Below are 115,343 nucleotides of genomic sequence, written 5' to 3' on the forward strand. Positions count from 1 at the left end.
AAGTAACCTTGCCTTGTCCTGACCAAGCGTTGATCGATAACTTCGTACAAATATTATCGCGAGCGGTGTACTACAATCAGGCGCAACGTCAAGCTGAGCAATTGTTACTTATGGAAGAACGGGCCACTATCGCTAGAGAACTGCATGACTCTTTAGCGCAAGCGTTATCTTATTTGAAAATCCAAGTATCATTACTCAAGCGCGGGATGGCGAAGCTGCCAGAGAGCGATCAACTTGGGAAAACAACCCCAATTCTTGCGGAGCTTGATACTGGGCTATCATCTGCATACACACAGTTACGCGAATTGCTAACGACATTTAGATTGTCAATCAAAGAGGGCACATTTGGTAATGCGCTCACTGAGTTGACAGAGCAATTAGCAGACCGTACAGAATCACAAATTACTCTTAACAATGAATTGTCTTCTATTGAACTCGATGCTAATCAGCAAGTGCATTTACTGCAACTGATCCGTGAAGCGATGATCAACGCAATTAAACACGCAAATGCTGAACATATTTGTATCCAATGTCATGAAACCGACACAAAGGTAGTAGTATCGGTTAAGGATGATGGTGTAGGCTTTGATAGTACTGTAGAAAAGCTAAACCATTATGGAATGAGCATTATGCAAGAGCGTGCATCACGATTAAGTGGAACGCTCGTTGTTACGAGTCAGGCAAATCAAGGTTGTGAAGTATTGTTAGAATATCCAAAGATTAAGGAATCAAACATTGACCGAATGTAGAGTATTACTCGTGGATGATCATCCACTGATGAGACGCGGTATTCACCAGTTACTTAGCTTTGAAGATGAGTTTGAGGTGGTCGCAGAAGCAAGTAATGGTGCTGAAGCTGTTGCATTGAATCATGAACATAAGCCCGACCTAATTTTGCTTGATTTGAATATGAAAGGCATGTCTGGTTTAGATACGCTGAACGCTTTAAGAGCGGACGATTGTGACGCATCTATCGTAATCTTAACGGTATCAGACAGCCCTGCTGATATTGAAGCCATCGTCAAAGCTGGCGCGGATGGTTATCTATTAAAAGATACTGAACCTGATGAATTGGTAGAATTGCTTAAAACTACGTTACAAGGTAACAAAGCGTATAGTCAGGAGATATCTAAGTATCTGCTTGATAGAGAGAATAGCTCAAATATCTTCGATGAGTTGACTGATCGAGAAATGCAGATCCTAAAAGAAGTCGCTAAGGGTGATCGCAATAAACAAATTGCCGACACCTTGTTTATTTCCGAGTCGACAGTGAAAGTGCATATGAAAAGCTTATTGAAGAAGCTTAAAGTGCCATCACGAACAGCGGCAACGGTGCTTTATTTAGAGCGTTATGGCGAAAGCAAATAATGAATGCGATTTACTGTTAAATATTCAGTAAAGAGAAAGAGCTAAAAAACGGGCGCATTGAGCGCCCGTTTTTATTTAGTCGGTAAGTTAAGCGGTCATTGGAACCAAAACAAGTGTACCGAAAATCACAGTTACCAAGCCACATAGCACTGGTACTGATGTACGTTTCACAACTTCAAACGGACTGATTTTACCCATACCAGAAGTCGCAACAACAACGCCAGATACTGGTGAAATCGTACGACCTAGGTTTGAAGCTTGGAGCATTGGAATGATTAAGAAGGCTGGGTTCAACCCCATTTTAGCTGCCAGTGATGGAGCGAGCTCAACGAACGCGTAGAAAGGAGCATTACCTGAACCTGTCGCGATTGCGGCTGCAACCGTCAAACCAGTTAGGATAAGCATCAAGGCAATACCACCAGCGCCTGCAGTTTCAGCAAGGTGCAACAAGTTGTCGATTGCGCCGATAGACATCAAGCCTTGTGCAAAAACGCCTGCAGCGACTAAAAGCATGACCACGCCTTTGAACGCGTCAGCCATTCCTTGGTAGCAAGATTCCAAGTCTTCCAGTGTCTCTTTACCTTTAAAGCGTTTAGTGACGAAGTCAATTATTGCGCCAAGGAAAATAGAAAGTACAACGATGGTGTAGATATCCAGTTTCAAGCCAGGAATGGTACGGCCGTTAAACAAGAATACGCCAACAATTGGTAGGAAAGGCAGTATCGCGTAATAAGCTGGGGCTTTCACTTCGATTTCAGAAATGTCTACGCGTTCCATTGGCGTATTTTCTTTCTTATCTAAGTACTTGTTCCAAAAGAATGCTGCGGCCGCCATAACAACGATTGCACATAGTGAAACTGGCAGAACAGTTTGTACTGCAAAGAGATCCAAATCCATCCCCGATTTTTCTGCAGCGATAACAACATCACCAGAGGTAGGAGACAGAATGATAGCCGCAGGAGAAGCACATACCGCAACTGCTGCTGGGCGAGAGATACCCATTGCAGTCATCATCGGGAATAACGTTGCCATTAGCAAAACACCTAGACCTGTCGCTGAGCTTACGGCTAAAGACATAAGACATGCAACGATATACGCTGCTACAAGAAGAGCGTATGGTGAAGTGATCACTGAGAGAGGTTTAGAAAACTGTTTAACAACAACATTATTCGCACCGATATGAGTCATATAAGAGGCGAAACCACACAGCAACATGATTTGCATACCTAAGCCGCCGCCACGGTATTGAAGCATGTATTTAACGTACTCTAATGAGTCGGTAAACATATTACCGGTAGATGCGACCTTTGCAGGTAGCACAGTGTGACCAAGAAGACCTGTAAGAATTAAAAGGACAAGACCGGCAGTTAAAAGAACACCTGCGGCTTTGTAGCCTTTAACAATAAAATAACCGACGGCAATAGTTACTGCCAAACCGAGTAAGAGCTCCAGCATAGAATTCACCCTATCATTATTGGATTTGTATAAAACTGTTTCAAACTATGAATAGGAATGTACAAAAAACTGGCTAGTAGCACGAGATCAACTTAATGTTCTGATGATCTAGAGCAATAAATTGATAATGTTATTAATTTTAGTGTTTAGTATTGTTTGTATGGCGTACTGTAGATGTTAATGAAATGAGTTTGCGGAACGTGAAAATTTTAACTCGATCAACCGCTTTTGGTGGAAAAGTTCACTAGAGAGTGCTTATGCAGTGGCGGATAGTCGATCGACAGAAAGAGCTGATTAGCCTACTTTAGTTGCTGAAAGGGAGGGTAAAGGCTCTGGCATTGCCAAATGAAAACCTTGATACATATCTATGTTTAGTTCTCTCATAAGAGATAGTTGCTCTTCTGTTTCTATACCCTCAACCACAGTCATCGCATCAACACTTTTGGCAACTTTAATGGAATCGAGCAAAGGTGTTTTATCGCCGTCGCAATAGCTAAGCAAGAGTGAACGATCAAGTTTTATTATGTGTGGGTTGATAGCTTGAACTCGTGCTTCATTGGAAGCGCAAACGCCATAATCATCAATGGCAACGTTAAAACCGTTTTCTTTTAACCGGGCCATAGCAATCTTTAAGTAATCTTCGTTGAGGCAATCGAGTTCAATTAGTTCCATGACGAGTTGGGAGCTCGTAAGGTTTAGATTACGTAGTCGACGAACCAATAAACCATTTTTTAGATCTTCGACGGCTAACATTTCACCAGCGATTGGTAAAACATTCAAAAATAACTTCTTAGAGCGATAATCTGACTGTGAGAAATTGCGAATATGTATAACTCGGCTAAGACGTTCGACGTTGATTTTGTTTGAGGTAGAAAAGGTGTCCGAACCGAAGAAAATATCAGGTCGTATGAGATTAGCGTCTGCGTCACGAATTCGAACAAGAGCTTCTACGCCCACAATTTTGTCATGGAGGTCAAAGATAGGTTGAAAAACACTCGACAGAACTAGGTCATTATATTTAGCAATGTAATGTTGCTTATCATTTATATCTAAACAGCGCTGGAATTGACTCTTAGTTGTGAGAATCATTTTTAAAAGGAGACCTCGGAGAATTAACGTTTCCGTATGAAATAGTGCAAACAGATGACATAATATTGACATGTCGATAAACCTGTCAATTACTTATTTTCATAAGTGAGGGCTAATATTAACTTCGTCAACGAATTAAAAGATTCCAAGTTCATCGCTCGTCAAAAAAGTCTTTGTTGCGAATGTATTTTGACATTAAGTGATACGAAAATGGACGCATTAGCCAAGATGCAACAGAGCGACTTAATCGAATCAGAGTTGGTGTGTTTTCATAAATCTTGCCGTTATACAGCCATAACAGCTTACCTACATGAAGATAGAGCCCTGGCAGCGGAGGTAGAAAAGTAACAATATCCAGATCACAGCAAATTCGATAAGTTTTGTGATTGAGTCGATAGTGTTTTGTCATTTTGAAACCACCAAAAGCTGGTTGGCCAAATGTCACAACACGCTTAATTGATTTCGGGTATTGTTTTTCTATTGTATCTGCCAATACGCAGGCAAGCGCGCCACCGGAGGAGTGCCCGGTAAACGTAATGCGTTTCCCTTCTTTTATATGTGGCTCAAGAACCGATAGGAGCTGTTCGTAAATTGAAGCACCTAACTTATCCTCTTTATGGTTAGGTCGACTTTCTTGGCAAATGAGTGATAAGTACCCTGCGTGTATTGGGTAGTCGAGCAGTAGAGAGTGGCAGGAGCGTTTCCATAACTTAAGATTGAAAAGCCAGTCAATGACATTGTGCGAACCTTTTATCACCACTACAACCTCGTCATGGTCATTGCGCCACAAAACTCGGATCATAGGTTTACCAAACCGATTATTGATGACTCGCTGCCCTTTAGGAGCAAATCCATATCGAGTCTGTTTTAAAACTGGTGAGTAGGCAAGATTGCAGAGAACAGCATAACGTTCATATTGATAGCGCTTGAGTTTTTTCATGGCACCATTAACTAAATCCATCATACTTAAAGTATTGCTGGTTTTAATTAATGTGTGATGACAATTTGAGGATTAGCTGAGTTGAATCACTGAATACAACTGAATGTATTTCCTCACGAGTTGTTTATCGGTCGACCGCTTTAATGGGTGGGTGAACTTAACGTAGTAGGGAGTTAAGTTAAAATGCTGTTCTAACGAGCGAGATAACTGAGATTCACTTTCATATAGGCTAATACCTTGAGTTCGGTATTCATCGATTTCATCTGGAAGTTGACCAGTCCACCAATGGAGAAGCTCTCTACTTTGCTTACTGCGCGTGATCCAGTGATCCGTAAGTAGTAAAAGCAGATCATTGGGCTGGACGGCAAAGCCATATTCTTCCTGCCACTGAGCGATGGTTTTAAATTGTTTGTTGCGGCAAGAACTGCCTGCGCTAACCAAATGCGAAGTTAAAATCCATACGGTGCCAATATCAGAACTCACGCGATAATGATGTGGGTTGTCGGAAGCTGGATTGCAGTCGAGTGCTTGGTAATCATAACTATGACCAAACTCATTGAGAGTACGCGAAATTCTGCGGGAAAAAGCCAATCCTAAATGATGTTCGCTCATGCCACGGTTGTGGATAGTCGGGTAGTGCTTCTCACACAGTTTCATGCAGTCTGCTTGAAACTCATTTACGCTTTGAATTAACACATCCAGCAACAAGATCGATCACTCCCTGACTTAGCAACAGTTGCACTACATTACCACGCACATGTTATGCTCAGTTACATTTATTATCGAAAAACTTAAAGGACGTGAATGGTTTATGTCTAAGATTGAATTTACATCACAACAAAAACAGGCGATGGCTGAATCTCTACAAACCTATTTGGAAGAAGAGCTAGACGTTGAAATTGGTCAATTTGATGCTGAATTTATGTTTGACTTTATCGTCGAGAAGCTCGGGCCAACCTTTTACAACAAGGGGTTAGAAGATGCTAAAGCGATTATGGAAAGAAAAATGATGGATATTGGTGATGAAATATACGAAATCGAACAAATTAGTGAGTTTTAATCTTTAATTTCAAGTTTGAAAAAGTTCCTTCAAAAATTTCGAACGACTTCATCAAGTTCAAATCGTTACCTTAATGTAAAGAATGGTAAATAATCTGTTTTACAAAAGAGGTATCGAATACTCTTAACGATAAAGATATTCATTTACAGCGGAAAACAAACGATGAAGTCGGAAGTAAAAAATTACAACCCAGTTGCTCGGATAATTCATTGGGTATCAGCGGTTGTTGTAATCGGCATGTTTGCTGTTGGGCTTTGGATGGTTGATCTCTCTTATTATAGTGAGTGGTACCGGACAGCACCTCACTGGCACAAATCAATAGGAATGCTGTTGGCATTACTAACGCTATTTCGGATTGTTTGGAAACATGTGACGCCGTCACCAAAAGTTGAAGGTAGTGCTATTGAAGTAACAGGTGCAAAAGTCGTTCATTTGGCTATGTACGTTGCATTGATCGCTCTATTTGTTTCTGGCTATTTGATCTCAACAGAAGATGGACGTGGAATTGATGTTTTCAACCTATTTACTGTACCAGGCGCTGGTGCATTGTTTGAAAACCAAGCCGACACGGCGGGTGTCATCCATTTCTATGCTGGTTGGGCATTAATTTTAATGGCAGCTGCGCATGCGCTTGCCGCATTGAAACATCACTTTATTAATAAAGACAACACGCTACGCAAAATGATAGGAGCTTCAAAATGAAAAAAAGGTTATTTGCTACCGGACTAGCTATGGCGATGGCATTGCCATTTGGTGCGAGCGCAGCGGACTATGTGATTGATACTAAAGGAGCACACGCTTCAATCAACTTTAAAGTCAGTCACTTAGGTTATAGTTTTACAAAAGGTCGCTTCAACACATTTGATGGTGAGTTTTCTTATGATCCAGCCAATGTTTCAGCATCAAAAGTAACAGTTAATGTTGATACGACAAGTCTTGACTCTAACCACGCTGAACGTGACAAGCATATTCGTAGTAGTGACTTCTTAGATGTGTCTAAGTATTCAACTGCAACATTCACAAGTACCAGTGTTGTCGACAAAGGTAACGGTAAGCTGGATGTTGTCGGTAACTTAAGTCTGCACGGTGTGACTAAACCAATTACGATTGATGCTGAATTTATTGGCGCAGGTCAAGACCCTTGGGGTGGTGAGCGTGCTGGTTTCAGCGGTACAACTCGCTTAGAGTTGGCGGATTTTGGTATCGCAGTTATGGGCGCATCAAGTTATGTTGATATGGAGCTATTCGTAGAAGGCATCCAGAAGTAACCCAATCATTATTTAAAATAAAAAGCCCTCTACCGAAGTAGAGGGCTTTTTTGGTCAAGCGACTTATTTCCCGACCAAATTCCTAGCGAACATCACGTTGTTATTTTTGTTTGTTACGCGCTTTCTAGTTCAAGTTCTTTCTCTACTAAGCTCACTCGCTCACCATAGACACGGCGTAGGGAAGCCAATACGTTTTGACGAGCCACCACACCAACAAACTTGCCGTTTTCAATCACTGGTAACACGTGCGGTTTGTTCACTTTGATACTCTTTGCGCGCTCTTCTAAAGATAAGGTGGTAAAGGTTGTTGCAATGCCCATGCTTGTTGTTGGGTAAAGCTGCTCTTTGTCGATACAAAGGAACTCGGCGACATCAACCAATTTATCGGTCGCGTCGATAGCAATCACATCGCGAGCCATTAAATCGACAACTTTTTGGCCTTGAGTTGGTAGGTAGTCTTGGCACCATAGGTCAACCATGACGTCATGTGCTGAAAAGAAACCAACCAGTCTGCCTTCAACATCCACGACAGGCGCGCTTACCATGTTGTTGTCCAGAAGAGTGTCGATTGCAGCAGGCGTGGTCATCTCTGCACTTAGAATGACTGGAGTTGGGTTCATGATATCTTTAACTAGGATGTTTGCGTTCATAGTGGTTTCCTTAACTGACGTAATGTTTGTGGTTGTAGTGATAGATGCAACTGATGCTGCTTTTAGTTGTGGTCTGCGGTAGATGCACCAGTTAGCTAGGCCAACTAAAACTGCACCGCCGACGATGTTACCTAGCGTGACCGGAATAAGGTTCGCTGTTACAAATTGGAAAATGTTTAAGTCTGCGTAGTGCGCGGACGTTGTGCCGACTTGTGACCAGAATGCGTCTGGTGCAAAGTTTTGGATAACAATGCCAAGTGGAACCATAAACATGTTTGCGACACAGTGTTCAAAGCCACTAGAGACGAACATTGCCACTGGCATAATGGTCATCGCTGCTTTAGTTAATGCATTGGCACTACTGAACGTTAACCAAATTGCTAAACAAACAAGCAGGTTACATAACACGCCTAGAGCAAACGCCTGAACAGGTGTGTGGTGCAGTTTATGCTGTGCGATGTTTAACGCATTTAATCCCCATTGACCGTGGTCCATTTGGTATAAACCCGCCGCAGAAACGATAAGTAGTAAGATCATTGCGCCGATGAAGTTGCCAACGTAGACCTTGCCCCAAATCGAAAGCATCTTGCCAAAGCTAATCTGCTTGTTTGCCCAAGAGATGCTCGACAACACTGAACTAGTAAATAGTTCGCCACCGCATATCACGATGAGAATTAAACCCATACTGAATGCTAAGCCACCAGCTAGTCTGCTTAACCCCCAACCGGTATCGGTGCTGCCTGTTGTGACTGTGATATAGAAAAGAAAGGCAAGTCCGATAAATGCACCAGCCATAATGGCTAAGCTTAATGTCATACCGCTGCTTTTCTTTGCTTTACTCAGGGCAAACTTTTCTGCCTCTGCCATCATTTCTACCGGTGAGAAATATTGGTTGTTGGTTTGTGCTTGTGTCATTGCCACTCCCCAGTGAAATACATAGTTACCTCCTAATGTTTGCAAGCAGTATTGCTGCGTTGCCAATTCAGATTAGGGATGTTGGGAGTAGAGGTAAAATTGATAATATTTAAAATCTTTATCAAATTTATTGATATAGCGTTGGGGCAAGGTAAAATGAAACGGCTTGCGTATTTATAAATAGTTTTACGTATAAACCTAATCAGGTTAAAGCCAAATAAATCAAGGATAGGAGCGTAATGCGTTACTCATTAAAACAATTGGCAGTATTTGACGCAGTGGCGAACACGGGTAGTGTCAGCCTCGCAGCCGACAAGCTCTCTTTAACGCAATCAGCGACCAGTATGTCGCTATCTCAACTCGAAAAAATGTTGGGTAGACCCTTATTTGAGCGCCAAGGGAAGCAAATGGCTCTTACTCATTGGGGGATGTGGCTCAGACCTAAAGCAAAGCGCTTACTTCAAGATGCACAACAGATTGAAATGGGCTTTTATGAGCAGCATTTGCTCAGTGGACATATCAAGCTCGGGGCGAGTCAAACACCTGCGGAGCACTTAGTTCCAGACCTTATCAGTATTATTGATAATTCATTTCCTGAGATGCGAATTTCCCTAAAAGTTAAGAGTACTGACAGCGTTATTCAAGGTGTATTGGACTACAAATATGATCTCGGGATCATAGAAGGGCGCTGCGATGACAACCGAATTCATCAAGAAGTGTGGTGTCGAGATCACTTAACGGTTGTCGCGGCTGCTCACCATCCATTTTCACAACAAGAAAAGGTCAGCCTAGCCCAACTTGAACAAGCTCGCTGGGTGTTAAGGGAGCACGGAAGTGGTACTCGCATGATTTTTGATAGCTCTATTCATCATTTAATTGAAGATCTGGATGTGTGGCGTGAATATGAACACGTTCCAGTTTTGCGCAGCATGGTAGAACACGGACAGTATCTAACTTGCCTTCCTTACCTCGACGTAGAGCGACATATTGAAAGTGGCCAATTGGTTGCGCTGAATGTGCCTGATCTCAACATGGAGCGAACTCTATCCTTTATTTGGCGCGCAGATATGATTGAAAACCCTCTCGTAGAGTGTATCAAACGCGAAGGTCTTAGAATGATGAAAGGCAAGCCGACGATTTTATAATCGTTTTTGTCTGATGAGCGCCTAATCTGGTATTACCTAATTCTGTTGAAATATCGATTGCATCACGTATTTATTGTTGTTTCTTTATTTTGTTACCTGAATAGTGTGATCTGCATATTAACTATCAGTATCAAATCTTCTTAATATGCCTACTTGTACTTTTGATGTGTCAAAAAACACACAACGAGGCCGTTATGAGCACACTAGTCGCAATTGCATTAACAACAGGAATTCTTTCTGGCTTATGGGGATGGATAGCCATTACATTGGGTCTACTCTCTTGGGCTGGATTTTTAGGGTGTACTAGTTACTTTGCGTCACCAAACAGCGGGCTGAAAGGTCTAAGCGAAAGTTTGATGACTAATATGACAGGTGTGTTTTGGGCGATGGTGATTATCCACGCTTCACAATTCGCGTCTCTTGAAATCTTGGGTTATATGATTACTGCGGTTGTTGCATTTTTCATGTGCGTACAAGCGAAACAACGTTTGCTTGCTTACATCCCAGGGACATTCATTGGTTGTTGTGCCACGTTTGCTGCTGATGGCAACTGGAAATTGGTTATCCCTTCGCTCATTTTGGGAGGCATTTTCGGTTACCTAATGAAGGCAAGCGGACTTTGGTTGCATCAGAAGTTCAACCAAACGCAGTCAAACTCGGAGCTTCAAACGAGAGCTTGATTGTGCTGCCACTATCAGCCTGATGATAATGGCAACCCCCGATTGATTTGTATCTAGTGATACGCGGCATTGATTGTAATAATCAATGCCGCTTTTTTATGTATTGCCATTCGCCATTGTGATGACACGTTTTAGCGTCCATCTAAGGAGGATCGGGATGCATTCAATACCGCGTTCTTCACAGTGAGACACGATGGCTAAGGCTAAATCAGGCTTAGCGAACTTCTTCAACACTTTCGCTACTACTTTTTTGGCCGGGATTGGGTGATCAAGCGGGATACGTACTTTCTCTTTGAAAAAGCTTTCAAAACCGTTGTTGTAAAGATAATGCTCTATGTCTCGGTCGGGCAGTTCCGTTAAGCGGTGGCGCTCCTGATCGTTACCGAGTTGAGCTTTTACCGCAGCGGCATATTTTTTACCCGCAGGATCGCCATCTGTTACAACATGCCAGTCAATACCAAATGCTTTTGCGACCTTGAGTAGAGACTTCAAGCCTGATTGAGCAAACTCGATAATTTGAACGCCTTCTGCTGCAAGGTTATAGCCACATTGGTTAGCAAGTTCGTTGAATAGCCATACTTCTGTTTCACCTTCTACCAAAAGCCAGCATCTCGCAAAGAGTGCGCCTGAACGATGAAAGCGAATATGAAAACCAATACGGCGCAGCTCGTCTCGGCTCAGGCCTTGGGCGGGTAGGTAAGTGGTAATGGTTTTGTCTGACTGTCGGACTAAACGGCGGATCGAGTGTAAAGGGACTTGGCCCAATAACTCGCCACTGTTGGTGGTCAGAATTTTTTGCATTGGCAATAATTGCAGTAAGCTCCATGCGCGTGCGAGGTGAGTTGGGTGTAAGCGGCCTTCAGGATCTTCAATGATCAATAGTGGGCGAGCACAGCGTCTAAGTTGATTGGGGCCTTTTGCTTGCAAATACGCATTTAATAAGCCCATAAACAGCAATCGAGTTTGTTTGTCATTCTCTTCAACGACTTGAGATAAGCTCTTATTGCTAGGAGAAGAGTTAAAGAATATCCCATCACGCTGCTTGCGTGGGTTTTTACGCGTATTGGATTTGAAGGAAAAATAGTGGTCAACTAGAACCCCCATCGAATTTAAACTACTGCGCATTTCCCCTTTGTTAACATGTCCTGGAACCGCCATGAGACGGCGACAAGTATTGTTGATTCTTTTTTCTATGCGGTTATTGCTGTCGCCGTTGAGAGTGATAGGGCGCTCAAACCTACGTGAATCTTTTAATCGAATCACAGGGTGCAGTGTCATCAATTCTTGGGCGAGTTTTTCAGAGTGATGAAGGGGCTTTGGGTTTCCCTGCTCGTCTAAGAAGGCGTACCGAGTATTGATATCATAACCGTCGCGGCTGGCACTCAAGCGATAAATGATTCGATTGGTTCCTTCCTCATCTTGAATCCATACTGGTTTGATTTTCCGATAACGGCCGGACTGCATTTCATTCTTATCAGTAGATACTAAGCTGAGAACAATCTGTAAATGTTGGCTTTGTGGGTGAGCAATAGAATAGTCGACGTGAAAATCAGTCATCTCAAATTGATAAGGGACACCTTCAGCTGGTAGGGCAACAGAAAGCGCATCGAGTAACGATGATTTGCCCCAAGTGTTTTCGCCTATCAAGGTTGTCAGCTCGTCGAAGGCGATCGATAAACGTTTAATACCTCGAAAACCTGATATTTCAATCCTTTCTAGCAGCATATAGTAACTCCAGATTCGCTACTTCAACTTTAAGCATAATAGAAAAGTTTCGAATAAGCAGAAGGTTACCTCACAAACTTAACTTTCAGCTGAATGACAGGAACAAACTTCAACATGACAAACATCAACTAAATAGATGTATAACAGATAGCTATTACAAGAAATTTGTGAATTTTAATGAATTTGTCACCTTGGATGCGTTAGGATGTAGCTGAAAAGAGAGAATGAAATTATGAAATATAAAAACAATAAGCCAGCAAGAATTAAGTTGGCGCACATTAATGACACGCACTCCTATTTTGAACCTACGTCACTGCAGTTTACGCTCAACATCGAAGGGCAAACACTCACGCCTTATGTCAGTGCTGGTGGCTTTGCTCGCATTGCTACCCGTAAAAAGCAACTGCTGCAACTCGCGCAAGAGAATGATCAAGCCTTCTTGCTTCTACACGCAGGCGATTGTTTCCAAGGCACTCTATACTTCTCGCTGTTCAAGGGAGAAGCAAACGCGACCATGCTTAATGCGTTATCGATTGATGCTATGGCGCTAGGCAACCATGAGTTGGATATGGGCAACTTACCCGTTGCACAGTTTGCAAAACAGATCGAGTTTCCATTGCTTGCGGGGAATTGGGATTTATCGAACGAAGATATCAATAAAACTTGTCGATTAAGTGATAACGACTTAGTAAAAGCCTTTAATTCCGATGCAAAAACAGCTAGCTGGATCATCAAATATGCCCAAAATGAGCCGATTGCTATTTTTTCGCTCGCATTAGACAAAATGGCTGATATTTCCAACCCGGATATAGATACTCCATTTGTTAATGCAATCGACACCGCAAGAGCAACAGTTTCCGCTATTCGCGCTCAAGGTATCAACAAAATCATTCTGTTGAGCCACATGGGCTACGATGCTGATCTTGATATGGCTGAAAGAGTCGACGGCATTGGGCTTATCGTCGGCGGTCATAGTCATCGACTCCAAGGGGACTTTTCTAATCTGGGGTTGAAAGCCGATGATCCATATGGGATTAAGATCAACGGAACTCACGTTGTTCAATCCGGCTATCACTCTTTAAGTATGGGCCACTGTGACATTGAATTTGATGCGTCAGGCGAAGTGGTTGAGTTTCACGGTAAAAACGAGTTATTACTTGGCCGTCGCGTCTTTATTGATGCAAGTATGAGCGAAACCGGAGAAAGCGATAATTATAAGCTTGCCCGTAGTTATATTGACCAGCACGAAAATGTTTGGGTATGCAAGAAAGATCAACAAGTGCAACAGCTACTTATGGACAAGTACACCTGTCAGGTAAGAGCATTACAACGTCACGTTATTGCAACTGCGAATCACTCTCTGCGCCATATCCGCGTACCTGATGAAATCGGGCCGAGCCAACTCGCGCCGCTGGTCGCTGAATCATTCGCTTATATGATGACTCAGCAAGGTTTTGAAGTGGAGTTTGCGATTCACAACGCTGGTGGAGTACGCACATCTCTTAACGCCGGGAATATCTCTGTGGCAGATATTGCCGGAAAACTGCTACCGTTTGCCGTTCCGATCGGTGTTTATGAGCTGAAAGGCAAAGACATTGCCGCTACCCTCGAGGGGGCGATAGATAATGCGTTGAACAATGGTGTTGAAGGTACAGGTGATGGCTCTTATCCATACGCGTATAACTTAAGCTTTGATTACGATTTCGAATCCGCTAAAGGTAGCCGCATTAAAAACTTAAGTATCTTCCGCCCTAGTAATGGTTGGCAACCTATTGATCCCGAACGATTTTATAAAGGCACATCTTCAGCGTATACCATGAAAGGTAAAGAAGGGTATGAGGCCATTTGCCGTATGAAAGGCGAGGGAGTTGTGACAACCGAATCAATGGCTGATTGCTTTATTGCATTGCTCAAACAGCACCCTGAAACCATTAACCGTGGCCTGAATACCACCAGCCAAGTTGGTTGGCACAAAGGTTGCTGATTTTTCCACGATAATCCTATTAGCGATGACTTGGGGGAGTTATGTGGAAAGATTGGATTGATGTTGCCGTCGTTGTCAGTTGGATTGGTGTTTGGAGTGCACTGGTTTATTTTGTCCCAATGACGGGTGTTTGATGACCATAATCATCAACAAGTAAAAAGGAGCAATTATTTGCTCCTTTTTAGATTTTTTCAGTAGACGTTACGCCAAGACAGGAATACAATCCGCGCTGTTTGGGGAGTAGTCGCCTCTGGTTTACTTATCGTCATCTCGTTAGACGTCGTTCTATCCGGTAAGTATAAGTGGTGCTTCTGATTATCAGAGCCATCATTTCGACGAGACCAACGTAATCAAAGATTCCATATAGCCTTTTTGCTGTGTGGGTTGTTTTGTTTGCGGTGGGATCGTCTATCAATTCTCTTCGATCCCTCCGCCTTTGGAGGAAACATGACCCCTTCTACCTATCTTGGCTTCGGTGTTCTAACGCTTGCAATGGTTGCGTTAGATATTTGGCAAACTCGTGGCGGTAATGTCACCATTAAAAAAGCGGCAGTGTGGAGCGTATTTTGGTTCCTATTGGCGTTTCTGTTTGCTGGCAGTATCTATCTGTTTTGGGATTTTTACGCGCCGGGAAGTTCATATAGCGCCGAGAAAGCAACAGTATCATTCCTAACGGGTTATCTGCTTGAAAAATCTCTTAGCGTAGACAACCTATTTGTATTTGCGATCATCTTCCATCAGTACATGGTTCCAGAGCATCTGCGTCCACGAGCTCTACTGTGGGGTGTTATTGGTGCGTTGATATTACGCGGGATTATGATTGCGGTTGGCGCGCAGTTGCTGGCTGAGTACCATTGGTTACTCTATGTGTTTGCATTGTTCTTAATTTGGACTGGTATCCAACTCGCTCGCGATAAAGGCGAAGACGAAATCAATCCATTACCAGAAAAACTGATTAGAAAGTTTGCCAATGTGACAGATGATTTTCGCGGAAATGCTTTAACGGTTGTAGAGAAGGGTAAAAGACTTCTTACGCCAATGGCAATCGTGATTGGCGTGATTGCGTTCATGGATGTGATGTTTGCGCTTGATTCAATTCCGGCAATTTTTGCGGTTACAAGAGAGCCATTCTTAGTATTAGCAGCGAACGTGTTCGCGTTGCTTGGCCTACGATCTTTGTACTTCGTTTTGCAGGGAATGATGGATAAGTTTATCTACCTTAAACCAGCACTTTCATTCATTATGATATTCATCGGTATTAAGATGATGCTGGTGGGTTCGGCATGGGAGATTCCAACACCAGTTTCACTCATGGTGTTGTTAGTCACTATGACTGTTGCTGTTATTGCATCAATTCTGAAAAAGAGAAAAGATGTTGAGCATGTGCCTTTAACCACTGGTAAATAAACTAATTAGCTTTGTAATAGTTATCCGCTTTGAATAGGAAATATGTGTAAAATATTTGTGATCTCAAAGCGGGTTTTACGAAAGTGATTTTTGATATATGCAAAATTCATGGATAACCATGCGTTAAACTTCCGGTTGATTGAATAAAGTGAAAAATGAATTGTTATTGATTTGTTTTATTAGAAAAACTAATTTGAATTTAGAAAAATAGTCATTTTTTGCGCATTAAATTATTGCCTATTATTGCCTCAACGAAACGAATTAAACGATTTATAGAGAGGCAATCATGGCACAAGCAATGCAGATCAGCACTATCAACGCTCCTATCTCTATGGACAAAAAAACCTACACGGTTTCTTTCAAAGGATTGATTGCACACTTATTAGATATTCTTTTCACAGATAACGCTCCGCGTTCTTACTACGCGAACGATTTGTCTGGTCACATGCAAAAGGATATCGGTCTTTACCGCTAAGGAAATAGACCTAATCGTATAAAGCGCTAGCAGAAATGCTGGCGCTTTTTTTATGCCTGTGAAATAGAATTGCCACCGATACGGTCACTCTGTTTAGTTAAGTATTGGAGCTGGGTATGAACTCATTATTAGCTATTTCGGTGGCATCACTACTCTCGAGTGGCCAAATCTGGACACATGAAGGTCCGCCTGCACAGGTCATTGAACTGTTTACATCTGAAGGGTGTTCAAGCTGTCCACCTGCTGATAGGTTTCTATCAAAATTTGAGCACAAAGATTCGCTATGGAAAGAGATCATTCCGATTGCTTATCACGTTGATTATTGGGATCACTTAGGCTGGAGCGATAAGTTTGCCAAGCCCGAGTATACGCAGCTACAAAGACTGTACTACGCGTACGATCTGGTCGGCAGTATTTATACGCCTGGTTTTGTCGTGGATGGTAAAGAGTGGCGAGGTTTCTTCAACTGGATGAATCGTGATTTGCCCACAAGAGAACTCAAAAGTGCAGAGAAACTACAATTGGTTCGCAAAGGTAATCATTTTCAATTGAAATTCGATAAACAAGGTAATTTCGATGCAACGTTAATCTTTCTCTCCAACAATCGATTCTCGAAAATCCGAAACGGCGAAAATAGAGGAAGATCGTTAGAACACGACTTTATCGCAATGGAAAGATTACAAGCGCGATCGGGAAATGGAAATTGGCAGTTTGATCTACAAACGGACCTGGAAGATATCGATGCCGTTGTCGCTTGGGTAACCAAACCGGGAAGTTTTGAAAGAATTCAGACCGTCGCAGGTATGATTGAATAACATCCAAACTAAAAAGAGCCTGTTGAAAGGCTCTTTTTAGTTATTCGAATACGAATTATCGTTTCATTGCACAGGCATATGCTGTTGTGAATGCTTGCTCTTGGTACTGTTTCAATCCAGTGTCTTTGAATTGAATCGCTAATGGATTTCTCTTTAGGCTTTCTTTGATATCGTTTGGAGAGACAACTGTTACGTCTAATCGGTCAATCAATTGAATCGCAGCTTCAAGTTTAAAACCAACACCGCCACCAGTAAATTTACCTTTAGTTTGGCGCTGACGAATAACTACTTTGTCGACTTTGTAGTCTTCCATTAACTTATCAAAAGAGAACTGGAATTTTTTCACTTCTTCGGTTGAATTCGCATCCGCAATGCTTACTTTTCCAACACGGCAATCTGGAAGATGGATAACACCTTCAGAGTTAGAAAGAAGACAAATAACCGCGTCGTTACCTTTAAGTTCTACACCACAAATTTTCATATTATTACCTGACTTTGTTTGAACTCGCATTATAGCAGTAGCATCCACGGGTTGTTTAGGTATTTATCGGTTCTTCTTTGTCTGTTGAACACTTGCTTAAATCCTGAGCTGATGTTTTATTAATAAGTATCACAATAACGACAGGGAGAAAGTCAAATGTGCCGATGGTTAGCGTACCAAGGTGAGCCTATATACATTGATGAGCTTGTTTATGAGCCTGAACATTCTTTGGTTCACCAAAGTATTGAAGCGAGAAAGGCCGTGACCAGAGTAAACGCAGACGGATTTGGTTTAGGTTGGTACACAGAGCGTGACACTCCCGGACAATTTCATGAAGTACTCCCAGCATGGGGGGATGAAAATCTTCGATCACTCGCTCATCATATTCGTTCACACCGTTTTATGGCGCATGTTCGTTCATCGACAGGCACGCAGGTTTCCCGCTCAAATTGTCATCCATTCGTTATAGAAAACTGGATGTTTCTTCATAATGGACAGATCGGTGAATTTGAAAAAGTGAGGTTCGAATTGGAGCGTCAGTTACCGGAGTCCTTGTACCTGCAACGGAGAGGAACAACAGACAGTGAACTGATCTTTCTTCTCGCAATGGCCAATGGTTTGAAAGACGACCCTGTCACTGCTTTGAATAAAACGATCTGTTTGATTGTTTCGAGTCTTAAGGCGAAAGAAATTGAGGATCCTTTCAAAGCATCGATCTGCGTGTCAGACGGTAAGGCTTTTTGGGTTGTTAGATATAGCTCGGATAGTGAACCACCGACCATATTTATCAAACAAGACAAACAGCGCACGGTTCTGGCATCAGAGCCTCTAGAAAGTTGTCCTGAGTGGAAGAAAGTACCGCCACAAAGCATTACTGAGATAAAAGGTAATCAACAACAAGTATTTGTTATTGAAGATAGCTAAAACAAGAATCGCCAGTTTTGTAATTTAAAAACTGGCGATGAATGAGTTATTGATTGGTTTCCCAGCGTTCAACGAGGAGTTCGGCAAGATCTTTAGAACGTAGCATTAAGTTTTCTCGCGAGAGAGTCAGCGTCGAGAGCACTTCAACTACCATAGCGTCATCTGCCTTTGTCATAACGGCGAACTGAATGAAGTCTTCATTTCTTAAGGATGGCGTATCACGAAGTTCTTCTGGAATAGGGATATAAACCGAGGTGAATGCGCGATCCTTCTCCACATAAGGACGAAGTTGCCAATCAGTGGTAAAGGGCTCTATGTCTGGTGCGTCTATTTCCACCTGAATATTTTCAAGAAACTTCAGAGCAACCATGGTGGGTTTAGCTGAGCCATTCGCATCAGAGTTAATATCTCGTACCCAATACCAAGTTTTACTGCTAAACCAATTGTTTTCCGGAGTGATCATTCGGTTTTGTGGATTGCGAAGCCAAATACCTGGGTTGTTATTCTCGCCTAACCCGATTAGAAATTGATTGCTTCGTCTGAAATTAAGATCGTAAGTCTCTTTATGAGAGAGTCTTAAATCGTTGAAAAGTAGATTGTAGTTATAACCACATGCCCAAGAATTGTCTGCATTGGCTTCACACAATTCGCTATCATCAATAAATTGATAGGCAGCAAAAAGATCGCTTGCGTCCATTGAGTTTGTCATAGGGAAGTAGTGATACTCGCTCCCCTTAATAATGTCACTGAGTGCGTAATGACCGTGGATAAATTGGTCATTCCTAACGCGCCAGTAGTCTACTATTCGATGGGCTAGATCTTGATCACTAAATGCAATCACAGGATTTCTAGTTGAAAGGTTATAAGCAAGCCAGTGTTGCGCAGCATCTTCAACAATTAAAAGTGCAATTCTAGGCGCTTTCGAACCCTCTGGTGGGTCGATATGCAGCACATTTGAGCCGTTATCCTCAATCAACCATGTGGCAGTGGTGTCTGGGGTAGCGTCATAAAACTCTATATCAACTTGATTGCCTTCGTCGGCAAAATTAAGTGTGATTAACTCCAATTCGCCAATAGTGGAAGGCTGTAGCAATTTTATTGTTTGAGATCGCAATTGATCGTCTTGGATCGCTAATCCCATATCTGGCGACATTTCTTTATGTGTCCACGCTTGTAATTTCTTTGAGGATTCATCATAAGCTATGGATAGGTGGTGAGATAAGTAGATGAATTGTAGTTTAGTCTCTGGTTCTGAATTTGTAGCAGCTAAGGTGAGTTGATTGTTTGAGGTTGAGTAGGAGCGCTCAATCGAGTCGGTCCAACTACCTGATACATTCGTGCCATCGAATGTCGCCGTTTTCATGGAACCATCATTAACAATATTGGATATTTGAAACTCTCCATTTTGCTCTAGGTAATCAGCAAGCGAGCTAACCATGAGTTCATCGCTGGTCACACTTCCATCAGGTAACTGCCTTAAAGTTCTTTTGTTGAGTTCAACGATATCCAATTCATTAGATAATGTATCTGCTTTGTCTTTGAAAGCAGCCATCTTGGCTTGAAGCTCTAAAGGGGCTGTTTGAGCTAGCGTAGACGAGAAATCTTTGGTGATCGATCTTGCAATCAGATGGGCGATTGCGGCATCAATGCTGTCTGAACGTTTATCAACGAAATCTAATGTGAGCACTTGAGGGGCTAAGTTGAGTCGGTTAGCTAAACCTTCAATTGTTTGACCGGACAAATGAGCAATGGTGGTGAAAGGGTTAATTGTCTTAATGCCCGCAGGAGCAATCATTTGATAAGATTTACTTGAAGGTGCCAAATGATCAGAATCTTTCGTTTCACCAGCAAAGATATTGGCAATCAGCGGGTATTTAAGATCCGATGTCGGTAAGTCAATTCTACCGAATGCATCTGTTTTAGTGTCGATAAACTCATTAGGGCTGCATTTGTTATCTAAATTGCGGTCAACGCAAACACTCGCATTTTCAAGGTAACCGTCAACGACATTGACGGTAGTGAAGGGAGGTGCAGGAGACTGAGGAGTGTCAGAGCTTGACCCTCCGCCGCCACAGGCAACTAACTGAGCTGCAGATAAACAAACTAACGCTGATTTCTTAAGCATGCATTCATCCTGATCGTAATTTTATAAAACATGTGGTTACTGGTTGAATAACATACATAAATCAAATGAAGCACGAAAGTGATGTGTATCAAGTTTTAATCTAGAATCATTCTCATTCATAAAAATAAGCAGCAAAATTGTGAGAGAACGCAAGCTGTCACTCACTAAATGTAGAGTAATAACTCAGCGGAGGAAGTGGGTTATTAATGTGACTACTCTCTCAAAAATCTTCCAATTGGCGTGACCTAAACTTAACTTAAGGTCTTAGCATCGCTCTCAACCCATCACAATAAAATGAGATAAACGAATGTTGGCAGAGATTATAACGAGAGCGCATAACTACGGTATTGAAACCAAGCAAAATGGCAACACAAACCACTTACCGATGGCGCTAATCGCGTTGGAAAAGCTAGGAGCAAACAGAACGCAATTGGAGGCCTATTACGCCAATTATGCGCCAAGCCTAATTGCTCGCGAGTCAAATAAACCAAGCTCAATGAGGGATTGGAAGCAAGAGCTAGGTAACAAGAGTGCATTTGACCGATACCTCGCCTATTTTATGCAAGAGGTAGAACGCGAAGGAATAGAGGCAATACTTAAACATCACTTAGATTATTTAATGAAAGGCTGTGGCGCATCGGCATTTCATGCATTAATACGTTTGAGTTACGGTATTCAAGTCAACAATCGTGCTGAAGTAGCGTTTGGGCTTGCTGATCTTGCTAGCAACTATTTTCCTGTTGAATTACCCACGCGAAGCGAACTCGGCTTTGGCCAAATAGTCGAAAATGCACTCACAGAATTTGATGGTGTAGAGAGAAAGGGATCATTAATTTCTTCACGTATGATGTCGGTGATCCAACATGATGTATTCAGTAAAGTGAACCTAACGCCAGAGTCATTGGTGCTAGAAGAATTAGCTGAGCTTGTCGCAGAACTCTACCTGCAGAGCCGAGACTTTACAGTATTACATGCAGTGACCAGCTGTCATGCTATGCGCTACATTACGCCATATCTCAATCAACCAACCCAGTCTTTGCGTTATTACTGGACAGCGGTAATTGCGGCTATTCTCTCGGTCGATAACCTTAGGTTAAGCGTTCAAGCAAATAATCCGCTTAAACCATTATCGGATCTCGATCTTAACGTTGTATTAGCCAGTGATGACAGTCATGTGATTAAACTGGTTTGGAGCTGTGTAGATGAATACCGTCACTACGGATTAGAAAGTCATTTGCAGATCTTAAATACAATGCTAGAAGGGACTAAGTGATGAATTCAAAAACAACAAAGGCGCTCTATTGAGCGCCTTTGTTTTATCTGTCGAGAGTAATTTTAGATTACTTCTTACGGCAGTATTCTGCGATAACGTACATAGATTGGCCGCCGTTCGCTTTACCAGAAACAAGCTTAGGATCGTCACCGATGCTGATACCGCGGATAACCGTACCTTGCTTGATTACTTGGTTGGTGCCTTTAACTGGTAAGTCTTTGATTACCGTTACGTCGTCACCTTTCTTAAGTTCAACGCCGTTGCAATCGAATGGTTTGTCATCTGCTGACATGCCAGTCATTGCCCAGTTCATTTGCTCTTCTTCCATGTACATCATGTCTAGTGCATCTTGTGCCCAGCTTTCAGTATTTAAGCGAGTTAGTTGGCGCCACGCAGTGACTTGTACTGCTGGAACTTGGCTCCACATGCTGTCGTTTAGACAACGCCAGTGGTTGATGTCTTTTGGCTCTTCGATTTCAGCCAGACACTTATCACAAACCATGATGCCGTAATCCACTGTCACATGGCTGTGCGGAGGAACTGCGTATGCCGTAAGTGGCGCGTCAGCAGCACATAATTCACATTTTGATTGGCAGCGTTCTAGCATTGTAGCTTCAGAAGACATAATGGACTCACATAGTTAGGGTGTTAAATAAGGCGGCTATTATGCACTTTATCCACCGAAAAGAAAGGGGTATCCGGTAACGCAAAGGTTTTACAATCCGAATCTGACAAAAGTCTTACGTTTGTTAATCGTAAGGTAACATCTAGAATTATTTCAACAACCTATAGCGCGTGACATTGTCACATGATGATGACTTTCTTTACCTTATTAGTCACTCTAGGCATAATCACATCCGTTGTTATAGCAAATTAATAGGTTTTAACTTGGAATTACTTTCGATCGACTTTCTTGGTAAGCCACTTAGGCTGGAAGGTTCAATGGCTGGGTGGCAGCAATTGTTTTGGGATAATCAGATTGTATCTCAAATGAATGCTGATTCTGAAAGAGGTCGCGATAGCGTTCATGAGTTTCGTCTGCTGTCAGGAGAAAAGGAGCTGCACTGTAAACTTGAAGTCTCATTAGAATGGCAGCCCTTTAATGTAGCGTATCGAGCGACTCTAAATGACGAGCTTGTTGGTGAGGGAAGCCGAGATACCAAAGATATAGAAAGGCAAGTTCCTTATAATCCACCAAAGCCTGAGCGAAGATTCAGCCTTGTTGGTTTAGTGTCACTTGGGTTTAAAGCGCTTAAAAGTGCCAAATTGATCAAAGTTGTATTGGCTTCGGCAAGTCTAGCGGCTTATTCATGGCTGTTTTCGTTTCAATTCGCGCTCGCACTATTGGCATGTTTAGTGTTCCACGAGTACGGCCATGTGAGAGCAATGAAGTATTTTGGTATGAAGACAAAGGGCATCTATCTGGTTCCTTTTTTAGGTGGTTTGGCGCTGAGCGATGAAAAGATAAACACGCGTTGGCAAGATGTCGTTATTTCTATCATGGGGCCGATGTTTGGCTTTATTCTGTCGCTGATATTGATGGTTGTGTATTGGGTGACTGGCGAGATGTTCTTTGCTGGTCTTGCGGTATTCAACGCATTTCTAAACCTATTTAACTTGTTGCCAATACTTCCATTAGATGGCGGTCATGTACTGAAAAGCATCAGCTTTTCAATGAACAGCCTAGCGGGCATCGTGCTTTGTAGCGCTGCAGCTTTAGGTGGTGTCGTCCTGAGTTACTCGCTGGGGCTAACATTATTTGGCTTTTTGTTGATTATGGGCACGCTAGAAATCGTTATTGAGTGGCGAACAAGACATCACAGCCACCTATTGCCATTAGACCGTTATGGGCAAATAGTGGCGGCGCTTTGGTACTTCGCGCTGGTTGCTGGCTTGATTGGTATTATTTGGTACTTTGCAGGCACAGGGGATCAACTGCTGCAACTACCACTGCTGATTCTAGGTACATAGATTAAAGGGAGCTGAGGCTCCCTTATTTAATTTAAGATTTCGAGCAGTTCGGCTTTTGCGCACCATAGTTTGGCAATGTATTGATCTTGGCAGATAAGTCTTGGATTCGCGTGCTGTGCGATGGGTGTGTTGATAAAAGCTCTGGTGGCTGTTGGCCTCCTGATGCTGCAGCCATGTTCTTCCAAAGGCTGATGCTCTCAGTAGGATCAAACCCTGCTTTGGCCATGATCTCAAGCCCAACAATATCGGCTTCTGATTCTTGCGTTCTCCCATATGGAAGTAATACACCATACTGAAGGCCTAAACCTAATGCAGCCATTGTGGCTCCTCGATATTGAGCATATTCTGATGAACCAAGTGCAATATTGGTGATTTGTAAGCCAGCATTCGCAAGTTGAGATTGTGATAGCCGTTCATTACTGTGATCGGCCAATACGTGCGCAATCTCATGGCCAATGACCGTTGCTAGCTGATCTTCATTTTTTGCGACTTTGAGTAAACCAGTATAAACACCGATCTTACCTCCAGGCAGGGCAAAGGCGTTCACTTGGTCGCTATCGAAAACAACGACTTCCCATTCATTAAACCCGGGCTGCTTTGGCACTTGGCTAGTAACGCTTTTCGCGACGCATTGAACATAAGCGTTTACTTTTTTGTCGGTACTGACTTTTTGCTGTTGCTTCATCTGATCAAAAGACTGCGCCCCAAGCGAACTCATATCTTGATCCGAAAACAGTAGCAACTGATTACGGCCCGTTGGTGAGGCACTACAAGCAGACAATGCTATAGAAGTGGCTAGAACCGTTGTTTTTAGCAAGTTAGGCATTGAATTCTCCGTTTCGAGCTCGCTGTTCTGCTCATAATAACATTAGGTTACAATAGCGCGTAACCTTGATTCTAATAACAAAATAATTCGGATAAGAATATGACCATCTGGAAGCGTAACATCAATCTAGAGCGCCTGAATGCAACGTCAAAAAACACCTTGATTGAACACCTAGAGATTAAATATACCGCAGTGGGTGATGATTATATTGAGGCTACAATGCCCGTTTGTCACTTTACTCATCAGCCACTTGGCATGCTCCATGGGGGAGCGTCTGTCGTATTGGCTGAAACTCTGGGATCTGTAGCTGCTAACTTCTGTGTAGAAGAGGGAAGCTACTGTGTTGGGTTAGATATTAATGCTAACCATATTCGTTCAATGCGTGATGGAAAAGTGATTGGCAGGGCAACGCCTATTCATCTTGGTGTTTCAACCCAAGTATGGCAAATCAACATGACTGACGAACGAGAAAGAATGGTGTGCACAAGTCGCCTAACGATCGCGGTTAAGAAACAGCGCAATGTAAAGCAAACTTTGAAGGCTAGCGAATCATGATGATTGAGTTTAAAAGCGGAAAAATCATTGCCACGCCTCACGAGTTGGTTGTTAAGTTGTCGGGTGAGCACATGGTAACGTTGCAAGCTCATGTAGATGCGATTCAATTAATTGGTCGAGGTGCAAATGTTATTTCTGCAAATGGCAGCGAAACTAAGTGGTCAATTAAATTAGATAATGAACAACAACTTAGAGAAATCGCTAATCAAATCGGCTGCGATATACAATAAGGCGCTTTTATTACTTGATTCTTGCCATTAAATAGGGAAACTTACTGTTAGTTAATACCCAGCGAGATTTCCCCTTTATGAGTAGTCCTAGGCTTCGCGTTCAATTTGAGACTTTGTTTGAACATTACAAAGGTCAAGACAGTGGCGTACAACTTGAAGAGATCACTGAAGTTCTGTTTTGTACTAGACGTAACGCACGTATCGTTTTGAACAAAATGGAAGAAGAGGGGTGGATCGAATGGCATCCGTCTCCAGGGCGCGGCAAACTTTCTCAATTAAACTTTAAACGAAGCCGAGCAGATGTGAGTGAAAATCTCGCTCGTCGCTATTTAGAAGAAGGTAAGATCAGCCAAGCGCTCAAAGTGCTGGATCAAGATACCGCAAAGCTTGCACAGGTCGTTGAAAGCTATTTGGGTGTCCAGCATCAAGAGGGGCAGCAAGTCGTTCGATTGCCATACTATCGTCCGCTATCGATGCTCAACCCAATTAAACCTATTCGCCGTTCAGAGCAACATATCATCAGGCAAATCTTTAGTGGATTGACTCGGTTAGATGAAAACGATGAACTTCAGCCTGATCTCGCACACACATGGGAAATGGTATCCCCATCTCACTGGCGGTTTTTCCTAAGACCAAGTGTACGTTTTCATAATGGTGATTTGCTTTCTACCGAAGCGGTAATTGAATCTCTAGAATCACTTAAAGATAAGCAGCTCTTCTCTCATATAGATAAAATCGATTCACCGAATAAGTACGTTGTTGATATCCACTTAACAAGAACAGACTACAGGTTGCCTCTTTTACTTGCCGAATCTTGCGCTAAGGTTTTGTTGCCAAGTGCTGCCCGTAGTGAAGAATACGATCTTTTTCCTATCGGCACAGGCCCATATAAAGTCACGCAAAACGATGATAAACGTTTGGTTCTGCAAGCCTTTGACTCCTATTTTGGATTTAGGCCACTACTCGATAGCATTGAAGTTTGGGTTATTGATGATGTTCACTCGTCTATGGTATTTCCTAGTTTAAGCGGCCCAATAAGACCGGAAACCGGTAGTTTAAGTGATGAAGTTGAGCTCGACCCAGGTTGTACTTATCTTCTACTAAATCGAAAAAGTGGTTTAGCAAAAAGCGATGATTGGGCGAGGTACTTTAGCCAAAGACTAGGTGCTCTAAATCTCTATCAGCAGTTACCTCAAGATAAGATTGTAGAACTAGGCGTATTACCTGCACATGGCTTAAAGCCAGGTTGGTATCATCATACCCGACAGGGCAGTTATAGTTCTCCACCAGCCTATACCAAAGTTACGATTGCTTATCACAGCGAACATCCTATGTTTCCAACGTTAGTAAAGTGCATTGAAACGCTTTTGAGGCAGGATAACCTTGAAGTCGAGCTTGTAAAATACACAGTTTTTGCTCCTGATATTGATAATGTTGATATTTGGGTGAAACCTATGGGTATTTCCAACGATCGCGATGATGCCTTAGCTGGTTGGTTATTGAATTACAGTGATATTTCTCTATTCAGTAAAAGTACTGATTTTGAGTATTGGACTAAAGTCGTAGAAAGTTGGCAGTCAGAAGAAAACACTAATTTCCCCGCACGCGAGATAGGTAAGTCTCTGGTCGAGAAATTGCAAATAATACCTATGTTCCATTGCTGGTTAGGGGTGAGCAAAGATCAATGTGGATCGCTACAAAATGCTAAGTGCAATGCGTTGGGGTGGTTCGATTTCAGTCAGGTTTGGATTAAACCAGAAGAGAGTAATAATTACGAAGAATAGAAATGGCAAAACCTAATAAAAAACAACCCTCTAAAACCGTTAACATCTATTGCTCAAAGTGCAAAACGCAGCTGTTTAAATATAGAAAAGGTGGGAAAGGTGCGTTAGTAAAATGTTTCAAAGAACGCATCGTTGAAGACTATACGACGACACCCTGCATTTGTCCTGGCTGTGGTTGCGAATTTGCTAGAGATACACTGGTCCGAGGCACTCCTTCGTTTAAAATGATTGGTGGAAAAGTCACTATGAAATAAGTGATTTTTAGCATAATGTATTTTACAAAATATCAACAAATCTAGGTGGGTATTATTGTTGAAAATGGCTGGTGGAACGCATTTTTTGATCTGAGTCGCTATAAAACGTAAAAATCTCGTTAAGAGCTATCATTGTTTTCTAATACTGTTAGAATAACCGCAGTTTCGATTCGGTTTTTCCAACAAGTTAATAGGGGTTCACAATGGAACTAGCTTTAATCATCACTTTCATCGTTGCTGCAGCTGTTATGGTTAAGAAAGAGATGGTAAGTTCAAAATAATCGTTCATTCATATCATTTTTTCTTTTCTTTTTGATGAATGACTTTGAAAGCTCCCAATAGGGGGCTTTTGTGTTTTCTGGGACCAAGAAAGTAAAAAGCCAGCTTGTTAGCTGGCTTTTTGTTTTCGATTTTAAGTTTAGAATTGGTAATCTAAGCTTAAACCCCAATTGCGGCCTGGTTGTGATTTGATATCTTTGCTAAATTTAGAATCATGATCTGTTCCTGATAAGTCACTATATAGCCAGTATTTCTTATCGAAAGCGTTAAACAAACCTGCATGTAAAGTTAGGTCGTCAATAGGGCGATAATAAGCAGTTAGATCGACCAGTGCATATCCAGCAGCATTCACATTATCATCCGCGTTCCAATCATTTTTAGACGCTACCATTTTAATGTGTAATGCCGTACCGTAGCTTTCTCTTTCAAGACCAAGCCCGATAGTTCCTGTCAATGGGGCAACAGAGTCGATGGCATCACCCGTCTTTTTATCTTCCCCTTCTGCGTATGCAACGGCTAAGCGCGTGTAACTTCCATTTGGTGCACCGATTAACCCATCAAGGTTAACTCTAGACGAAAACTCGGCGCCATAAATAGTTACTTCATCGAGGTTTTCTTTTGTAAATACGTCTTTACCGCCTTGCTGACCAGTTTTGGTTTCATTAATAAAATCGGTGTAATTGGTATAGAAAGTACTTAGTTCAGAGAGAGAGTTCTTGCTCTGACTACGCAACCCGAGTTCATACGAAAGGCTTCTTTCTGCTTTTAAGTCAGGGTTAGCTTCTACAATTGCCCCCTGATTATAGAAGTAGTACAAATCGTATACCGTTGGCGCTTTGAAACCTTGGCCAATTTGTCCAAATACCGCGACGTTGTCATTAATGTGGTAAACAGAGCCCAATTTTGCAGTAAAAGCGTTATTTTCGTTTTTGTCATACTCAGTAGTAAAACCTTCATCTGTAGATGGATCGGATACGAATGAGTCATAACGCAAGCCGGCAGTGATAATGAGTCTATCATCCATTAAGAACGCTTGATCTTGTATGAATAGACCCCATTGGCTAATTTCTGCATCTGGGATACCGGTACTACCTGGCGCGTTAGTTCCCTGATCTAATTTATAGTCAGTGTTCTCTAACTCGAAGTTATTTCTTAGGTAACTGAAGCCATAAGTGAACTCATGCTCGACACTGTCCGCAATTAAAACTTTTGATACTTGAGTATCGAATTGGACAGTAACATCTGATGCATCTCGCTCTCTTAAACGTCTGCCGTTAGAAGGGGTCGTATCGAAATTTTTGTTCAATGTGCTCGAGTCTTGGTAGCTCAATGACCAATCCAGAGAATCTGCAATACTGGTTTCAAGACCTAGAGACTGCTCTAATGTTACTCGGAACCGCTTATTTGTGTCTTTATTGTAATTGTCCGTGTAGGTGAACCCTGGCATGATCGTGTAGCCATTGTAATTAAGCTCGTCCTCATCATACTGTTGTTGGTTGTACTCTATCGTTAAGCCTAATCGATTGGAGTCAGATACTTGATAAAAAGCTTTACCTAACACGTTGCCTAACTTTTTATCCGCAGGGTTAGTAGCGCCGCGATCAGGCCCTTCAATGTCTTCACCAGAAGAATGAGATGCTGTTTCATTCCCCTGTGCATACGTTGTCATTAGCAATGTCTCAAGTTTACCTTTACGCATTGCCCAAGATAGTGTGTTTTTGAATTGTTGATCTGCTGATGTATAGCTAGATTTAAGTCCAAAACGATTTTCATCGCCGTCAGTAATAAGTAAATCATCTGGATTTTTTGTGCGAAGCATCACTGCACCGCCAATAGCATCAGAACCGTACAGTGTTGATGCTGGCCCTTTGTTTACTTCAATAACTTGCAATGTATCGACTTCGATTCCGTTAGCGTACTTTCGTTGTTCTGAAGCCCCTGGGTTATAGGGTGCTGGCTGCTGAACACCATCAATCATAATTTTTACGCGATCGCCCTCAACACCTCGAATATTGAATCCAGAGATCCCAAATCGACCACCACCGTTGGCTTCTACACCTGGGGTGTATTGTAGAGCTTGCTGTACATCAGAAGACATTTGGCTGTTGATGCTTTCAGACGTAACTGTTTCGATAGAACTAGATACGTCGGCTTTGTTTTGTTCTGTGCGCGTTGCAGAAACAACGACTTCATCAAACACTGAGTATTCTTCTGCATGAACAGGTGCAGTAAGGGCGACAACGATTGACGCGGACAATAAAGATCGCTTATACATTTTATAGTTACCTTAAATCCATATTTGGGCTGAGCATTAAACTGGATGAATTTTATTGGATCTAAATGATAATTACTATTGTTTGCATTTAAAATAATTGAGATTTTTGTAATTTATAAATATGGGCTTGGGCTAATCTCTTTGAAACACAATAAGATAGAGTTAAACTGACTCAGTTCAACGTTAAACAATACTGCTTACAATGTGATGGTAATCACAATTATTCGTATGGAGAGAAGGGGTAAATAATGCAAAGTCCGATTACTTTAGAAGCACTTCATATCTTAGATGCGATTGATCGTCGTGGGAGCTTTGCCTCAGCGGCGAATGAATTGGACAGAGCGCCTTCTTCATTGAGCTATCAAATTCAAAAACTAGAACAAGATCTTGATATCATGATCTTTGATCGATCTGGGCATAAAGCGAGCTTTACTGAAGCCGGACAGCTTATTTTAGAAACGGGCAGAACGATCTTAGCAGCTACTCAAAAGCTGGTGAACGATGCGAGCATTTTGGCTAACGGCTGGGAGCTTGATATTAGTTTGGCTTTTGACGGCATTATCCCGGTTGAGAATTTCTTCTCAATGGTTGATGAGTTAAGTAAAGTCAGTTCAACCAGAATAAAGTTGCAAGAGGAAATCTTGGCGGGTTGCTGGGAGTCTCTGAGTGATGGCCGCGCTGATCTTCTTGTTTGCCCAAAACTCGAAACGTTACCTCATGATGTAAAAGCTGAAGTGATCGGAGAAATGGAAATGGTTTGGGTTGCAGCTTCTGACCACTACGTTCATAAGCGGTCAGGCGAGTTTAATGATGAGGCGAGAGAGAAGTACCGAGTTATTGCGATTGCTGATACCGCTAGAGAACAACCTCCAATCAGTATCAATGTTATTCAGAAGCAACCTCGCTTAACGGTGACTAATTTTGCGGCGAAAGTGTCGGCTCTAAAGCAAGGGTTGGGAATAGGGACGTTACCTAAAGAACTTGCGTCTGAACTTATAGAACAGGGTGTACTTAGACAGATAGCGGGAACAGAAGGGCAACCGATTGAAATTATTCTGGCTTGGAAGCGGAATAAGATTGGTGAAGCAAAATCCTGGTGCATTCAGTACTTAAAGAAAACCTTTAAGAACCAGGCAAAAATATAATAGAAAGGGAGCAATTGCTCCCTTTTGTTTTTCATTAGTTATTTAGTGGCAAGACCATATCTGCAACACCATCTTCGAATTGGACATCAAGGGTAAAGCCCATTTTCTGTGCGAGCATCAACATACCGCGATTGGTTGGCATCGTCATTCCTGACATCTGCTTTGTGCCTTTGTGGCGACAATAATCGATCACCTTGGTCATTAGGATTTTACCAAGGCCAATACCTTTCAAATCTGAACGAATAAGTATCGCGAACTCAGCGTCGGTATTTTCAGGATTGATTAAAGCTCTAGAGACACCGATGATCTGGAAACCACTATCCAATTGTCTGACGGCAACAAATGCCATCTCCCGGTCGTAATCGATTTGAGTTAGGTTTGCTAACGCTTCATGGTTGAATTCTCCAACGTCACTAAAGAAGCGTTTATACAAATCTTCTTTGGATACGTTATGGATGAAATCCGCATGTAGTGGCTCGTCTTCAGGAAGGATCGGGCGCAAAAGAACTTGTTCTTCAGACTTAAGCGTGACGATTTCTTCGTATTCGACTGGGTAAGGTCTAATGGCAAGTCGCTCTTGAGCATCACCTTGATACTGCCTTAAGGTTAAGTCGGCATCTAAGATAGTAAAGTTGCTGCCATTTGCGAGCACTGGATGAATATCCAGTTCGTGTACTTGAGGACAATCAACCACCATCTGAGAGATACGCACTAACATTTCTGATAGACCTTGAATGTCCATCGGCTCAGGCAGTTTTTGCAATCTTATCTTGCCATTCTTTATGGCTCTGACAATCAAATAACGCGCGAGAGCCATGTTTAACGGAGGCAGTGCTGACGCCGCGTCTAGTGATTCATCCCACTCTGATCCGCCTTGGCCAAGTAAAATAATTGGCCCGAAAACATCATCCGTTTTGACCTTGATTCTGATCTCTTCGCCACCTGCGAGTTTTGCCATACCTTGGACTAAAAGCCCATGAATATTGGCCGACGGGTAGGAGAGTTTCGCTCGATCCAGTATCGCTTCTGCTGCTGCTGCGACTTCATTACTGTTACGAAGGTTAAGCATCACACCTTGAATATCGGACTTATGAGCAATGTCAGGAGAGCGCAGTTTAACCGCTACAGGGTAACCGATTTGTTCAGCAACATGGACAGCTTCACTTACGTCGGAGGCGATCCAAGTTGGTAGGACATCGAAATCAAAGTGTTTTAAAAATGGGCCAATTTGGTGGGTATCAAGCATCACTGTGTTTTTATCCAGTAGCTTGTCGTCTATCCAATTTTTTGCCTCGTTGAGTTCGGTTATGTGAACCGGTTCTGCCGTTGTTGGCGTTTCCATTAATTGTTTCTGGTTTCGCCTGTATTCCACCAAGTGCATGAAGGCAACAACGGCGCTTTCTGGAGTCCTGTAAGTGGGAATTCCTGCTTGATTAAAGATATGCCTTGCCGGTTTAGCAGTCAGTTCGCCAGACCAATTGGTTAAGATATTGAACCGCTTGTGACGTGGATGTGCTTTAACTGCAGCGACAATTTCACGCGCTGTTTGTTCTGAGTGAGCGACGGCAGACGGGCTATGCATGATCAAGATTGCATCCGCACAGTCGGTATCCATCACAGCATTTAACGTTTTTATATAACGCGTGTGGTCCGCATCTCCCACCATATCAATAGGATTACTGTGGCTCCAACTAGCAGGTAATATCGCACTTAATGACTCGATAGTACTTTCTGATAGTTCTGCGAGTTTCCCACCACGCTCTAACAGAGTGTCGACGGCCATTATTGCCGGCCCGCCACCATTGGTTATTATGGCAAGTCGCTCGCCTCGGAGTGGAACCGAGTGGGTTAGGGTTTCTACCGCTGCAAATAATTCATGGGAGTTGTTAACTCTGAGCATACCTGTTCGGCGTATCGCAGAGTCATAAATAATATCTAGGGTATCTGAGCCGCCGGTATGCGCTTTGGCCGCTTTTCGTCCTGCGGCAGTTCTACCGCCTTTTAGAACTAGAATTCGTCTATTACGTGACGCCGCTCGTGCAGCAGACATAAATCGCCGCGCATCTTTAATTGTATCGACATACAGCAATATCGCTTCGGTATGTGAATCTGTACTGAGATAGTCGAGTAGGTCGGCAAAGTCGATATCGAGTGCATTGCCAAGAGAAATGAACGCTGAGAATCCAATTTCTTTATCGTTAGCCCAGTCTAAAATCGTTGTACACATGGCTGCCGATTGCGAGATAAAGGCAATTTTCCCGCGTTGCGCTGTGACTGGTGAAAAAGAAGCATTGAAGTTGACCCAAGGTAGAATCAATCCAAGGCTATTTGGGCCAAGTACGCGCATGCCAGATTGCTTTGCTATAGTTAAACAGTTGTCTTGAATACTGGATCCATCGGCGCTTGCGAGATGCATGTCGGCAGATAGAACAATGACTGTTTTGACCTGTTTTTCTGCTAATTGCTCGAATACTTCGGTATTACGTGATGCATTGGTGCAAATAATGGCGACATCAGGCACGACGGGTAAGTGGGAGATATCACGATACGCTAGAACACCACATACTGCAGAGTAACGAGGTGTCACAGGCATAATAGCGCCTTCAAAACCGCCATGAAGCAGGTTCTTCATAATGATATTTCCTGCGCGCATTGGTTTCGTTGAAGCGCCAATAATGGCAACGGACTTGGGTTTCAGTAAGTGAGTTAACTGGTTCATAGCGCTGCTCCGGCAAGGGTCATAAGAGAATCCTATAGAAGCTTTGATGCGATTGCTTCAATGATTTGACGGAGTTTTAATCAGATCACTTCTGAACTGACTGAGTTTGTGCCTTGCGTCACAGAGTATTGATATATAATTAAAATGTTGGGTTGATTCTGAGTCAGTCTAACGGCATGATTTACAGTAATTTCTAGTTAAGGCATTTGAAAGTTTCATGAAAAAAATAGCAATTGTTGGGTTGTCAGTACTGCTGAGTGCTTGTGTATCGAGTGACTATGTCACTGATGTAAGTTCGGAAAGCTATCGTGAGGACTACAAAACAGCGAAGGTTGAAAAGCCTGTTGTTTCGGATCAGACAGTAACACAAGGCATTACTGAAGATAATGTCGCGGTTAATGTTGTTCAAATGTCTCCAGCTGCTAAAAAGCCAGTTAAGGCCAAACCAGCTGTCGCGATTACACCGCCAAGCGCAAAGCAAAAGGCGATGAACTCTAGATACGGCTTTACCATTCAAGTTGTTGCTGTCGGTTCGCAAACTAAAGTTGACCAGTTTGCACGTAAGCTTCCACGTGGCGAGCAACCAATTTGGGAAAACTACAAAATGGTTAATGGCACCAAGTGGTACACAGTACTATACGGTGACTACGCAACACGTATGGATGCGAAGCAAGCGATAAGTGAATTACCAGCAGAGTTTAAGTCGCTAAAACCTTTTGTTAAGAGCATCGATACTATCAAGAACTCTCAGTATCCAACGCTAAACAAATTAAACTAATCACGAGAAGGGGCACATCGCCCCTTTTTTTGTGTCTACTTATTCGTCATTCGCACGGTAAGTTTTGTTTCTATTCGCGAAACCCGTATAAAACACCTAATTTTTTTATTATCATTGATACATAAACATTCTGTTGTATCACGGAAAGATCTTTTAATGGCTAATACGACAATTCTACTTTTATGTGGCGGCGGCTCTTCTGAGCATGAAGTGTCACTACTTTCAGCTAACTTCATCCAATCTCAACTGGAACAATCAGAGCAATTTGATGTTATACGCGTTGAAATGAAAGCAGATGGTTGGTACACAAATAACGGCGATTTAGTTTATCTAGATACCAATTCCGGTACGCTCAATTCAGAAACTCAAACAACGAACCTCGACTTTGTTATCCCTTGTATCCACGGCTATCCGGGTGAAACTGGTGACATTCAATCAATGCTAGAGTTGTCGGGTATTCCATACTTAGGTTGCGGGCCAGAAGCGAGCACGAATAGTTTCAACAAAATCACTTCAAAGCTTTGGTATGATGCTTTGGGCATTCCAAATACACCTTACATTTTCCTTTCTGAAAATGATCAAACTGCTTTTGATAAAAGTTGCGAAGCATTGGAAAATTGGGGAACGATTTTTGTAAAAGCTGCGCGTCAAGGTTCCTCTGTGGGTTGCTATAAAGTAAGTCAGGTTTCTGAATTGCAACAGTCGCTCAATGATGCGTTTAGTTACTCTGATCAAGTCTTGGTGGAGCAGGCGGTAAAACCACGTGAACTGGAAGTGGCTGCGTATGAATACCAAGGTAAGCTCTATGTCTCTAAACCTGGTGAAGTGAAAGCACCAGAAGACGCTTTCTATTCTTATGAAGAGAAATACAGTGCGACAAGCCATTCCACAACCGATGTAGAAGCGACAAACCTAACGGATGAGCAATTAGACATTATTCGAGTAAGCTCAGAAAAAGTATTCACCCAGATGCGATTACGCCATCTATCTCGTATTGATTTCTTCCTGACTCCGGAAGGTCAAATCTATTTAAACGAGGTGAATACTTTTCCGGGTATGACGCCGATTTCTATGTTCCCTAAAATGCTAGAACACAATGCCCATAAATTCTCCGAGTTCCTTTCTGATTGTGTAAAGAGTTCTCTTTAATCCCAGGGCTTAATGGTTTTAAAAACCATTCGCTCTAAGTTAGCTTGTGTCCTATTACCTATATAGTAATAGGGCATAGCGGCACTTAGCCAACGGCCATAATTCTGAATATCTCTTACTTTCTTTCCATCCTTAGCCATCTGCTTTGCGGCCCCAACTCGAAGTGATTGCCCTGAGAACTTAACATCGAGCTCTAGCACTTCACTGGCTTTGCGCAGTATTCTAAAAATTGAAGAATCATTTAATTGAGAGCTGCGAATATTGCCGTGTTTATCTATTGCAGAAAATGCCCATTGGCTAGTTTGGTTGCGTAATAAAAACCAACGTTGTAAATAGCAACACGTTTCAGGCGAAAATGTGTAATTGTATAAGCCTAAGCTCAACGTAATCGAGTTTTCGTTTATGTTGAACTTGTCGATGGTCAGATCACGGAGTTCTCCCCGTTTTAACAAGCATTCAAACATAACGTGGTAGATAGCAAGATTACGCATATCTGAAGGCCTATTTGTTCGAGAAAGTAGGGCGGAGAGTTGCTCTAAGTGCTTTCGCTCAAAAGCGGCCGTCACTTTAGCATCGCCGAGCTTATCGATTCGCGTTGATGCTAGTGAGCTTTTTATTCTTGAATTAGATGTTGGGTCTTGTAGCCCTAGAATACGATGAAATAGGCCTATAGTTACCGTGTAACGCTTTATGGAGGCGTACTTTCTTGAATCAGATTGCTTCTCTATAAAATGACGTAAAGCTGTTACTGAAGTTGGGAGCGGAGATACCCCTTTAAGTTGGCAGAATTCGACAAAATGATTCCAATCTTTTGTCATCGCTAAAAGAGAATTTTGTGAATACTGCCTATCGGTGAGAAAAGCAACCTGATCAATTGAAACAAGATGAATAAATTGTTTAATCAATTGTTTCTTTTCGGTTTGATTTGTGATTTCACGAACTTTTTTTCGCATTCTAGTGCACTATAACCAATGAATGTGTGATAAATATACTTGATAATGAAAGATATACAATTATTATTAAACTAACTCATAACAAGAAAACACTTACTATGGCTGCTGCTACTTACAGAGGTTTTAACCTCAAAACTGCCGGGACTTCAACAGAGATTTGGCAAGTTCAAATTAAAAACCACGTGTTGTCAGGAAGCATGGCAGCGGTTAAAAAGAGTATCGATTGGTTTTGTGATACTGCAACAATTATCGATCCGAAAGAATTCAGTTCATTGGCCACCAAGAAAACACAACAAGAAGGTAAACCTTCACAGGAAGTTTTCAACGGTTACACACTAAAAAACGATACAGGTGATATAAACGCTTGGTATTGTTTCTTTAATGGACGCTTAATCAAAGGTGGTAAGCTTGCTATTCAGAAGCATATAGAGGCATACTTGCTTGCTAAACAAAAAGCTGAACAGCAACAAAAGAAGTAAATCACTATGACTCTTGTATATTCGACTGATGTAGGTCGCATTAAACCTGAAGAAGAAAAAAAGCAACGTCCTAAAGGCGATGGTATCGTTCGTATTCAGCGAGAAACCAAAGGCCGTAAAGGTAAAGGCGTTTCCGTTGTTACTGGTTTAGATTTGGATGACGCACCGCTTAAGTTAATGGCCGCTGAATTGAAAAAGATTTGCGGCTGTGGCGGCTCAGTAAAAGACGGCAACATCGAAGTTCAAGGTGATGTACGTGACAAGATCAAAGCACATCTCGAAAAGAAAGGCTTCACTGTAAAGTTAGCCGGTGGTTGATCTTGATAATAACTAGTTTGATTATCTATGATTATCAAACTAGTTATTAGGTATTTTATGGTAAATCGATTATGTTCAATAATCTGCTTTATCAAGCAAATACGCATCTTAGTATAGGGCAGACGACTGCTCTATATTTTGATGGGTATTATTTAACATAATATACATAATGCGCACTTGGTTGTTAGGCTCTGATAAATACCCATTGTCATCTATTTTAATAACGCATCTTTCACTGGTTGTAGCTGCCAGTCGTTATAAACATATGACCGCGAGCTAGCCATGTAGCGCAGATTTAGATTGCGATTAATTGTAATAAGCTCAGCAAACAGTTCGTTCTCTGATTTACCTATCGGTTTAAATGCCAACACGTTCTCTTTGCAGGTACGAGAAAACTCGATTGGTGTTCCATTTACCAAGATGCTTACCGCAGCACTATCGACGAAATAAGGTTTTACACCACAGGTTACGCCTGACAACGAAAGTGACAGTTGATTTCCTTCAGAGAGCGATAATGTAGGCAATGGAATTGAACTGGCTATTACGTTGCCAGATGCATAACTATTAAAAGAAGCTACTAGAGCTAAACATAGCGATACTTTTTCTATTAACTTATACATACGTTGGTCCTTTATAAAAGCTCTGTTATGAGCCTATCAAACCATGACGTGAATGTCAGAGGTATTATTTCGTTGTGAGATCGCATCATCCAATTTGCATCGGTACTCACCAATAGAAGTTTTCTCTTGCAGACCTTTGACTGACCCGTTCCAAAACAATCCCGCTTTTTACGCCAAACCAGATTATTCACTTAACTTATTAAATTATGATTTTAGTGACAGTGCCACATGGCGATAGAATCCACTAGTGAAAATTAAGCGCATGAAAGTTCATTTTCAAGGCTGTAATAAAATTACATGCAAGAATTCGGCTTAGCCTGTTTTAGTGAATTACTCTGCGCTAACTTCTTGTATTTGTTTGATATAATGCAATTTTTGCTAGGGTTGGCATGGGGCCTAATCTTGTTGTTAGCTTACTGTCATTAAGGAAAAGTTGGACCGATACGTCCAAAACTTAATGAGTTTTTATTCTGTCGGTTCTTTTGTGGTAGATATAGTGCACTATAGGTAGGTGACGGTGTCACAGGGCAGTTAGAAGTATTGAAGAGAATAAGATGTTTTCGAAAGGAGGAGGAAAAACGAGTACCCTAACCTGTCGGGTTATAGGCACTCATTTTTATGGAGGGTTGTTTTATTGTTCGCTGTTTTTCTTTGCTTCGGCGCGAATTTGCTCTGCTACGATTTTAATTGCTTGAGCGGTACTGATGCCCTCGCCCATCAATTTCTGAATCTTCTCTACAGCGGCTTGCTGTTCTTGGTGGCTTAGTGGAGGTAGATCATCAAACATAAAAAAGGCTCCCAGTAATTTAGGAGCCGACTATAGTATGATTTTGTGCTGAAAACCAGTTGGAAGATTAGTAACTGGTTAAGAAGTTAATGTATGCACCCATAGAGTTTTCGTTGGTGTAGCTTGCACCGATATCAAGTTGGAATAAATTTAGCGGAGAAAGTCCAATACCAGCAGTAATTGTGTCGTCTAAGTTCTCATATGCGAGGTTTTTCTTCCAACCCGCACGCAGCTTTAATTGGCGCATAATATCAATTTCACCACCAACGCGTAGCATTTGCGTGTTGTCATCGAAGTTTGTATAGCGCTCTTCTTCATTTAAATCGTAGTCAACACTTAGTGTCGCGTAATCAGCTACTAAACCTGCTCCGACTGTATATAGTGGGCGCATTTGATAAGAGTATGAAATTGGTGCAATTGTTCGGCTTTGTGAGCCATCAATAGAGGATGTTATTGTTTGACCGGCTATTTCATCCGTTTTAATGTCGCGCTTCATTAGGTTTGTTGCACTAATGCCAACTCTTAATGGCCCTCGGAACCAAACAAAACCAGCATCGAAGTTCAACATGGTTTCACCAGTACCGTTTTCGCGTACTTTAGTTATGTCGTAATTATCAAGGTTCGCGGTATAAACAAAGGTATAAATTCGTTGTAATTTGGGGGTGACACCAAAAGCAATATGGTGCCCAAGAAACGTTTGATATTTTGCTAGTGAGATTCCAACCTCTGTAACACCGACACTTACCGCATTCACTGCACTTAATTCAGCGTTAATAGCGTCATTAATCCCTGCTTGAGGAAGGGCTGATGCAGCTCCATCCCAAATATCGGTTTGCGCAAATGACTCAGCGTATGCTTTACCAAATACATTCGCAGCTATAAATCGGTTAGGAATGGCAAAAGCTACAACACCACCGATCTCTAACTTCGCAATATCCCCTGTTAAATCATCTAGGATTCCGGACATTTGTGAAATATTGCTGTAATCCCCTCCTGCGACCTCTGTTATAAGCCCGGATGCACTATTTAAGTCTGATACCATATTGTGCTCGTCGCTATAAGCTAAGCCAAAGCTAGGAGTAATCATACCGACATCATCATTACGACGATAAATAGCGGTTAAAGCTGGGTTGTAAAAAGGAGCGGTAAGAAAGTTTGCGGAAACAACACCAACGCCACCCATCGCATCACCGCGTGCTTCAATAGCGTAGTTTGCGGCAGAAGCTGACGATGCGAATAGAGCAATTGTAAGAGGTAATAATTTTCTTGAGTTTTTCATGTCGATATAAACGATTTGATTCCCTTAGGTTTATATCGACATATTGTGGGATAACTTTAGCTATTCCTCTAGTGAAACATCATATGTTTTACTAATAATTTGGGATTGCTCTACAATTATTGGTCCTTGCCACCTTGCGTGGTTAACAGAAACCGCTAATACATAACGTCCAGGATCGACAATGTTGCTGTCTAAAGTCGTTGGATAATCAGATTCGAATTTACGACTCCAAACCCTATTGTATTTTCCATCTACGAAGTCATAGAGCGAGGTTTCAAGTTTTGGTAAAGGGCAATGAGGGTTTAAAAGTGCGTTCTTTTCTACTTTCCACTGATCTTTCGATTGCCATCTTACTGACACTTTCGCTCTTGGTTCACCAAGCACAAGCCAAGAGCTCCAAGAGGTTTGGTCTTCTGCTGTTACATCAATACGGTATAAACCCATCTTCATACGGCTATTCAGGTTGTATCGCTTAATATATTTTGTGACGCCGTCACCTGAGTCAAATGAAGTGAGAGATGCATCGGTAGAAAGCGTTCTTGTTACCCACTTGCTGAGCGTGACGTCTTTAACAACTTTATCTGATTCGACTTCAATATGAGCTCGGTAGCTATCCCTACCCGGACTTTGAATATCTGAGCGACGAACTAGAACGCTTTTTATCCAGTTAGGCAAAGGTTTGTTGTCTAGTCCTTTACCGCAGTCGACTTCAAGCGATTGAAGGAATAAGTCATTCAAATGTGGAACAAGAGTTGTATTTTTTTCAAGCTGCCACACTTCTACCAATGACGAAAACATAGCTGGTAAGTCATCATTCAATAGGTGCTTGTGCGCTTGCGTCAAGGGAGTGTTGCTTTCAAACCAATCCACTTCTTGCGCAAAATTAGGTGCACTAACAACAAGTGCACCTATTAGGGGAAGCAATCTAACCATTAGGCTTTCATTTTGTATCCAACGCCACGAAGCGTTTCAATCTCAAGCCCTGGTAGCTTTTGACGTAACTGCAATACGTGTGTATCTACAGTACGAGTCGTTGGGAAATGATTGTAGCCCCATACATGATCAAGCAATTCATCGCGTGTAAACACACGACCAAGATTGCTTGCTAAAAACAGCAACAAATCAAACTCAGTGCGCGTCAATGTGATCGATTCATCTTTATAGAAAACCTCACGTGTCGCTTTGTCGATTAGTAGGTGCTCTGTTTTTACTTTGCTATCGTCCTGCAGATCACCTTCTGGTGCACGTAACTGAGCTCGAATTCTTGCAAACAACTCAGCTTCCGCGAATGGCTTAGTCAAATAGTCATTTGCGCCTGCATCTAACCCTGTTACTTTGTCTTTTACCGTAACAAGAGCTGTTAGTAGGATTACTGGCACGTCTTTGATTTGCTTCCACTCAGGAAGGTGTTGAACAGAATCTCCATCCGGCAATTGACGATCTAAGATAACTAAATCTGCCTTGTCCCAGTACTGAGCAACGTCAGCAATCGTCTCGGAGTGGAAACATTCGTATCCCGCTTGTTCTAGGCTTACTAATAGGCCGTCAGCTAAGTTTTTATCGTCTTCAACGAGAAGCAGTGTCTGTTTCACAAGGTATCTCCAAAATAAACGTTGATGGTGGACCAACCAAGAGCATCTTACCGCCCATGCGTCCAACCATGGATTCAACGATTGTTAAACCTAGACCGAGTCCACTTTTGCTCACAAACGGTTTGCGTAAATGACGCCAATCCTTTTTGCTAAGTTGACCTTGGTCTATAACTTTAATAGTCAGCATATGCTTTGAGGTAATGACCTCTAGTGTCACTGGGGCTACCCCGTACTTGACCGCATTGCGTAACAAATTATCTATACATGTGCCAAGCCAGTAAACATTGAGCTTGGCAGCAATATCTTCATTAATAAGGAATTCAATACCACCATTGAATTCCTCTTCTACTTTATATTCCAACCATTCTTGTACGGATGGAACCCAGTCAGTGGCAAGTGGTTTATTGTCTGACTGTAAATAATCTTTGCTCGCTTCAGCAAGTTGTCTTAAACGACGAGAATCTTCACACAATCGTCGGAACTCATCATATACTGTTTCGGGTAACTTCTCGAATTCTCGCCTAAAACCTTCGACTGTTAAGGATAAGCTTGCTATCGGCGTACGCAGTTCATGAGTTAATATTTGCAAGATCAACATACGACTTTTCATTTCTTGTCGCTTGGTGTTCCAACGATATACAGACCAACCAAAAACGAGCAAGATATTGGCTATCACCAACGCAACCATGCTAATGCGCAAGATATCTGAGTGATCTTCTACATCCCAACACAGATTACCGCGTTGTACGAAACAACTAGTGGACGCGCTTCTCAAATTAAAGGAAAGTCCGGCTTCGTCAGCATTGTGTTTCCAAATTTTTTCGGGAAATACTAGATAACTATCGTTTTGCCTTAGCCAAAGCTCATTTCTCTCCATAAACATACTCGAACCTGCAATTAAGGCGAGCATCGTATCTTCATTCATATTTTGAAGACGGCCAAGCAACGTGTTTTCGCCTGCAAGCGGACGCTCTTTGATATGCATGTATTGTTGAAGGAATTCTTGTTTTTCCGGATAAATTGTTGCATAGCGACTTGCGTACGTACCGCCCCCTGGATGGATTAAGGCACTTCGAGCAAACCATTTATTGCTTAGGGTATTGCCTTTACACATGGCTCTAGTAAACACCAAAGGCTCAGTGATTAAAGGGCTTAACGGCAATTTACCCGTACACTTTTTGGCTAATTCATAGAGGCGTTGAACATCACGCAGTGGATAAGCGGATGTTTGCGGAAGCATAGATTCGGGCGTAAGTAGGCGTGTTGGATAGTCTGATTGCAAATTGCGGATATCGTAAGAGACCGCAGAATCTGATTCTTGAAATAGTCCGACAAATTTATCAATTCGCTCAGGCAATGAATCTGCATACACTGAGTGCGTGTTCATTGCTAGGCAGATTAGTATTGTTTTTAGAACTGTCTTAAACAATGTAAAAATTCGCTAAATCAGTTAGTTACTTCAAGAATAAAACATTATGCCAAAAATATAAAACACAAATGTGATATCTGTGTCAATTATGTTACTCGCAAAACAAAAGAAGCCAGCACTAAGCTGGCTTCTTAAACAGGCTATATCTTACAGAGCTTTAGAAATAGCGTCTACACTATCTTTGGCATCACCAAATAGCATTTGTGTGTTCTCTTTAAAGAACAGTGGGTTTTGAACCCCGGCATAACCAGTGTTCATTGAACGTTTGAATACGATAACGTTTTTCGCATTCCACACTTCTAGAACTGGCATGCCCGCTATTGGGCTGTTTGGATCTTCTTGTGCTGCTGGGTTAACTGTATCGTTCGCACCAATAACTAACACCGTATCTGTTTCGTCGAAGTCGTCGTTGATTTCGTCCATTTCAAGTACGATGTCGTAAGGTACTTTCGCTTCAGCTAAGAGAACGTTCATGTGACCAGGTAATCGGCCCGCTACAGGGTGAATACCAAAACGTACGTTGACACCTTGAGAGCGAAGCTTTTCAGTAATTTCATGCACCGGGTATTGTGCTTGAGCAACTGCCATGCCATACCCTGGAGTGATGATTACTGACTTAGAATCTTTCAGCATTTCCGCTACTTCTTCTGCGGATGTTTCACGGTGTTCGCCCTGCTCTACATCATCAGAAATGACAACTTCTTGGCCAAAACCACCAGCGATAACACTAATGAACGAGCGGTTCATTGCTTTACACATGATGTACGAAAGAATCGCGCCTGATGAACCTACTAAAGCACCTGTTACGATCAACAGATCATTTGCAAGCATGAAGCCCGCTGCCGCTGCAGCCCAACCAGAATATGAGTTCAACATTGAAACAACGACAGGCATATCCGCACCGCCGATTGAAGCAACTAAGTGATAACCAAAAGCAAATGCAATCAACGTCATCACGATCAAGGCAAACATGCTGCCATCAGCTTTCACAAAGTAAATCATTAGCAACGTTGAAACGACGATAGCCGCAAGGTTTAGCTTGTGTTTGTGTGGAAGGTTAAGTGGTGATGAAGAAATAACACCACGTAGTTTGCCGAAAGCTACGATAGAACCAGTAAAGGTTACCGCACCAATGAATACACCCAAGAATACTTCAACTAGGTGAATTACGTGCGCAGCGTGTGCTTCTTGTGGGTTAAGAGCTTCGATTACTGGTGCATCAATATAGCTGTTGTAACCAACAAGTACAGCAGCCAAACCAACAAAGCTGTGCAAAATTGCCACTAGCTCAGGCATTTCCGTCATTTCAACTTTTTTGGCATAGTGGATACCAATACCACCACCAATAACCATCGCGACTATGATCCACGCGAGTCCTTGTGATTCAGGACCAAAGATCGTCGCGATCAAAGCGATCGTCATACCAGCAATACCGTAGTAGTTACCGGCGCGAGCAGACTCTTGTTTTGACAGACCTGCCAAACTTAATATAAAGAATAAAGCAGCAACTATGTAAGCTGCTTGTACTAATCCTGCAGACATTCCCTGTTACTCCTTAATCTTTACGGAACATTTCAAGCATGCGCTTGGTGACGGTAAATCCGCCGAAGATGTTGATACTCGCAATCAAGACCGCGATAAACGCCAAAAACGACACTGCACCATGGCCCTGTCCTATTTGTAGCAATGCACCAACAACGATAATGCCAGAGATAGCGTTTGTTACTGACATTAGTGGTGTGTGAAGTGCATGCGTAACGTTCCATACAACGTAGTAACCAACCACACAGGCAAGAACGAATACCGTAAAGTGAGATAAGAAAGCAGCAGGCGCTACAGAAGCGATCCAACCAAAGGCACCTAAGCCAACAACCAACGCTGCCACTTTTTTGAGCGGAGATGTTGGCTCTTCAACTTTAGGTTCTGGTTTTTCTTTTACCGGAGCTGGTTTTTGCTCTGGTTGAGCAGAAACTTGAATTGGTGGCGCGGGCCAAGTTACTTCGCCTTCTTTGACAACAGTAACACCGCGCAATACGACATCTTCAAAGTTGATATCAATATTGCCATCTTTCTCTTTGCAAAGCAGCTTGAGTAAGTTGACCAAGTTTGTCGAATACAACTGAGAAGATTGAGTCGGTAAGCGACCAACCATATCCGTATAACCAACAACTTTCACGCCATTTGCGGTCGTTATAACTTTGTCAGCTTCCGTATATTCACAGTTACCGCCATTTGCAGCCGCAAGGTCAACAATGACACTACCCGCCTTCATACTGTCGACCATCTCTTTGGTGATCAGTTTAGGTGCTGGGCGTCCTGGAATAAGCGCTGTAGTAACAATGATGTCAACGTCTTTAGCTTGCTCAGCATAAAGCTCAGCCGCTTTCTTGTTAAAATCATCAGACATTTCTTTAGCGTAGCCGTCACCAGCGCCTGTATCTTCCTTGAATTCAACTTCAAGGAATTCAGCGCCCATAGACTGCACTTGTTCTTTCACTTCAGGACGAACATCGAAAGCGCGAACAATTGCGCCTAAGCTACCTGCAGCGCCGATTGCTGCCAAACCAGCCACACCGGCACCAGCAACCAATACTTTCGCTGGTGGAACTTTACCCGCAGCCGTAATTTGACCGGTAAAGAACCGACCAAACTCATGAGCGGCTTCAACAACTGCACGGTAACCAGCAATGTTCGCCATTGATGACAGAGCATCAAGTGATTGAGCGCGTGAAATACGTGGAACGGCATCCATAGCGAGAACATTGATATTCTTGCTAGATAATTTTTCCATGAGTTCAGGGTTCTGAGCTGGCCAAATAAAGCTAACTAGTGTCGCCCCTTCTTTAATTAGCGATAGCTCATCGCTCCCTTCATTAACGATTGGAGCATTCACTTTTAAGATGATGTCTGATTGCCAAACATCCGCAGTATTAGCAATTTTTGCACCTGCATTCTCAAAAGCTGAGTTGTCAAAACTCGCTAATTCCCCCGCACCTGATTCGACAACAACATCGAACCCTAATTTTAATAACTGCTCTACCGATTTTGGCGAAGCAGCCACTCGCGTTTCTCCCGCAAGTATTTCTTTTGGCACACCAATTTGCATTAGCTATTCCTTGACTATTCGCAACTATGATTTGTCTGTTTTTATCTAACCTATTTATACACTTCAAGTAATTTGTAACAAATGGATAAATTCACATTACATATAACTTTTGGTAATGAAAAGTGCATTCATAGGCCAGCTCGTACTATTACGTACCTGCAAGCGTAATGAGGTCTAACCAGTAAGGTAAAATGACCGTTAAAACAATAGATTAACTACGCCCAGAAAACAAAAGAGCCATCAGCATAACGGCTAATGGCTCTTAAATTTATGATGTTCATCAACTTGAATGGCTAAATTACTGAAAAATCGTATCACCCATTTGATCAATAAACATTTGCGCTTTTTTTAGCATAAACTCGTCTGCATCAGTTTGGCTCGACAAAACATCTGAACGAATGAATCGATGCGTTTTTACTTCGCCATCAAGCTCTTTTGTGATTCTACCTGCGATACGATATTGTCCACCCTCAGGCATGGCTTCTTGATAAATTAAATAACCTTTGTATTCGACGGGTTCTACTTCAACTTTTTTTTCATCTTTATTACCGCCGAATAAGCGAGAAAACAGGCCCACAAAAACTCTCCTTAACTATCTATTCTTTTTCAAAATCGGTTTTTCGAACCATTCTAATTCATCGTCATCATCAAATCGTGGTCGACTAAAAATGATAGGTACATCATCATTACGATTTGTGCGTCGATCATCAATGACCATAGTATGCGCGGATTCTACCGCTTTTTCAGCATACTGTTTCAATGTTACGAGTCTCTCTTCGGGAAGTGCAGAAAGAAAGTCAATGTCGTGCCTTATGTATACAGGTCTTAATTGACTTAATGCAAGACACGCGAGATCCGCTAACTGATCGTGGTCAAGAGTATCACTGTACTCGGGGAGCGCTAACACCTGCCCGACTAAGGTTTCCATGTAGTTATGAACATCTACACTAATCTGCATACCCGTTACTCCTTTAACATGTTGGTGCTCAATATGGATTTACTTGTCTCGAAAGTGACTAATCACGAGGATAAATTGGCTATTATTCATTCATACACTCAGTTTTCATCTCTAAGTTTAGTAAAAAGCTTGGAAAATCATCAAATCAAAGTATTCTAATTGCAGTATATTAACTTTTTAATTAATAGGCTTAGTCTAAATTTCATGTCTTTTTCTATCGTCACTACTCACTGGTTTCGTCTGTCGTTTCCACTCTTGTTGTTGACGTTTATCTATTTTGGACTTGATTCTGCGATTACTTTTACGCGGTCCAATCTTGGAATTTTAACCAATCTTCCATACGTTTTATTTGTGTGTTCGATTTTGCTATCGCACGCGTTTAAACAAAGCCGAATCGCAATGGTCTCGACCGCTTTGCTGATCGCCTACTGGTTAATCCAATTTAGATTACAGACTAAGCTTTCTTCGGGTACAACAATTTTAGAGCTTTCTCTTCTTGCGGCGTTGTTACCTGTTGCTCTCGCCTTGGTATACAGTCATAAGAATGGGCCTCTCTTGTCGAGGTCTTACTTCATTTATTTGTGCACACTCGGATTTTTTTGTTTTTGGTGTTACCTCACTCTCGGCCATTTTTACGATGGCGGATTCAACGATATCAATAACACCTTCTTATTTGTAGTCCCAGATGTCTCAAAAATCCCTTTTATCTTAGTTGTTTATTCATTGGCAATGGTTTTGACGTTTGCGATATGTGTATCAAGTAAGAATCGCATTACCGACGTAGTTATCTATTCATCTGCACTATTGTCTACGGTTACTTTTGTTTACTTCCACATTCCGTACATCTCGAGCATGATGTTCTCCTTGTCCGGAATTTTACTGTTAATTTACTTACTCTCAGCCAGTTATGAGCTCGCTTTCAAAGATCTTTTAACTGATATACCAGGCAGACTTGCGCTGGAATCAGATCTTCGCTATTTGGGCCGCCGATTTACTATTGCCATGATCGATATCGACCATTTTAAATCGTTCAATGATACTTATGGGCATGATACTGGGGATGATGTTCTTCGCCTTGTCGCTAGTAAAATGAAACATATTGGTGGTGGAGCGCGCATTTACCGTTATGGTGGCGAGGAGTTTACGGTTCTATTTAAAGGAAAAACCGTAGAACAGTCTCTTGATTACTTGGAACTATTAAGGGCCTCGATTGAATCTTACGATATGATTTTGAGAGATCACGATACTCGACCTAAAGACCAAAAAGCAGGTGCTCAAAAGCGCAAAAGCAAAAAGCAAGGCGACTTGGTCAATATCACAATCAGCATCGGCGTGTGTGACTCTCAAGAGACCCGCTCTGTAAAAACCATCATGAAGAAAGCTGACGAAGCTCTTTATAAGGCCAAAAATAGTGGACGAAACCGAGTATGTAGTGCCTAAGCTTAATCAATTTGATTAAAAAAGAACACGATACTTCCCCCGCGCAATGCGCTTCCATAATTGATGTTTAGCCCTATTCCCACGTTATCTATCCATTCTGATTTAAATGGTGGCGTCATTAGCCAGCCAATTGAGCCTTCATAGTAATATGGAGTGCCTAGTGGCTCGCTGGTGTCTCCACCTATTTCGATTCGTCTAATACTTGAATAGATGGATTGAACACTGCGCCCAAATTGACTGACGTTGTAGTAGGCTTCTAGTCCATTCGCCATATACCAACCTTCAGGGTTCCCTATGTTGCCATTGTTGGCATTTCCCCACCCCATTCCGTAAAAGTAATGGAATGTGGAGGAGAAATTCCAGCTTCCCCACTCTGTCGGCTTATCATACTTAACTTGAACATGGGGCTCATAACTTAATGCCCAAGCATCCGTATTAAATAAGACGCCATCGATAGCAGGTTTTATAACGTCGCTAGAAAACTCACTTTTATATTCGTGGGAGTTTTTAAAGTATTGAAGGTGTAAACCTAGCCCTGTCATCAGCGTCCAGTTTTCATCTAATTGATGTAGATACCGATAAGCAGTAAAACCACCTAAGATGATTTCGTCGTTATAGTCGGCGTTATCTTGTTCGCGGATTTCAAAATCTTGCTGAGATCGAATTGCCGAAAAACGAGTAAAGATCTGATGCTTATTTTTAACTTCAGGATCACTTAATTCAAAGGTATAAGGCAGTGTTGTCACCGCGATCTGTTGGCGTAGCTTTACTGACTCATCGGAGCCAATATCTTCATTTTTAAGATTAAACCAGTCGTTGGGGTCAAAATCGTGGATACCTACGGTAAAGACATCGCTATCTGTTAATACAATGGAGGTCGCAAACGCCTGCTCTAAATAGTTGCGATAATTAACGTTAGCAGATGAATGTGTTGCTGTCAGAGCGGCAGCAAACAGCACAGTATTGGGAGCAAAGCTAACCAACTTCATGATGAAATTCGATAATGATTGTTAAACGAATAAGTTACTTTGAAATCGACGTATGGGCAAGCCTCACAATGGTCTAGTCGACCAAATGATAGCGATTTCGACCTGCGAGTTTTGCTGCGTAAAGCGCTTTATCCACTTGCTCATAGATCAATTCGCTGTTTTCACGCCCTGTTGGTTTCATATATAACAAACCCTGTGACACCGTCACGAGTGTGGAGGCATTGCTATATTCATGAGGGATTGCAAGAGATTCTAATTTGGATTTGATGCGCTGGGCATCGTGAACTAATTTGTTCTCGTCAGTGTGGCTTAACAAGATGACAAACTCTTCACCGCCATAGCGACCAACAAACTCACCATTGCGGACAAAAAGTTGAGATAGTGCGTTGGCGATTGAAATTAAGCATTTATCACCTTCAATGTGACCATAATTGTCGTTGTAGGCTTTAAAGTGATCAACATCTAGAAGAATAATGCTAAGAGGTAAATTGTGGCGTCCGTGAATAGCCACCATTTCAGTGAGTTTTTCATCGATTGAGCGACGATTTTTTACTTTCGTTAAACCATCTTCTTGTGCCAACTTCGCAAGCTCCTCATTCGCCTTCGCCAGAGCAAGTGATTTTTGTTTTAGCTCTCGCCTCATAAAAGCGATACGCTGCATTGCGATGAGTTTCGAATTGAGTACGACTTTATCAACGGGTTTGATCAGGTAGTCATCACCACCCGCTTCAATCGCTTTTGCGATCATCGTTGGTTCGTCGTGGCTGCTTAAAAAGATAATTGGCACCCAGTCTGGGTATCGGTCACGGATGATGTTGGATAGTTCAAATCCGTCCATATTCGGCATAGAGATATCAAGAAGAATGAGTTCAGGTTCAAATGATGGGTAGATTTCCAGAGCATCTTTCCCTGAGCTAGCCATTTCGACTGTGTGTCCTAGTTGCTTTAGGCGTATCGCGAGCTGCATTCTTTCCATTTGAACATCGTCAACTAAAAGAATTCTCATCGATGAACCGGAGGCTTGCTTCATACTTATTATTCGACCTTAACATGCTGCTATTATATGCAAATCATACGCTAGCAACGGAGATTCAGCCAACTAAGGTTGACTTTTATTGATAGTTTTTTACGATAGCGCGGTTACATACACTTTTTTTAAGAGAAAATATAATGTCTGACGTTAATCAAACAGAACAACCTACTGTAGACCTAGCAACGGTTTCAGCAGAGCTTCGCCAAGTTATTGAATTTGATGAAGTGCCAGAAGCAATGCATAACATGGTAACGTCGATCCACGAGGTTTCAGAAGAAGCAGTGCGTGAAGCATGGAATGAGCTACCAAACAGTGCACAGAATGTTCTTGATAACTTCGAACAGTTCCATGCACTTATTTCAGTAAGTCAGGCATTCGCAGGTCTAAACGTAATGGAAGAGTTCCCTACGTTGAATCTTCCTGAAGGTATGACAGACGAGCAAAAAGAAGAATACCGTGCTCAGTTGTTAGACCAAGTACTACACAACTGCGTAAAAGATATGGTTAAGCAGATCAAGAAAGCACGCCGTGATCCTATCTTAAAGCGTGATTTTACTGACGTGTTTGCTAAGTAAAGAATACAAAACGCCGCGAAATGCGGCGTTTTTTTATGCAAGAACAATATCTCTTTGAGTGACACTTACCCCTTTCACCTGTGCGTATATCACCATACCTTCTTGTAAGTTAAGATCATCTCTAGCCCATGAAGTGATGGTCGCAACCAAATAACAGTTTTTAGCGAGCTCTAACGTAACTGAGACGCTCTTTTTATCACTCCCATAACTGTGAGTTTCTATTTTGGCAATCTTAGCTTCAAGGATATTACGTATCGAGGTTTTGCTCGGAGGCTCCAGGACTAAAGAAACGTCATTGGCTCTCACTTGTAAGCGAACGTTATTTCCAATCGGCGCATGAATCTTTTGTACCCAAAGGTTAACGCCTGGCGCTAACTGAATACGTGAAAGCGCATATTCAGAGTTATGCTCAACAACGGTTGCAGAAAATAGAGAGCTCTGCTCAGAAAATGACTGCCAAGGCTTCATTGCACTGGAGGACCACACTTGCTCTAGTGTGCCATTTGCTGCAATTTTTCCATCATCAATAACCACCATATTTTCTGCCAAATGAAGCACTTCATTTAAACTGTGAGAAACATAGATTATTGGGATTTCCACGCTATGAGCCAGTTGCTCCAAAAAAGGCATCACTTCTCGCTTTCTTGGTAAATCAAGGGAGGCTAAAGGTTCATCCATCAAAAGAATCTTTGGCTTTGATAATAATGCTCTACCAATGGCAACACGCTGTTTTTCACCACCAGATAATTGGTTAGGGTATCGTTCGAGTAAAGGTGATAAAGCAAGTAACTCAACAATCTGATCAAAGTATGAATCATCAGCTTCTTTCACGCCGTATAGAAGGTTGCCTTTAACTTTGTAATGAGGAAAAAGTCGCGCGTCTTGAAATACATACCCAACCTGACGTTTGTGGATAGGGATATTGATATTAGACTGGGAATCAAATAGCGTGGTGCCATTGATTGATATTACTCCAGTCTGAGGAGTTTTAAGCCCTGCTATGACATTTATTAACGAAGTTTTGCCTGCACCTGAACGACCGAATACTGCGGTTATTCCTTTGGGTGGCAAGGATAAAGTGATGTCGAATGCTTGTTCGCCAAGACACTGTTGATAGTTAATTTGTAAACCGTTCATTAGTGCCCCCCTAACCGCTTGTTGCTGTATCGAGATAACCATTCAGACGCCATCATTGACGTTAAAGCAATCACTATGGAGATAACACATAAGCGCATAGCCTCTGTTTCAGCTCCGGGCGTTTCGATAAAACTGTACATAGCGAGCGGTAGAGTTTGTGTTTCACCTGGAATGTTAGAGACAAAGCTGATGGTCGCGCCAAATTCACCTAAACTGCGAGCGAATGAAAGCATTGTGCCAGTAATGATACCCGGCACAATCAAAGGTAATGTGATGGTGGTAAACACTTTCAAGGGTGATGCACCCAGTGTTGACGCTGCTTGCTCTAATTTCTGATCAACATTTTCCAAACTAAGTCGAATAGAACGAACCATTAAAGGTAAAGCGACAACAATGCAGGCGATAACAGCGCCTTTCCAATTAAATGAAAAGACTAAATCAAAATGTTCGTACAGCCACTGGCCAATCCAACCCTGACGGCCCATAGAAATCAATAATAAGTAGCCAATCACCACGGGTGGTAGTACTAACGGCAAATGGATGATGCTATCTAGTAAGTTTTTGCCTACAAATTCGCACTTTGCTAATAACCAAGCTAGGCCGATCCCAATAGGAATGAGCCAAAGAATAGCGTATCCAGCCACCTTTAGACTGAGCAAAAGGGCTTGTATTTCGTACTCGGATAGAACACCAAACATCTAGTTGAAACCGTATTTTTTGAGAATATTGCTGGCTTGTGGGCTTTGCGCAAAAGTGGCAAACATTTTGGTCGACTCATTTTTGTTTAGTATTGCCATCGGATAGACAATTGGTTGATGGGAAGATTCAGGTAAAGCCGCCAACTGTTTTACTTTTTTACTGTAGAGAGCATCGGTCTTATAGACAATCCCTAACGCTGCCTCTTTTCGTTCAACAAGAGTCAGCGCTATACGGACATTATTGGTTGGAGCTAATTTGCTTTGTATCGTCTTCCAAACTTTTAGGTTCTCTAATGATTGTTTAGCATACATGCCAGCAGGAACTGCATTGGGTTGTCCAATGGCTAAGCGGCTGTTTTCTAGTGAATTAAGCCAACTTTTCACTGATGTTATTTCAAACTCTGGCTTACTATCGATAGGAGCAACGACGACAAGTTGGTTAGTCGCAAGTTGAGTGACGTTGTCACTGCTTACAATCTCTTGGTTCTTTAAATAATCCATCCACTGATTATTGGCTGATATAAAAATATCTGCCGGAGCGCCGTTAACCAATTGTCGAGCTAAAGATGAACTACCTGCATAGACAGTTGTTACGTCTACGTCATGCTGATGTTCGAAAACAGACACCAGCTCATTGACAGCGTTAGTCATAGAAGACGCGGCGTACACCATTAGTTTTTCAGCTGCACTAGCTGAGAAACTGATAGTTGTAAGTAGTGGAATAAGGGAATACTTAACTAGGTTCATCAGTGACTATTGTTCCAGATCTGGCCATAACTTTTTGAGGTCAATATGTGTTTCAACGGCATCGGCGATACGGTCAATTGCGTTTTGCTGATTTTGTTTGTGATCGACTTGTGCAATACATTCTACCCCGACCCAATGAGCTATGGTTGAAATCACGTCGGGATAATCAAAGATACCATGTAAATAGCTACCAAACACTTGATTGCAATCACTGATTGCGCCATCCCAAGCTCCGTTAGATAGCCTAACTGGTGATTGAGCGTTAATTTGCGTGATTCCTGCGTGAATTTCATAACCGCGAACGTCTACGCATTCTCCTTGTAGAGTTAAATGACCGGTGACATTGCTTAGGGTTTTATGCGCTGTTATTTCTGTCGTAATGTCCAAATAACCTAACCCTTCGGATTGGCCGGCGTCACTTTCGATACCTAATGGATCGGAAATAGTTTGTCCTAACATTTGGTAGCCACCACAGATCCCCATAACTTTACCGCCGAGGCGCAAATGGCGGGCAATGTCTTTATCCCAGCCCTGTTGTCGAAGAAACGCAAGATCTGTTCGCACTGACTTAGATCCGGGTAAAATAATAAGATCCGCATGTTCAATTCGTTCGCCTTGGCCAACGTAACGTAAATCGACCTCTGGGTTGGCTCTTAAAGCGTCAAAATCGGTATGATTACTTATTCGAGGGAAAACAGGCACAACAACTTTAAGCTTTGAATCACTGGTTAATTCTTGGTGACAGTTGATGGCGTCTTCTGCTTCTAAGTCGAAACCATGTAGGTAAGGAAGAACACCTAACACGGGTTTGCCTGTCTTGTTCTCAAGCCAGTCAAGACCGGGTTGAAGCAATGAAAGGTCACCTCTGAAACGATTGATCACAAACCCTATTACACGATCTTGTTCTGTTTGTGACAAAAGTGCCAGCGTGCCGTAGAGGTGCGCAAATACACCACCTTTATCAATGTCGGCAATAATAATTACGGGAACATCCGCTTCTTCGGCAAACCCCATATTTGCAATGTCATTTTCGCGTAGGTTGATTTCGGCAGGACTCCCTGCCCCTTCAATCATTACGCTCTCGTATTCTTGCTGAAGTCTAGCAAATGAATCCATAACATGCGGTAGCGCAAACTGCTTGTAGCTTTGGTAACCTATGGCATTCATATCAGCCACCGCTTTACCATGAACAATGACTTGCGCTCCCGTATCGGTACAGGGCTTTAAAAGAATGGGGTTCATATCAACTGTGGCTTGAATATTTGCCGCCAGAGCTTGTACATATTGAGCTCGACCTATTTCACCGCCGTCGGAGGTTACTGCACTATTCAGTGCCATATTTTGTGGTTTGAATGGTGCGACCTTAATCCCCTTCCTTGCCAGTACTCGGCATAATGCTGCCACGAGTACGCTTTTTCCGGCATCGGATGTCGTTCCTTGCACCATAAGTGCTTTTATTGTCGGCTGCATATGATTGTATTTAGGTGATAATTCGATAATTCGATGATTAGATGATTAGATGATTAGATAAGGATAATAGCGGTTTTCACAGCAAATACTCAACAATGAATCGAATATGAATGTGCTGATCAGCTCCGGTTCAAATCTGATGTTGTTTAATGTACCCATCAACAAACAGACATACTGAGAACTATTATGAAAATGAAATCTATGATCCTTGCTTCTGCTGCTACTCTAATTCTTACTCCAGCGTTAGCGATGGCGCACGATGACCATAACCGCACGAGCATCCAATACAGCGGCCCTGTTGATGTTGTTACGGTAGACTCACTTCTTCAAGATACAGGTCGCTTTGTAGAGAAAGACGTCGTTGTTGAAGGTAATTTGTTACGCCAAATTCGACGTGACACATTTGTCTTTTCTGACGGTAAAGGGGAAATTCAAGTCGAGTTAGATGATGACCTAAATCTGGTACAGCCATTAGACGCGTCAACAAAAGTTCGCCTTTTTGGTGAGTATGAAGGTGGCAATACACCAGAAATTGAAGTAGACCACATTCAAATTCTGTAAAACTGTTTCATTATCCGACAATTACGTTACTATTTGGCTTGTATATTGCAAGCCAAATACAGAGTCAAAAAATTGATGTAAGTCGGAGACTGCTTTGAAAAAGTACATATTAGCCAGCGCAATAGCATGCATGAGCTTCACAGGATTGGCCAACGCCAACAACTTCAATTATACCTACGGTGAACTTCGTACTTCGATAAGCCCTGAAAGTACCGGCGTTGAAGTCAGTACTTTCCTTACCGAGAACTCCCACCTAATCGCTCGTATAGACTCTCAATTTGACGGTGACTATGATCTTGCTGGTGGCATTGGTTTTAACGGGCCGGTGTCTCAATTTGCCGATATTTACGGTCAATTACTTTTGCACTATGTCGATTTTCCTGATGATTCAAGCCGTGATAACCGAACCCAGACAGAAATGAATATTGGCGTTCGAATGTGGCTTACTGATCAAATTGAAGCAACTACACGTCTCGGACGCAATAACGATGCCTCTGTGTTTCATGCAGGTATTCGCTTCCACTCTACTGAACAGTTATCCCTTTCCGCAGAAACTCGGAACAATGGTCTTTATGGGCCTCAAGTAACCATGTCGGTTCGATTCCAAATGTAGAGATTGTTAAGCGCCTAGATGGCGCTTTTTTACTTTTTATGCGAAAGAAAAGTTAAATACAAAACGATAAACTGTTTATTTATGGTATGTTGATCTGTAATATTCTGAGCGAAAATTATTCGTTTAGGATGGCGCAGGAAAATGTCCTCTATATCAATCAAAAATAAACTTACTATTGCATTTGTGATTGCAATTTTGATCATGACAGCAATTCAAACCTATATGACCGGTAGGCAACTTCTTGACGAAACTTATCGTTCAGTAAAGCAATATACTAACACTCTACTAGAAACGAACGTTTCCGGAATGGATAAGTGGATCCAAGGGCGTATCAACGTTGTAAACGCGGCGAGAGATGCATTCAAATACACTGATGATCCAAGTAGCTATTTCACACAGAGCACCAATGCTGGCCAATTTCAAATCGCGTATGCAGGGCTCTCAAATGGTAAATTTCTTCAAGGCGTAAATCTGCCCGTTCCAATAGGCTATGATCCCCGTGAACGTAAATGGTACAAGCAGGCACAAGCTAAGGGGTCATTTGTCATCACAGAGCCTTACCTTGATGTTGCGACTAATAACCTTGTTGTCACGATTTCAACGCCATTTAATACAAACGGTTTTACCGGCGTGATTGGCGCTGACATGAATATTCAAAACCTAGTTCGTGACATAGTGAATCTCAACGACACGGGAGTGTATGCGTTTATAGCTAATAGCAATGGTAAAATCGTCGCTCACAAAGATTCTTCGCTTACTTTACAATCTGTTTCACGCATATCTGACACGCTTTCTATCAGTATGATCCAAGACTTAGCAAGTTCTCAGGAAAGTAGAGAAATGCAAGTTGGAGGACAAGAGTCATTCATATCCTCTCGTCATGTGCCAAATACAGATTGGTATTTCACCGTCGTGATTGATAAAGACAATGCATTTGCCCCTGTACGTGATTTACTTCGACAATCTGCGTTTATGGGGCTTTTGCAAACATTTGTTATCGCATGCATTGCTCTGTTTTTTATAAAAAAAGCACTTTCCCCTTTGCTTACGTTAAGTCACTCGATGGAAGCTTTGTCTAAAGGATATGGTGACTTAACACAACGCATTAAAGTGGAAACCAAAGATGAGATTGGCCAATTAGCTACGCATGTCAATGCGTTTATTGCCAAGCTTCAAGAAATTGTGCGGGATATTGCGCAATCTTCATCGCAGCTGGATGTTCAATCTAAGGTCAGTACAAACGTATCTAAAGAGACAAGCGAAGGGCTTACCATACAGTTAAATGAAATGTCTCAGATAGCGACTGCTGTACATGAAATGTCGGCTGCTGCAGAAGAAGTCGCGAATAACGCACAGCAAACCGCGGACTCTGCTCTTGGCTCGACAGTGCATTGCGACGAAGGTAAGCAGGTTATCGTTCGAAACCAACAGTCTATAACAAATCTCGCTGAACAAGTGGAAAACGCATCGCAAGTCATTCGTGAGTTGGAGCAAAATGCTCTTGATATCAACACGATTCTTTCAACAATCAGTGAGATTGCAGAGCAAACCAACCTACTCGCTCTTAATGCGGCGATTGAAGCTGCGCGAGCTGGGGAGCAAGGGCGTGGTTTTGCGGTTGTAGCGGATGAAGTACGAGTTCTTTCACAACGTACACACAGTTCTACTGATGAAATCAGAGAGATGATTGAGAGTTTACAAAAGAACAGTCTTCATGCGGTTGAATCTATGCATAGAAGCCAAAGCCTTGCTCAATCAAGTGTTGATGATGCTAGCAATGCGACTGCGGCATTGGAAAAGATTGCGCAATCAATTCAAGAAATATCCGATATGGCATCACATATTTCGAATGCAGCTTCTGAGCAGCGCACTGTAACGGGTGAAGTAAGCAAAAACATTCAGCTTGCCAATGATGTATCTGACCAAATGTCAGTTCAAGCGGATAAATCGAGCTTACTGTCTGAAGAGCTCCAATCTATCGCAACACAACTAAATAACCAGGTTAAGCTTTTTAAATACTAACTTGCATATACGACGCCCTAACTATTAGGGCGTCGTTACTTTTTTATCTACGTACCACGATCTTTCTAGGCACCAGTTCGACCCCAGGTTGATAGCGTTTTGAAGCTGCGTTCAACGCGAGTGCCATCGCGCTGTCTGCGATAAACTCAAACTGCTGTGGCAATGAGTTTATCTTGACTGGAAGGAAGTCGAGTAAGCGATTATCACCGAATGTGGCGATTTTGATCTTACCCACAAGCTCGGGCTCCTCGAGCAGTACATCTAGTACCCCTTCTAGGAGTGTATAAGATGTGGTTATCAGTGCGTCTGGCACCGTATCCTCTTGTAGCCATTGCTTTAGCACTTGTTTGCCATCATCGCGATTGAAGTGCTCTCCATAGCCAAGTAGTGTTGACGTATTGCTTTGCTTCGCTGCTGACAAGAACCCCATTTGACGCTCTCGAGATATATTGAGCTCGGGTAATGCGCCAATTAACCCGACACTTTCGACTCCTTCACCTAACACAGATTCAGTGAGATTGAATGCCGCGCCAAAATCTTCACTGATAACACAAGAAAAGTGTTCATCATCTAGAGGACGGTCCAGTGCAATTACCGGAGTTCCTTTATTCTGCAGATCGAGGTAAAAGTCACTCGCTTCTGGAATAACGCTAGCGACAAATAATGCATCGACTTTACGACTCACAAGAGCTTGTACGACACTTCTTTCTGTACCTGGATCATCATCAGAACACCCTATTAGGATTTGGTAGCCTGCTGAACGAGAGTTTTGTTCGAGAAGCTTTGCTAACCGTGCATAACTGGTATTTTCTAGATCCGGAATGACCAGTCCAAAAGAGCGACTATGCCCCGCTCTTAATGTAGAGGCCGCTAAATCTGGGCGATAGTTATGCTCGTCAACAACCGCCATAACCTTACGTTGAGTTTTTTCGCTAATTCGATATTTCTGAGCTTTGCCGTTAATGACGTAGCTTGCAGTCGTTTTGGAAACGCCAGCCAGTTTGGCGACTTCATCCAGTGTCATACCCTTCAACCTTGTTGTGTGCGCGGGATCATAATAATACATCAAAGATCCAACCTTAAGTTGAAGTATATGCTGAAACGATTCAGTATAAAAGCTGAAAGGATTCAGCAAAGACTTAAAATTGATGGATATCACTGTTTATTCTGGTATCGATCTGATTTACGAATATTGAAATTCGTTTTTTGCTGAATTCTTTAAAATATGCTCAACTGCTGAATCGATTCAGTTTGTGTTGAAGCGAACAATGATTCCGCTAGGTTGCCTTTTGATAAGCAGCAAGAACGGTAAACAAATCAAACTTAAAGCTGGAGAAGCAACATGCTCAAGCTAACAACAAATAACATTACTCTTTCACAATCTGCTGAAGATAAGTTTTCTGCCATTGAGAGCCTTGCATCTAGCCTGTGTGCACAAGGATTGGTTGCTGAAGGTTATGTTGAAGGCATGCTCAACCGTGAAAAACAAAACAGTACATTTTTAGGCAACGGTATTGCTATCCCTCATGGCACTGTTGATACACGCGACATGGTCAACACCACCGGCGTTTCGGTTCATCACTATCCGAACGGTGTGAATTGGGGAGGTGGTAATACTGCTTATGTCGCGATAGGAATCGCCGCAAAATCTGATGAGCACTTAGGTATTCTAAAGCAGCTAACAAAAGTTCTTAGTGCCGATGGTGTCGAGCAACGTTTACAAACCGCAAAAACTAAAGATGAGATAATTGCCCTGCTTAACGGCGATGTTCATCTTGAAGCAGATTTTGACGCATCTCTTATCCAGTTGAACTTTCCTGCGAGCGATATCATTCAGATGACCGCTGTTGGTGCTGGTTTAATTAAAAATACAGGTTGCGCAGAGCGTGAGTTTGTCGCTGACGTAGTCGCGAAAACACCCACCCATTTAGGCCACGGCTTGTGGATGGTTGGAAGTGAAAAACAAGTATCTCGAACTGCCGTATCATATGTCTCTACCGCGAATGACTGTCAATTTGATGGTCAACCTGTGAAGGCTCTTGTTGCCTTTGCAGCTTGTAACAATGCACATCAAAGCATTGTTCAAAATCTCACTCAATTGGTATTTGATAATAAACAACCCTCTTTACTTGAAGCGGATACAGAGACGGTTATTGCACTTCTTAAAGGTGACGATGTCACGCTATCTGTAAATAACGACAATCAAGCAATATTTAAGATAAAGAATACCCACGGTCTTCATGCCCGACCAGGTGCAATGTTAGTTGCTGAAGCCAAGAAGTTTGAATCTAACATTCGTGTCTCAAACTTAGATGGTGATGGAAAATCGGTTAATGCAAAGAGTCTGATGAAAGTTATTGCGCTTGGCGTTAAGCATGGCCATCAACTTCAGTTTAGTGCGGAAGGCCCGGATGCATCTGAGGCGATTGAGTCGATTGGTGCTGCCATTGCATCAGGCTTAGGTGAAGGTTAAAGAGGCGCTATGACGATGAAAACAAATAAAGTAGTCACCATTACCTTGAACCCTGCATTGGATCTTACTGGTTCATTAACCTCACTTAACATTGGTGCGGTTAATCTCGTAAACAAAAGCAATTTTCACGCGGCTGGTAAAGGCGTAAACGTTGCCAGAGTACTCAGTGATCTGGGGGCCGAAGTGACTGTGACGGGATTTCTTGGCAAGAATAACCCAGAGCTATTTCATCAACTGTTCGAGCAAATCGGCGTATCAAACCGATTTATTGAAGTTGAAGGTTCAACGCGAATTAACGTTAAGTTAGTCGAAGCCAATGGTGAAGTTAGCGATATTAACTTCCCGGGTGTCGAAGTGTCCCCTTCTGACCTAAAGCAATTTGAGCAAACGCTTTTTGAATTGGCCGAAACCCATGACTACTTTGTGATTGCTGGAAGCCTACCTGGCGGCGTAACGCCTGAAAAGTGCGCTAGTTGGATTAAACACCTGCGTAATCTTGGCAAAAAGGTACTGTTTGATAGTAGCAAAGCTGCCCTTTCTGCAGGCATTGACGCATCTCCTTGGCTAATCAAGCCCAACGATGAAGAACTCAGTGATTTTGTCGGACGTAAATTAATGTCTCGTGGCGATTGCCAGCAGGCCGCACAATCTTTAGCCGAAAGCGGCGTTGAAAATGTCGTGGTTTCAATGGGCGCCGAGGGTGTTATGTGGTTGAACAACAATCAGTGGCTAACCGCGCAGCCACCAAGAATGAGTGTCGTAAGTACCGTTGGTGCTGGCGATACCCTGGTGGCTGGTCTTTGTTGGGGCTATATGCAATCTATGGAATCATCTCAATTACTCCGTTTTGCCACTGCCCTTTCAGCACTTGCTGTAAGCCAAGTTGGCGTAGGACTAACCAGCCAAGTAGAGCTGGAAAACATCATGTTGAAAACAGAAGTTAACGAAATTTGCCCGAGCAAAAACGTCGAAGCAAACTAAGGAACAAAAGGTTACTCGTATGAATATTGCCATTATAACCGCTTGCCCAAGCGGCGTAGCCAACAGCATTCTTGCTGCTGGCCTACTTGAACAAGCAAGCAAAAAGCTTAGCTGGGACGCTAAGATTGAATGTCAATCAACTGTTGTTGAGCCAAACATATTGAGCCAAAGTGATATTGAACAGGCTGAAGTAATCATTATCGCAGCGAATCGTGATGTTGACACCTCGCGTTTTGTAGGTAAAAAAGTTTACCAATCAAAGATTCAGGATGTGACTACTGATCCAGTCGCGTTTTTACAAACGGCGGTATCTCAAGCTACAGCGATCCTTGAGCCAAGCAAGCCTAGTGAGAGTATTGAATCAAGTAAAAAGATTGTCGCTATTACAGCGTGTCCTACTGGTGTCGCCCATACCTTTATGGCAGCTGAGGCGTTAGAGGAAGAAGGCAAGCGCCGTGGACATCAAATTAAAGTTGAGACTCGTGGCTCAGTCGGTGCGAAAAACCAACTAACCGAACAAGAGATTGCTGATGCAGATCTCGTGATTATTGCTGCGGATATTGAAGTCCCATTAGACCGTTTCAACGGTAAAATGATGTACCGAACAAAAACAGGCCCAGCACTAAAGAAAACCGCCGAAGAAATGGATAAAGCTTTTGAGCTTGCTAGTATTTATCAGCATTCCGGCTCTTCTAATCAAACATCAAATGAAGAGAAAAAAGGTGCCTACAAGCATCTTATGACCGGCGTATCTCATATGCTTCCAGTCGTGGTAGCTGGCGGTCTTATTATTGCGCTTTCATTTGTGTTTGGCATTGAAGCATTTAAAGAAGAAGGGACATTAGCCGCTGCATTAATGACAATTGGTGGAGGTTCTGCTTTCGCGCTAATGATTCCAGTGCTTGCAGGATACATTGCGTTTTCTATTGCAGATCGTCCGGGTTTGGCACCAGGTTTAGTTGGTGGCATGTTAGCAAGTTCAACCGGTGCCGGTTTCTTAGGTGGTATTGCTGCTGGCTTTATTGCTGGTTACGCTGCGAAGTTCCTTGCGGATAAAGTTCAGTTACCTCAGTCAATGGAAGCATTGAAGCCAATACTGATCATTCCTTTCGTAGCGACTCTATTCACTGGTCTAGTCATGATCTACATTGTTGGAGGCCCTGTTGCAGGCATCATGACTGCCCTAACCGACTTCCTAAATAACATGGGATCTGACAGCGCTGTCCTACTTGGAATTATTCTTGGTGCGATGATGTGTTTTGACTTAGGTGGTCCGGTTAATAAAGCAGCATATGCATTTGGTGTTGGATTGTTAGCTTCACAAACCTATGCGCCAATGGCAGCGATCATGGCAGCAGGTATGGTGCCAGCGTTAGGTATGGGACTTGCGACGTTTATTGCTAAAAACAAGTTTGAAAAGAGCGAGCAAGAAGCAGGTAAAGCGTCGTTTGTACTAGGCTTGTGCTTTATTTCTGAAGGTGCTATTCCGTTTGCCGCGAAAGACCCAATGCGAGTCATTCCTGCGTGTATGGCAGGTGGCGCTTTGACTGGTGCTCTATCTATGCTGTTTGGAGCAAAGCTTATGGCTCCACATGGCGGCTTATTTGTATTGCTAATTCCAAACGCGATAACTCCTGTGTTGATGTACTTAGTTGCGATTGCAGCGGGTACGGCAGTGACAGGTTTTGGTTATGCTTTCCTGAAATCGCGTTCAGAAGCAAAGCAGGTTCAAGCTGAAGCATAAATAGTTACCCCCCATTTATGCTCCCACAATGTAAAAGCACCTCTTTTGAGGTGCTTTTATTATTTGGTTAGTTAACTTCTCTTCACCGCGTCACGGTCAACATACACTTTATTGCCCGTCTTTAGTTTAACTTCTAAAAAACCTTGCTTTGGGAATGTATCAACGATTTCACCTCGGCGCTTAAACTCCGTAGTCTCACACCCTTTCGGTAAGTCTTTTTTTACTGCGTTAATCGTTTTTCGTTTCAGGAAGCTTTGCATCGCCCCTTTAGTTTCGCAAGTTACACGATTTTTAGGGATAGTAACATCTGCGTAAGCTGGAATAGCAAATAGCGATGCAAGCGCAAGGATTAGAAGTTTTCTCATGATGACACCATATATTATTCAGTATGTCGTACCAATATATCACATGGCATTCTGGAAGTCATATTATGCACGGGCGCTCACAGTACTTTATTTAATATTTGTATATTATAAGTCGCTTATACAACTTTAGGACTAATTACTCGGCAATGTCATTTACTCGCTATAAGCTAGCTTTTCAGTTCGTGGTAACCTTTTTTGCACTATCACTCGTGCCAGCCCTGTATTTTTATAGCGAGTATAAGAAGATTGATATTCAAGCTGTGAATGCTGTTGAGCAAAGCAATCGCAATAAACTAGAGTATGCGAGCGCTGAGCTTCAAACTACACTAACCAAAATCAACCTTTCTTTGCGGTCTCTCTCTACTAATGGCTTGTTTAATCAAGCGCTATTAAAACCCTCTGAATCAAATATCAATGCCCTAAAAGACTTTTGGCTCTTAGTTACCCAAACACAAGGTTACTACTCGCAGCTCCGCTTATTAGATGTCAATGGTCAGGAGTTGATCAGAATTAACAGTAGTGAGCGAGTGTCCGAAATTGTTGACGATGACCGACTCCAAAATAAAGGTGAACGTGATTACTTCGCCTATGCACAAACATTAAAACCCAATCAACTCGGTACTTTTGGTATTGATTTGGAGCATGAGTTTGGTGAGGTCGTTTACCCTCTTACCCCTTCGTATCGCGTGATCATCCCGCTTCAACTACAAGGGGAACTGCAAGGCTATTTTATTGCGAATCTGGACTTGAAACGAATTTATAAACGACTCGCTTATAAGCGTAACCTAGCCAATTTACCTTCTGTCGTGAATACTGATGGTTATTATTTAATGTCCAATCATGGACAGGCAACGTTCGGCCACCTGATAGAAAGAAACAGCGAATATAATCTTTCGAATCAGCATCCATTGCTATGGGAAAAGATAAATCAAGCGAGTAATGGAACTGTGCGTGATGGCAATCGCTGGTTTTCATTTCAAAAGTCGTTCATGGCGTCAAAAGATCGCAAGAACAACATTATCTTTATTATCGAATCTGACCATAAGTCTGTCTCACCAATTGTAAATGACGCACTCACCGATCTGGTGGTACAAGCAAGTTTTCTAACAATCATCATTTTGCTGATTACGTTCGGTTTCGTGACATGGAATTACAACCATCAAAAAAACAGTATGGCGAGTAAAATTGCACGCGCGGCAATGAATGGCATGTCTGCAATGGTGATTACTGATCACAATAACCGAATCGTTGAAGTAAACGAGGAGTTTACTCGAGTCAGTGGCTACGAGTTGAAAGACGTTGTAGGTAAACAGCCATCCCTGTTCTCTTCGGGAAAGCACAATCAAGAGTTCTACATGGCAATGTGGAAAGAGCTTGAAGAAAAAGGGATTTGGGAAGGTGAAGTTGTCAACAAACGTCGAGATGGCACAAAGATTACAGAGATCTTAAGAATCCAAACAGTTAGAGATCAAAACAACATCATCCAGTTTTACGTTGCTTCTTTCGTGGATATTACTCATCGAAAAGAATTGGAAGATCGACTTAGAGAGTTGAGCGAAAGAGATCCTCTTACAAGTTTATGGAATAGACGAAAATTCGATAATGAAATGACGAGTCATTCTATTCGAGTCAAGCGCTATCCAGACAGCGAAACAACATCGCTTGCACTCTTAGACATCGACCATTTTAAACGTATTAACGATAAATATGGCCATGATGAAGGTGACAATGTCATTATCAATGTTGCTAATATCTTAACTGACCACCTAAGAGAAAGTGACTTGGTTGCGCGCATTGGTGGTGAAGAGTTTGCACTTATTATGCCCCACACTTCTATTGGCGAAGCTGAAATTGTGGTGAATCGACTGCGAACGGCTATCCACCTAGAAACCAACATGGGGATAACGGTTAGCGCAGGAGTGACTGAAATATGTAGCCGCTCAAGTGACAGCTATAAACGTGCAGATATTGCGTTATACGAATCTAAATCTTTGGGGCGAAATCAAGTGAGTGTACTTTCTACTCATGAGTCCGAATCTATTGCATAGAATTGGTGCAACAACCAATTTTGATGCACTATTTACATGCATATATTCACATAAATTATCTGCAAACCTTGTAAATACTACTACCTAAAACTTGGTGCAATTCTTGTACTAATCTATATGAACCATATTGCACTGTTATGGAGGATAGTATGCAAGATATCTTAACAATCATCCTTGCGGGAGGCATGGGGTCAAGACTGACTCCATTGACGGATGATCGCGCAAAACCAGCGGTACCATTTGGCGGTAAATATCGTATCATCGATTTTACGCTAACGAACTGTCTGCACTCTGGGTTACGCCAGATCCTAGTATTAACTCAATATAAGTCCCACTCTCTTCAAAAGCATCTTAGAGATGGTTGGTCTATTTTCAATCCTGAGCTTGGAGAATATATTACCGTTGTTCCACCACAAATGCGTGGCGGTGGTAAATGGTATGAAGGTACTGCAGATGCTATCTATCACAACCTTTGGCTACTTGAAAGAAGTGATGCCAAACATGTTATTGTTCTCTCTGGCGACCATATATATCGAATGGATTATGCCGAGATGTTGAAAGAACATATCGAAAATGATGCAAAACTCACTATTGCTTGTATGGATGTACCACGAGAAGAAGCATCAGCGTTTGGTGTGTTGTCCTCAAATAATGAGAATCTGATAGAAACGTTTTGTGAAAAACCGGAAAACCCGTCGCCGATGCCAGGTAACAATGGTCGAAGTCTAGTTTCGATGGGAATTTATATCTTCGAACGTGAAACGTTGCAGAGTGCTCTTATGCAAGATGCTAATGAAGCCTATTCTTCTCATGATTTTGGTAAAGATATAATCCCTAAGCTGATCGATAAACAGTGTGTTTATGGATATAACTTTTGCCAAGATAAAGGTCGGGTTGCAAGAGATTGTTATTGGCGAGATGTAGGAACTATCGACTCTTTTTATCGCGCTAACATGGATTTACTCGAACCTATACCACCAATGAACCTTTACCAAGCCGATTGGGGAGTGAGAACATACGAGCCGCAGTTTCCTCCGGCTAGAACCGTTTCTTCGGCGACCGGTAACGAAGGAATATTTATCAATTCTATCATTGCTAATGGCGTCGTAAACTCTGGTGGTTCAGTGCAGCATTCTGTGATCTCAACGAATGTAAAGATTCATGATAGCGCAACAATCGTCGATAGTATTTTGTTTGATGATGTTGAAGTTGGCGACGGATGTAAGTTGGTCAATTGTATTGTCGACAAACATGTGAAAATCCCACCGTACACGGAAATTGGTCTAAACCGAGTTGAAGATGCTAAACGCTTTCATATATCTGACTCTGGAATTGTTGTCGTACCAGAAAGCTATCAGTTTTAGTTAGGTTTCGTCGGGTACAAAAAAAAGCCTTGGGTTCACCCAAGGCTTTTTCACTACGTATTGTATTTATTGGTTAAGGACAAGTAACTTCATCCCAGAACCAATTGGATTGTGTTGGAGACTCCCAAGTTCCTGGATTATTCTTGGCGACAAAGCATTTTCCGTTATGGCTGTATGTCTCGCCATTAGTTGCCTTGGTTACGCCGGCTTCCCAAACTGTGACTGTACCGGAACCTGTGTTACCACCAGTATCCCCGCCTGTGTTTCCACCAGTGTCACCGCCCGAACCATTGGTTAAATCGGCAAGTGGTAAGTCAGGTTGTTCAAACTTAAACGCATAATCAATACCATTAATGTTAACGGTATAGTTAGCAGGACCGGAGATCGGTAGGTAATAAACCATATCTAGTTCATAGGTACCGCCAGCTGGTAACTCTTTCCAAGACGGCAGACTAAATGCAACGCGGTGCATTGTGCCGTCAAGACCGCCAATGTTATTAGCACGAGTATGACCTGATGCAATAACTTTCAAACCACCACCTGACTGATCTTTCGCATTATCTGGTGCGGATACTGGGATATCGAACTGGAATTCTGTTCCACCCGGAATTGCTTGGCCAGTATTGTTAGTAAAAGTGACTTTTGGATTAATTGGGTAGTTTTGATCACCTACCTTAAATCCGCCGATGGATACGGCAATATCGACTGTTTCAGCCGCTGTTGCACCTGTCGCGATTTTATTCCCATAAGGTGTCGCTGACTTAAATTTATCGTAGATTGCTTTAGTCATAGTGTTACCCATATGGTATTCACCTTGACCTGTAGCACAAGCCTGTTCGGATAGGTCGACATTTGTACGTTGACCATTTACGTCGAGTTCATAACAGTTGTAGTCGCCTGCTAACTCCCAGAACATGATACCGCCGATTTCCTTGTCAATAACGTAGTCGGCTTTTACATTGACTGACGCTTCATCTTCTGTTGATAGGAAAACGCCTTTCTCTGCATTCCATAGCCATGGTGCTACAGCAACGCTATCGTAATTGCGCTCATAAGTTCCGACGAGTCTGTCGCTTGGGTCGTTTACAGGATCGAGGTTGTATGCTTGAGAGTAGCTACCCCAAATACCATTCTCTAGGTTCTTCGCATGCCACATTGGACCAGAACCAGCACCCATTTCGTTTCCTTTAGGGTCGGTATCATGCCACATATTATCGATACCAATTGCGCCATTACCACAGTTGTTCTTCTCGCCCTCACCTGTTCCTTCAGGACACTCAGATTGATTTGGCAACGCGGCGCGGCCCCAAAGACCATTCGTGCCACCTGTTACGCCTTGCCAGCCACGGGTGTAGTACGGAACACCGATGTTAATTCGACCTGCAGGCATTGAGCCGCGGAAATAATGATATGCCCAGTCAGTGTTAAGGTAACCGATACCACCATAAGCTGCGGTTCCGTATACATTCCACTGCGCTAATTCAGAATCTTCACCTGTATCAAACAGTGCTGCGTTATGACCAACATGGTCATTCCATGCACCGTGAAGATCGTAAGACATGATGTTGACATAATCGAGGTACTTAGTGACGTCGAATGTCTCCATTCCACGTAGTAGGTAACCTGATGATGGTGCCGCGATGGTTAACATGTAGTGAATGCCGTCTTGTGCAGATGCCGCATCAAGTTTCTCACGCAATACTTTCATTAACTCTTGGTAAGAGGCCCATAGATAAGGACGGCGTGGTTCCATGAAGGCTTTGTCGTATGGGTTGCCGGCGCCAGCCATCGATGTTGGGTATTCGTAATCTATATCTAGGCCGTCAAACTTGTACGTTCGCATCATTTCGACAGCAGATGCTGCAAATTTTTCGATACCAGCGTGGTTGATTGAACCGTCCGCATTAGTGGTCATCGTGTAGAAGCCACCATCTGCTACTCGGTTACCATCTGCGCCAAAGTGACCACCTGTTTCAGCCCAGCCACCAATCGAGATAAGTGTCTTAACGCCGTAACGTTCTTTATAGGTTGCAAGTGCACCAAAATGACCTTTGAACCCTAGTGCTGGATCTATATCCACCCCTGCCCATTCTTTACCAGTTGCGGCATTGGAAGGATCATTAACGTCACCGAGGTTTACTTTGCCGTCAGGACCAATTCCGACGAAAGCATAATTGATATGTGTTAGCTGTTCCCAAGGTATGTCTTTAACTAAGTAAGCTGCTTGTCGGTCATCCCCTGCGCGCCAACTCGTAAAGTAACCAATAACACGACGAGGGTGATCTGCCCCCATTAATTCGCGGCCTTCCTCATCGTAAGTTGTACAGTAAGGAACGCTTACGCCTTCTGTTTGATATAAACCATCAGGACGACAAGTCGATGTTGTTGGCGCACCATTTACTTTCAATGTTAGAGCAGAAGAGCTGGTCGATGCGCCTAGGTTGTCAGTTGCTTTCGCGTATACGGCTAAGTTGCTTGATTTCACCGTTGTATAATCTAATGTATATGGTGCGCTAGATACGGTTCCGACTAGAGTTCCTGCTACATAGAAGTCTACTTTATCTATTGAGCCATCCACATCAGCAGCATTAGCAGATAAAGTAACAACGCCCCCGACATCCACTGTTGTCGCTGACAAAGTAACGTCTACTGTAGGAGATTCGTTCCCAGGTTGCGTTGATTCGACGTTAACTAGAACTTGGTTAACTAAACTGGCTTCACCAGCGTCGTCGTATGCAACAGCACTAACGCTATGTTGGCCAGATGTTGATGTCCAAGTTGTCGAATATGGCGTTGTTGTATCTTCACCAATAATTACGCCATTAACCGAGAACTCAACACGTACTACAGAACCATCACTATCACTGGCGTTTGCTGTTACTTCAATAATATCGCCTTCTTTAATGATGTCTGCTGCTGATGGCGAAGTAATGGTAACGACAGGCGGTTCGTTAACAACGACACCGCCATCGCAGGCACCGAGTGATTTCCAAAATCCCCAAGGCCCAGCAGTTTCTGCCGGGTCATTACCTTGAGTCCAATAATTTGCTTGGTAAGCCTCATTGACATGCTGGACTTGGTCCCCCCCACTATATACTGAAGCTGAGTTCCATTCAGGTAACGCGCTGCAATCAACAGCGGCGTAACTGTTGAATGCCATCAAGCAGGATGCGCTAAGCGTGGTTAGTGTAAAGACACGCTTTCGGGCATTGTTGTTTGATAAGTGCATAATGCTCTATCCTTAAGTTATTGTTTTGGTGTGTTAAATTGTCTGCATATAAATACAGATAACTTAAAATTCGATTCAAAATAACAATAGATTAGGACGGCAAAATCACACGTAAAAAATAGTTATAGTTCAAAATGTCTCGCAACTACATGTACATTTGTTGCAATTGCATTCGACTTATTTTGCATCAATAACCAAATTCTGATTTATTTTTGAGACAAAAAAATAAGCCTCTGAGCTGGCTCGCAAAGAGGCTTATTTATCAGAAGATTGACTAGATCTCCTATAGGGGTATGTATCATTTACAAGGCAATTCTGTTATGCAATGTAATGATTTGTATTGCTATTATGGGGTAAATCATTAATAAAAACACAGTAATTATGTAAATTGATTTTTCCCCTTTTGAGAATACGTCTGATTAACTTGCTAATTTCATACCGCGAGGCGTTTCATTAAAGTGGCGTTTGTACTCTCTGGAGAACTGGGAACTGCTATTATATCCCACGAGTCTCGCGGCATCGTTTACCTTTTTGCCTTCAAGATGAATTAGCTCTTTTGCTTTATTCAAGCGAACTTTCTTGATGTATTGAATTGGCGATTCCAAAGTAATATCTCGAAACGCAGTGTGGAAAGCCGAAACACTCATATTGGCTTCTTGAGCTAAGCTTTGTACCGACAAGTTTTCAGCATAACTTTCGTGAACCTTTTCGAGAGCTTTAGCGATGCGAGCGTAGTGACCTTCATGATGTGCTAAATCAAAAAGTAGATGCCCTTCACTGCCGGTTAAAGCGCGGAAAACCAACTCTTCTTTTAATGACTGTGCCAGTAGCGCCGTTTCCAATGGATCGCAAAGTGCACTCATTAAGCGTTCACATACATTAAGCATATTTACTTCCATTTGCACAGACTTTAAACCGCACCCATCTTTGGCGCTTTTTAGGGCTGGTTTATATCCGAGTATTTCAAGTTTATTGACTTGACGATGGAGCAGTTCAGAGTCGATATCAATAGATAGGCCAAGTAGAGGCTCTCCTGCTTTAGCGAATGCTTCGCACTCCAAAGGCATCGGAACCCCAACGACAAGGTAATCTTCTGGGCCGTATGCTACAGGTTGATTCCCAATGTAAATATTCTTATGACCTTGCCCAAGAACAATTATCCCGGATTGATAAACGAAAGGTTGACGTTGGTTTCCTTGGCTACTTCGGTAAAACCAAACACCATTGATTTCAGTTTCAACAATGCCTTCTAACAGATTCAAATTTTTCTCGTCAACATACCGTTGCATCAACTTAGCTAAAACCATAACCCCTCCATTCCCTACTAGAGAAACAATACACACAATGTAGAATTAGGCAATAAATATAGAGAAATTCACCTATATTACACCTAATAAATACACTAATATGCAGTTATTCGTTAATGTAGAACTGCTTTATGCCGTGTCTACTAATAAAAAAAACATGGAAGCAAGAGGCAACATAATGCAATTTAACTATGTAAATCCTACTCAGATTTTCTTTGGTCAAGGCCAAATAGCATCAATTAAGCAATCTATTTCATCGGCTAACAAAGTGCTTGTGATTTATGGTGGCGGCTCTATCAAAAAAAATGGTGTTTATGACCAAGTATCTGATGCCCTGAGTGACGCTAATTGGAGTGAGTTTTCAGGTGTTGAGCCTAATCCAACCAAGGAAACATTAGACAAAGCGGTTAAGATTATTAAAGAGCAAGGTATCGACTTCATCCTTGCTGTTGGTGGTGGTTCAGTTATTGACGGCTCAAAGTACGTTGCTGCTGCGTCTAAATACGAAGGTGATGGCTGGGACATTTTAACGGGAAATCACCATGTCTCTGACGCCATTTCATTGGGGGCGATTTTAACCCTTCCTGCAACAGGGTCAGAATCAAACATGGGCGCTGTAATAACTAAAGCTGAAACGCAAACTAAACTAGCTTTCATGTCTCCATATGTTCAGCCAAAGTTTGCTGTACTAGATCCAGACGTAATGAAAACTTTGCCAGAAAAGCAACTGCTTAACGGTATTGTCGATGCTTGGGTACACGTGTGTGAACAGTATTTAACGCTTAAACAAGATGCGATGGTCCAAGATGGCTACTCGGAAACACTTCTTCGAACTCTTAAAGTCTTGGGTGAGACATTTAATCAGCGTGACAATGATAAATGGCGTGCAAACTTAATGTGGTCGGCTAATCAGGCGCTAAATGGTCTTATTGGTTCGGGAGTTGCGCAAGATTGGGCAACACACATGATTGGCCATGAAATGACGGCGTTATGGGGAGTAGACCATGCGCGTTCACTTGCTATTGTTCAGCCAGCATTGCTTCGCAATCAATTAGACGTAAAACGCGAAAAGCTTGAGCAAATGGGGATTAATGTATTCGGTCTAGCGCAAGGTGAAGACCTCGCTGAACGTACAATTGAAGCCATTGAAAGCTTCTACCACTCGCTAGAAGTAGAAACACAGTTTTCAGAATATCAAGGCAGTAAAGAAGAAGCTATCGAAGCGCTTATTAAACAACTATCTGACCATGGTATGACTCAGCTTGGCGAACACCAACAAATTAGCTTAGATAATAGCCGACAAATTTTAAGTCATGCTATTGCTTAGTTAACTCACACTGATTAACCTACAAAAGCAGCACAAAAGTGCTGCTTTTTTTACGAGTAAGGTGTATGTGGTTTTTTATTGTTGTCTTGTGCGTTGTTCATGTTTGGAGTATCGAACGAAGCCCTAAGTGGATTTTCTATGCCACTAAAGCAACACCTATCTTACTTATGGCGTATTTGGTTTTCTCGACGGGTTCATTGGCCGGGAGCTATGCGTTTTGGATTGGTTTAGGGTTGATCGCGTGTTCTATTGGTGATCTGTTTTTAATGCACCCCAAGGACAAATTTCTGCCAGGTTTAATCAGTTTTTTAACCGCCCACCTTATTTACAGCGTTGCCTTCTTTACTCAAACTGACGATCACTTCACCTTCTGGGTTCCTGCGATCCTATTTAGTCTGGGATTAATAACCTATCTACTACTATTGCCATCACTTGATAGCATGAAAATCCCAGTTGCGGTCTATAGCTTAGCGATACTCATCATGGCTTGGGGCGCAATTGAAGTCTGGATAGATGTGAGAGAACCGCTAGCTGGCTATGGTGCCATGGGGGCAATTGTATTCATTGTTTCTGATGTCGTGCTGGCGATAGACCGATTCAGAAGTAGTTCTGCGTTTTCTCGCCACGTAATTATGGTGACATATTATACTGCGCAGATATTGCTGACATTGTCTGCGCTTAGTGTTTACTACCTCTATCATTAAACTTGATAGCAGTAGAGCAAGTCATCGTAATCAATACCACCGATTTGATATGCGTTTGGATCACGTTCACGCAGGACGAAACCAACTTTCTCTAATACCTTACATGAAGCTACATTGCCGTCTGTAACAATGGCATTGATTTGTTCGATAGGGAAATGCAATTTTGCGTGTTTTACCAATGCTAACAAGGATTCAGTGCCGTAACCTTTGCCATGAAACTCTGGTAACAATAGATAACCTACTTCCACATGATTTGTGTTGTTCTCGGCCTGGCACAGTCCGGTGACGCCAATTGGTTGATTGGAAAGCTTATCGATAATAACTAAGCACAACCAGTGCTCGCTCCCCCATGACCAGATAGGAAGCCGGCTTTCAAATCGCTCACGAATCTGATCAACACTTGGTTTATCAAAAGCGTATCTAATGACTTCTTCGTCTTGATGCAGGCGTTCAAATAGAGGCCAGTCTCCTTCTGATATAGCTCGCATTACAAGGTTTGAAGATTCAATTAACGCCATTATTCTTCCTTAATCAATAAGTTCCGATAGTGCTTGTTTTGATAGTAATGATAGATCAAACAGTGTTTTGTCATTTTCAAGATAACAATTAACAGGGTCATTGTCTTTTTCAATCTTCAAACACATGTCAAATAATGCAAGTAGACCTAAGCTCCCGGCCGAACCTTTCAATTTGTGTGCAAGTTGCTTCATTTCTTGTCCATTACCGGATGTTGAGGCAATTTTCATGTTACGTAAAATCTCATCACATCCATTGTCAAATAACACAGCGATCTCTCGCATTTTGCTTTGCCCTAGTACCGATAAATCCGATTCAACAACGTGACTATCTATAATTTTTCTCGATTCCATTTGGACCTCTTCGTTATCTGTACACTCGTCTTGTGGGAGTAATAGTGGTTTGTTTTCCAATCGATTTTGAATTAAACGGCACAAATCGTCTTTATCTAAAGGTTTTGCCAGATAACCATCAAACCCAGCAGCAAGGTAACTTTCGACCTCTTCATTAAAAACGTGCGCCGAGACAGCAACAATTGGGGTGATATGTTCGACATTTTCGCTCTGCTCTATATCGCGCAGTTCGGCCATTAACTCGATGCCATTGCAATCGGGTAAGTTAATGTCCAAAAGTGCTATATCATACTTGAAGTCAGCAAATAAGCGCTTCGCTGTGGCACCATCAACCGCTGTATCTACTTCGTGTCCTAAGCTATTTAAAAAGCCTTCGGCAACTAAGCAGTTCACTGGATTATCTTCTACTAACAGTACCTTGGCACGCAGTGTACAGCTAGTGACACTGTCACTCGCTTGGACAACATTTCCTTGTTCTAGTGGAATGCTAAACCAGAATCGACTCCCTTCACCACTTACCGATTCGACACACAAATCGCCACCCATAGCTTCAACGATTTTCTTACTTATCGCGAGTCCAAGGCCCGTGCCGCCTTTGGTTCCTAAACCACCAGACGCTTGTGTAAAGGCATCAAACAGTGTCTCTTGTTCTTTTTCTGAAATACCGATCCCAGAGTCAGAGACTTCAAACAATACCTTCTCTTCATCTTCTGGGTCATGTGCGACATAGATATCGACGTGTCCATGGTCTGTAAATTTGATCGCATTGCCCACTAAATTGTTTAGTACCTGGCTGATTCGAGTGACATCCCCTTTCCAAAACGTATCGAGCTCTCCGTCAATAACGCTACTTATTTCAAGTTGCTTTTCTTTAGCTCTGCCATCTAGGAGTTGTTCAACATCTTCTACCATCGCTTTTAAGTTGAAATCTATTTTACGGATCTCTAGGTGGCCCGCTTCGATTTTCGAGTAGTCCAAAACATCATTTAGAATCGCCAGTAGCGTACTGCCACTTCGATTGATTACATCGACATAGTAGCTCTGTTGGCTATCAAGTCCTTGATCTTTGAGTAAGCGAGCTGTACCAAGAACACCATTCATTGGAGTGCGTATTTCATGGCTCATGGTTGCTAGGAAGGCAGATTTTGCGCGACTGGCTTGCTCTGCTTGTTGGCGAGCTTGGTTGTGGTTAATAACTTCCTCATTTAGGCGCTCGTTTGCTTGCTGTAGCTGGAAAGTTCGTTCAGTGACAAGTTCTTCTAGATGCTCTTTATGTTCTTGTAGCTCACGTTTGGCTTTCACTTCACTTTCTGCCACTACCTTTAGTGCTTGCGCTGTGTTTCTTGCTGTGATGATTGCCTGGCCCATATGCGCAAGTTCGTCATTTCCCTTGACAGTAACGTCGACTTTTAACTGACCTTGGGCAATTGAGGATAATGCCGACGAGTATTCTGCTAAACGCTTTAATACCGATACATAGACAACTTTCCAAACGATTAGTACAACTATAACCATACCTAAGACTGTGATAATAGTCAGAGTCAGCTGTGCGTAATTGAGCGTCGTTTTGAGCTCTTCCACTGCTCGAGTTGTGCCTATGTTAGATTCATCGACGAGCTTACTTACTGTCGTGTTCAAATCCGCGAACTGTTTGAGTGTATCTTGCATAAATTGCTGAGCGGATTGTTCGTTGTCATAGCGTTTAAGTAGTACATCAAACACTACTTCACGTTGACTAAGCTTTTCTAGTAAGTCATTCATCTGAATCGATCGAGTTGGATCTTCTACCGCTTTTACCCGTCTCTTCATGATGTTTAAGTTGCTGACAAACTCTTGGCGAATGGTTCGTATCCGATCAATATCAGAAATAGTTCGAGTTTCTTCGATATGGTTAAGCATTTTGAATGCTAACAGGTGCAGTTCGTGTAAACGTTCCGCTAAGTCCAAATCTACTTCGACTAGGGTATCTAAGGCTTGGTACGCCGAGTCGATCTTATTTGCTTCCAGAAGATCATAGATATGAGTGACGTTTGCTACCGCGATAGTTGATGTATTGGAGACTTGTGTGCGCGTCAATTGCTCAAGCTCAGACGCTAAATTGCGTAACTCTCCAGTCCTTATTTTCAAGTCTTCATCAAGGAATAGTCGACGCTCCACGACAATCCCCAATTGTGCAAGCGTATCGATAACATGCTGAACATCCGCTTCTAGCTTTGTTAGTAGCTTAGAATCGAAAGAGTCAGAACCTAGGGATTTTATATGAGTTAACAGAGACTCAAGTTGTGAGAATAGCTCTTTGCCTGACTGTTGACGCTGCTGTTCATTTTTAGCATTTGAGAGCGCCTGCACTGATGAAATGATACGTGTACTTAACTCTGACACCTGACGTGCTTCAATCATTGATGGAATTGCGGTGTTTACAACATTTCGCTCCGTTTTGGCAACCGAGCTAAAACCAAACACACCAATCAATGCTGAAATTAGAACCAGTAACGCCATTGCTAAAAATGCGAACAATAACTTGCGTCCAATACTGGCTTTCGCTAATAACATCGAGATACTTCACTTCTTATGTCTGCTAGAATGGGCTATATTTTGCAGTGTTTACCCCTTATTTACCAATGAAATACCACGTGTCTTTGATCTCATCAGTTCCAAAACGAATGTTCGCTATTTTCGGCCTTCTTTTGTCGATCGCAAGTAACGGCGTTGCTGCACAAGAACCGCTCAGAATTTGTGCTATCTACCCTCATCTTAAGGATTCTTATTGGCTGTCTGTTAATTATGGAATGGTCGATGAGGCAAAGAATCAAAACATTGATTTACGCGTTCTTGAAGCTGGTGGATACATGAACTTTGATAGGCAGAGAGAACATCTACAGCTGTGTGTACGTTGGGACGCAGACGCAATTATTCTCGGTACAGTATCACCTGATTTGTATTACAGCTCTTTACGCCCACTTACTGGCTCAATCCCAATTTTTGCCACAGTTAACCAACTACTGTTGGATGATTTCAATAGCGAAGTGTTAAAAGGTATCGTTGGTGTGGATTGGTACTGGATGGGCTATTACACGGGGCAGTATTTAAAAGAAAAACACCCTAAAGGTTCTGGTATTGCAAATATTGCACTACTACCCGGGCCACAATCAAGTGGTGGGACTAAGCCAGTACTTAAAGGGTTCTATTCAGCAATAGAAGATAGTGACATTCAAATCGTTGATACGCTATGGGCAGATAACGACAAAGAGTTACAACGTAACCTGGTTCAGAAAGCAATAGATAACGAGCAACTCGATTATATCGTTGGTAGCGCCGTAGCGATTGAAGCGGCTATTAGTGAATTACGCACTACTGGTAAAACTAACGAAATTGGTTTGGTTTCAACTTATTTGAGTCATGGCGTATACCGAGGACTTCTACGCAAACGTGTAGAATTCGCTCCAACAGATAAAATGGTTGAGCAAGGTCGACTATCTGTAATACAAGCGGTTAAGTATTTAACCAATAAGCCTTATAATCGAGTTGAAGCTCCAGTAATTGAAGCTTTGACGCCTAACAAATTAAATCGCAAGGTGATCTCTCAGTCGTTGTCACCTTCTGAATATCGACCTACATTTTACGTCTATAACAAAAACAATTAGGAAGTCTGAATGGAAAAGACAACTCGTACAATACCCGCACACAAACATGTCGCACTAGTCGCTCATGATAACTGCAAGCCAGAATTACTTCGCTGGGTAAATGAGAACAAAGAAAAACTTCAAAGACACTTTTTATATGCGACGGGTACAACCGGTACGATGTTAAGCAAGGATACAGGTCTTGCAATAAAATCTATGATCAGCGGACCTATGGGGGGAGATCAACAGCTTGGCGCCCTAATTTCAGAAGGTAAAATTGACGTTTTAGTTTTCTTCTGGGATCCGCTAAACGCTGTGCCACACGATCCTGATGTTAAAGCACTACTCCGTATCGCTAGTGTGTGGAATATTCCAGTCGCCACCAACAGAGCGACTGCTAAGTTTTTGTTTGAATCAGAGTTGATGGAGCAAGAAGTTGATATTGAAATTCCTGACTACGAAGCGTACTTAGCTAAGCGAACTTAACAATAAAATAGCCTGCATTCGCAGGCTTTTTTATATTAGTTTTTTACTGAACCTAGCCTTAGTTTTGGCAAAGTAAAATCTGGTTTTTTGGCTACGAGATAAACAGCTAGCGCAGCAAAGGCAAAACCTATCCCTCCCATCCAATCAAATGACTCACCAAAGATTAACCAAGCTTGAACTGCTGTTGTTGGCGGTACGAGATAAAAAACAGATGCTACGCTCGATGAAGCGCCATGTTTTACCATGTACAACAAAAGCAAGACGGCGATACATGACAGTACAATGACTAACCAAGCTAACGTTAGAATAAACGGGATAGACCAATCCACTTCCATTGTTTCAAACGAAATGGATACGGGCAAAAATAGTAAACCTGCTGCTAAATACTGAACCATTGCACTACCAACCATATCGACGTTATGACAATATTTTTTCTGGTATAAGGCCCCCAATGTGATCCCGACTAAAGAGACAATACACGCACCAATCGCCGCAAACTTATCTGTTTCGGATTGCCACTCCATCTTCCCCATCAATACAAAGCTAATTCCAATAAAGCCCATAGCTAGACCTAGCCACTGAGAAAGTTTGAATTCTTGTTTCGAGAAAGCGACCAACAATACCGCCGTTAGAATGGGCTGAGTCCCGACAAGTAGACTGCTCAATCCCGCAGGCATACCAAGACTGATCGCTAAATAACTACCACCTAGATAAAACCCATGAATAAATAAACCGACCAATGCGCAATGTAGTAAGTCTATCCCAGTTGGCACTCTGCGGCGTAAGATGATTACTAGGGCGACAAAGAGCAGTACATTGGCTAACATTCGTATCGTAAGCAACGTTGCAGGTTCTGCATACTGTAGCCCAAATCGAGCCCCAACAAAGCCTGACGCCCATAAAAGTACAAACACAAAAGGTATCAGCCGTATCGCCATCTATTGCTCCTTTAACTGTAAATTTTCCTGATGTGTTGTTAATGTATGTGGGTACAGTTAGAAGATATAGTGACAGATGGACGTGTTTTTATGGGTACAGATCTGAGTCGAAGAGCCAGTAACAAATATTTGCGTGTTGAGGAGCACTTAAGAACGTTGATCGCGAGCGAGCTGTTTAAACATGACGATAAGCTCCCTTCAATTCGACAACTGAGCGAGACCCTAGGCGTTAGCAAAAATACAGTGATAAGGGCTTACCAGGAACTTGAGGCGCAAGCTTTAGTCTATGCCGTTCCCAAATCAGGCTATCACGTCATTCACACTGTCCCCAATTTAAAACAGCGTAATCAACCGACACAAGTTGATTTATTATCGGTGTGTAAAGGTATCCTGAGTTACCCAAGTTACAAAGAGCGACTGCCTTTAGGTTCAGCCCATCCAAATATTGATGCTCCAGCGATTAAATCCTTATATGCAGAGATAGGACGGCACAGTCGACAACAATCACATATTCCAAGCCATTATCAACTTCCACCTGGCGATGAATTACTGGTAAAACAACTCGCGAAGATTACCCAAGACCTCGGTATACCAGTCAATATTGATGAACTGTTAGTTACTCACGGCGCTCAACAATCAATAAGCTTGGCCTTAAGAGCACTGACGCAGTCAGGTGACATTGTTGCCGTTGAGTCTCCCTGTTATTTCGGTAACTTACTACTACTTGAATCTCTTGGGCTTAAGGTTGTTGAGATACCAAGCTGTCCACGTGACGGCATGGACCCTATTGCTCTTAAAGATGCAGCGTCCAAATGGGATATCAAAGCCATCATTGTTACTCCAAATTTTACAAACCCAACAGGATCACTTATGCCGCTAGAGCGGCGCCACCAGCTGCTCAATTGCTCGGGGGCGATTCCCATTATTGAAGATGATGTGTTTGGAGGTCTTTGTTTTGATGAGAATTTACCAAGTTTGTATAAGCTCGATACTCTAGAGCGAGTCATTTATGTCAGCTCTTTATCAAAAACTCTCGATTCACGCCTTCGTATCGGATGGATGCTAGCGGGTAGGTTTCGAGCTCCAATCGAAAAGTATTTGCTGTGTGACAATATGGGAAGCCTCAACCTGATGCAGTCTGCAGTCGCAGCGTTTCTGACTTCAGGAAAGTACCGAACACACACGTCACGAATGCGCAGGCAGTATCAAAGCAATGTAAGACGCTTCTTACACCTATTTACGCAAGAGATGGATTTACACAACGGTTTGAGGAATAGGTATCGAGTTTATCCAGTTCAAGGCTCATTTTTGCTATGGGTTCAATTGCCAAGCGAAATCGATAGCTACCAACTCTATTTAACGCTACAACAGCAAAAAATAAGCATACTTCCAGGTACCGTCTTTGGAACAGATAACCAATTTCAGAATTACGTTCGTTTCTGTGTCGCGAAACTGGCTTCTGGGACTGACTGGCAGCCCGCAATAAAACGTTTGGTCTCAACCATATTGGAATTTGTTGACCAAGCAAGCCCCAAATAAAAAGAGCCCCCATGTTTTGGGGGCTCTAATTTATTGTGCTGCAAGTTTCAATTCAGCGCTCTTCTCTCTAAAAAGAAGGCTGTAGAGCACAGGTACAACCCCAAGAGTCAAAACAGTTCCAACGGCCATACCAAAAATCATCACAATTGACATGGAGTACCAGAACTCTCCACCCGATATGGCTAACGGAAGCAAACCAAGGATCGTTGTTAATGTTGTCATCAAAATGGGCCTGAATCGTTCGATACATGCTTCCACAATCGCTACGTTTACAGAATTTCCTTTCTCTCTTTGCTGTTCTATACAATCAATTAAAACAATGCCGTTGTTTATTATGATTCCAGCTAAGCTAAATATACCGAGCATGGCTGGAAAGGTGAAATAGGCATCGATAATTAGAAGTCCTACTGAAGCCCCTATGATTGATAGTGGAATCGTCATCAATATGATTGCAGGTCTTCGAATTGAATTAAATTGTAGAAGCAACAATAAAATCATAACGGCAAAGCATTGCGGTAAGTAACCGAATAGCGCACCATTGGCTTTACTCGCTCCCTTTAACTCTCCGCCGAGCATTAATCTATATCCAGGTGGTAGCTCAATTTGATCAAGTGTTGGTCCAACTAACTTATTTAACTCACTAGCTTGTAAAGTAGCGTGTTTCACACTGATAGTAACCGTGCGTTCAAGGTTGAATCGACGAATCACAGAAGGCTCACTTTTCGCTTCGATTTTAGCAATTTGAATCAAAGGTAAGGCCGCACCTGCCCCTGTCGAGACAATTTGAGCCGAAAAGAGTCTATCGAGTGCTTTATCCGCTTCTGAACCACTGACCATAATAGGGATGACATCGGAATCATCTCTAAAGCTCGTTATTTCACTTCCGCGCAGGTAACCATCTAAGCTTTGTGCGATATCTCTACTTGAAACGCCCGCTCGTAATGCAGCGGCTTGATCGACATTTATCAATAATTTAGGAACATTGTTCTCCCAATCATTTCGAATGCCTACCGTCCCAGGGACTTTGCGTAGTGCTTGGTCAATCTCCAACGAAATTCGCTGGAGTGTTTGGATATCCTCGCCGACGACCTGGTATTCAACCAATCCTAGTTCGGTGCCGCCTAACCACATCCTTTTTGCCTGCCCACTCGCTTCAGGCATATCCGTAATAAAGAACTGGTTTGTTTTATCAACCATTTCGAGCGCGGATTCGACATCTTGTGTATTTACAACGACAAAAGCACGATTAGGCGCGCGATCTATCGGAGAAAGCGCTAAAAAAAAACGTGGACCTCCATCGCCAACGTACGCGACTGTGCTGGTTACTCCAGGATTCTCGTTTGAGTCCAACAACCAGTCATTTAGGCGCTGTGTGACCTTTGACGTCTCCGTTGCTTTAGTACCCGCAGGTAGGTCAACAAAAACAAGGTACTGATTACGCTCTGAACCGGGCATAAACTGAACCGTAACAAACTTAAAACCATAAATCGCCAAGACAAATGCCAGCAAAATGGAAGCGATAAATCTGATCCGAAAATTAAGGATTGATGTAATGATGCTGCGATAAGCATTAACGAATGGTGATGGCTTGGTCTCTACTTGTTTGATTGGTTGTTGACTGATGAACCATACGCACATTACTGGCGTAGCAAATAAACATAGAAACCAAGAGCTTAATAACGCTAATGTAATGACTTGTGATAATGAGCGCAGATATTCGCCCGTCACATCTTGCGCAAGCATTAGCGGCATGAATGCCAGAATTGTCGTCAAAGAAGAAGTGAGGAGAGGTACAGCCATAGCTTTCGATGCGCCGATCGCCGCTTCTGTCCTATCAACACCTTCGCTTATCTTCGTCTTGATGTATTCAGCAATGACAATACCATTATCAACTAACAAACCGAGCGCAATTATGATCGCCGCAATTGACATTCGTTGCAGTTCGACGCCCCAAAGCGACATGCAAATTATGGTCATGAGAATGGTCAAAGGAACGATGCTTCCGACAATCAAGCCCATTCTTAGCCCAAGAAACAGCATCACGACTGAGAGTACGACGGCGATAGTTTGCAACAGGTTACTTGTCGCCGATTGAACGGCAGCATCGACTTTCTCTGGTTGGAAAGTTGCCAACTGCAAGTTCATTCCTAATGGGAGGTTTTGCTGTTGAAAATCTACAAAGCTCTGGATGTCTTCACCAAAATCTTCACTACGAATTTCATCGATCATTGCAGCAGCGATAATGATTGCAGGCTTGCCATTAAAATATACAGGTGTGTTAAATGGCTCTTGATACCCGCGATAAACATCGGCTAAATCGCGCAAGAAAATGGTTTTTTCTAAATCACGCACATAAAGATCAAGGTTAAGAATATCGTCAACGCTTTGAAAGTTACCTGAAGGCTCGATTTCTACCTCTAAGCTTTCGGTCTCTATTTTTCCGCCAGGTAATAAAACGTTCCGAGCCTGAAGCGCTTGAATGACCTGTTTAAATTGGTACTTTTCATTCTCTAGCGCATTCGTTTTTGCTTTGATCCAAATCCGTTCTTCATTTACTCCATATAACTCTACTTGAGATACGGTCGGACGACTGCTTAAGTTGTCTTGCAACTGTTCTGCGATCTTATTTAGTTCGCGTTGTTCGAACCCATCACCGGTCAAGGCAATCGTTGCTGAGTAGACTTGCCCAAATTCGTCGTTTACGAAAGGCCCTTGTGTACCACTTGGCAGTTCTGATTTGATGGATTCCATCCGATTGCGTAAATTGTCCCAAATCGGCTGAAGGTTGAAGTGACGATCATGTACAGAAACCGTGATTTTAACCATACCTGTTCGCGACATTGATTTGATCTCGGTGACTTCTGGGATCTGCTTTATTTCGCGCTCTAAAGGCTTTGTAATGAAGTTTTCTATTCTTTCAGGTGACATGCCAGGAAATTGTGCGATGACAATGGCATTACGAATGAGTATTTCAGGATCTTCTTTACTCGGTGCGCCTACAAAAGATTTGTAGCCAATCACCAGTAAGAACAATAAGAATACCTGAGTAAACCGCTTATACTTAAGCGCAAGCTCTGTTAACTTATACATAGCAGCCCCTAAATGCCCTTCCAAAGAGTAACTTGTTGACCTTCGAACAGATAAGGTACCCCTGCGACTACCACTTTTTCACCCGCGGTTAAATTGCTTAGTACGACAACTTGGCTGTTAATATTACGTCGAACTTCAACATAACGTTTCTCTAACTTGCTTTGCTCATTAATGATGTAAATAGCGGCATTTTGATTGGGGTGATTCGCGTATGTATCATTAAAGTTAAATGCATTGATAGGAAGTAGCACGACTTTCTCTCGCTGATTACCAATTGTGAAGTCAACATTTGCTGACATACCATTGCGTAAAACTTTGTGCGCTTCATTAAGCAACAGAGTGACACTGTAAGCATTGCCCTTCTCAACCACCGCACCAATCTCTGATACCACGCCCGTGAGCTGAGTGTTTTCAAGTGCAGGTATCGTCACTTTTAATTCATCACCAAATGAGACTTCACCAATTAGAGATTCTGGTACTAAAAAGTCGACCTGATAGGTGTTGGAGCTAATCAATTCAACAACGGTCGTCCCAGAGGAAACTTTGGTATAGGAATCTAAATAAACTGCACTGACGAGCCCAGAAAAAGGAGCATGTAATTCCGTTCTCGACAAACTCAGTACCGCATTGTTGACGTCAGATTGCGCTAACTTCATTTGTTGTTGTTTTGCATCTAACTCAGCTTTAATTGTGAGCAATTCGGAATCCGAGACAAACCCTTTTTCCTTTAGCTTCTGTGCACGTTCATACTGATCATTAGCTTGAAAGTAAGCCGCGTAGGAAGAACCGAGGGATGCTTTCGCTTTGTCTAAAGAGAGCTGAAACTCTTCTTTCTCCAGAGACGCTATCAGTTGGCCTTTTTCGATGACCTGCCCTTTTTTGATAGCGATGTCTTCAATCGTTCCTGAGACTTTGAAGCTTAATGGTGAAGTCGTTGCACTTTTGACTTCTCCTCCAAACTGCCTCACTTGTTGAAAGTTTTGATACTCTGATACGACGTACTTAACGGATTTAACGGATTTAACTGGAGTATCTACCTGTTGAATGGCTTGTTCAGGCTGCTTGCCGCAACCGAACACAAGAAGAATTAGTGGAAATAGATAATAGCGTTTCACGTTGATCACCTTTATGGTATTTCATACCATTTTATACAACATGGCATTTTTTTAAAGGTTAATTTCAAGATTACATGAATTGCTTCCCATTATTTGGATAACTCTCTATCGAATCGCGTCACTAGCGGCTAGTTTATAAGCACAGCTGAAAACAGATAACTTAAAGTGTTGGATGCCAGAATAACCATAATATAAATTTATACTTGCGATTCGTTCGCTCTCTTTTGCTGCAGGAGAAACTCGCTATGTCGTCATCACGGAGCCAAGATAAATCACTTTGTTGTCCACTATGTGGCAGTGAAGAATACCTACTTTCAGATAAGAACAATATGCTTTGTGCGGAGTGTGGTTCTTTTTTTGAAGATGTGGATAAAATCGTTGTGCACCAACCTCCGGTGCAGCTTCTGATTCAAAGCAGAATGACGCGCGTTAGTACTAATCACGCTTACCACTAAAAAAAGCCGCTAGTAATTGCTAGCGGCTTTTTTTATATACATAACTCTAATTCTCGTAGGCTCTTTATTTTCTCTAATTCTAGAGAATGCCCTCGCTCATTTAATCCAATGAGATGAACAGTTTTCACTCCTGCTCTAACACCCGCTTCAAGTCCTTTAGGGGTATCATCTACGTATAGGCACTCTTCAAGGCGAAACCCCATGTTCATTGCACTATACATAACCAGATCAGGCTCGGGTTTCCAACTGTTAGTATCAAACGCTGAAAAAATTTTACCTTTGAAAGCTGGTAATAACCCGGTTAGTTGAAGTGCTCTTTCAATCTTGTCTCTTGGTCCATTAGAAGCAACGCAGTATTCAACATCTTTACTATCAAGTAACACTAGTAACTCAAAAATACCTTCCATAGGTTTGAGTTGGCTTTCAAATAGCTCATCAAGATATTCACGATAGAGTGGCTCTAAGCGGTCAATCGACACTTTAACGCCTAACCTTTGTTTTGTCTTAGCGAGAATATCAGCGAGCTTCCCTCCTTCAAAGTGGTTGATCGCATCTATCATGGACAAATTCGCGCCAAAATCATTGAACACTTTACACAGTGCTTCGCAACACAAACGCTCACTGTCAACAAGCGTTCCGTCACAATCAAAAATTACGCATTTTATTTGAGGCTTTGTCATTGTTATTACCTTCTTAATTTGCCTCGAGAAATAATATGCAAGTATGGTGAAATTGACAGCTTTCACTCATTAATTTGGAATCTAGATTGAGATAGAAATCGAGAAATACCGCGCCTGTCACTATTTTACCTAGCCCTAACTTACATCAATATTAACTAGCGATAGAATACTCATCTACCACATGGTCTGGGTAGCAATTTCTGATTTCAATGAATTCATCTAGATTAGCAAGAACTAGACTCGCTAACGTTGGATCAAAGTGTTTTCCTGACTCGTCATTGAGTAAACGAGCCACATCATCGATTGACCATGCCCGCTTGTAACAACGAACACTCAATAAAGCGTCAAAAACATCGGCAATAGCAGTAATACGTGCAAATACATGGATTTGTTCGTTTTTTAAGCCTCTAGGGTACCCACTGCCATCCCATTTTTCATGGTGTTGTTGAGCTACAATAGCAGCCAACTGGAATACTTCTCCTTTAGTTCCACTAAGGAGTTCGTAACCGACTTGAGTATGAGTTTTCATCACTTCCCATTCTTCAGGGCTAAGTTTTCCAGGCTTATCGAGAATGGCTTCAGGAATGGCGATTTTACCTACATCATGCATTGGACTAATGATTTCAAGCATTTCAATTTCGCGCAGGCTCAACCCAAACAAACGTCCGAGCAAAGAGGAAAGCTTCGCAACACGTTTAACGTGATTTCCAGTTTCACCAGACCGAGTTTCGATTGCTTCACCTAGTACGTGAATCATTTCTTTTTGAACTTGCATGGTTTTCTTTTGTAGCTCTACAATTTTGCGGCTCTTATTGTTGAGCTCACGTTTTTGGCGAATCGTGCTCGCTTGACTGATGATAACAATCATTAAACAGGTAAAAGAGAGCAAAGAGAACCCAATTAATTGTAGGTTTTCTTTAAACAAGCTTTTGGGTTCGTTTAGCCACAGAACATTGTCACCAAGGACATCTTCATCAAGTTTGTAGCGCTTGACGGCATTGAAATCTAATACCACTCGCTTACTCGAAGAGACACCAATGTTTTTTATCAGCTCTAAGTTTAGGTGCTGCGCTAAAGCTAAAACCATCTGCTGGCCGATCTGTTCAGAGCGGTTAACATACCCACCTAAAACACCACCCTCTATATAAAATTCCCAAAGAACAAAAATTGGCGCCTGACTCTTACTCGCCAACGTATGCGCTATCTTGCCGTAACTATGGAAAGTTCCTGTTTCCAATTCAGTATTGTAGTGAGAGAGCAAGACAGCATCTTTTGGTGATAAAAGAGATAGTTTATTCGCAGTTTCAGTCAAACTAATATCCTCAATCACGGTCAGAGGAGCCTTAATTATTCCGCTATTGCGATATGTTTCTTCGATGGCGCTTCTTACTAGCCCTGACGTATGGCTACTGTCTGTAAGTAGGTATAAGTTTTCTAGCTCTGGACGCAGTTGCTTGATAAGGGCGAGAGTGCCCTCAATTCCGTCTTTTTCGTAGAGGATCGTTGATTGATTAGTGAGATCGTTCAGAGTGGCAGTTGCATCGTTAATACCAGCTGCAATAACCGGAAGGTTCAGCAACGGATTATCCGGCCAGTTTTTATAGAGTCTTAATGCGTTGTCATCCGTTATCATCACTGCATCAAACTTGTAATTCGCATATTTCGCAGAGTAATAGCGTTGAAATTCTTGATAGTAATCGAGTGACGTAATTCGTTTGGTATCTAGGTATTCGATGGAAAGCTTAATGGGACGAGAAAGGCGTTTTGAAGCGGATTCAATACCCTTTTGGAAGTCTGATGTCCATTTATTGGAAGGATCATAAGAATGGATAACAAGAACATGTTTAGGTTGCCATTGCGCAGCGTGTGCAGACAACGAAAGCAATAATAACGAAAAAAGTGTAATTAGACGGCTAAATGACAAAATAACATATACTTGGGATGCATTGAATTCATATAGTATACCATCCCAAGTAAGTGATTATCGCCATCTATTGTCAAATTTCTAGATAAGCATCACTATATTCGTCTAAGTTGATATCAAGCTTGTGAAGCAAGCTAGCTGCAAATCGTTTCGCCGACTGTTGTACATCCTCACTCGTAGTGATGATATCAGAGATTAATATCGCGCGATCCGCTCTAGTCACTATCGCTGCGGCTGTTGGTTCACCTTCAGTAAACCCAATATAAAGTTCACACGGCTCTGAATAGATAATCTGTGTGAGAAACTCAACAATGAGCTCTTGCTCAGACGACTCTGTCCAGCGTTTCGATTGAAGCAATGCAAACATCACGGTAAGCCGATGAAAATCGACTAAGAAAATATCATCTGCTGAAATGAAGCCGTTATCTTCTTTAGTGAGTGTAAACGGTTGAATTGACCTTTTTTCGACGCTGCTTAGGTAGAGTTTTCTACCTGCTAAGCTTTCTTGAGTCGGGTACTGCACGTCAACATGTTGGGATAACCATTGGTTCTTTAGATTGGCAACTTTGGGGATTGAATCAGTCATGAGGCCTAGTCAGCGCTTGCAATTTTCGGTCAGCTTATCGGTAACCCTGCAGTTGCTCAAGTGTTTTCAGTGATTATTCGGTACCGACCTAAAAAACTGGTATGCTAAACACTGATCAGCGTAATTGCGTTAACTTTCACCCTGAGATCGGTAATCAAGTTGACCTCAATTAAGGATAAATACAACGATGATAAAAAAAATTGTAGTGGCCTCGACGTTAGCGCTTGGTTTAACAGCTTGTGACAACAACGAAGTTGGTGATGTCGGCCTAGGATGGTTCACCATGAAGGATATCAAGATCTCTCATCTTGACGATGAAAAAATTCCTGGCGTGACTTGTCATATTGCATCCATCGAAGCAGACTTTTCACTCGCAGACCCAAGTGATAGTTCAATCTCCTGTCGTCAGACTGGTGATATCACCCCAGAAATGATTGCCAATATTGATAAAAGCTCTTCAGGTGAAGTCGTATTTAAACAATCAAAAAGTATTTTCTTTAAAACCATGAAGGTTCGTAGAATCTACGACTCAGAGAATCAAACTCTACTCTACTTGTCTTATACGACTAAAGAGACAGAAGGTAGCTTCAAACACAGCTTATCAACCGTACCGTTGTGGGGAACAAAAGCATACGGTGCTTATACTGGTGATAAATAAAGCATTTCTGCGCCAAACTGCCAAGTTTGGCGCCTTTCTATGTAATTAAAGTGAAAGCAATCTTACACTTTTGTGATATCATGCGGGAAAATTTCCAACTCACTTTTCAAAATGAAGTTTCCCGGACAGCGTAAATCTAAGCACTATTTTCCTACACACGCTCGTGACCCATTGGTCAATCAGATGCAACAGACCCCTAAGTTGTATCGCCCTATCATTGTTGGTGTAGGCCAGACTATTGTCGATATTGAAGCCCGTGTGGACGATGAGTTCCTTGCAAAGTATGACCTGAGTAAAGGACACTCTCTTGTATTAGAAGAGAGTAAAGCGGACGCTTTGTATGATGAATTAGTAGAGCGTGGGCTTATTACACACCAGTACCCTGGTGATACTATCGGTAATACACTACATAATTACTCAGTGCTTGCTGATAGTAAGTCTGTTTTACTTGGCGTAATGTCACGCAATATTGAAGTCGGTTCTTTTGCTTATCGCTATTTATGTCGTACTTCATCTCGCATGAATCTTAATCACCTTCAAACAGTAGAAGGTTCTATTGGTCGATGCTATACGCTTATTTCTGACGACGGTGAACGTACCTTTGCGATCAACGAAGGCGAAATGAATAAGTTGCGCCCTGAAAGCATCCCAGAAAATGTGTTCGAAAAAGCGTCTGCGTTAGTCGTCTCTTCATATTTGATGCGTGGAAACCCTGAAGATCCTATGCCTCAAGCTGTTGCTCGCGCCATTGATCTCGCAAAGAAAAACAATGTTCCTGTCGTATTAACACTTGGAACAAAGTGGGTTATCGAAGGCAACGCCAAATGGTGGCAAGACTACATTCAAGAAAACATTTCTATTGTTGCAATGAATGAAGAAGAAGGCGAAGCACTTACTGGCGAAAAAGATCCTTTACTCGCTGCCGATAAAGCGCTGAATTGGGTTGACCTTGTGCTATGTACTTCAGGTCCAGTAGGCCTTTACATGGCTGGTTACACTGACGAAACCGCTAAGCGTGAGACAGAACTCCCATTGCTTCCTGGCAACATTCCGGAATTCAATAAATATGAATTCAGCCGCGCGATGCGTAAATCAGACTGTCAAACACCAGTAAAAGTCTACTCCCATATTGGTCCATACCTAGGTGGCCCTCTTGAAATCAAGAACACTAATGGCGCCGGTGATGCTGCACTGTCAGCGCTACTTCATGATATGGCAGCAAATAGTCATCATCATATGAATGTTCCTAATTCATCGAAGCATGACCAACCTTACCTGACCTATTCTTCGCTTTCTCAAATTTGTAAGTACGCTAACCGTGTGAGTTACGAAGTCTTGACTCAACACTCACCTCGTTTAGGACGCGCACTCCCTGAACGTGAAGATAGTCTTGAAGAAGCATATTGGGATAGATAACACTTCCTTATACTCAAAGAGCCGCAAGAAGCGGCTCTTTTATGTTTACTGTTTAACAAGTGGATAGAATATCAACTTATCTCCTTCCACCATCATACAATCCATACCGCCAGCATGTGCGGCTGACTTACCTAGCTCTGTATCCTCAAAGACAACACATTCTTCAGGTTGTAAACCTAACTTCTCAGCAGCTTGCAAAAACGTATCAGGATTCGGTTTGTGGTTTTTGACATCGCTAGCAGTGACAACGGCATCCAATCGTTCAAGTAACCCCACACGACCCAATAGTTTTAGTGCACTTTCTCGCTGACTGCCCGTCCCTACTGCCAGCTTTTTTATACCATGGTATTGTTCTAGAACGTCATTACTACACTTTATCTTATCGCCGTGTTCCTCAAGCTCAGCAAATACGCGCATTTTGTATTGTGAGACTTCCGTTGTATCTAAACTTAAGTCATATTCTTTGTTTATTTCTGCCGCTATCTTGTAACTAGGCATACCACCTAAACTATGTAACCATTTCTGTGTAAACGGGAAATTAAAATGTTCAGCTGTTTTGTGCCATGCGCTAAGGTGAGCGGGCATGGTATCTATCAGAGTTCCATCCATATCGAAGATAAAACCCTGATACTTTTCCAATATTTCTAACATAATTAATAACCTATAAACTTTCGTTGAGTTAATTGATTTTTACACTTAACTCATAAGTACAATTGATAAATTTATGATTCCGGTCTACCATCATCGATAAATGCTAAGAATATTATTAACCTATAGACTAAGGTAATCTCATGAATATCAAGAATAAACTGTATTCATTGGGTGCGGTAGCCATTTTGGGGGTCGTTTCCCTTCTTTTATCAACTTCCCACTTTGCCCAAACCACTTCTCAGTTAAATCAAGCCAATCTCCTAGTTGCTCAACTTGAAATTCGCCTTCTCAATCTAAGACGTAATGAAAAAGATTTCTTACTTCGTAAAGATATGAAGTACATGGATAAGTTCAACAGTAATATGGATAAGTTTCTTGGAATCGAGTCCGAGCTATCTTCGATACTAAAAGAGCATAACCTTCCATCAAGCGGACAACTGCGCAGCGATATTATCAGTTACCAAAACGGTTTTACGGCGCTTGTGAATGCATACAATCAACATGGTCTAAATGCCGAAGATAAACTACTAGGCCGCTATAACAAAGCTTTATCAGAAGCAAAATCTGGCCTAACTAGTGATGAACTTTTACAACTGTTTTCATTTAACTCAAAAGTTCAAAATGGCGAGCTAGATACGAGTCTCATCTCTTCTAGTGCATCGAACCTTTCTGCAGCGGCTAAATCACTCATCGACCAAAAAATTAAAATAGGTTTGAAATATAATACCGGTTTACTGGGCGACACTCGTGGCCTATCTCATGCGGTGGAAGAGCAATTTAAATCATTTTCAAAGTCCCTCTCAGCTCAATCACTTGAAACTCAAAATCAACTGGCTAACTTTAAGTTTGCGGCAACTACATTAGTCATTGTCATCATCGTCCTGTTTATTTGGCAGATATCTCGTTCAATTAACAGTCAAGTTGCGAGTTTATTAGCCATTATCCAAGAAATCGCGCGTTCTAATAACGTAGCACTGCGTTCGAACCTAGCGGGTAACAATGAGCTCGTCGCTATCGGTAACTATTTCAACCGTTTACTTGATAAGTTAGAGCAGCTTATCTCTGGAACTCAATCCAAATCAAACGAGCTGTCTCAAAGTACCGCGAACATGCACACTGTTTTGGAAGACGTGATCACTCAATTCAATGTTCAGGGTGACCACACCTCGACAATGGCGACATCTGTCCAAGAAATGGTTTCAACGATTAACGAGATTTCTGAGAGTACTGCAGTTGCTGTTGAAGGTGTACAACAAGCCGCAGTTAACGCTGAGAATGGCCGTAAAGTTGTTAAGACCACAGTGCAAAACATTGGCCAGCTCTCTTCTATATTAGGGAGTAGCCAACAATCCATCGGTTCTTTAAATAACCATGTTGATAAAATTGGTGATGCCGTAAATATTATTCAAGAAATTGCTGAGCAGACTAACCTACTAGCACTCAACGCAGCGATTGAAGCCGCTCGTGCGGGTGAGCAAGGTCGTGGTTTTGCAGTCGTTGCGGATGAAGTTCGTGCCTTAGCGAGCCGTACCCATCAATCAACGGAAGAAATCACTAAGGTCGTCACAGATATTCAGTCTCAAATGTCCAAGGTAGTGACCGATATTGATCAGTGTAATGAACAAGGTCAATCAACGTTGAAAGCATCAGATACGTTAGATGGTAGCCTCTCTCAGATCATCGAGGATATGACCAACATTCAAGCTAACTCTGAGCGAATTGCTTCTGCAATTGAAGAGCAAGGGATTGTTATGAATCAAGTGAGTGAATCGATAACTGAGCTCAACTCTATCTCAGATAGCAACATGCAGTCAGCGCAACAATGTTTGACTGAAGTTGATCGTGTTTCAGCGCAAGCTGCTGAAATGGATCATGCTGTCGCTGAGTTTAAAACTTCATAGTTAATCTTTTCGATAAAAAAATGCCCGCTTTATTGCGGGCATTTTTGTTTTTAGTCCAAATTAATCGTCATCGATTGGGATTAACTTAGTGTTACCACCATGATGCTTTTCACGTTTACGCTGTACCATGGCATAGAATCCAGGAATCAGGAAAGTACCCGCTAATAGCACACATAACAAACCGCCTATCAACGAAATTCCAAGAGAGTTTTGACTTACGTGGCCCGCCCCAGAGGCGAATATAAGCGGGAAAATACCAAGAATAAACGACCAAGATGTCATGTTAACTGCGCGGAAACGTAGCTTACCGCCCTCAACTGATGCTTGATCAATCGGAGCATCCTTTTCTTCACGTTCCACTTTCGCAAACTCAACGATCAGTATTGCATTCTTTGCAGCTAGAGCAATCAAAAGAACCAAACCAATTTGGGCGTATAAGTTCAGCGGTGTCCCCGTCAGGTTCAACGCCAAGAAAGAGCCTAAGGTTGCAATTGGTACGACTAGAATAATCGCTAAAGGAATCGTCCAACTTTCATATTGCGCCACCATAAACAAGTAGATAAAAATGAGAGCCAATGCGAATGCAAATATTGCTTGATTACCCGCAAGCACTTCTTGGTACGCCATGCCCGTCCACTCATATTGGTAACCGTGTGGCAATACTTCTACTGCGACACGTTCCATTGCAGCAATGGCGTCACCGCTAGAATAACCAGGTGCAGGTTGCCCTTGAATAATTGCACTACGGTACATGTTGTAACGCCATGCAACGTCCGGTTCAAAGATTTGCTCGTATGTAACTAAAGTACTCAGTGGGATCATTTCACCCTGCGCTGAACGTACATGGAAACGCTCTAAATCTTCCATTCCACTTCTGTGTTCGCTGTCAGCCTGCATCGACACACGGAAGTTTTTTCCGAACATGGTAAAGTCATTCACATACAATGAACCTAAGTTACCCTGTAGCGTTTGGAAAATACTAGAAAGAGAAATACCTAGTTGCTGCGCTTTTTCTCTATCAATGTCGACGTAGTAATGAGGAACATTTGCGCGGAAAGTGCTAAATGTATACGCAATTTCAGGTTGCTTGTTCGCTTCCGCGATTATCTGCCCCATGACAGTTGCAAGGTCAGTACGACTTCGACCAAGCGTATCTTCAAGAACAAACTCAAAACCTGACGCCGCGCCCATGCCAGGAACCGCAGGTGGTCCCATAGCAAACACGATGGCTTGAGGTAATTCCATCGCAGCGCGCCCATTAATGCGTTGAGCGATTGCATTAGAGGAATGATCCCCCGACATTGCATTGCGCGCGTCCCAATCATGAAGCTTAATAAACAGCGAGGCACCGTTTGATGCCGCTGCTCCCGTCATAAAGGCAAATCCATTGGCAACGGTAACGCCATCAACCCCAGGTTCTTGTTCAACCATAGAGATAAGTTGTTCAGTCACCTCTTCTGTTCTTGATAACGAAGCTGCATCTGGTAATTGCACGTTAACGAGCAAAATACCTTTATCTTCTTGTGGAACAAATGCCGTAGACGTAGTTTTGGCGAAGAAAGTTACCGCTCCTACTGCAACGACAAAAAAGACAACAAGAAGAAGTGATTTTTTCACTAGGAAGCCAGCAATCTGTCCGTAGCGTGTTGTTACTTTTTCTAAGCCCGCATTAAACACAGCAAACCAACGTGCAGTGTTTCCTCCACCTTGTTTTAACACTAAAGAACAAAGCGCAGGTGAAAGCGTCAAAGCATTAATCGATGAGATTACCACTGAAATACATATGGTCAGTGCGAACTGCCGGTACATTATGCCGGTAATGCCAGGCAACATTGCAACAGGCAAGAACACCGCAAGCAACACTAAGGTCGAGGTAATAATTGGACCGGTTACCTCTTTCATTGCTAATAGTGTTGCTTTACGAGGTGTGAGACTTGGATCTTTAGCCATCGTCGTATCAACGTTCTCGATAACAAGAATCGCATCATCCACGACAATACCAATGGCTAAGATTAAACCAAACAAAGTCACTGTGTTTATCGTGAATCCTGTTGCTTGCATAATCGCAAATGTACCGATCAACGACACAGGTATTGCAACGACAGGAATGAGTGTTGCGCGCGCACTACCAAGAAACAGGTAAGTCACGGCAATCACGAGTAAAATTGCTTCGATTAAGGTTTTAACTACCCCTTTGATCGATTCTGCGACGAATAGCGTTGTATCATAGCTCGCCTCATATGCCATACCTTCAGGGAAGTTGCCGCTTAGCTTATCGAGTAGTGCCATTACGGCCTCACCACTTTCTAGCGCATTGGCATCTGATTGAAGTGACAATGTCACGATAGAGGCGTCTTGTCCTCGGAATTTACCACTACCATCGTAGAATTTTTTACCCAGTTCAACACGAGCTACGTCTCTTAGGTATACGCTTGAACCATCTCGATTGGCACGTAAAACGACGTTCTCAAATTCGCCAACACTTTCTAAGCGCCCTTTCGTAACTAGGTTAAATTGTACTTCTTGAACATTATTGTAAGGTGCGGCACCTACACGCCCTGCTGCTACTTGAACATTTTGCTCAGCCAGTGCTACGTATACGTCTGATGTAGTGAGTTTTAGGTTAGCCATTTTTTCAGGGTCGAGCCAGACACGCATCGCGTACTCGCCACCACCTATAACGTTAACTTCGCTTATACCAGTAACACGAGCAAGTTGATCTTTTACATTAAGGTTAATGTAGTTGATCAGGAATTGATCGTCATACTTACCATCTGGCGAATAGAAGTTCAGGACCATCAATAGGTCTGGAGAACGTTTTTTAACGGTCACGCCCACCATACGAACTTCTTGAGGTAACTTAGACTCTATTTGCGAGACGCGGTTTTGAACGTTCACTTGCGCCATATCAGGATCAGTACCGACATCAAACGTCACGTTTAAGTTATATGATCCATCATTGGCACTTTTTGAAGACATGTAAATCATGTTTTCAACGCCATTAACGGACGTTTCTATTGGGTCGGCGATTGCCTGTTCGACAACTTCAGCGCTTGCACCGGTATAATAGGCGGTGACACTCACTGAAGGAGGACTGATTTTTGGATACTCAGCAACCGGAAGAATCGCAAGAGCAATCGCACCAGCTAACGTAAGAATAATTGAAATAACCAACGCAAACTTTGGGCGCTGGATAAAGAAACGACTTAACATTTAAAGCCCTCTATTCAGCAACTGGGTTTGTGTCATCAATTCGTACAGGCACGCCATTGCGTATGCGCTGTAAACCTTGAGTAACAATTTTGTCTTGGGCTGAAATACCTTCCTTGATAATGATTCCCTGCTCAATTTGACGACCAAGATTGACGTTACGTCGCTCCGCAACATTGCCAGCAGTAATCACCATTACAAAATCCCCCTCTAGATCCGTCTGGACTGCGCGACGTGGGATAACCAAAACATCTTTGGCTTGCTTTTCTTTAAGCTCAACACGTACATGCTGGCCAGGAAGCAAACGGTAATTTGGATTAGGCACCTCTGCACGAAGCGCAATAGTACCTGTATTGAGGTTAATACGGTTGCCTAGGTAGTCGAGTTGTCCTGTATGCGGAAAATACTCGCCATTTTCGAGGATCACACTTACTTCAACGCTGTTAGAGCCAGAATCGCCCTCAGTTTGGACACGATCCATTCCCATATCAAGACGCTCACGTTCACTAATACTGAAGCCCGTATGGACAGGGTCTAAACTAACTAATGTAGTTAAAATACCTGATTGCGGAGATAGTAAATCACCCGTGCTCACTTTGCTTTGCGCGATTCGTCCAGCAAAAGGGGCTTTTATTTCCGTATATGATAGGTTGACTTGAGCCAAATGAAGTTGTGCTTTAGCTGCTTCTACCTGCGCTTTTGCGCCGAGTAACGTAGCGTTTAGATTATCGAATTCAGATTGTGAAATACTCCCCTTAGGAAGCAGATTTTTACCACGTTCAAAATCCAATTCTGATTTTTTAAGTGCGGCGTTGGCTTGCGCAAGACTCGCATTCGCACTGGCTACTTGAGCTTTAAATGATGAAGGTTCGATGGTGAAGAGTAACTGACCTTGTTCAACCATTTGCCCTTCTTCAAAATGGCGTTGCTTTAGGTAACCGGTTACTTGAGCAGTTATGTTGGTATCTTCGACCGCTTCAACGCGCCCAATGTAGGATTTACTTGCTTGATGAGGAATCTGCTGGACATTTTCTGCAACCACCAGCGGAGCTGGCATTTGGTTCTTTCCTTGATTCTGTTCTCCACACCCTGTAAGCAAAATAGCGCTTGCAAGCGCTGACAAAAGTAGAGTTTTTTTCATGAATAGACCGTTAGGTAATTAAAAAGAGGCACTCCAAAATTACCTAACGAAATACTGTTTTATGTCCGAAGATTATCAGAACAAAAAAGTTAAGTGTTTCAATTTGTTACGATTCATCACTTACTATGAGTTGCGATATTTTTTAACATTACTGAGGGTGATTTCCAGCGATAAACCAATTCAGGAACCTTATTACCACAAGGCGCATTCCATAAACGTTCAACGGAATTTTCTCCACCGATATGATCATAAAATTCAATCGCTTGGATATTTTCCTTCATCACTTCCAAATAAACACCGTTATCTGGGAAGTACTGTTCAATCCACTTTGCCATTTCTTCGATCAGCTTTGCACCAAGACCTTTACCTCGATAAGCATGATCGATATGTAGCGCGTCAATAATCGTTCCTTTGTCAAAGTCATGATTACCAAACGCACAAATAAAGCCGCACAGAAGTCCACCTTCTTCAATCAAAATAACATGTTGATTAAACGGAGGGTTAATCAAGCGAGTTTGCCAGACGGCAAGGCGCTCTTCGAGTACTTCTGTCTCTAGATATTCTTGCCCTAAGATTCCCTGATAAAACTGTTTCCAGCTCTGGGCATGCAGCGCAGCGATTCGCTCATAATCGCTATATTCAGCTACTTTCAATTCCATTTTTAGTTCCTTATTACTTCCTGTAAGGATTGTTTTACCTGTTCATACTATAAAACATTTAACCAAAAGCCAATGATTCTGAAACAAACAATGTCCTGATTATTTTTGCATATTCATTCACACTGGTGATGATGCTGTATTTTTCTATGAGTTTAAGGATTCACAACCGGTTACTACCTACAAAAAGTGATTGAGACTTTGATCGAGTAGCCCCTTAATCAGTAACAAAACGTAAAAATTCGAATTTTGTCAATAAAAAGCTTTCTAATGCATTTGACTTACACGTGTACGCTGATATTCTGGCGTACAACTGTTAGCTGAAAGGAAGCAAAAATGTCTTCGACTACCAAACCACCGTTAATTTGGTTGAATATCGTTATATTTCTATCATCATTTATTGTTGCTGTTGCGATAGTCCCTTTGTACGGTATCCAAGTAGGCTATGGCGTAGAACATTTACTTTGGTTTTTAGTGACTTTTTCATTCTGTAACTTGGCGATAACTGCGGGTTACCATCGACTATGGTCTCACAAAACGTATGAGGCGCATTGGTCTCTTCGTATCCCTTTTGCTATTGGCGGTGCCTTTGCACTCCAAAATAGCGCCTTACATTGGAGCTCTGATCACCGTATACATCACAAACATGTAGACAACAATGATAGAGATCCTTATTCAGCGAAGCGTGGATTTTGGTTTTCTCATATAGGTTGGATGCTTAGAGAATACAACGCTAACACCTACTCCGATTACAGTAATTGTCGCGATTTACAAAAAGATAAAATTGTAATGTGGCAGCACAAATATTACGTTCCACTTGCTATTGCAACTAACGTTGGAATACCACTGCTACTAGGAATTATCTACAACGATATTATCGGAATGTTACTTGTTGTCGGTGTATTAAGGCTAGTACTTAGCCACCACTCCACGTTCTTTATTAATTCATTAGCACATATCTGGGGTTCTCAACCTTATACAGATAAAAATACAGCTAGAGATAACGGCATACTTGCATTTTTCACTTTCGGCGAGGGTTATCACAACTATCATCACATATTTGAAAACGACTATCGGAATGGCATTTTATGGTGGCAATATGATCCTACGAAATGGCTTATTAAGTGCTGTTCTTGGCTTGGATTAGCTAAAAAATTGCGCGTTACGCCAAAGATTAAGATCGAAAAAGCGCGCGCTAAAATGAGCCGAGATTTGGCCGAGAGAAAAATTGATTCACTGCCTAATGCAACACAACTTAAAGAAGCGTTAAACAATGAGTTTGAACAACTACTTGCTAAATTGAGTGATTATTATGAAGTCAAAAAGCAAATCCTAGACGCGCGAAAGAATAGCTTGAGTGAAAAGTATGAATGCTCGTTGCTAAAGCTACGCTATGAACAAGTGAAAAAAGACCTCTCAAATCAACGTAAAAACTGGGAACTTCAAGTAGCGCGTTATGCCTAAAGTGAAATGATGTCGGTAAAAAAGGGAGTATGACGCTCCCTTTTTCAATTTAGATTTTGTGCTTTTTGTATATACAGTCACTGACACGATACATCTGTAGGAAAGCCGTTTTACCCATCTTTATCGTTTGTTGATAAGACAAGTAAACTCTATACAGTGTATTTCTTCGCCATGCAATTGAGCGAACTCCTCAATAATGCGCACTTTTTTAAAACCATTGAAAGATAATACCTTCTGCGACGCGATATTTGATATTTCTACGTAGGCAAATAGACGCTTAATACCTTTCTTACTTAGTTCAGTAATCGCCTTTTTGAGTGCGAGTTTAGCGACTCCTCGGGAAGTATATTGATGACCGATGCGATAACCCACATGGGCAGTCCCTTTGTTGAGGTCGACATTAGTAAAATTGAGTCGCCCTATAATTTCGCGAGACTCATTTTTAATCAACAAAGGTAGTAGTTGATTGCATTTATAATCAAGTAAGAACTGCTGAATGTGTTCTAACACACCTTCACGAGAATAGAATATTTGTTCCCTAGGTGGGATAAACTTATCAAACCAAGCTTTGTTTTCAAGCTCAAATTCCAGTAACTGCTCTGTATCATCGGTACAGAGCAGTTCAAGCTTCACTTCAGTTAATTCCGTCTTACTGAGCATCTAGACTCTCTTAGTTATCGTCTTTTACCGCGACCAGCATGGATCTTAAGTTTAGCCTTCATTTTACGCTTTTCAGAAGAACGGCTATTGCGTTTTGGTGAGCGTTCTAACTCAACGTCTTCAACTAAGCTTGGTTCGAAACCTTCTAACCATTCCTGTGGCAGTCTTGTATCGAGCAAACGCTCAATCGCCTCAAGTAAATAGTGTTCATCTCGGCTCATTAGAGATACCGCAAATCCCTCTTTACCTGCACGACCGGTACGCCCGATACGATGCACATAGTCTTCTGCTTTATAGGGCATATCAAAATTGACCACTTGCTCTAGCTGCTGAATATCGAGACCACGCGCAGCAACATCCGTAGCGATCAGCGCGCGAACTTTGCCAGTTTTAAAATCATCTAATGCTTTTTGTCGAGCGCCTTGACTCTTATCACCGTTAATTGACGCCGCTTTGATGCCATCTAACTTTAGCTCTTTCGCAAGTGAATCACTGCCCTGCTTTGTCTTGGTAAAGACCAAAACCTGTTGCCAGTTGCGTGAGCCAATCAAGTAAGCAAGAAGTTCAGCTTTACGCTTTTTATCAACGGGGTAAACCATTTGCTTAACGGTCTCTGCAGTACTATTTGATGGAGAGACTTGTACTTCGATTGGGTCTTGTTGCAATTTGTATGCGATAGACTTAATACGCTTATCAAATGTAGCGGAAAAGAACAACGTTTGACGGTCTTCATTAAAGCGTTTCAAAATACGTTGAATATCTGGCATGAACCCCATATCCAGCATTCTATCCGCTTCGTCTAGCACTAGGTATTCCGATTTACGTAGAGAGATATTTTTGCAGAACATGTGATCGATTAATCGACCTGGCGTTGCAATTAAGATGTCACAGCCTTGCTCTAGGTTGCGTGTTTGCATATTCATGCTAGTACCACCGTAAGCCGTGACAATTTTGATTTCGCTTCCTTGTGCGTATTGAATCAAGTTATCAAATACTTGCTGTGCTAACTCACGGGTTGGTACCAAAACCAAAGCACGAACATCATTGCCTTGAGGATCACGTTTAGAGTTTGACTCTAAAAGCTTTTGTATAATTGGAAGACCAAACGCCGCCGTTTTACCCGTCCCCGTCTGTGCACCAGCCAACACATCTTTCCCATCAAGAATGAAAGGGATAGCTTGTTGTTGTACTTGTGTTGGTTTTTCGAAACCTAGCGTTTTGAGAGTCGCTAGTATAGTTGGGCACAACCCAAGAGATTCAAATTCAGTCGACATGCGTATTACCTATAATTGCAAGGCCGACGATTCTATCAGAATCTTTTGCTAGCGTTTAGTATCTCAGGATAGAACGCAGCAAATAGCGCCTCTAATTCAGCATAGTTTTTCTCTACATGAGGGAAACACTCCACTAAAGCCAACATTCTTGGTGATCTTAGCGACATGCGTTGCAAAGCAAACTCAATATTTTCGAGATCTCGATAAGATTCTAACCACCGCCCTTGCCACATTCTCGACGTCACTTTCGTAAAGTTTTCTGGGAGCGGGTCTGAGTAGCCTTCAATCTCTTTCCGCGCGTAGGCACAAAATTGATCAAGGCCTGTCGAATGATAATCATGCCAATGATTTGCTAAGCAATGGTCCCAAAACATATCCAGTGCGATACCGGAGAAGCGTCGAGGGCCATTAGGAAACAGTGACTTTGCTTGCACCACCATATGGTGACTGTCAGTAAACGAATCGACAAATCGATGTAGCCTGACACCTTGTGATACTTCCAAAGAATAATGCTTATCAGGATCTCCTTTAACGAAATCCCCAAGTAAGTTACCAATTAGACTCGATTGGCATTGGTCAGCAATATGAAGGTGGGAAAGGTAATTCAAAAGATATTCCGCTCTTGTTGGATACCTTTATAAAAGCACAAAGCCAGCGCGATTGCACTGGCTCATTCTGGACGCTACATAAAGTAGCTATGAAGAATTACTTATTAAAGATATCTTCCGCTAGTTCTTCGATTGACTGTTCGTAGTCTGAAAGCTCGAAACCAATTTCCATTGCATCTAGCAGTTCTAGGCACTCTTCATTAAGTGTTTGGTCACTCATCTTGACCTCCTTTTTATAAACAACTTTATAGACCTGTTTTCAAGTCTCACCTTGTATATGTGGTCTATTGTTCCTTTTTAAAGCACTTATATGACAATTTAATGAAAGAACAAAGCAATTTTTCAATACGGTATGACGCCCCTCCCAAGTAATCGTTTGCCATGAGCACGCCTGGATGAGTGTAAACTAATAATTACACTAGTGGTAATTTATGTGTACAAATCAGTTGATCTTAACCAGTTAATTTTACACAATAAGAATATGACGGTTTTTATGACTACTAAATCAGCGAATAGGCAGTCATAACATCCAAAGCAGAACTAATTGTAAAGAATTGTATACATGAATAAATCAAAGATTTTAGGAAGTACTTTGATCATTGCCGGCACTACCATTGGTGCCGGAATGCTTGCCTTACCACTGGCATCCGCTGGTATTGGCTTTACCACATCACTAGTCATCATGATCGGGCTATGGGCTTTAATGGCTTATACAGCGCTGCTTATGGTGGAAATACATCAACACGCAGAGCAACATGCAACCCTACATACTTTAGCTAAACAGTTTTTAGGTACAAAAGGGAAATGGGTTGCTAGCTTTGCAATGATGTTTTTGTTCTACGCGTTATGTGCAGCTTATATTGCGGGAGGTGGTGCCCAATTTGGTGAGCGTATCGTTGGTTTCACTGGCATTGAAGTCTCTTCCACAGTATCAACCCTGATCTTTACGCTTATTGTCGCCACAATTGTTACGATTGGTACTGCCACCGTAGATAAAGTGAATCGTGTATTATTCTTGGTCAAAATTGTTACTATGGCATTGGTTCTTACCTTCTTAGCTCCTAATGTCACTGAGTCTTACCTACTGAGTATGCCTGTAGAGCAAGGATTAGTTATCGCGGCGATTCCGGTTATTTTTACATCATTCGGATTTCACGGTAGCATTCCGGCCATCGTTAACTATCTTGATGGTCATACACCTTCACTTCGTAAAGCGATTTTGATTGGCTCTGCAATTCCGCTAATCATTTATGTTTTCTGGCAGATCGTAACGCTTGGCGTCGTTAACCAGTCAACACTGCTTGATAACCAAGGGCTAAGCGCGTTAATTTCAACTCTATCTACGACGGTACACAAATCAAGCCTTGCTCAGACTATCGGTCTGTTCGCCGATCTAGCGCTATTGACGTCTTTCCTAGGTGTTAGTTTGGGTTTATTTGAATTCCTTGGCGATACGATGAAAAAGCAAGGTAAAGGTAATTCACGCGTTTTGGTGGGTTTAATGACCTTCCTGCCGCCAATGGGATTTGCGTTGTTCTACCCGCAAGGATTTATCATGGCACTGGGCTACGCAGCCATTGCTCTTGTTGTTTTAGCTATCTTCTTGCCGATTGTGATGGTGAGAAAAGCTCGCAAGCAATCTAATCACGACCATTACCAAGTGCTGGGTGGTAACTTAGGTTTAGTTGTAGGCGGGGTTGTCGGTGTGGCCATTGTCGGCGCTCAAATCATGATTACAGTGGGCGTATTACCAGCACTGGGTTAACAATCCAAATTCTAATTAAACGACCTTTAGCGGTCGTTTTTTTGATCTTTTTCTCCGCACATAAATAAAACTTTCTGCATACGCAATTTTTTATCACGTTTGTCGTTCTTATTAGGAGACAACAAAAGCAATCATAGAGGTTGATATGAAAGTGAAGTTTAAGTTTGTGTTACCTGCGCTCGCAACTATCGCGATTGCGACTTCTTTTTTTGGTACCGCCGATAGCAAGTTAACGACAACAAACACTTCAAACGGATTTGAAGTTGCCACTCTCGCTGGAGGGTGCTTCTGGTGCACAGAGTCGGATCTAGAAAAACTACCAGGTGTACTCGATGTAGTTTCAGGCTATTCCGGTGGAGAACTCGAAAACCCGACTTATAAGCAAGTATCATCAGGAAAGTCAGGACATATAGAAGTCATAGAGGTCAAATACGATCCGAAAGCGGTTGGTTATGAGCAAATCCTTGACCAATTTTTCCGCCATATCGACCCAACCGATGACAAAGGCTCCTTCGTCGATCGAGGTCCTCAATATCGACCTGCAATCTTTTATCATAACGAAAACCAAAGAGTTGTTGCCGATCAGTTTATGCAAGAGATCGAGCAGCTCGGTATTTTTCAAAAACCTCTAAAAACTGAATTGATTGCGTTTACTAAGTTTTGGCTCGCAGAGGATTACCACCAAGATTACTACAAGCGTAATAAGGTTCGTTATAACTACTATCGATATGCCTCTGGTAGAGATCAGTATTTAGACCAGATATTTGGGGAAGATCGCAACGAAAACCCTGTCACCCTGCGCCAATTGATCGATAAACAAAAACAGACGGCCGACATAAAAGCCTATCAAAAACCGTCTGATGAAGAGATCAAAGCAAAACTTACTGAGATGCAATATTATGTAACTCAAGAAGAAGGCACGGAGCGCGCATTCAGAAACGAGTATTGGGATAACAAGCAAGAAGGCATCTACGTCGATATTGTCACTGGAGAGCCATTGTTTTCATCCACAGATAAATACAAGTCTGGTACAGGATGGCCTAGTTTTACTAAACCTATCAATGAAGGTTACATTGTCACTAAAACAGATTTTCATTTGCTATATCCGCGAACTGAAGTCCGTAGCCGATTTGCTGACTCACATCTCGGGCATGTATTTAAAGATGGCCCTGCTCCAACAGGTCTTCGATACTGTATGAATTCTGCAGCGATGCGCTTTGTGCCCAAATCGGAACTTGAAAACCAAGGCTACGGTGAATATCTCTACTTGTTCGACAGCTAATCCATCCACTATGTCGACCTTAAGCCAGCTCTATCTGAGTTGGCTTTTTTTATGTGCCTTATCCCATTGTGGTGAATATTTTGCTCGCCGTGTAATAAATCTACGCTTAACACGTTCTTATATTGACCAATAAGGAGATTAAACATGAATCGAGCTAATTATCTGTATTTATTATGTTCGGCACTCGTTGTCGTAACCCGCCCAGTGATGGCACAAGACAACTACTACGATTTTGGTTTTGTAGGTGCGAGCGCAGCTTATGGTCAATCTGTATTTTCGGACAAGAACGACGCCCAAATTTCTTTAGAACCAAATCTTTTCTATAACGGTGAATATGGCTTCATCGACGGCAGCTTGGTCAATGTATCACTACTACCTTACGTCGGATTAACGGGAAATTGGCGGTTTGCTCAGGTCTCCAACGACTTCGACAACTTGCCTTCTGGCATTGAAGACCGAGAAGGGAACGGTGAGCTAGGCGTTACTCTTGGTACGGTAGGAGCCCGACTTACCTACTTACATGATGTAACAAGTGTCCATAATGGATATGAGGTGCAGTTGCATTTAGGTCGAACTCTAACAACCCCTTACCCGCAATTCACGCTGACCCCTTATGTGGAAGTCGATTATCGAGACAAGAAGCTCTCACGACACCTGTATTCAGTTTCGTCAGATGAAGAACTCAAGTCAGGGCTGAATCAACATGACGCGACTCGTTCTTGGGTGTATCAAGCCGGGTTGATTGGCATATACAACATAGCCCCAACATGGCTTGGTTTAGCAAAGTTTGAGTTAGAACATCATGACGAAAACTCACCGTTAGTCCAACGAGATTTAGGATGGTCGATGAGTTTGGGCATCACCTATAAATTTACTGACTAACTTGCTCTAAAGGTTCAGTTACTAGTGAACAATAATCACTAACTTCGTGTCCTAGTAGATCAAGGTTGTTCACTAAGTACTCTACTCGCTGCGCGGAAAATTCACTGTTATTTTCCGCGCATGCGTATTCAAGAACATTAACGACTACTTTTGTTTTCTTAACGCTCTATTCGACACGTTTTGCTTTGGCACTTCCGGCACTGGTCTACGTTCGTGTAATAGGTGTCTTATGGCAAGAATCGGATGAGGAAAGAGCATTCTTGGCCCTGCATATCGCATAACATCACGCATTGCCTCTTTAGGTTCAGGTTTGTAACAGTGTATTGGGCATCTGTTACATGTCGGTTTTTGTTGCCCATAGGGACAGCGATCTAATCGAGTTTCAGCATAAGCTAGGAGCGTTGAACACTCTAAACACAACCCGGCTTTCGAGTTATGCTTATCTCGACAATATATTGCCATCATAGCTGCCACCGTTTTATGCTCTGTCAGCAGTTCACCACTAAGGATGTCAGTATGAATGTGTTTCATTGTCAGTAAGCTTTAATTGATAGAGTAATAGATCAATTGTATCGCTTATTTTGCTTTGTACTTTGATGTAGTTAAAACCGAGCGTATTGAGTAGTTTTTTACTCGCAAAATTATCCGAGGTTGTGATAGCTACGAGTTCATCGATCCCCTCCTTCGCTTTTGCATAGCTAATCACCGCTTTTGCAGCTTCAATAGCGTAGCCGAAACCATAAGCTTTAGGTAACAGTCCATAACCAATATCATAAGCCGTTAATTCGTCACGTTTGATTAGGCCACACACACCTAATGGCTTTGAGTCAGCCTTAGATTCTATAACCAACAAGCAAACACCTTTACTTACACGCATCCCCAAAATTTTCTGTTCAATATAGATTTTTGCGTCATTGACATCGTGAATCTGTTTATCGCCTACGAATTGGAGAAAGTCTGGTGTGTTATACAGTTCTAAAACAAAATTGGCATCATCTACCGTCGCTAAGCGTAAAACCAAACGCTCGGTCGAAATCTGTTCCATTTTTACTACTTCCCGCCACTTTAAGGTAATGATTGAGCTTAACACCTACAATGATCGTATAGAAACTATGTTTTTTACGAGTTCAATTCGTGCAACCTGGGGGCTCAGATGCGTACTCTACTGCTACTGATTATCTTTAACGCTGTACAAACCTGCTGGGCATACCCTGCTCATACAGAGAAATGGGCCCACCGCAGCGTTATCTACTTCGCTCCTACCAACGACGAGCACGTAAAACAGTTCCTACTAGAAAGCTTAATGATTGAGTGCGAACTGTCAGAACGTGACGTGGTCACATTAGTTATTACTGAAGATGGATTTACGGTTCCTACTTGGGTACGCGATGAATTTAATCTAAGCGGTATGTTCCATATATATGACATAGTCCCTGGAGAACACACAGCGGTTTTGATTGGCAAAGATGGGATGGAAAAGCTGCGTTGGGGTAAGAAAACGAATTGGGAGTCAATAAAATCGACCATAGATATGATGCCAGTAAGGCAATATGAAATGTCTAAAAATACCAGTCCATGTTCAGCATAATGTTAAAGAGAGCTCTTTATACGAGCTCTCTGACATTGATTACAGAGACGCAATCTCTTTATCTATGTGATATTTGCTGTCTGTTACGATCTTCTCGAGAACTTCCACACGCTGCTTAAGTTCATCAATCTTTAGATTTAAACGATCCTGTTCATTCTGGCTAAGCTTGCTACTTTCTGATATTTCGAGCTCTTTCAGTTCTTTGCGATGATCGAGAATTAACTTAACAATTCGTCCACCGAATATCGCACCAAAGATGATTGCAATTATGAGTACATCTTCCATCCCCTAGTTCCTTCGTTCAAACTATATCGTTGTTTTATAAATTAAACTTAGATAATCAGAAGATCAAATATGGGAGCGGAGTTTTCTATTAAGTTGGGAGTGAACACACGAACGATTCAGAAGTGAGACAAAACTAGACGAATAGAAACGGAAAAAGCCCGTCACAATGGACGAGCTTTCGAATAATGGAGGCGCCTCCCGGAGTCGAACCGAGGTCCACGGATTTGCAATCCGCTGCATAGCCACTCTGCCAAGGCGCCTTACCGATTTTTATATCACAATCGAATGTTATTGATGGTGCCCCGGGCCGGACTTGAACCGGCACAGCGCGAACGCCGAGGGATTTTAAATCCCTTGTGTCTACCAATTCCACCACCAGGGCAACGCATAATGCGATGGTACACCATCATTCCAATCAGCTTTGCCGTTGGAACGAGACGTACTTTAACCGATTGATTTTATACGTCAACTAATAAAATCAATCGATTGATTCAAGTGCTGAAAAAACGGCCGCAATGCGCAAATTATGGTTAAAAAAGCTAATCTTTAACCTCATTTTTATTGGTTTAATAACTAGCAATTAATTGATGAGTAATAAATGTCGTTTTGCAATGCATGCTCGAAGCTAAATTCAATTCTTTTACCGCCTTCATCCGTTACCATGATTGTCATCTGTTCCGGTGTTACTTTTAGTGGCGGATACTTCGTTTCGTACCACGAACGATAAACACCCTCTGAATCAAGATATTTTGATGTCAATTTTGTCTGGCTTGCCAGAGTCATGAGCGCCCCACTATCTGTCACGACTTGCGTTTGCACCAAGTGACTTTCTTCGAGCGTTGACTCCATTACAGCAATGACTGTTATGGCATTTTCATCGTCTCTTGTTGGGTAAACTCTAACTGTCCTTCCTGCGTATTGCTGCTCAAGACCGTCATACTTCGCTTTATGATAACCGCAACTTGCACTTATCGCCGGTGACTGACCCTGTTTTACAACGGGCTTATAATAATCTCGGGTTGTCGGATATAACACGCACCCAGACAATACAATGCTCACTAAAGCAACGAGCCAAATTCTCTTCATAATTCTACTCCTATGGAATGAAAAGAATTATGAACAGCGTTTTATTGAAAATCCAGTCTCAATTACAAACGCTTACATTGCAAAAATGCACCACTCTAGTGGTGCATTTCTTATTAACTTAAAATTATATCGCTGTTTTCCACACTGACTTTCCAGGTTTTCAAGCTCACTTCCGGATATTCAACGCACTCTCCAGAATCTAACTTAAAGTGTTGTTTATAAAGGGGAGATGCAACGCAGAGGTGTCCATTTATGTCACCAACAATACCTCGGCTAATGACAAAAGCTTTCCCTATAGGATCCCAATGTTGTACAGCATATATGCCAATACCTGGTACGTTGAATAGTGCCACCTGCTCACCATCATGTATAACTGTGCGTCCTTGATAAGGCGGTAATTCAGACAATTCGCACACCTTTTCCTTTTCAATAACACTCATGTTTATACCTCCTTTACTGGAATACGTTGACCGCGAATGCGCTCATAAGGATAGATTGGGCTATTTGATTCACTGTTTATAAATGGTTTGAATCGAGCTAATTTTTCCGGTGCGTTTAAAGTTGCTGCCCACTCGCACTGATAGGTATCAACGAGATGCTGCATTTGGCTTTCTAACGAATCATTTATCTGCAAAGAGTCCTCTATGACAACCTGTTTCAAATACTCCAACCCACCTTCCAAGTTTTCCATCCAAACAGACGTCCTTTGTAAGCGATCTGCCGTTCTAACGTAAAACATCAAAACACGATCAATAAGAGTAACCAGTTCAGATTTAGATAGGTCGGCAGCGATTAAATCCGCATGGCGAGGTCGCATACCTCCATTACCGCACACATAAAGGTTCCAACCATTTTCAGTTGCGATTACACCAATATCTTTACTTTGTGCTTCCGCACACTCTCGCGTGCAACCTGATACGGCAAATTTGATCTTGTGTGGGGCTCTAAGGCCTTTGTAACGATTTTCTAGTTCTATCGCTAAACCAACAGAGTCATCAACTCCATAACGACACCAAGTAGAACCAACACAGGATTTGACGGTTCTCAACGACTTACCGTAGGCGTGGCCTGTTTCGAAGCCCGCTTCAATCAATGACTGCCATATGCTTGGTAATTGCTCAACTTGTGCTCCAAACAAATCTACTCTCTGGCCACCCGTGATCTTGGTATAGAGATCGAATCGTTTTGCGACTTTACCGAGTGCAATAAGCTTGTCTGGTGTAATCTCACCACCCGCGACTCTAGGCACTACAGAATAGGAGCCATCTTTTTGTAAATTCGCCATGAAAGCGTCATTAGAATCCTGCAAGGCACTATGTTGTGGCTCTAGAATATGTTCATTCCATAAGGATGCAAAAATTGAAGCTGCCGTCGGTTTACATAAATCGCACCCATGTCCCGTGCCGTGCTTAGCCAGCAAAGTGGTGAAATCTTTGATCCCTTCAACCTGGCATAGATGGAACATTTCTTGTCGGGAAAGTGCAAAGTGCTCACAAACATGGTTGTTAACTTCAAGCCCCATGGCGTTGAGTTGTTCGTCGAGAACAGACTTGACCATATTGCTACAACCGCCACAACCAGTGCCCGCTTTAGTCTGGCTTTTTACCATGTCTAAGTCGTGTGCACCTGCTTGAATAGCAGAGACTAAATCCCCTTTGGTGACATTGTGACATGAGCAAATCATTGCGCTTTCTGACATATTGCCCTGAAGCATTTGGGTATCAAATAGCAAATTAGCAGCATGTTCAGGCAGTGGAGTTTCGTTTAAATAACATTGAAGCAACGCATCATAATCTGAGTTATCACCGACGAGTATTGCGCCCAACAGTTTTGTGCCTGTTTCATCAACGACCAATTTTTTGTACACACCTGCCACCGCATCCTGCAATAGCATTTCTTGTGCACCTTCTGTTGTTTTGTGCGCGTCACCGATAGAAGCGACGTCTACGCCAAGTAGCTTTAGCTTAGTGCTCATGTCAGCGCCCATAAACCCACCAGTTTCATACGACATAATTTCACTCGCGGCAACTCTTGCCATCGCATAACCTGGTGCAACGAGTCCAAATACCTTTTCTTGCCAAAGCGCACACTCGCCAATCGCATATATGTTTTTGTCGCTCGTTCTACATTGGTCATCAATAACTATCCCACCACGTTCGCCGGTTTTCAGCCCAGCGTCTTTCGCTAAGCTATCTTGTGGCCTGATCCCCGCAGAAAAAACAATCACGTCGACTTCTAGCGCTGGCTTGTCTTTTAACACCATCCTAAGCTGTGCAGTTTCACCATCGCATATTTTTTCGGTTACTGTGTTGGTGTGAACTGTCAGCCCTAAGCTTTCAATTTTGTGTTTAAGAACTTCACCGGCACCATCATCCAGTTGAACAGGCATTAAGCGTGGTGCAAATTCGACAACATGAGTCTTAACCCCTAGTAATTTAAGTGCGTTCGCCGCCTCTAGTCCTAATAGTCCACCACCAATCACTGCCCCCGTCTTTGCCCCCTTGCATGCATCTTTGATTTTTGAAAGGTCGTCTAGGGTTCGATAAACAAAAATGTTTTCGCGGTCTTTTCCTTCGATGGGTGGGACGAAAGGAAAAGAGCCTGTCGATAGAACCAAATGGTCGTATTCAATCACGCCTTTATCGTCCAATACTAAGCGTTTTTCTTCCCTATCGATTTTTTTTACCTTGCAGCCTAAAATGAGTTCAATACCATGTTTTGCATACCATTCCTCACTACTCAGCATCAAATCATTGCGACTCTTACCTGAGAATACTGAAGAAAGCTGAACACGGTCATAGGCGATAAATCGCTCTTCACCGATTACAGTAATACGTTTTTCTAAATGAGCGCCTTTTTCGACTAGCTGTGTGACTAGGTGGTGCCCAACCATTCCATTACCCACGATTACTATTTGTTCCATCGTCTCTCTCCTTAAGCCGATTTTGCCGTCACACTTGTCGTATGCTCTTTGACTGGTTTACTTGGGGCTGCTTTCGATTGTTTTTCATACAAGAAACGCAGCACAGATTGACGATATTTTTGGTAATTAGGATCATCAGCCAAATCGACGCGATTCCTCGGTCTTGGCAGATTAATCTCTAATACTTCTCCGATTGTTGCTGCCGGGCCATTAGTCATCATCACGATTTTGTCGGACAGCAAAACAGCTTCATCGACATCATGTGTAATCATGATCACTGTGTTGTTTAATTCCGCTTGAATCTTCATTAATGAATCTTGCAGGTGGGCACGCGTTAAAGCATCAAGAGCACCAAAAGGCTCATCCATCAGCAAGACTTTAGGTCTTAGTGCTAGTGCTCTGGCTATACCAACCCTTTGTTTCATTCCGCCTGAGATTTCATCAGGCTTTTTATCCGCAGCATTCGTCATTTGAATCAAATCGAGATAGTGTTCTACTTGCTGCTTGACCCAGACTTTCGTCTCTGCGCCTTGTTTGTATTGATCTGCAATTTGTTTTACCGCAAGTTCCACATTTTGATACACAGTCAGCCAAGGTAATAAAGAGTGATGTTGGAACACCACAGCTCGCTCAGGGCCCGGGCCAGCGACCTCTCGCCCGTCAACGATGACTCCACCATCCGTTGGTAGATGTAAGCCAGCAACCAAATTTAGAACCGTTGATTTCCCACAGCCTGAATGACCTATTAAAGAGATAAACTCGCCTTTGTTTATTTGTAAGTTAACGTTTTTTAACGCCAGAAATTCGCCATTGGGCGTTGGGAATCGCATCCCTAACTGGGTAAGATCAAGTAATGGCTTAGACATAGATAACTCCTTTATCGCAATGCCTGTTGTTTGTTCCATGACAACCACTTCTGTAGTTGAAGCATCCCTCTATCAAGCAAAAGGCCAATAAAACCTATTGTTATAACGGCGACCATAATTCGTCCTAATGACGCAGAACTGCCGTTTTGGAATTCATCCCAGACAAACTTTCCTAATCCCGGATTTTGAGCCAGCATTTCAGCAGCAATGAGCACCATCCACGCAATTCCTAGTGATAAGCGTAACCCCGTAAAAATCATTGGAATGGCAGACGGAAGCACAATGACTCGTATATGCTGCCACCACGAAAGCTGAAGCACTTTACTTACATTGACTAAATCTTTATCCACACTTGTTACGCCCACCGCAGTATTAATCAAAGTTGGCCAAAGACTGCATAAAGCAACAGTGAGTAATGAGTTAACAAACGATTTGGCAAACATAGGATCGTCACTGACATAAGTTGCACTCACGACCATTGTGACGATTGGTAGCCACGCTAAAGGTGATACCGGCTTTAGCAATTGGATTATCGGATTAAACGCTTGGTAGACACCTTGGTTTAGCCCCAACACAATACCTAGTGGAATCGCGATAGCTGTCGCTAAAAGAAACCCAGCCGAAACCGTAACTAAACTCGTTAAAATTTGGTCGAAAAAAGTAGGCTTTCCTGTGTAAGGACGAATTTTAACTTTTGCATCCGGATTCTTAGCTAACTTTTCTGCATTGCGCTGTTCCTGACGTTCAATGAACGCACGTCCTTTCTCGCGTTCATCAAAATGTTCAACCACCAATTTGGCAAATTGCTGATACGTTTGTGAAGGTCCCGGTAGCGTCCCAAGAGATGTTTGTATCTCTCTAGCGCTCAAATGCCAGAACACTAAAAATATTAAGATTCCTATTAGCGGCAAAAGCATTAATTTGCTTTTGTTTGCCACCATCTGTTTACTTGGGATCAATGAGATCACATTGCTCGACATAACCATTCCTATCCTTCTGTGTTTTCCCATGTAAAGGGCATTCCCCTGTGATAACGCTAAACTTTGTCTTTTCCTTTAAGTCCAATGGAAAATTTGTTTAGGTAGGCGTTTGGTGTTTTTCCGTCATAAACAATGTTGTCAATGAAGTGGGTTTGAGGAGCTCTGAAGCCGTCTTCTTCTTCGAAATCTGGAAATTGTTCGGATTTAAGCACGCCATCTTTAATTAATGCATTTGCCGCTTGTTGGTAGATGTCTGGGCGATAAACTTTTCTAGCGACATCCATATACCAGTCGTCTGATTTTTCTTGAGAGATTTGTCCCCAGCGGCGCATTTGCGTTAAGTACCAAATCGCATCGCTGTAATAAGGATAAGTGGCGTTGTGGCGGAAAAACACGTTGAAATCGGGTACCTCACGTACATCACCTTTCTCGTATTCAAACGTGCCTGTCATAGAGTTTGCAATGACGTCAAAATCTGCACCCACATATTCACTTTTGGCGAGTAATTTAACCGCTTCAACTCGGTTAGCATTGTCATTGGCATCAAGCCAGTGGGCAGCGCGAATGAGTGCTTTAACGACTCGAATGTGAGTATTGGGATATTTTTCGGCCCAAGATTTAGACACACCGAAGACCTTCTCCGGATTGTT

104 protein-coding genes, 2 tRNA genes and 2 pseudogenes (2 of these 108 running past the window's edge) are annotated in these 115,343 nt (G+C 42.3%); 47 read left to right on the plus strand and 61 right to left on the minus strand.

The window, feature by feature from the left end:
* Both narQ and GVO60_RS08295 read left to right on the plus strand, forming a co-directional pair.
* Window positions 1-749, plus strand: partial view of a nitrate/nitrite two-component system sensor histidine kinase NarQ gene (narQ, locus tag GVO60_RS08290; protein ID WP_159653294.1) — the 3' portion only. The gene continues 985 nt to the left of window position 1, outside the view; only the last 749 of its 1,734 coding nucleotides appear in the window; its start codon lies beyond the left edge, outside the window; the stop codon is at window positions 747-749.
* On the plus strand, window positions 736-1,368 hold the full coding sequence (locus GVO60_RS08295) for a response regulator (RefSeq protein ID WP_159652819.1): 633 nt from the start codon (window positions 736-738) through the stop codon (window positions 1,366-1,368). The genes narQ and GVO60_RS08295 overlap by 14 nt, the downstream gene beginning before the upstream one ends.
* 87 nt (window positions 1,369-1,455) lie before the next feature.
* On the opposite strand, the gene dcuC is transcribed toward GVO60_RS08295, so the two are convergent.
* From dcuC to GVO60_RS08315, 4 genes are all read right to left on the minus strand, one after another.
* Window positions 1,456-2,823, minus strand: coding sequence for an anaerobic C4-dicarboxylate transporter DcuC (gene dcuC / locus GVO60_RS08300; RefSeq protein ID WP_159652821.1), 1,368 nt, complete (start codon window positions 2,821-2,823; stop codon window positions 1,456-1,458).
* Window positions 2,824-3,117: 294 nt separating this feature from the next.
* The gene (locus tag GVO60_RS08305) at window positions 3,118-3,912 is read right to left on the minus strand and encodes an EAL domain-containing protein (protein WP_159652823.1); all 795 of its coding nucleotides are present in this window, start codon (window positions 3,910-3,912) and stop codon (window positions 3,118-3,120) included.
* Window positions 3,913-4,063: 151 nt separating this feature from the next.
* A complete protein-coding gene (locus tag GVO60_RS08310; protein WP_159653296.1) occupies window positions 4,064-4,852 on the minus strand; it encodes a lipase family protein in 789 nt (262 codons plus the stop codon).
* 72 nt (window positions 4,853-4,924) lie between these two features.
* Window positions 4,925-5,560, minus strand: a complete 636-nt coding sequence (locus GVO60_RS08315) for a hypothetical protein (RefSeq protein WP_159652825.1) — start codon at window positions 5,558-5,560, stop codon at window positions 4,925-4,927.
* Between the two features lie 103 nt (window positions 5,561-5,663).
* On the opposite strand from GVO60_RS08315, the gene GVO60_RS08320 reads away from it, so the two are divergent.
* The 3 genes from GVO60_RS08320 (at window position 5,664) to GVO60_RS08330 (ending at window position 7,180) form a co-directional block, all read left to right on the plus strand.
* Window positions 5,664-5,912 carry a DUF2164 domain-containing protein gene (locus GVO60_RS08320; protein ID WP_159652827.1) on the plus strand — a complete coding sequence of 83 codons (249 nt, stop codon included), beginning with the start codon at window positions 5,664-5,666 and terminating at the stop codon, window positions 5,910-5,912.
* A 162-nt stretch (window positions 5,913-6,074) separates the two neighbouring features.
* The gene (locus GVO60_RS08325; protein ID WP_159652829.1) at window positions 6,075-6,614 is read left to right on the plus strand and encodes a cytochrome b; all 540 of its coding nucleotides are present in this window, start codon (window positions 6,075-6,077) and stop codon (window positions 6,612-6,614) included.
* A complete protein-coding gene (locus GVO60_RS08330) occupies window positions 6,611-7,180 on the plus strand; it encodes a YceI family protein (protein ID WP_159652831.1) in 570 nt (189 codons plus the stop codon). The genes GVO60_RS08325 and GVO60_RS08330 overlap by 4 nt, the downstream gene beginning before the upstream one ends.
* 113 nt (window positions 7,181-7,293) lie before the next feature.
* Here the strand turns inward: GVO60_RS08330 and focA are convergent, their stop codons facing one another.
* Window positions 7,294-8,745: a formate transporter FocA gene (gene focA / locus GVO60_RS08335; protein WP_159652833.1), complete on the minus strand. Its 1,452-nt coding sequence runs from the start codon at window positions 8,743-8,745 to the stop codon at window positions 7,294-7,296.
* Window positions 8,746-8,984: 239 nt separating this feature from the next.
* Between focA and GVO60_RS08340 the strand changes: the two genes are divergently transcribed.
* Window positions 8,985-9,890 (plus strand): LysR substrate-binding domain-containing protein, encoded by a 906-nt coding sequence (locus GVO60_RS08340; RefSeq protein WP_159652835.1) that lies wholly within the window; start codon window positions 8,985-8,987, stop codon window positions 9,888-9,890.
* 194 nt (window positions 9,891-10,084) lie between these two features.
* Complete coding sequence (locus GVO60_RS08345; RefSeq protein WP_159652837.1) at window positions 10,085-10,570, plus strand: DUF1097 domain-containing protein; 486 nt, start codon at window positions 10,085-10,087, stop codon at window positions 10,568-10,570.
* A gap of 96 nt (window positions 10,571-10,666) precedes the next feature.
* Here GVO60_RS08345 and GVO60_RS08350 read toward each other — a convergent pair whose 3' ends face one another.
* A complete protein-coding gene (locus GVO60_RS08350) occupies window positions 10,667-12,295 on the minus strand; it encodes an ATP-dependent endonuclease (RefSeq protein ID WP_159652839.1) in 1,629 nt (542 codons plus the stop codon).
* A gap of 232 nt (window positions 12,296-12,527) precedes the next feature.
* On the opposite strand from GVO60_RS08350, the gene GVO60_RS08355 reads away from it, so the two are divergent.
* From GVO60_RS08355 to GVO60_RS08370, 4 genes are all read left to right on the plus strand, one after another.
* Window positions 12,528-14,279, plus strand: a complete 1,752-nt coding sequence (locus tag GVO60_RS08355; RefSeq protein WP_159652841.1) for a bifunctional metallophosphatase/5'-nucleotidase — start codon at window positions 12,528-12,530, stop codon at window positions 14,277-14,279.
* A 447-nt stretch (window positions 14,280-14,726) separates the two neighbouring features.
* Complete coding sequence (locus tag GVO60_RS08360; RefSeq protein WP_159652843.1) at window positions 14,727-15,686, plus strand: TerC/Alx family metal homeostasis membrane protein; 960 nt, start codon at window positions 14,727-14,729, stop codon at window positions 15,684-15,686.
* A 286-nt stretch (window positions 15,687-15,972) separates the two neighbouring features.
* The gene (locus tag GVO60_RS08365; protein WP_159652845.1) at window positions 15,973-16,161 is read left to right on the plus strand and encodes a hypothetical protein; all 189 of its coding nucleotides are present in this window, start codon (window positions 15,973-15,975) and stop codon (window positions 16,159-16,161) included.
* Between the two features lie 116 nt (window positions 16,162-16,277).
* A complete protein-coding gene (locus GVO60_RS08370; protein ID WP_159652847.1) occupies window positions 16,278-16,976 on the plus strand; it encodes a DUF1223 domain-containing protein in 699 nt (232 codons plus the stop codon).
* Between the two features lie 55 nt (window positions 16,977-17,031).
* On the opposite strand, the gene GVO60_RS08375 is transcribed toward GVO60_RS08370, so the two are convergent.
* Window positions 17,032-17,457 carry a DUF3010 family protein gene (locus GVO60_RS08375; protein WP_159652849.1) on the minus strand — a complete coding sequence of 142 codons (426 nt, stop codon included), beginning with the start codon at window positions 17,455-17,457 and terminating at the stop codon, window positions 17,032-17,034.
* 156 nt (window positions 17,458-17,613) lie between these two features.
* Between GVO60_RS08375 and GVO60_RS08380 the strand changes: the two genes are divergently transcribed.
* Window positions 17,614-18,381, plus strand: coding sequence for a class II glutamine amidotransferase (locus GVO60_RS08380; protein WP_159652851.1), 768 nt, complete (start codon window positions 17,614-17,616; stop codon window positions 18,379-18,381).
* A gap of 46 nt (window positions 18,382-18,427) precedes the next feature.
* Here the strand turns inward: GVO60_RS08380 and GVO60_RS08385 are convergent, their stop codons facing one another.
* Complete coding sequence (locus tag GVO60_RS08385) at window positions 18,428-20,506, minus strand: hypothetical protein (protein WP_159652853.1); 2,079 nt, start codon at window positions 20,504-20,506, stop codon at window positions 18,428-18,430.
* Between the two features lie 307 nt (window positions 20,507-20,813).
* Here GVO60_RS08385 and GVO60_RS08390 point away from each other — a divergent pair, with 307 nt between their 5' ends.
* Window positions 20,814-21,779 (plus strand): questin oxidase family protein, encoded by a 966-nt coding sequence (locus GVO60_RS08390; protein WP_159652855.1) that lies wholly within the window; start codon window positions 20,814-20,816, stop codon window positions 21,777-21,779.
* Between the two features lie 67 nt (window positions 21,780-21,846).
* On the opposite strand, the gene GVO60_RS08395 is transcribed toward GVO60_RS08390, so the two are convergent.
* Window positions 21,847-22,404, minus strand: coding sequence for a PhnA domain-containing protein (locus GVO60_RS08395; protein WP_159652857.1), 558 nt, complete (start codon window positions 22,402-22,404; stop codon window positions 21,847-21,849).
* A gap of 263 nt (window positions 22,405-22,667) precedes the next feature.
* Between GVO60_RS08395 and GVO60_RS08400 the strand changes: the two genes are divergently transcribed.
* A complete protein-coding gene (locus GVO60_RS08400; RefSeq protein ID WP_159652859.1) occupies window positions 22,668-23,750 on the plus strand; it encodes a site-2 protease family protein in 1,083 nt (360 codons plus the stop codon).
* Window positions 23,751-23,781: 31 nt separating this feature from the next.
* Here the strand turns inward: GVO60_RS08400 and GVO60_RS08405 are convergent, their stop codons facing one another.
* On the minus strand, window positions 23,782-24,576 hold the full coding sequence (locus GVO60_RS08405; protein ID WP_159652861.1) for a M48 family metallopeptidase: 795 nt from the start codon (window positions 24,574-24,576) through the stop codon (window positions 23,782-23,784).
* Between the two features lie 99 nt (window positions 24,577-24,675).
* Between GVO60_RS08405 and GVO60_RS08410 the strand changes: the two genes are divergently transcribed.
* The 4 genes from GVO60_RS08410 to GVO60_RS08425 all read left to right on the plus strand — a co-directional run bounded on the left by GVO60_RS08410 (window position 24,676) and on the right by GVO60_RS08425 (window position 27,399).
* Window positions 24,676-25,131, plus strand: a complete 456-nt coding sequence (locus GVO60_RS08410; protein ID WP_159652863.1) for a hotdog fold thioesterase — start codon at window positions 24,676-24,678, stop codon at window positions 25,129-25,131.
* Window positions 25,128-25,361 (plus strand): DUF3389 domain-containing protein, encoded by a 234-nt coding sequence (locus GVO60_RS08415; protein WP_159652865.1) that lies wholly within the window; start codon window positions 25,128-25,130, stop codon window positions 25,359-25,361. Before GVO60_RS08410 ends, GVO60_RS08415 begins: the two co-directional genes overlap by 4 nt.
* Window positions 25,362-25,438: 77 nt before the next feature.
* A complete protein-coding gene (locus GVO60_RS08420; RefSeq protein WP_159652867.1) occupies window positions 25,439-27,145 on the plus strand; it encodes an SgrR family transcriptional regulator in 1,707 nt (568 codons plus the stop codon).
* Between the two features lie 2 nt (window positions 27,146-27,147).
* A complete protein-coding gene (locus tag GVO60_RS08425) occupies window positions 27,148-27,399 on the plus strand; it encodes a hypothetical protein (RefSeq protein ID WP_159652869.1) in 252 nt (83 codons plus the stop codon).
* 418 nt (window positions 27,400-27,817) lie between these two features.
* Here the strand turns inward: GVO60_RS08425 and GVO60_RS08430 are convergent, their stop codons facing one another.
* Window positions 27,818-29,953, minus strand: a complete 2,136-nt coding sequence (locus tag GVO60_RS08430; RefSeq protein ID WP_159652871.1) for a TonB-dependent hemoglobin/transferrin/lactoferrin family receptor — start codon at window positions 29,951-29,953, stop codon at window positions 27,818-27,820.
* Window positions 29,954-30,201: 248 nt separating this feature from the next.
* On the opposite strand from GVO60_RS08430, the gene GVO60_RS08435 reads away from it, so the two are divergent.
* Window positions 30,202-31,098, plus strand: coding sequence for a LysR family transcriptional regulator (locus GVO60_RS08435; protein ID WP_159652873.1), 897 nt, complete (start codon window positions 30,202-30,204; stop codon window positions 31,096-31,098).
* A gap of 34 nt (window positions 31,099-31,132) precedes the next feature.
* Here GVO60_RS08435 and GVO60_RS08440 read toward each other — a convergent pair whose 3' ends face one another.
* Window positions 31,133-33,817, minus strand: coding sequence for a bifunctional acetate--CoA ligase family protein/GNAT family N-acetyltransferase (locus GVO60_RS08440; protein ID WP_159652875.1), 2,685 nt, complete (start codon window positions 33,815-33,817; stop codon window positions 31,133-31,135).
* A gap of 217 nt (window positions 33,818-34,034) precedes the next feature.
* Here GVO60_RS08440 and GVO60_RS08445 point away from each other — a divergent pair, with 217 nt between their 5' ends.
* Window positions 34,035-34,595 (plus strand): SPOR domain-containing protein, encoded by a 561-nt coding sequence (locus GVO60_RS08445; protein WP_159652877.1) that lies wholly within the window; start codon window positions 34,035-34,037, stop codon window positions 34,593-34,595.
* Window positions 34,596-34,751: 156 nt separating this feature from the next.
* A complete protein-coding gene (locus GVO60_RS08450) occupies window positions 34,752-35,744 on the plus strand; it encodes a D-alanine--D-alanine ligase (protein ID WP_159652879.1) in 993 nt (330 codons plus the stop codon).
* Here GVO60_RS08450 and GVO60_RS08455 read toward each other — a convergent pair.
* On the minus strand, window positions 35,741-36,697 hold the full coding sequence (locus tag GVO60_RS08455; RefSeq protein ID WP_159652881.1) for a tyrosine-type recombinase/integrase: 957 nt from the start codon (window positions 36,695-36,697) through the stop codon (window positions 35,741-35,743). The two genes, GVO60_RS08450 and GVO60_RS08455, sit on opposite strands and share 4 nt — an antisense overlap.
* A 98-nt stretch (window positions 36,698-36,795) precedes the next feature.
* Here GVO60_RS08455 and GVO60_RS08460 point away from each other — a divergent pair, with 98 nt between their 5' ends.
* A complete protein-coding gene (locus tag GVO60_RS08460; protein ID WP_159652883.1) occupies window positions 36,796-37,176 on the plus strand; it encodes a DUF3319 domain-containing protein in 381 nt (126 codons plus the stop codon).
* A 6-nt stretch (window positions 37,177-37,182) separates the two neighbouring features.
* Complete coding sequence (gene yciH / locus GVO60_RS08465; RefSeq protein ID WP_159652885.1) at window positions 37,183-37,494, plus strand: stress response translation initiation inhibitor YciH; 312 nt, start codon at window positions 37,183-37,185, stop codon at window positions 37,492-37,494.
* Window positions 37,495-37,706: 212 nt separating this feature from the next.
* On the opposite strand, the gene GVO60_RS08470 is transcribed toward yciH, so the two are convergent.
* The 10 genes from GVO60_RS08470 to GVO60_RS08515 all read right to left on the minus strand — a co-directional run bounded on the left by GVO60_RS08470 (window position 37,707) and on the right by GVO60_RS08515 (window position 47,265).
* Window positions 37,707-38,114 (minus strand): hypothetical protein, encoded by a 408-nt coding sequence (locus tag GVO60_RS08470; RefSeq protein WP_159652887.1) that lies wholly within the window; start codon window positions 38,112-38,114, stop codon window positions 37,707-37,709.
* A gap of 631 nt (window positions 38,115-38,745) precedes the next feature.
* Window positions 38,746-38,901: a YoaH family protein gene (locus GVO60_RS08475; RefSeq protein ID WP_159652889.1), complete on the minus strand. Its 156-nt coding sequence runs from the start codon at window positions 38,899-38,901 to the stop codon at window positions 38,746-38,748.
* Between the two features lie 67 nt (window positions 38,902-38,968).
* Window positions 38,969-40,180, minus strand: coding sequence for a conjugal transfer protein TraF (locus GVO60_RS08480; RefSeq protein ID WP_159652891.1), 1,212 nt, complete (start codon window positions 40,178-40,180; stop codon window positions 38,969-38,971).
* 60 nt (window positions 40,181-40,240) lie between these two features.
* Window positions 40,241-41,113, minus strand: coding sequence for a DUF2861 family protein (locus tag GVO60_RS08485; protein WP_159652893.1), 873 nt, complete (start codon window positions 41,111-41,113; stop codon window positions 40,241-40,243).
* A complete protein-coding gene (gene vxrB, locus GVO60_RS08490; RefSeq protein ID WP_159652895.1) occupies window positions 41,113-41,772 on the minus strand; it encodes a response regulator transcription factor VxrB in 660 nt (219 codons plus the stop codon). Before vxrB ends, GVO60_RS08485 begins: the two co-directional genes overlap by 1 nt.
* A complete protein-coding gene (gene vxrA / locus GVO60_RS08495) occupies window positions 41,747-43,159 on the minus strand; it encodes a sensor histidine kinase VxrA (protein WP_174855877.1) in 1,413 nt (470 codons plus the stop codon). Before vxrA ends, vxrB begins: the two co-directional genes overlap by 26 nt.
* 189 nt (window positions 43,160-43,348) lie before the next feature.
* Window positions 43,349-44,743 carry a Re/Si-specific NAD(P)(+) transhydrogenase subunit beta gene (gene pntB, locus GVO60_RS08500; protein ID WP_159652899.1) on the minus strand — a complete coding sequence of 465 codons (1,395 nt, stop codon included), beginning with the start codon at window positions 44,741-44,743 and terminating at the stop codon, window positions 43,349-43,351.
* A 13-nt stretch (window positions 44,744-44,756) separates the two neighbouring features.
* On the minus strand, window positions 44,757-46,307 hold the full coding sequence (pntA, locus tag GVO60_RS08505) for a Re/Si-specific NAD(P)(+) transhydrogenase subunit alpha (RefSeq protein WP_159652901.1): 1,551 nt from the start codon (window positions 46,305-46,307) through the stop codon (window positions 44,757-44,759).
* Between the two features lie 298 nt (window positions 46,308-46,605).
* On the minus strand, window positions 46,606-46,884 hold the full coding sequence (locus GVO60_RS08510; RefSeq protein WP_159652903.1) for an HlyU family transcriptional regulator: 279 nt from the start codon (window positions 46,882-46,884) through the stop codon (window positions 46,606-46,608).
* Window positions 46,885-46,899: 15 nt separating this feature from the next.
* Window positions 46,900-47,265 (minus strand): late competence development ComFB family protein, encoded by a 366-nt coding sequence (locus tag GVO60_RS08515; protein ID WP_159652905.1) that lies wholly within the window; start codon window positions 47,263-47,265, stop codon window positions 46,900-46,902.
* 204 nt (window positions 47,266-47,469) lie between these two features.
* On the opposite strand from GVO60_RS08515, the gene GVO60_RS08520 reads away from it, so the two are divergent.
* Entirely contained in the window at window positions 47,470-48,705 is a 1,236-nt protein-coding gene (locus tag GVO60_RS08520; protein ID WP_159652907.1) for a GGDEF domain-containing protein, read from the plus strand.
* A 2-nt stretch (window positions 48,706-48,707) separates the two neighbouring features.
* Here the strand turns inward: GVO60_RS08520 and GVO60_RS08525 are convergent, their stop codons facing one another.
* Window positions 48,708-49,694, minus strand: coding sequence for a Solitary outer membrane autotransporter beta-barrel domain (locus GVO60_RS08525; RefSeq protein ID WP_159652909.1), 987 nt, complete (start codon window positions 49,692-49,694; stop codon window positions 48,708-48,710).
* A gap of 73 nt (window positions 49,695-49,767) precedes the next feature.
* Entirely contained in the window at window positions 49,768-50,724 is a 957-nt protein-coding gene (locus GVO60_RS08530; protein WP_225874913.1) for a GGDEF domain-containing response regulator, read from the minus strand.
* 140 nt (window positions 50,725-50,864) lie between these two features.
* Here GVO60_RS08530 and GVO60_RS08535 point away from each other — a divergent pair, with 140 nt between their 5' ends.
* Complete coding sequence (locus GVO60_RS08535) at window positions 50,865-51,302, plus strand: DUF3069 domain-containing protein (protein WP_159652911.1); 438 nt, start codon at window positions 50,865-50,867, stop codon at window positions 51,300-51,302.
* Between the two features lie 33 nt (window positions 51,303-51,335).
* Here GVO60_RS08535 and modC read toward each other — a convergent pair whose 3' ends face one another.
* Genes modC through GVO60_RS08555 form a run of 4 tightly spaced genes read right to left on the minus strand, consistent with a single transcriptional unit; the run spans window position 51,336 to window position 55,354 of the window.
* Entirely contained in the window at window positions 51,336-52,439 is a 1,104-nt protein-coding gene (gene modC / locus GVO60_RS08540) for a molybdenum ABC transporter ATP-binding protein ModC (RefSeq protein WP_159652913.1), read from the minus strand.
* Complete coding sequence (modB, locus tag GVO60_RS08545) at window positions 52,439-53,137, minus strand: molybdate ABC transporter permease subunit (protein WP_159652915.1); 699 nt, start codon at window positions 53,135-53,137, stop codon at window positions 52,439-52,441. The genes modC and modB overlap by 1 nt, the downstream gene beginning before the upstream one ends.
* Window positions 53,138-53,884 carry a molybdate ABC transporter substrate-binding protein gene (modA, locus tag GVO60_RS08550; protein ID WP_159652917.1) on the minus strand — a complete coding sequence of 249 codons (747 nt, stop codon included), beginning with the start codon at window positions 53,882-53,884 and terminating at the stop codon, window positions 53,138-53,140. It lies immediately after the preceding gene.
* A gap of 6 nt (window positions 53,885-53,890) precedes the next feature.
* The gene (locus GVO60_RS08555) at window positions 53,891-55,354 is read right to left on the minus strand and encodes a cobyric acid synthase (RefSeq protein WP_174855878.1); all 1,464 of its coding nucleotides are present in this window, start codon (window positions 55,352-55,354) and stop codon (window positions 53,891-53,893) included.
* A gap of 192 nt (window positions 55,355-55,546) precedes the next feature.
* Here GVO60_RS08555 and GVO60_RS08560 point away from each other — a divergent pair, with 192 nt between their 5' ends.
* The 3 genes from GVO60_RS08560 to GVO60_RS08570 all read left to right on the plus strand — a co-directional run bounded on the left by GVO60_RS08560 (window position 55,547) and on the right by GVO60_RS08570 (window position 58,550).
* Complete coding sequence (locus GVO60_RS08560; RefSeq protein ID WP_159653302.1) at window positions 55,547-55,915, plus strand: YgiW/YdeI family stress tolerance OB fold protein; 369 nt, start codon at window positions 55,547-55,549, stop codon at window positions 55,913-55,915.
* A 94-nt stretch (window positions 55,916-56,009) separates the two neighbouring features.
* Complete coding sequence (locus tag GVO60_RS08565) at window positions 56,010-56,528, plus strand: hypothetical protein (protein WP_159652919.1); 519 nt, start codon at window positions 56,010-56,012, stop codon at window positions 56,526-56,528.
* A gap of 141 nt (window positions 56,529-56,669) precedes the next feature.
* Complete coding sequence (locus GVO60_RS08570) at window positions 56,670-58,550, plus strand: methyl-accepting chemotaxis protein (protein WP_159652921.1); 1,881 nt, start codon at window positions 56,670-56,672, stop codon at window positions 58,548-58,550.
* A gap of 43 nt (window positions 58,551-58,593) precedes the next feature.
* Here the strand turns inward: GVO60_RS08570 and cra are convergent, their stop codons facing one another.
* The gene (cra, locus tag GVO60_RS08575) at window positions 58,594-59,574 is read right to left on the minus strand and encodes a catabolite repressor/activator (protein ID WP_159652923.1); all 981 of its coding nucleotides are present in this window, start codon (window positions 59,572-59,574) and stop codon (window positions 58,594-58,596) included.
* A 318-nt stretch (window positions 59,575-59,892) separates the two neighbouring features.
* Here cra and fruB point away from each other — a divergent pair, with 318 nt between their 5' ends.
* From fruB to fruA, 3 genes are read left to right on the plus strand one after another with little or no spacing between them, the layout of a single operon-like run.
* Window positions 59,893-61,023 (plus strand): fused PTS fructose transporter subunit IIA/HPr protein, encoded by a 1,131-nt coding sequence (fruB, locus tag GVO60_RS08580; protein WP_159652925.1) that lies wholly within the window; start codon window positions 59,893-59,895, stop codon window positions 61,021-61,023.
* A 9-nt stretch (window positions 61,024-61,032) separates the two neighbouring features.
* The gene (gene pfkB, locus GVO60_RS08585; RefSeq protein ID WP_159652927.1) at window positions 61,033-62,004 is read left to right on the plus strand and encodes a 1-phosphofructokinase; all 972 of its coding nucleotides are present in this window, start codon (window positions 61,033-61,035) and stop codon (window positions 62,002-62,004) included.
* A gap of 19 nt (window positions 62,005-62,023) precedes the next feature.
* Entirely contained in the window at window positions 62,024-63,748 is a 1,725-nt protein-coding gene (fruA, locus tag GVO60_RS08590) for a PTS fructose transporter subunit IIBC (RefSeq protein WP_159652929.1), read from the plus strand.
* Window positions 63,749-63,819: 71 nt separating this feature from the next.
* Here the strand turns inward: fruA and GVO60_RS08595 are convergent, their stop codons facing one another.
* Entirely contained in the window at window positions 63,820-64,113 is a 294-nt protein-coding gene (locus GVO60_RS08595; protein ID WP_159652931.1) for a hypothetical protein, read from the minus strand.
* Window positions 64,114-64,259: 146 nt separating this feature from the next.
* Here GVO60_RS08595 and GVO60_RS08600 point away from each other — a divergent pair, with 146 nt between their 5' ends.
* Both GVO60_RS08600 and glgC read left to right on the plus strand, forming a co-directional pair.
* On the plus strand, window positions 64,260-66,161 hold the full coding sequence (locus GVO60_RS08600) for a sensor domain-containing diguanylate cyclase (RefSeq protein ID WP_159652933.1): 1,902 nt from the start codon (window positions 64,260-64,262) through the stop codon (window positions 66,159-66,161).
* Between the two features lie 137 nt (window positions 66,162-66,298).
* On the plus strand, window positions 66,299-67,525 hold the full coding sequence (gene glgC / locus GVO60_RS08605) for a glucose-1-phosphate adenylyltransferase (protein WP_263971946.1): 1,227 nt from the start codon (window positions 66,299-66,301) through the stop codon (window positions 67,523-67,525).
* Window positions 67,526-67,598: 73 nt separating this feature from the next.
* On the opposite strand, the pseudogene GVO60_RS08610 reads toward glgC, so the two are convergent.
* The 3 genes and pseudogenes from GVO60_RS08610 to GVO60_RS08615 form a co-directional block, all read right to left on the minus strand.
* Window positions 67,599-70,472 (minus strand): annotated as a pseudogene (locus tag GVO60_RS08610) (chitinase C-terminal domain-containing protein); the annotation flags it as partial.
* 65 nt (window positions 70,473-70,537) lie between these two features.
* Window positions 70,538-70,754: pseudogene (locus tag GVO60_RS22675) on the minus strand (carbohydrate-binding protein); the annotation flags it as partial.
* Between the two features lie 419 nt (window positions 70,755-71,173).
* Window positions 71,174-72,061, minus strand: a complete 888-nt coding sequence (locus GVO60_RS08615; RefSeq protein ID WP_159652939.1) for an AraC family transcriptional regulator — start codon at window positions 72,059-72,061, stop codon at window positions 71,174-71,176.
* 178 nt (window positions 72,062-72,239) lie between these two features.
* Between GVO60_RS08615 and GVO60_RS08620 the strand changes: the two genes are divergently transcribed.
* Window positions 72,240-73,388, plus strand: coding sequence for an iron-containing alcohol dehydrogenase (locus GVO60_RS08620; RefSeq protein WP_159652941.1), 1,149 nt, complete (start codon window positions 72,240-72,242; stop codon window positions 73,386-73,388).
* 65 nt (window positions 73,389-73,453) lie between these two features.
* Window positions 73,454-74,092 (plus strand): lysoplasmalogenase, encoded by a 639-nt coding sequence (locus GVO60_RS08625; RefSeq protein WP_159652943.1) that lies wholly within the window; start codon window positions 73,454-73,456, stop codon window positions 74,090-74,092.
* Here the strand turns inward: GVO60_RS08625 and GVO60_RS08630 are convergent.
* Together GVO60_RS08630 and torS are read right to left on the minus strand one after the other, a co-directional pair.
* On the minus strand, window positions 74,089-74,610 hold the full coding sequence (locus tag GVO60_RS08630; RefSeq protein ID WP_159652945.1) for a GNAT family N-acetyltransferase: 522 nt from the start codon (window positions 74,608-74,610) through the stop codon (window positions 74,089-74,091). The two genes, GVO60_RS08625 and GVO60_RS08630, sit on opposite strands and share 4 nt — an antisense overlap.
* Window positions 74,611-74,619: 9 nt before the next feature.
* Window positions 74,620-77,514, minus strand: coding sequence for a TMAO reductase system sensor histidine kinase/response regulator TorS (gene torS / locus GVO60_RS08635; RefSeq protein WP_159652947.1), 2,895 nt, complete (start codon window positions 77,512-77,514; stop codon window positions 74,620-74,622).
* Between the two features lie 110 nt (window positions 77,515-77,624).
* Between torS and torT the strand changes: the two genes are divergently transcribed.
* Both torT and GVO60_RS08645 read left to right on the plus strand, forming a co-directional pair.
* Complete coding sequence (gene torT / locus GVO60_RS08640; RefSeq protein WP_371862440.1) at window positions 77,625-78,605, plus strand: TMAO reductase system periplasmic protein TorT; 981 nt, start codon at window positions 77,625-77,627, stop codon at window positions 78,603-78,605.
* A gap of 9 nt (window positions 78,606-78,614) precedes the next feature.
* The gene (locus GVO60_RS08645; RefSeq protein WP_159652951.1) at window positions 78,615-79,070 is read left to right on the plus strand and encodes a methylglyoxal synthase; all 456 of its coding nucleotides are present in this window, start codon (window positions 78,615-78,617) and stop codon (window positions 79,068-79,070) included.
* A 35-nt stretch (window positions 79,071-79,105) separates the two neighbouring features.
* On the opposite strand, the gene GVO60_RS08650 is transcribed toward GVO60_RS08645, so the two are convergent.
* A complete protein-coding gene (locus GVO60_RS08650) occupies window positions 79,106-80,008 on the minus strand; it encodes a DMT family transporter (RefSeq protein ID WP_159652953.1) in 903 nt (300 codons plus the stop codon).
* Window positions 80,009-80,098: 90 nt separating this feature from the next.
* On the opposite strand from GVO60_RS08650, the gene GVO60_RS08655 reads away from it, so the two are divergent.
* A complete protein-coding gene (locus GVO60_RS08655; RefSeq protein ID WP_159652955.1) occupies window positions 80,099-81,547 on the plus strand; it encodes an aminotransferase-like domain-containing protein in 1,449 nt (482 codons plus the stop codon).
* Between the two features lie 30 nt (window positions 81,548-81,577).
* On the opposite strand, the gene GVO60_RS08660 is transcribed toward GVO60_RS08655, so the two are convergent.
* On the minus strand, window positions 81,578-84,637 hold the full coding sequence (locus tag GVO60_RS08660) for an efflux RND transporter permease subunit (RefSeq protein ID WP_159652957.1): 3,060 nt from the start codon (window positions 84,635-84,637) through the stop codon (window positions 81,578-81,580).
* Window positions 84,638-84,645: 8 nt separating this feature from the next.
* Window positions 84,646-85,752, minus strand: a complete 1,107-nt coding sequence (locus GVO60_RS08665) for an efflux RND transporter periplasmic adaptor subunit (protein ID WP_159652959.1) — start codon at window positions 85,750-85,752, stop codon at window positions 84,646-84,648.
* A 245-nt stretch (window positions 85,753-85,997) separates the two neighbouring features.
* Here GVO60_RS08665 and GVO60_RS08670 point away from each other — a divergent pair, with 245 nt between their 5' ends.
* Complete coding sequence (locus GVO60_RS08670) at window positions 85,998-86,207, plus strand: hypothetical protein (RefSeq protein WP_159652961.1); 210 nt, start codon at window positions 85,998-86,000, stop codon at window positions 86,205-86,207.
* A gap of 32 nt (window positions 86,208-86,239) precedes the next feature.
* On the opposite strand, the gene GVO60_RS08675 is transcribed toward GVO60_RS08670, so the two are convergent.
* The 3 genes from GVO60_RS08675 to GVO60_RS08685 form a co-directional block, all read right to left on the minus strand.
* The gene (locus tag GVO60_RS08675) at window positions 86,240-86,887 is read right to left on the minus strand and encodes an HAD-IA family hydrolase (RefSeq protein ID WP_159652963.1); all 648 of its coding nucleotides are present in this window, start codon (window positions 86,885-86,887) and stop codon (window positions 86,240-86,242) included.
* Window positions 86,888-87,038: 151 nt separating this feature from the next.
* Entirely contained in the window at window positions 87,039-88,811 is a 1,773-nt protein-coding gene (locus tag GVO60_RS08680) for an HD domain-containing phosphohydrolase (RefSeq protein WP_225874914.1), read from the minus strand.
* 73 nt (window positions 88,812-88,884) lie between these two features.
* Window positions 88,885-89,397, minus strand: coding sequence for a flavodoxin (locus GVO60_RS08685; RefSeq protein ID WP_159652965.1), 513 nt, complete (start codon window positions 89,395-89,397; stop codon window positions 88,885-88,887).
* 187 nt (window positions 89,398-89,584) lie between these two features.
* Between GVO60_RS08685 and GVO60_RS08690 the strand changes: the two genes are divergently transcribed.
* Together GVO60_RS08690 and GVO60_RS08695 are read left to right on the plus strand one after the other, a co-directional pair.
* Complete coding sequence (locus tag GVO60_RS08690; protein WP_159652967.1) at window positions 89,585-90,055, plus strand: CreA family protein; 471 nt, start codon at window positions 89,585-89,587, stop codon at window positions 90,053-90,055.
* A gap of 111 nt (window positions 90,056-90,166) precedes the next feature.
* Window positions 90,167-91,471, plus strand: a complete 1,305-nt coding sequence (locus tag GVO60_RS08695; RefSeq protein ID WP_159652969.1) for an inosine/guanosine kinase — start codon at window positions 90,167-90,169, stop codon at window positions 91,469-91,471.
* A gap of 45 nt (window positions 91,472-91,516) precedes the next feature.
* Here the strand turns inward: GVO60_RS08695 and GVO60_RS08700 are convergent, their stop codons facing one another.
* Window positions 91,517-92,122 carry a beta-phosphoglucomutase family hydrolase gene (locus GVO60_RS08700; protein ID WP_159652971.1) on the minus strand — a complete coding sequence of 202 codons (606 nt, stop codon included), beginning with the start codon at window positions 92,120-92,122 and terminating at the stop codon, window positions 91,517-91,519.
* A gap of 140 nt (window positions 92,123-92,262) precedes the next feature.
* Between GVO60_RS08700 and GVO60_RS08705 the strand changes: the two genes are divergently transcribed.
* On the plus strand, window positions 92,263-94,023 hold the full coding sequence (locus GVO60_RS08705; protein ID WP_159652973.1) for a methyl-accepting chemotaxis protein: 1,761 nt from the start codon (window positions 92,263-92,265) through the stop codon (window positions 94,021-94,023).
* A gap of 60 nt (window positions 94,024-94,083) precedes the next feature.
* Here GVO60_RS08705 and GVO60_RS08710 read toward each other — a convergent pair whose 3' ends face one another.
* The 3 genes from GVO60_RS08710 to GVO60_RS08720 form a co-directional block, all read right to left on the minus strand.
* Window positions 94,084-97,236: an efflux RND transporter permease subunit gene (locus GVO60_RS08710; RefSeq protein WP_159652975.1), complete on the minus strand. Its 3,153-nt coding sequence runs from the start codon at window positions 97,234-97,236 to the stop codon at window positions 94,084-94,086.
* A gap of 10 nt (window positions 97,237-97,246) precedes the next feature.
* Window positions 97,247-98,374: an efflux RND transporter periplasmic adaptor subunit gene (locus GVO60_RS08715; RefSeq protein ID WP_159652977.1), complete on the minus strand. Its 1,128-nt coding sequence runs from the start codon at window positions 98,372-98,374 to the stop codon at window positions 97,247-97,249.
* Window positions 98,375-98,490: 116 nt separating this feature from the next.
* Complete coding sequence (locus GVO60_RS08720; protein ID WP_159652979.1) at window positions 98,491-99,033, minus strand: GNAT family N-acetyltransferase; 543 nt, start codon at window positions 99,031-99,033, stop codon at window positions 98,491-98,493.
* 333 nt (window positions 99,034-99,366) lie between these two features.
* Between GVO60_RS08720 and GVO60_RS08725 the strand changes: the two genes are divergently transcribed.
* Window positions 99,367-100,494: a fatty acid desaturase gene (locus GVO60_RS08725; protein WP_159652981.1), complete on the plus strand. Its 1,128-nt coding sequence runs from the start codon at window positions 99,367-99,369 to the stop codon at window positions 100,492-100,494.
* 120 nt (window positions 100,495-100,614) lie between these two features.
* On the opposite strand, the gene GVO60_RS08730 is transcribed toward GVO60_RS08725, so the two are convergent.
* From GVO60_RS08730 to GVO60_RS22635, 4 genes are all read right to left on the minus strand, one after another.
* Complete coding sequence (locus GVO60_RS08730) at window positions 100,615-101,154, minus strand: GNAT family N-acetyltransferase (protein WP_159652983.1); 540 nt, start codon at window positions 101,152-101,154, stop codon at window positions 100,615-100,617.
* A 14-nt stretch (window positions 101,155-101,168) separates the two neighbouring features.
* A complete protein-coding gene (locus tag GVO60_RS08735) occupies window positions 101,169-102,428 on the minus strand; it encodes a DEAD/DEAH box helicase (RefSeq protein WP_159652985.1) in 1,260 nt (419 codons plus the stop codon).
* A gap of 35 nt (window positions 102,429-102,463) precedes the next feature.
* Complete coding sequence (locus tag GVO60_RS08740; protein WP_159652987.1) at window positions 102,464-103,036, minus strand: acyl carrier protein phosphodiesterase; 573 nt, start codon at window positions 103,034-103,036, stop codon at window positions 102,464-102,466.
* A 97-nt stretch (window positions 103,037-103,133) separates the two neighbouring features.
* Window positions 103,134-103,256: a hypothetical protein gene (locus tag GVO60_RS22635; RefSeq protein WP_263971428.1), complete on the minus strand. Its 123-nt coding sequence runs from the start codon at window positions 103,254-103,256 to the stop codon at window positions 103,134-103,136.
* Between the two features lie 342 nt (window positions 103,257-103,598).
* On the opposite strand from GVO60_RS22635, the gene GVO60_RS08745 reads away from it, so the two are divergent.
* The 3 genes from GVO60_RS08745 (at window position 103,599) to GVO60_RS08755 (ending at window position 106,965) form a co-directional block, all read left to right on the plus strand.
* Window positions 103,599-104,801, plus strand: a complete 1,203-nt coding sequence (locus GVO60_RS08745) for an aromatic amino acid transport family protein (RefSeq protein ID WP_159652989.1) — start codon at window positions 103,599-103,601, stop codon at window positions 104,799-104,801.
* Between the two features lie 145 nt (window positions 104,802-104,946).
* Complete coding sequence (msrB, locus tag GVO60_RS08750; protein WP_159652991.1) at window positions 104,947-106,083, plus strand: peptide-methionine (R)-S-oxide reductase MsrB; 1,137 nt, start codon at window positions 104,947-104,949, stop codon at window positions 106,081-106,083.
* A 207-nt stretch (window positions 106,084-106,290) separates the two neighbouring features.
* Entirely contained in the window at window positions 106,291-106,965 is a 675-nt protein-coding gene (locus tag GVO60_RS08755) for a MipA/OmpV family protein (protein WP_225874918.1), read from the plus strand.
* A gap of 144 nt (window positions 106,966-107,109) precedes the next feature.
* Here GVO60_RS08755 and GVO60_RS08760 read toward each other — a convergent pair whose 3' ends face one another.
* Together GVO60_RS08760 and GVO60_RS08765 are read right to left on the minus strand one after the other, a co-directional pair.
* A complete protein-coding gene (locus GVO60_RS08760; protein ID WP_159652994.1) occupies window positions 107,110-107,496 on the minus strand; it encodes a nitrous oxide-stimulated promoter family protein in 387 nt (128 codons plus the stop codon).
* A complete protein-coding gene (locus GVO60_RS08765; protein ID WP_159652995.1) occupies window positions 107,477-108,010 on the minus strand; it encodes a GNAT family N-acetyltransferase in 534 nt (177 codons plus the stop codon). The genes GVO60_RS08760 and GVO60_RS08765 overlap by 20 nt, the downstream gene beginning before the upstream one ends.
* Before the next feature lie 108 nt (window positions 108,011-108,118).
* Between GVO60_RS08765 and GVO60_RS08770 the strand changes: the two genes are divergently transcribed.
* Complete coding sequence (locus GVO60_RS08770; protein WP_159652996.1) at window positions 108,119-108,553, plus strand: DUF4174 domain-containing protein; 435 nt, start codon at window positions 108,119-108,121, stop codon at window positions 108,551-108,553.
* Between the two features lie 39 nt (window positions 108,554-108,592).
* Here the strand turns inward: GVO60_RS08770 and GVO60_RS08775 are convergent, their stop codons facing one another.
* The 9 genes from GVO60_RS08775 to GVO60_RS08815 all read right to left on the minus strand — a co-directional run.
* Window positions 108,593-108,838, minus strand: a complete 246-nt coding sequence (locus tag GVO60_RS08775) for a nitrite reductase (protein WP_159652997.1) — start codon at window positions 108,836-108,838, stop codon at window positions 108,593-108,595.
* Between the two features lie 186 nt (window positions 108,839-109,024).
* Window positions 109,025-109,098 (minus strand) — tRNA-Cys (locus GVO60_RS08780).
* A 35-nt stretch (window positions 109,099-109,133) separates the two neighbouring features.
* A tRNA-Leu gene (locus tag GVO60_RS08785) sits at window positions 109,134-109,220 on the minus strand.
* A 191-nt stretch (window positions 109,221-109,411) separates the two neighbouring features.
* Entirely contained in the window at window positions 109,412-109,924 is a 513-nt protein-coding gene (locus GVO60_RS08790; RefSeq protein ID WP_159652998.1) for a hypothetical protein, read from the minus strand.
* A 113-nt stretch (window positions 109,925-110,037) separates the two neighbouring features.
* Complete coding sequence (gene nirD / locus GVO60_RS08795) at window positions 110,038-110,364, minus strand: nitrite reductase small subunit NirD (protein ID WP_159652999.1); 327 nt, start codon at window positions 110,362-110,364, stop codon at window positions 110,038-110,040.
* Between the two features lie 2 nt (window positions 110,365-110,366).
* A complete protein-coding gene (gene nirB, locus GVO60_RS08800; RefSeq protein WP_159653000.1) occupies window positions 110,367-112,847 on the minus strand; it encodes a nitrite reductase large subunit NirB in 2,481 nt (826 codons plus the stop codon).
* 11 nt (window positions 112,848-112,858) lie between these two features.
* Window positions 112,859-113,713: an ABC transporter ATP-binding protein gene (locus tag GVO60_RS08805; RefSeq protein WP_159653001.1), complete on the minus strand. Its 855-nt coding sequence runs from the start codon at window positions 113,711-113,713 to the stop codon at window positions 112,859-112,861.
* Window positions 113,714-113,724: 11 nt separating this feature from the next.
* Entirely contained in the window at window positions 113,725-114,693 is a 969-nt protein-coding gene (locus GVO60_RS08810) for an ABC transporter permease (RefSeq protein ID WP_159653002.1), read from the minus strand.
* 56 nt (window positions 114,694-114,749) lie between these two features.
* A protein-coding gene (locus GVO60_RS08815) for a CmpA/NrtA family ABC transporter substrate-binding protein (RefSeq protein WP_159653004.1) crosses the window boundary here: on the minus strand, window positions 114,750-115,343 show its end. Its footprint extends 780 nt past the window's final position; 594 of the gene's 1,374 nt are visible here — the last part of the coding sequence; its start codon lies off the right edge, out of view; its stop codon occupies window positions 114,750-114,752.

This window comes from Vibrio atypicus (assembly GCF_009811315.1).
Taxonomy (GTDB): Bacteria; Pseudomonadota; Gammaproteobacteria; order Enterobacterales; family Vibrionaceae; genus Vibrio; species Vibrio atypicus.

Coding starts and splice junctions, on each gene's coding strand:
- dcuC (WP_159652821.1), bottom strand. CDS start 2,823: ATGCTGGAGCTCTTACTCGGTTTGGCAGTAACTATTGCCGTCGGTTAT.
- GVO60_RS08305 (WP_159652823.1), bottom strand. CDS start 3,912: ATGATTCTCACAACTAAGAGTCAATTCCAGCGCTGTTTAGATATAAAT.
- GVO60_RS08310 (WP_159653296.1), bottom strand. CDS start 4,852: ATGAAAAAACTCAAGCGCTATCAATATGAACGTTATGCTGTTCTCTGC.
- GVO60_RS08320 (WP_159652827.1), top strand. CDS start 5,664: ATGTCTAAGATTGAATTTACATCACAACAAAAACAGGCGATGGCTGAA.
- GVO60_RS08325 (WP_159652829.1), top strand. CDS start 6,075: ATGAAGTCGGAAGTAAAAAATTACAACCCAGTTGCTCGGATAATTCAT.
- GVO60_RS08330 (WP_159652831.1), top strand. CDS start 6,611: ATGAAAAAAAGGTTATTTGCTACCGGACTAGCTATGGCGATGGCATTG.
- focA (WP_159652833.1), bottom strand. CDS start 8,745: ATGACACAAGCACAAACCAACAACCAATATTTCTCACCGGTAGAAATG.
- GVO60_RS08340 (WP_159652835.1), top strand. CDS start 8,985: ATGCGTTACTCATTAAAACAATTGGCAGTATTTGACGCAGTGGCGAAC.
- GVO60_RS08345 (WP_159652837.1), top strand. CDS start 10,085: ATGAGCACACTAGTCGCAATTGCATTAACAACAGGAATTCTTTCTGGC.
- GVO60_RS08350 (WP_159652839.1), bottom strand. CDS start 12,295: ATGCTGCTAGAAAGGATTGAAATATCAGGTTTTCGAGGTATTAAACGT.
- GVO60_RS08355 (WP_159652841.1), top strand. CDS start 12,528: ATGAAATATAAAAACAATAAGCCAGCAAGAATTAAGTTGGCGCACATT.
- GVO60_RS08360 (WP_159652843.1), top strand. CDS start 14,727: ATGACCCCTTCTACCTATCTTGGCTTCGGTGTTCTAACGCTTGCAATG.
- GVO60_RS08365 (WP_159652845.1), top strand. CDS start 15,973: ATGGCACAAGCAATGCAGATCAGCACTATCAACGCTCCTATCTCTATG.
- GVO60_RS08370 (WP_159652847.1), top strand. CDS start 16,278: ATGAACTCATTATTAGCTATTTCGGTGGCATCACTACTCTCGAGTGGC.
- GVO60_RS08375 (WP_159652849.1), bottom strand. CDS start 17,457: ATGAAAATTTGTGGTGTAGAACTTAAAGGTAACGACGCGGTTATTTGT.
- GVO60_RS08380 (WP_159652851.1), top strand. CDS start 17,614: ATGTGCCGATGGTTAGCGTACCAAGGTGAGCCTATATACATTGATGAG.
- GVO60_RS08385 (WP_159652853.1), bottom strand. CDS start 20,506: ATGCTTAAGAAATCAGCGTTAGTTTGTTTATCTGCAGCTCAGTTAGTT.
- GVO60_RS08390 (WP_159652855.1), top strand. CDS start 20,814: ATGTTGGCAGAGATTATAACGAGAGCGCATAACTACGGTATTGAAACC.
- GVO60_RS08395 (WP_159652857.1), bottom strand. CDS start 22,404: ATGTCTTCTGAAGCTACAATGCTAGAACGCTGCCAATCAAAATGTGAA.
- GVO60_RS08405 (WP_159652861.1), bottom strand. CDS start 24,576: ATGCCTAACTTGCTAAAAACAACGGTTCTAGCCACTTCTATAGCATTG.
- GVO60_RS08410 (WP_159652863.1), top strand. CDS start 24,676: ATGACCATCTGGAAGCGTAACATCAATCTAGAGCGCCTGAATGCAACG.
- GVO60_RS08415 (WP_159652865.1), top strand. CDS start 25,128: ATGATGATTGAGTTTAAAAGCGGAAAAATCATTGCCACGCCTCACGAG.
- GVO60_RS08420 (WP_159652867.1), top strand. CDS start 25,439: ATGAGTAGTCCTAGGCTTCGCGTTCAATTTGAGACTTTGTTTGAACAT.
- GVO60_RS08425 (WP_159652869.1), top strand. CDS start 27,148: ATGGCAAAACCTAATAAAAAACAACCCTCTAAAACCGTTAACATCTAT.
- GVO60_RS08430 (WP_159652871.1), bottom strand. CDS start 29,953: ATGTATAAGCGATCTTTATTGTCCGCGTCAATCGTTGTCGCCCTTACT.
- GVO60_RS08435 (WP_159652873.1), top strand. CDS start 30,202: ATGCAAAGTCCGATTACTTTAGAAGCACTTCATATCTTAGATGCGATT.
- GVO60_RS08440 (WP_159652875.1), bottom strand. CDS start 33,817: ATGAACCAGTTAACTCACTTACTGAAACCCAAGTCCGTTGCCATTATT.
- GVO60_RS08445 (WP_159652877.1), top strand. CDS start 34,035: ATGAAAAAAATAGCAATTGTTGGGTTGTCAGTACTGCTGAGTGCTTGT.
- GVO60_RS08450 (WP_159652879.1), top strand. CDS start 34,752: ATGGCTAATACGACAATTCTACTTTTATGTGGCGGCGGCTCTTCTGAG.
- GVO60_RS08455 (WP_159652881.1), bottom strand. CDS start 36,697: ATGCGAAAAAAAGTTCGTGAAATCACAAATCAAACCGAAAAGAAACAA.
- GVO60_RS08460 (WP_159652883.1), top strand. CDS start 36,796: ATGGCTGCTGCTACTTACAGAGGTTTTAACCTCAAAACTGCCGGGACT.
- yciH (WP_159652885.1), top strand. CDS start 37,183: ATGACTCTTGTATATTCGACTGATGTAGGTCGCATTAAACCTGAAGAA.
- GVO60_RS08470 (WP_159652887.1), bottom strand. CDS start 38,114: ATGTATAAGTTAATAGAAAAAGTATCGCTATGTTTAGCTCTAGTAGCT.
- GVO60_RS08475 (WP_159652889.1), bottom strand. CDS start 38,901: ATGTTTGATGATCTACCTCCACTAAGCCACCAAGAACAGCAAGCCGCT.
- GVO60_RS08480 (WP_159652891.1), bottom strand. CDS start 40,180: ATGAAAAACTCAAGAAAATTATTACCTCTTACAATTGCTCTATTCGCA.
- GVO60_RS08485 (WP_159652893.1), bottom strand. CDS start 41,113: ATGGTTAGATTGCTTCCCCTAATAGGTGCACTTGTTGTTAGTGCACCT.
- vxrA (WP_174855877.1), bottom strand. CDS start 43,159: ATGAACACGCACTCAGTGTATGCAGATTCATTGCCTGAGCGAATTGAT.
- pntB (WP_159652899.1), bottom strand. CDS start 44,743: ATGTCTGCAGGATTAGTACAAGCAGCTTACATAGTTGCTGCTTTATTC.
- pntA (WP_159652901.1), bottom strand. CDS start 46,307: ATGCAAATTGGTGTGCCAAAAGAAATACTTGCGGGAGAAACGCGAGTG.
- GVO60_RS08515 (WP_159652905.1), bottom strand. CDS start 47,265: ATGCAGATTAGTGTAGATGTTCATAACTACATGGAAACCTTAGTCGGG.
- GVO60_RS08520 (WP_159652907.1), top strand. CDS start 47,470: ATGTCTTTTTCTATCGTCACTACTCACTGGTTTCGTCTGTCGTTTCCA.
- GVO60_RS08525 (WP_159652909.1), bottom strand. CDS start 49,694: ATGAAGTTGGTTAGCTTTGCTCCCAATACTGTGCTGTTTGCTGCCGCT.
- GVO60_RS08530 (WP_225874913.1), bottom strand. CDS start 50,724: ATGAAGCAAGCCTCCGGTTCATCGATGAGAATTCTTTTAGTTGACGAT.
- GVO60_RS08535 (WP_159652911.1), top strand. CDS start 50,865: ATGTCTGACGTTAATCAAACAGAACAACCTACTGTAGACCTAGCAACG.
- modC (WP_159652913.1), bottom strand. CDS start 52,439: ATGAACGGTTTACAAATTAACTATCAACAGTGTCTTGGCGAACAAGCA.
- modB (WP_159652915.1), bottom strand. CDS start 53,137: ATGTTTGGTGTTCTATCCGAGTACGAAATACAAGCCCTTTTGCTCAGT.
- modA (WP_159652917.1), bottom strand. CDS start 53,884: ATGAACCTAGTTAAGTATTCCCTTATTCCACTACTTACAACTATCAGT.
- GVO60_RS08555 (WP_174855878.1), bottom strand. CDS start 55,354: ATGCAGCCGACAATAAAAGCACTTATGGTGCAAGGAACGACATCCGAT.
- GVO60_RS08560 (WP_159653302.1), top strand. CDS start 55,547: ATGAAATCTATGATCCTTGCTTCTGCTGCTACTCTAATTCTTACTCCA.
- GVO60_RS08570 (WP_159652921.1), top strand. CDS start 56,670: ATGTCCTCTATATCAATCAAAAATAAACTTACTATTGCATTTGTGATT.
- cra (WP_159652923.1), bottom strand. CDS start 59,574: ATGACACTGGATGAAGTCGCCAAACTGGCTGGCGTTTCCAAAACGACT.
- fruB (WP_159652925.1), top strand. CDS start 59,893: ATGCTCAAGCTAACAACAAATAACATTACTCTTTCACAATCTGCTGAA.
- pfkB (WP_159652927.1), top strand. CDS start 61,033: ATGACGATGAAAACAAATAAAGTAGTCACCATTACCTTGAACCCTGCA.
- fruA (WP_159652929.1), top strand. CDS start 62,024: ATGAATATTGCCATTATAACCGCTTGCCCAAGCGGCGTAGCCAACAGC.
- GVO60_RS08595 (WP_159652931.1), bottom strand. CDS start 64,113: ATGAGAAAACTTCTAATCCTTGCGCTTGCATCGCTATTTGCTATTCCA.
- GVO60_RS08600 (WP_159652933.1), top strand. CDS start 64,260: ATGTCATTTACTCGCTATAAGCTAGCTTTTCAGTTCGTGGTAACCTTT.
- glgC (WP_263971946.1), top strand. CDS start 66,299: ATGGAGGATAGTATGCAAGATATCTTAACAATCATCCTTGCGGGAGGC.
- GVO60_RS08615 (WP_159652939.1), bottom strand. CDS start 72,061: ATGGTTTTAGCTAAGTTGATGCAACGGTATGTTGACGAGAAAAATTTG.
- GVO60_RS08620 (WP_159652941.1), top strand. CDS start 72,240: ATGCAATTTAACTATGTAAATCCTACTCAGATTTTCTTTGGTCAAGGC.
- GVO60_RS08625 (WP_159652943.1), top strand. CDS start 73,454: ATGTGGTTTTTTATTGTTGTCTTGTGCGTTGTTCATGTTTGGAGTATC.
- GVO60_RS08630 (WP_159652945.1), bottom strand. CDS start 74,610: ATGGCGTTAATTGAATCTTCAAACCTTGTAATGCGAGCTATATCAGAA.
- torS (WP_159652947.1), bottom strand. CDS start 77,514: ATGTTATTAGCGAAAGCCAGTATTGGACGCAAGTTATTGTTCGCATTT.
- torT (WP_371862440.1), top strand. CDS start 77,625: ATGTTCGCTATTTTCGGCCTTCTTTTGTCGATCGCAAGTAACGGCGTT.
- GVO60_RS08645 (WP_159652951.1), top strand. CDS start 78,615: ATGGAAAAGACAACTCGTACAATACCCGCACACAAACATGTCGCACTA.
- GVO60_RS08650 (WP_159652953.1), bottom strand. CDS start 80,008: ATGGCGATACGGCTGATACCTTTTGTGTTTGTACTTTTATGGGCGTCA.
- GVO60_RS08655 (WP_159652955.1), top strand. CDS start 80,099: ATGGGTACAGATCTGAGTCGAAGAGCCAGTAACAAATATTTGCGTGTT.
- GVO60_RS08660 (WP_159652957.1), bottom strand. CDS start 84,637: ATGTATAAGTTAACAGAGCTTGCGCTTAAGTATAAGCGGTTTACTCAG.
- GVO60_RS08670 (WP_159652961.1), top strand. CDS start 85,998: ATGTCGTCATCACGGAGCCAAGATAAATCACTTTGTTGTCCACTATGT.
- GVO60_RS08675 (WP_159652963.1), bottom strand. CDS start 86,887: ATGACAAAGCCTCAAATAAAATGCGTAATTTTTGATTGTGACGGAACG.
- GVO60_RS08685 (WP_159652965.1), bottom strand. CDS start 89,397: ATGACTGATTCAATCCCCAAAGTTGCCAATCTAAAGAACCAATGGTTA.
- GVO60_RS08690 (WP_159652967.1), top strand. CDS start 89,585: ATGATAAAAAAAATTGTAGTGGCCTCGACGTTAGCGCTTGGTTTAACA.
- GVO60_RS08695 (WP_159652969.1), top strand. CDS start 90,167: ATGAAGTTTCCCGGACAGCGTAAATCTAAGCACTATTTTCCTACACAC.
- GVO60_RS08700 (WP_159652971.1), bottom strand. CDS start 92,122: ATGTTAGAAATATTGGAAAAGTATCAGGGTTTTATCTTCGATATGGAT.
- GVO60_RS08705 (WP_159652973.1), top strand. CDS start 92,263: ATGAATATCAAGAATAAACTGTATTCATTGGGTGCGGTAGCCATTTTG.
- GVO60_RS08710 (WP_159652975.1), bottom strand. CDS start 97,236: ATGTTAAGTCGTTTCTTTATCCAGCGCCCAAAGTTTGCGTTGGTTATT.
- GVO60_RS08715 (WP_159652977.1), bottom strand. CDS start 98,374: ATGAAAAAAACTCTACTTTTGTCAGCGCTTGCAAGCGCTATTTTGCTT.
- GVO60_RS08720 (WP_159652979.1), bottom strand. CDS start 99,033: ATGGAATTGAAAGTAGCTGAATATAGCGATTATGAGCGAATCGCTGCG.
- GVO60_RS08725 (WP_159652981.1), top strand. CDS start 99,367: ATGTCTTCGACTACCAAACCACCGTTAATTTGGTTGAATATCGTTATA.
- GVO60_RS08730 (WP_159652983.1), bottom strand. CDS start 101,154: ATGCTCAGTAAGACGGAATTAACTGAAGTGAAGCTTGAACTGCTCTGT.
- GVO60_RS08735 (WP_159652985.1), bottom strand. CDS start 102,428: ATGTCGACTGAATTTGAATCTCTTGGGTTGTGCCCAACTATACTAGCG.
- GVO60_RS22635 (WP_263971428.1), bottom strand. CDS start 103,256: ATGAGTGACCAAACACTTAATGAAGAGTGCCTAGAACTGCTAGATGCA.
- GVO60_RS08745 (WP_159652989.1), top strand. CDS start 103,599: ATGAATAAATCAAAGATTTTAGGAAGTACTTTGATCATTGCCGGCACT.
- msrB (WP_159652991.1), top strand. CDS start 104,947: ATGAAAGTGAAGTTTAAGTTTGTGTTACCTGCGCTCGCAACTATCGCG.
- GVO60_RS08755 (WP_225874918.1), top strand. CDS start 106,291: ATGGCACAAGACAACTACTACGATTTTGGTTTTGTAGGTGCGAGCGCA.
- GVO60_RS08760 (WP_159652994.1), bottom strand. CDS start 107,496: ATGAAACACATTCATACTGACATCCTTAGTGGTGAACTGCTGACAGAG.
- GVO60_RS08765 (WP_159652995.1), bottom strand. CDS start 108,010: ATGGAACAGATTTCGACCGAGCGTTTGGTTTTACGCTTAGCGACGGTA.
- GVO60_RS08770 (WP_159652996.1), top strand. CDS start 108,119: ATGCGTACTCTACTGCTACTGATTATCTTTAACGCTGTACAAACCTGC.
- GVO60_RS08775 (WP_159652997.1), bottom strand. CDS start 108,838: ATGGAAGATGTACTCATAATTGCAATCATCTTTGGTGCGATATTCGGT.
- GVO60_RS08790 (WP_159652998.1), bottom strand. CDS start 109,924: ATGAAGAGAATTTGGCTCGTTGCTTTAGTGAGCATTGTATTGTCTGGG.
- nirD (WP_159652999.1), bottom strand. CDS start 110,364: ATGAGTGTTATTGAAAAGGAAAAGGTGTGCGAATTGTCTGAATTACCG.
- nirB (WP_159653000.1), bottom strand. CDS start 112,847: ATGGAACAAATAGTAATCGTGGGTAATGGAATGGTTGGGCACCACCTA.
- GVO60_RS08805 (WP_159653001.1), bottom strand. CDS start 113,713: ATGTCTAAGCCATTACTTGATCTTACCCAGTTAGGGATGCGATTCCCA.
- GVO60_RS08810 (WP_159653002.1), bottom strand. CDS start 114,693: ATGTCGAGCAATGTGATCTCATTGATCCCAAGTAAACAGATGGTGGCA.